The sequence below is a fragment of the Novosphingobium sp. BL-S-24 genome (assembly GCF_055521575.1).
The window spans coordinates 1,847,501-1,962,843 of record NZ_CM145488.1; the positions used below are offsets into that span (position 1 = coordinate 1,847,501).

Here is a 115,343-nt window from a genome sequence, read left to right on the forward strand (position 1 = left end):
CGTGCCCCGGTCATCACTCCTTCCATGGCAGGCGATCGGCTATTTGTAGGAACGGGTATGGGCAAACAGTTCTTTGGCACCGATGGCATCCGCGGGCGGACCAATCAGGGGGCAATGACCGCGACGGTCGCCATGAAAGTGGGGCAGGCCGCCGGTACGCGGTTCCTCAGAGGCAGCCACCGTCACCGCGTGGTGATCGGCAAAGACACGCGCTTGTCCGGCTACATGCTGGAAAACGCGATGGTCGCCGGATTCACCAGCGTGGGCATGGACGTGGTTCTGTTGGGGCCGATGCCGACCCCGGCGATCGCTTTGCTTACGCGCGAACTGCGTGCCGACGTGGGGGTTATGATCTCCGCGAGCCACAACGCCTATGAAGACAACGGCATCAAGCTGTTCGGGCCGGACGGCTTCAAGCTGTCCGACGAGGACGAACTGGCGATCGAGGCGATGCTGACCCAGGATCTGGCCCTTGCGCCGTCACCGGAGATCGGACGAGCACGGCGTATCGACGATGCGCGCGGGCGTTACATTCACGCAGTGAAAGCGTCGCTCCCTTCGACCGTGCGGCTCGATGGGCTGAAGATCGCGCTCGATTGCGCCAATGGCGCGGCCTATCAGGTCGCGCCGTCCGCGTTTTGGGAGCTGGGTGCCGATATCGTATCGCTAGGCGTCAATCCCAATGGGAAGAACATCAACGATCGGTGCGGCTCAACCCACGTGGATTTGCTGCAGGAAACGGTTGTTTCTTCGGGGGCGGACATCGGTATCGCGCTGGATGGCGACGCGGACCGATTGATCGTCGTCGACGAGCACGGGGCTGTGGTGGATGGCGATCAAATTATGGCGCTGCTCGGATGTGAGTGGGCTGCAAGTGGGCAGCTTCGGGGCGGCGGTGTCGTCGCGACGGTGATGTCCAATCTCGGACTGGAGCGGTACCTCGCCGGCAAGGGTCTCATCTTGGAGCGTACGGCGGTGGGCGATCGCCATGTGCTTGAAAGGATGCGCAGCGGCGGGTTCAACGTAGGCGGTGAGCAGTCCGGCCATATGATTCTACTGGATCATGGAACCACCGGGGACGGCACAGTCGCCGCTTTGCAGGTACTGTCGGCGCTGGTGCAGTCCGGTAAGCGAGCAAGCGAGCTGCTCCATCTATTCGACCCCGTGCCGCAGCTGCTGCGTAACGTCCGGTTTGCGGGCGGCAAACCGCTTGAGGCCGACAGCGTCAAGGCAGCGATCGCGGACGCTCAGTCGTCCCTTGATGGCAAAGGCAGGCTGGTGATCCGGCCGTCGGGTACGGAACCCGTCATTCGTGTCATGGCGGAAGGGGACGATGCGAGCGAGGTTGAGGCCGCCGTCGCATCCATCTGCCACGCCGTGGAAGAGGCGACGAAGTAATGGCCCTTGAAATGCGACCCGATTGCGAGCGTTGCGGTATCGACCTGCCAGCCGAGGCGCCCGGCGCTTTCATCTGCAGTTTCGAATGCACCTACTGCGCGGCTTGCGCCGAGGCGCTGGACGATTTGTGTCCCACCTGCGGCGACGAGCTGGTGGACCGGCCGACCCGGGCGAAGCAGCATCACGATTCAGCCCCGCCATCAAAAGTGCGTCATTTCAAGCGCTGAAGCGCGCGCCGTCTCGACTCTATCCCTGCAAGCCGGGTAGAGGGCGTGGATGAATCAACCCCCACGCATTCTTTCGATGGCCGGTTCGGATAGTTCAGGCGGCGCCGGCATCCAGGCGGACGTGAAAACGATCACGTTGCTGGGCGGCTATGCGATGACCGCGATCACGGCGATCACCGCACAGAGCACCACCGGCGTGACGGCCATTGAGACGCTTTCGCCCGAGATGGTGGCAGCGCAGATGGATGCCTGCATCAGCGATATCGGCGTCGATGCGGTCAAGATCGGAATGCTTGGAAGCGCGCAGATCGCCAATATGGTGGCCGATCGGCTGCAGGATCTGAACGTGCCGGTGATTTTCGATCCGGTGATGATTTCCACGTCCGGATCGGTGTTGGCCGATCAGCCCACTATCGATGCGTTCGAACGATTGATGCGGATCGCGTCCCTGACGACGCCCAACTTCGATGAGCTCAAAGTATTGGGCGGCGACGAGGGCATGGCTGCATTGGGCGTAAGCTACCTGGCCAAGGGCGGCGATGCGCCGGGAGATCTGGTTGTCGATCGTTTCGTCATCCCCGGCGAACCACCTCACACATGGACCGCGCCGCGTGTCGAAACGCAACACACGCACGGAACCGGCTGTACGTTGTCGAGCGCCATCGCCACATTCGTGGGGCAGGGCGCAACGATGGTCGAGGCGATCGAGGATGCTCGCGATTTCGTGCGCGCGGCGCTGATGGCCGCTCCCGGCTTCGGCGCAGGTCATGGCCCCATCGGGCATCACGCTGTCCGCTAAAGCCGGGGCATTCCAGAAGCGGTTCAGTCGGTCTGCAGGTTGTAGAAACGGCTGACGTGCTCCCAGCCCTCCTCGGCGGTTTCACACCAGCGGAACAGGTCGAGGTCACCGGGATTGATGGTGCCTTCCTCGGCCAGCGCCTCGAAGTCGATGACCCGCTCCCAGAACTCGCGCCCGTACAGCAGGATGGGGATGGGCTTCATCTTGCCGGTCTGGATCAGCGTCAGCAGTTCGAAAAACTCGTCGAAGGTCCCGAATCCGCCGGGGAACACCGCAACCGCACGGGCGCGCAGCAGGAAGTGCATCTTGCGCAGCGCGAAGTAGTGGAACTGGAACGACAGGCGGGGCGTGACATAGCGATTGGGCGCCTGCTCGTGCGGAAGCACGATGTTGAGGCCCAGCGACTCCGCGCCCACCTCGGCAGCGCCGCGGTTGGCCGCTTCCATGATCGATGGTCCGCCGCCGGAGCACACCACAAACTGGCGCATGCCCTTTTCCACGACGGCCGCCTGGCTCGCCAGCCGCGCGAGCTTGCGCGCTTCGTCGTAATACTTGGCTTTTTCGGCCAGCCGGCCTGCGACCTTCTTCTGATAGTCGGTCGCCGCCGCCTGGATCAGCGCATCAGCCTTGTCGGGCGATGGAATGCGGGCGGAACCGTACATCACCAGCGTGGACCCGATGTTGGCCTCTTCCAGCAGCATCTCCGGCTTCAGCAGTTCCAGCTGGAAACGCACCGGGCGCAATTCGTCGCGCAGCAGGAAGTCGGTGTCGCGGAACGCAAGCTGATAGGCAGGGTGCTCGGTCTGGATCGTATCGGCCTGCTGTTCGGCGAAAGTCGCTTCCTGCTCGGCCTTGTAGAAACGGCGTTGGGTGAGGTCTTTGTCTTCTTCTTCGGTCATTTTTGCTCCATGGCCCGCCGCGAACGCCGCGTCGAGCAGAGATGATCGCGCAAGCCCGTTGCATGGTTCCGCACAGGCTCTAGGCTTGCGATGATGACAACAGGGCGAACACTTGCGCGCTCCCTTGGCAGGAGACGCGCGTTATTCGAGATCGGCGGCGGCCTGAGCGCGGTGTGGGGGATGTCTGCCCTGGCGCGCCCGACGCCCCCGCCGGTACGGGCCAATATGGTACGCGCGCCCCGACTGCGCAACGGCGATGTGCTGGGCCTTGTGGCTCCCGCCGGCTTCGTGGCGGATCGTTTTGGACTGGAGGAAATCGCTGCCACGGTCCGCGCCATGGGGCTGGAGCCGCGTTTCGCGCCGCACCTGACCACGCGTGAGGGCTATCTCGCCGGGACCGATGATGTTCGCGCGCGGGATCTGATGGCGATGTTCGCGGACGATAGCGTGCGTGGCATCATGGCCGTGCGCGGGGGGTGGGGATCGGCCCGCCTGCTGCCTTATCTGGATTTCAAGGCGATCGCCCGCAAGCCGAAGCTGTTCATCGGCTTCAGCGACAACACCGCGCTGTGTCTTGCTCTGGCGAAGAGCGGGGTCGTTTCGATCCATGGACCAAACGCGGCATCCTCCTGGCCGCCAGCTGCTTGGGAATCCTTTCGCCAGATCGCGTTCGACGGCGCGACGCCGACGTATTCGCTCGCCCCTCGGGCAAGCGCCAATCTTGGCGGGCGTGCATCGTCTATTCGCACCTTTCGGGGTGGGAAGGCGCAGGGTCGCTTGATCGGCGGCAATCTCACCGTGCTGAGCGCCCTTGTCGGGACGCCATGGTTGCCGGATTTCGATGGCGCGATCCTGTTTCTGGAGGAGACCAACGAATCCGAATACCGCATCGACCGGATGCTGACCCAGCTGTCGCTTTCCGGCATCCTGGGCAAGGTGGCGGGCGTGGTGTTCGGTCAATGCACGAAATGCGAAAACCCCGATGGTGGGTTCTCCAACTTCACGGTCTACGAAGTGCTCGATAAGCGGCTCGGCGCTTTGGGCGTACCGGCATTCCAGGGGGCGATGATCGGCCATGTCGCCTCACAGGTCAGCATTCCGGTGGGCGTCATGGCACAGATCGATGCCGACGCCGGGACCATCACGCTGCTGGAACCAGCGGTCAGCTGAAAGGCTGGCTCACCCTTTGACCCGGATGGCCAGAAGCCCGGCAAGGCTGAGCAGCGCGGCCACTGAAATGTACAGGCCCACGAACAAGACGCCGCCGCTATCGGCCAGCCCTTGCGCGATCGCGGGCGCAAACCCGCCGCCGAAGATACCGCCGACGTTGAAGGCGATGGATGCCCCGGTGTAGCGCACGCGCGCTTCGAACAGGCGGGGCAGCAGTTCGGCAATCGGGCCATAGACCAGCCCCATCGTGAACAGCGCAAGGCACAGGAACGCGCCGATCATCCAGAGCGACCCGGCAGCGAACATCATCCCCATGACAACGCCGATCGCAACGGCCACCAGGCAGCCGAGCATCAGCACCGAACGCGACGAGTACCGGTCGGAAGCATAGCCTGCCACGATGATGCCCACGGCCATGAACAGGATGGCGAACAGTTGAACGCCCAGGAACGTCTGCCGGTCATACCCGAGTGTGCCGGTGCCATATCCAAGCGCGAAGGTTGTCGCCAGATAGTACAGCGCAAAGCATGCGATCACGGCGAAGGTACCCGCCACGGTCTCGCGCAAATGCGTGCGAAAAAGCTCGACGATGGGGATCGAGCGATGGACCGCCGCCTCTTCCTCCGTTGCTTTGAACACCGGCGATTCGCTCAGGCGGAAGCGTATCCACAGGCCCAGCCCGACGAGCAGCGAACTGAGCAGAAAGGGGATGCGCCAGCCCCAGCTGGCGAACTCTGCCTCGCTCAGATTGGCGCTGATGATCAGGAAGAGGCCATTGGCGGCGAGGAATCCTACCGGCGCGCCAAGCTGCGGGAACATGCCGAAGCGGGCCGCATATCCCGGCGGTGCGTTCTCGACCGCCAACAGCGCCGCGCCGCCCCACTCGCCGCCCAGACCCAGGCCTTGCGCAAACCGCATCGTACACAGCAGCAATGGTGCCAGCCAGCCGATGCTGGCGTATGTCGGAAGGACACCGATCAAGACCGTGGCCCCTCCCATCAGTAGCAGTGACGCCACCAGCGTGGACTTGCGGCCTACCCGATCGCCGAAATGCCCGAACAAGGTTGCGCCGACCGGCCGGGCGATAAAGGCGATGGCGAAACTGGCGTAGGCGGCCAGATGCTGCACGGAATCGGACTCGGCCGGAAAGAACAGCGGCCCGAACACCAGCGCGGCCGCAGTGGCGTAGATGTAGAAGTCGTAGAATTCGACAGCCGTGCCGACGAGGCTGGCCGTGAGCACGCGGGCATTCCTGCGATAGACGTCCAATCCGCCCGTCGCTGCGTTCATCGTCTGCGCCACTCGTGCCCCCTCACCATACTTTCGCCATCCCCCCTAACGGGAGCACGGCCCAATGGCGAGAGGCGCATCGGCAGGATGTCAGCGATGGTGGGAGACCTGGATGCCCCGCGAGGATTCGAACCTCGATAGACGGAATCAGAATCCGTAGTCTTACCATTAGACGACGGGGCACCGGAGGGCGCCCCTCTAGATGCGGTTGCGATTCGGGTCAAGCGCCTTGGGGGAGGTGCCGATAAGTCGCGGGCCTTGCTCGTTTGCTTCCGGGGCGTTAGCATTGCGACCAGGTGCCCGCCTATCCGGCGGGATGATATGTGAACGAGAATTGTAATCATGGCGGAGCACGATCCGCCGGCAGCGAAAGTCGATGTGTCGGGCCGTCCGGGACGGCGGCGAAAAGGTCGCAAGGGCAAGGGCAAATCGCCAAGAACCCAGCAACCCGCCGGCATAGCCAACGCAAAGGCGCGTCCTTCCGGGCAATCGCGCGATGCAGAGGCAGGCAAAGCGCCGCGCGTACAGACGCATTCCGGTCCGCCGGACGATGCAAAGGCGGATGTTCCGGTGATCAGCGCGACCGCGTCAGCGCCGTCCATCCCCTCGACGTCCAGCGAACAGATCAGTGCGGGCGGGGCGCGCCTCCCCTCGGGATCGTTGCCGCGCCAGTCCTATGCGGCGATCGATCTAGGGACGAACAACTGCCGTCTGTTGATCGCTCGCCCATCTGGCGAAAACTTCACTGTTATCGACGCGTTCAGCCGAGTCGTCCGGCTGGGTGAGGGCATTGCCCAGTCCGGCCGGCTTTCCGACGCCGCGATGGAGCGCACGCTGTCCGCGCTGCGGGTCTGTGCCGACAAGCTGATGCGCCGCAACGTCTACCTCGCCCGGTCGGTTGCCACCGAGGCATGCCGGCGTGCGGTCAACGGGCCGGAATTCATAGAGCGGGTGCGCCGCGAAACGGGCATCGCGCTCGACATCATCAGCGCCCGCGAGGAAGCGCGTCTTGCAGTTCTGGGCTGCCATGTTCTGCTGGAAGACGGCTTCGGCCCCGCGATGATCTTCGACATCGGCGGCGGCTCTACGGAACTGGTGCTGATCGAAAGCACGGGCACGGTGCCGCGCATTCTCGATTGGCAGAGCGTGCCGTGGGGCGTGGTGTCGCTGACGGAAAGTTGCGGGTCCGAAGGTTCCACGCGGGAGGATCGCCTGGCGCGCTATCGCCATATGCACAGCCTGGTCGCCGAAAGCTTCGCCGCGTTTTCCAAGCGCGTCGGCCCGGCGCGGGAAAGTGCCGGGCAGGATGGGCCGCTGCGGTTGCTGGGCACCAGCGGCACGGTCACCACGTTGGCCAGCGTCCACCTCGACTTGCCGCAGTATGATCGCCGGATGGTCGACGGATTGATCGTGCCTGCCGAATCAATGCGCGATATCAGCAGCCGCTTGTCGTCGATGTCGATCGAGGAACGGCGCGAACAGAACTGCATCGGGCGCGAACGGGCGGACCTTGTGGTCGCGGGCTGCGCCATTCTTGAAGCGATCCTGGATTTGTGGCCGGCCGCCCGATTGGGTGTGGCAGACCGGGGAATACGCGAGGGTATACTGCGCAGCCTGATGGCTGCCGGCAGTTCCCATCCCACTCAGCATCACGGAACTCTGCGCCCATCGGGCTGGCAGGATACACCGCGAAATTCGATAGGTGCCTCATGAGCCGTTCAGGCCGCGATCCCGGTGAGCGCCTGCGCACCGCCAAGAAACGATCGACCAGCTCGGCCCGATGGCTGACCCGTCAGATCAACGATCCTTACGTCAAGAAAGCCAAGGCCGACGGCTATCGCAGCCGCGCGGCGTACAAGCTGATCGAGCTGGACGAGAAGTTCGACCTCTTCAAAGGCGTGACGCGTGCGGTCGATCTTGGCATCGCACCGGGCGGGTGGAGCCAGGTGCTGCGGCTGAAAGCGCCCAGGGCCAAAGTGGTGGGCATCGACCTGCTGCCGACCGATCCGATCGAGGGGGTGACCATCTTCGAGATGGATTTCATGTCGGACGAGGCACCTGCAGCGTTGGAGCATGCGCTGGAAGGCGCGCCTGATCTGGTCCTCTCGGACATGGCGGCGAACACGGTAGGCCACAAGCAGACCGACCACTTGCGCACGATGGGGCTGGTAGAGACGGCGGCGGACTTCGCCATCCAGTCAATGGCGCCGGGCGGAACGTTCGTGGCGAAAGTTCTGGCTGGGGGCACCGACACGGCGCTTCTCAGCTTGCTCAAGCGCCATTTCACGAGCGTAAAGCATGCCAAACCACCAGCGAGTCGCAAGGATTCGTCGGAGTGGTATGTGATCGCGAAGGGATTCAAGGGATCGCAGGGGGAGTAGGCGGCGTGGAGCGGTCTACGACGTCCGGATCGATGCCTTCGACTGCCCCTGCTCTCTGTGACTTCGCGCCTTTCGCGCGAAGAACATACCACTCATCATAAAGACGAAAACGGCCCGCTAGCGACTCGGCGGCGCTAGCGGACCGTTTTCAACCGGCAGTGCCGGATGCTTTATCAGGCGGCAGGCTTGGGTGCCTCGGCGGCAGGTGCCGCTTCACCAGCCTTGCCTTCCTCAGCCTTGGGTTCGGCGCCAGCTGCAGCAGCGGGGGCGGCACCCTCTGCGGGCTTTTCGCCAGCGGCAGGCGCAGCGGGCAGCGGCAAATTCGAACCCTGCGTGTTGAGATAGGCGATGATGTTGGCACGGTCTTCCGGTTTGGAGAGACCGGCGAAGGTCATCTTGGTGCCGGGGGCAAAGGCTTTCGGGCTCTTCAACCAGTCGTTGAGAGCGTCAAACGTCCAGGTGCCGCCCTTGCTCTTCAGCGCGTCGGAGAAAGCGAAACCGCCCGCGCCGACGCCGATGCCTTCACCGACGACAGCATGCAGATTCGGGCCGATGCCGTTCGCACCGCCCGAATTGATGGTGTGGCACGAGGTGCACTTGGCGAACGTCGCTTCACCCTTGGCGACATCGGCGCTGGCCAGCAGCGTTGCGATCGGCACGTCGGCGCCGCCTTCGCCTTCTTCGGCCACGCCTTCGACCGGATAGCCCGCAACCTTGGGCGCGTGGTGCTTGTCAGCCTCGAAATACATGCCGCTGGCGATGCTCGTTCCCAGGCCAATGATGCCTGCGAAAAGAGTCCATCCGGCGATGGTGTTGAAACGATCGTCCATTCGTGCATGCCCCTGCGGCTTAATTAAGCTCATCCTGTATGGGGTGCGGCTCTAATGTCCGCCTTTGTCGAGCGCAAGAGCCATTGCGGATATCGCCCATTGCGGAAATTCGGCTCGCCGCCTAATCGCGCGCAGGTCATGCATGCCTATCCTCAGCCCGCGATCGCCCTTGTCGATGAAATGGAAGCCGCTGCGCTTGCCAGCCCCGAAAGGGCGATGGCGCTGCAGGGCGCGCCTGGCTGCAACGGCCATCGCGCGGCGCTGGAGTACGATGAAGGCAGCCTGCCGCTGCCCTGCTTCTCGTTCGAGGACGCGCTGGACGCAGTAAAGGAAGGCCGGGCGGACCGGGCGATCATCCCCATCGAAAATTCGCAGCATGGGCGCGTGGCGGACATTCACTTCCTCCTCCCGGAAAGCGGGCTGTCGATCGTGGGCGAGCATTTCATGTCGATCCACCATGCGCTGATGGCACTACCCGGAGCGACGGCACCTTTTGCCGCCGCGTATAGCCACCCGCAGGCGCTGGGCCAGTCGCGGCATTATCTGCGGGAGCGTGGTATCGTGCCGATGGCCTATGCCGACACTGCCGGCGCGGCAGCGCTGGTGCGCGAGAATGGCGATCCCGCCGCATGCGCCATCGCCCCGGCGTTGGCGGCCGAACTCTACGGCCTCGACATCATCGAGCGGAACGTTGAGGACGCGACGAACAACACCACGAGATTCGTCGTGCTGGCCCGTGAGCCGCTGGACCCCTTTGACCTGAAAGGCCAGCCAGCGATGACGACGTTCATCTTCGAGGTGAAGAATATCGCCGCCGCCTTGTACAAGGCGCTTGGCGGTTTCGCGACGAACGGTGTCAACATGACCAAGCTGGAAAGCTACCAGATTGGCGCCAGCTTTGCGGCGACGACGTTCTATGCCGACATCGAAGGCGCGCCGGGCGATCCGCGCGTCGATCTGGCGCTGCAAGAACTGGCGTTCCACTGCAAGTACGTCCGTCCGCTGGGGACCTACGCAAGGGCCCGAGCGCGAGGTTGATTCCGGACGGCACATGACGGTCTAATTATGCTGCACCGCAACTGCTTGCGCCGCCCCGACTCGCGTGCAATCGTAATGGAGTGACGATTGGGCAAAGTCAGGGCGCGGGTTCGGCCGCAGGTGCGGCGGTGCCCGGAGACGCGTATAGGGATTGGAAAGCGGTGCGGGACAGCGCCGATATTCAGTATTTCCCGATGCCCGACATCAAGCCGCCTCCGCCACGCGATATGCCCGAGTGGCTGAAGGCGCTGGGGCGACTGCTGGAATCGATATTCGAGCCGATCGGCCGGATGCTCGGCATGTCGTGGCCCATATTCCAATACATCCTGACCGCGTTGGCCCTGGTACTGACGCTGTTCCTGGCGTGGCGGCTGTTTCTGCAACCGATGCTCGACCGCTGGCGCAATCGCGCGCCCAAGGGCGTCGAGGAGCAATGGACGCCAGATCGCACCGAGGCGGCGTCACTGCTGGAGGACGCGGACCGCTTGGCGAGCGAGGGGCGCTATGGTGAGGCCGCGCATCTGTTGCTCCAGCGTAGCGTGCGCCAGATCCGCGAGGCACGGCCGGACTGGTTGACGGCCGCATCGACCGCGCGGGAAATCGCGGTCCTGCCGTTGCTTCCCGATAGCGGCCGCAGTGCTTTCGGCGAGATTGCCAGGCGGGTGGAGCGGGCGGTCTTCGCCTTGCGAGACCTTGATGCGCAGGATTGGGCAGCGGCGAGGGCGGCCTATGCACGCTTCGCGCAGATCGAGTTGCCCGCATGAGCGGCGTTGCCGACGCTCCGATGCCGATCGAAGTGGGCGCAAATCCCTTTTCGCGCTGGGCTGTGCTGGCCATCGTGCTGCTGGGAAGCCTGCTTTTCGTGGCCTTGTTGTGGATGATCGCGACGGGCACCGGCATGGGGAGCGCCAACGACGGGAAGGCGCATGCCGAAGGCAAGGGCCTGAACGGATACGCCGCCTTTGCCGAATACCTTGAGGGGCGCGGTTTTTCCGTCAGCCGGGTGCGCAACGATGCAGCGCTGGATCGGCCCGGTCTGCTGGTGCTGACGCCGCCTGCCTACACGGACGGGAAGGAGATCGACAAGATCGTCACGCGCCGCCGGTATCACGGGCCGACGCTGGTGATCCTGCCGAAATGGACGGCCATCGTTCCGCCCGCCCGGCAGCGGGGTAAAGCGAAGAAAGGCTGGGTCCGCCTGTCCGGCACTACGCCCCCGCACTGGGAAGGCTTTCTGGATACTTTGTCGGTGAAAGTCTCGCCGCTGCCCAGGCGCAGCGCGACGTGGGAAGGTGCCGGTATCCAAGGCGCGCTGCCCGATGGTCGCGCGGTGCTGTCGGGCGCGGGCGCGGGACTGGTCCGGATCGTCGGCAGCGGCGATGGCAGGCTGACCCTGGCCGGATTCATGGAAGACGGCGGCGTCTACCCCGGGCTGGAGAAGATCGCTCAGGATCGCCTGATCCAGACGGAAGAAACCGACCGGAACCTTTATCCCATCGTCGTCTTGTTTGAGCCTGACCTGCTCGACAACTACGGCATGCGGCAGTTCCAGAACGCTCGCCTGGCCGAGGCGCTGGTGCGGGCGACTGGTGTGGGAACCGGCGATGCGGTCGTCTTCGACATGACCCTGCCCGGCTATGGCCGTTCGCAGAACCTGCTGACACTGGCCTTTACGCCGCCGTTTCTGGCGGCGACGTTGTGCCTGCTCCTCGCCGCGATCGTCGTCGGCTGGCGAGCTTTCCTGCGCTTCGGTCCGCCGCTTGCTGGCGGGCGAGCCATCGCGTTCGGCAAGTACGCGCTCGTGTCCAACGCCGCCGGATTGATCCGCCGAAGCGGCAGATTGCATCTGATCGGCAGCCCTTATGCCGATCGGGCTCGCGACCGTCTGGTGCAGGCATTGGCACTGCCCCGCACCCTATCCCCTGAACACGCGGACGCGGCGATCGACCGCGCCATGGCGGCGCGCAGCCCCGGCACCGAACCGTTCACCATGATCGCCAGCCGCCTGCGCGCGGCGCGGCGTGCGCATGACCTTCTGAAAGCAGCGCGCGATCTCCACGCGCTGGAAAGGACCCTGATCCGATGACCGACACTCCCGTTGCCGAACCGGCGGCCACCCCATTGCCGGATATCGCGCAAGTTGCTGAGCTGGCGCAGGCTATTCGCGCTGAAGTGGCCAAGGGCGTGATCGGTCAGGCCGAGACGGTCGATCATCTGTTGATCGCCCTGATGGCGCGCGGGCATGTCCTTCTGGAAGGCCCGCCGGGCACGGCCAAGACGTTTCTCGCGCAATGTTTTGCGACGACGCTCGGCCTCGATTTCGGGCGCATCCAGTTTACGCCGGACCTGATGCCGGGCGATATCCTGGGCTCCAATCTGTTCAATTTCCAGACCAGCCAGTTCACGCTGACCCACGGGCCGATCTTCTGCGACCTGCTGCTCGCGGACGAGATCAACCGTACCCCGCCAAAAACGCAGGCCGCGCTGCTGGAAGCGATGCAGGAACGGCGCGTTACGCTGGACGGGACGGCGCATGCGTTGCCCGCGCACTTCACGGTGGTCGCCACCCAGAACCCGATCGAGAGCCAGGGCGTTTATCCGCTTCCCGAAGCGCAGCTTGACCGCTTCCTGTTCAAGCTGCTGGTGGATTACCCCAGCGCCGAGGAAGAACGCCGCATCGTCGCCCGCTATGGTGAGAATCGCGGCGCGCCTACGCCCGCGCAGGTCGGCATCGCCGCCGTCACCAGCTCCGCGCAGTTGGAGGCGGCGACCCTTGCCGTCGCCAGCGTGAAACTGGCGGATAGCGTCACCGACTATATCGTGCGGCTGGTGCGGACCACGCGGGAAAGTCCTGACTTGTCGAGCGGAGCCTCGCCGCGTGCCGCGGTGCTGCTGGCCGGCGCGGTGCGCGCGCGGGCGGCACTGGACGGACGCGACTATGTCGTGCCGGACGATGTGAAAGCGCTGGCAACCGCCGTTCTGCGCCACCGCCTGCTGCTCAGCCCCGCCGCCGAGATCGAGGGCAAGCAGGTGGAAGCGCTGGTGCGCCAGCTTGTAGAACAGACCGAAGCGCCCCGCTGACGTGCCCCTTTTGACATGATAGTTCGGGCGACGCCCTTTGTCCCGACCGCTCGCGCGGCCATCGCGCTGGCGTTGGCCGCGCCGGTTGCGCTGATCATCGCGGCGGCGCGTCCCGACTTGTGGGTGATCGCCCCGCTCGTCGGACTGGGGATCCTGATCCTGATTGTCGTCGATGCGCTGCTGGCCGGACGGGTCGAGGATCTGCGCATCAGCGTGCCCGGCGATGTCGAAGTGGGCGCTGACGAGGCGATGCGGGCGTCGGCGCGGTTTCCCGGGGGCAGGCCGTCCCGCGTCGAGATCGCGCTCGAATGCGACACGCGGCTTGCTCCGGGGGGCAGGCTGGCGTTCGATCTTGCTGGTCATGACCACGAATGGCGCGGTTCGGGCGCTTTTGCCGCAAGCCGCCGGGGTACGGGCGGCGTCACCCGCGCATGGCTGCGCTGGACCGGGCCGATGGGCCTGGGCGCCCGCCAGTTCAGCGGCACTCTCGACAAGGCCGTGCGCGTCTGGCCCAACATTGCTGCCGTGCGCTCACCCACCCTGCAGACGTTTCTCAAGGATGCCCAGTATGGCCTGATCGCGCGGCGCATCCGGGGGGAAGGCACGCAGTTCGAATCGCTGGCGGAGTACCAGCCGGGCATGGATCGCCGTCGGATCGACTGGAAATCGTCGGCCCGGCACGTTCACCTCTATGCCAAGGAGTTCGAGACGGAGCGCAACAACCAGATCGTCTTCGCCTTCGATTGCGGGCAGGCGATGTGCGAGCCGATCGCCGGAATGCCCCGGCTTGACCGCGCGGTGTCGGCGGCGCTGGCAACGGCATTCGTCGCGTTGAAAGGCGGGGATCGCGTGTCGTTGTTCGGCTTCGCTGCCCGGCCCGATGTGATCACCCCGTTTATTGCCGCGAGTTCGGAATTCCATCGCTTGCAACGAGCGGCGGCGGCGCTGGAATACCGGGGCGAGGAGCCGAACTTCACGTTGGCGCTGGCAACCCTCTCCAGCCGCCTGCAGCGCCGGTCGCTGATCGTGGTGTTCTCCGACTTCAGCGACCCCACCAGTGCCGAACTGATGATCGAGAGCATCGGCCGCCTGGTATCGCGCCACGTGGTGCTGTTCGTGACGATGGCGGATCAGGAGCTGGAGGATCTCTCCACCGCCGCGCCCGACGACATCGAAACGCTGTCGATGGCGGTATCGGCCGACACCCTTCTACGCCAGCGTGCGCTGGTGACGCGCCGCTTGCGCCAGATTGGGGTCGACGTGATCGAAGCGCCGTGGCGCGATGTCGGCACGCGCCTGCTGGACGCCTACCTTGCCATCAAGCGATCGGGAGCGATCGGATGAACGCGATGCCGCCCCAGGCCAATGCCATAGAGATCGCCGCCCTGCGCTCAGACCGATTCAGGATCGAGCGCGAAGCGGACTGGCAGCGACTGGAAACCATCGTCACCCGCATGGAAAAGGGCCGGCTTCGCGGCATTTCCGACGAGGACCTGCTGGCGCTGCCGGGGCTGTATCGCACCGTCGCCTCCAGCCTGTCGATCGCGCGGGAAACCTCGCTCGACGCTGCTACCCTCGCGTATCTGGAGGCTCTGGTGCAGCGGGCATGGTTCGTGGTCTACGGTCCGCGCTCATCGCTGTTCGAATGGCTGCGCGGGTTTCTGGGCGGGGGCTGGAGCGCGGCGGTGCGGGCGATCGGCTTCGATGTGGCGATCGCGCTTGCGGTGATGGTGGCCGGGGTTGTGGTCGGCTGGCTGCTCGTTTCACACGATCCCGAATGGTATTTCGCGCTCATGTCGAAAGACATGGCCGGCGCGCGCGTGCCCGGCGCCAGTGCGGAGGCCCTGCGCGCCACTCTGTTCGGCGATGGTGAAAAGAACGGCATGAGCGTGTTTGCCGCCGGGCTGTTCAGCAACAACGCCCAGGTCTCCATCCTGGCGTTTGCGCTCGGCTTTGCGTTCGGCATCCCGACGCTGCTGCTTCTGGTCCATAACCTTGCCCTGCTCGGGGCGATGGGCTGGCTTTATCACAACGCCGGTCTGCTGACCGACTTTGCCGGCTGGATTTGCGTCCATGGCACGACGGAGCTGTTCGCGATCCTGCTGGCCGGCGCGGCGGGCCTTCACGTGGGGCGCACGCTGGCCTTCCCCGGCGATCGCCCGGTTCTGACAGCAGTGGCGGAAGCTGGTCGGCGTGCGGCGGTCGTCATGTCCGGCGTGGTCCTGATGCTGATCATCGCCGCCTTGCTCGAAGGGTTCGCCCGGCAGCTGGTGGACGATACGTTCGGCCGCTTTGCCATCGGCGGCTTCATGCTGCTGGGCTGGTGCTCGTACTTCTTTGCCTTTCGGGGCAACGCAGGTCCGCGCCGATGAGCCGGGCCGCACGGATGAACAGGGCCGCCGCCCCTCGATCGCGACCAGCCAGCAGGCAGCGCATCCTCGTCACGCCCGAAGGCATTTCCCTTCCCGTGACGGTAGCAGGGCGGGGCGCGCGGCTGGGCGCGCTGCTGCTCGACCTCGGGTTCATCCTGCTCCTGCTCATCAGCTCCACCGTGGTGCTGGTGAAAATTGCCGGAGGCGTAGGCGCTCTCGGCGGACAGGCGGAAGGTAGCGGTGCCACGGCCCAGGCCTATCAATTCCTGATCATCGTCTGGATCATCCTCCTCTTTCTTTTCCGCAACGCCTACTTCCTTTATTTTGAACTTGGCCCGCGCGGCGCCACGCCGGGCAAGCGCCTGACCGGCATCCGCATCGCCGCGCGCGATGGCGGACGGCTCACGGCAGAGATGGTGATCGCCCGCAATCTGCTGCGCGATATAGAGCTGTTCCTGCCGATCCCCCTGATCGCGAGCGCCGGAATGGACAGCGGCTTGGCATGGCTGGCGGCGGCAGGGTGGTTCGCCATTTTCATGCTGTTTCCGCTGTTCAATCGCGATCGACTGCGGGCGGGCGACGTGATCGCCGGAAGCTGGGTGCTGGAACGTCCGCGTCAGAAGCTGGAAGCGGCGATGACCGTCTCAGCCGCGACGGACGCCGCGCCGCCGCGCGCCTATCGTTTCGAGGAAGCGGAACTGGCGGTGTACGGCGAATTCGAACTGCAATCGCTCGAACGCCTACTGCGCGAGGACCGGACCGAAGCGATCGAAACCGTCTATCAGACCATCGCTGCCAAGATCGGCCGGAGCGACGGATGGGGGGATGAAAGACGGTTCTTGTCCGATTACTATGCCCAGTTGCGTGCGCGGCTGGAAGCAGGAATGCGGATGGGTCGGCGCAAGGCGGACAAGCACGCAGCAGATTGAGGCAGCCACCGCCGCTGCCCGAACAGGATCAAGGGAATCGTCATGCGCCTTCGTATCGCCGCACCGTCCGACGCAGGCGCTCTCGCCCGTTTGGGAGAGCACAGCTTCGTCACCAAGTTCGGCCATCTCTATCGGGCCGAAGATCTCGCTGGCTTCCTCAAGCAGACGCACAGCGAGGAAAAGGTCAGCGCCGAAATCGCCGACCCGGCTTATCGCGTGCTCGTGGCGCAGGATGAGGCCGGGCAACTGATCGGCTTTTGCAAGCTGATCCTGCATTGCGGCTGGCCCGATCATGCCCGCGGCACGTCGGCGATCGAGCTCAAGCAACTGTACATCGATCCCCACACCACCGGACAGGGCATCGGCGCGCAGTTGATGCAGATGGCGGTCACCGAAGCGATGCGTGCCGGGGCCGATGAAATCCAGCTCTCGGTCTATTCGGACAACCCCCGGGCGCAAAAATTCTACGCCAGACACGGATTCGAAAAGATCGCGGACATCCATTTCATGGTTGGCGAGCAGCGCGACGAGGAGTTTCTGTTCGCCCGCATGCTGTCGCCGCAGGATGGCGCCCAACAGGCCTGAAGCAAAAAATAGCCGCAGCGTATCGGGCGCGGACGGCGGCGTAAGCCTGATCGCTGTTTCGGCTTCAATCCGTCATCATCCGCGCCTATAGGGTGTCCATGTCCTCCGTACGTCCATGGCGCGATATCGCGCGCCGCAAGAGCCGCCAGATCATGGTGGGAGCCGTCCCCGTCGGTGGCGACGCACCGATCACGGTGCAGACCATGACCAACACGCCGACGTCCGATGCCAAAGCGACGATCGACCAGATCCGCCGGTGCGAGGACGCGGGCGCTGACCTCATCCGGGTTTCCTGTCCCGACGTGGAAAGCACCGCCGCCTTCCGCGAAATCGTGCGAGGTGCGCGCGTTCCGCTCATCGCCGACATCCATTTCCACTACAAGCGCGCCTTGGAAGCCGCCGATGCCGGTGCCGCCTGCCTGCGCATCAACCCGGGCAACATCGGCTCCAGCGAGCGAGTGGCCGAAGTGGTCCGCGCGGCCAAGGCCAACGGGTGCGCGATTCGAATCGGCGTGAACGCCGGTAGCCTCGAGCGCGATCTGCTGGAGAAATACGGCGAGCCATGCCCGGAGGCGTTGGTCGAATCGGCTCTGGATCACATCAAGCTGCTGCAGGACCACGACTTTCACGAATTCAAGGTCGCGGTGAAAGCCAGCGATGTCTTCCTCGCCGTTGCCGCCTATCAGGGGCTGGCAGACGCGGTCGATTGCCCGTTGCACCTGGGGATCACCGAAGCGGGCGGCCTGATCGGCGGCACCGTCAAATCCTCGATCGGCATGGGCATGCTGCTGTGGTCGGGCATCGGCGATACCTTGCGCGTTTCCCTCTCGGCCGAGCCGGAAGAGGAAGTGCGCGTCGGCTTCGAAATGCTCAAGACGCTGGGCCTGCGCACGCGCGGCGTCCGCGTCGTGTCATGCCCCTCGTGCGCTCGCCAGGGGTTCGACGTGATCCGCACGGTGGAGGCGCTGGAATCTCGCTTGCAGCATATCAAGACACCGCTTTCTCTTTCCGTCCTAGGCTGCGTCGTCAACGGACCGGGCGAAGCTCGCGAAACGGACATCGGCCTGACCGGCGGCGGCAACGGCAAGCACATGGTCTATTTGTCGGGCGTCACCGATCATACGGTGCAGAGCGACGTGATGTTGGACCACATCGTATCGCTGGTGGAGGCCAAGGCAGCCGAAATCGAAGCGGCTGCCCAGGCAGAGGCGACGATCGCGGCCGAATGATCGGCCAATGTCGTTATAGGTGCCTGGGCGGCACGGTCAGTATCGGCTGAGTTCCACCATTTCGTACCGCTCGCCCAGAGCGGGAACGATGGAGAGCAGCGGCAGATTATCCTCGCGTTCCACCCAGAAATCGGTGGCGTGGGGCATCACGTCGCTCCACCGGATCGTGTAGCGCGCCGCATCGAACTCGCCGGCGCCAACCCGGATCGTCTCGAAACCGATGAAGGCGACAAGCGGTTGAAGCAGCTGCACATCCAGGCCCTCATCGCCCAGATGCGCCAGCGAATTGACGGCGCTGATGATCGGGTGCTCAACCCCCGGTTCATCGGTTCCCCGCTGTGCCGCGATCGCGCAATCACCGGTCAGCGGATGGGTGCCCAGGAAGCGGATCGGGCCGGGAGCGGTGAGGTGGCGGGAGACCCGGCCATGATCGCGCGTCACTCCCTCACACTGAACACGATCGCCGTCGATCAGATACCAGCATGTGGCGATGGCATCGCCGCACCGCATGACCCGAACGAACCCGTCGCGCGGTCTCCACTCCCGGTCGAGCGACCACGTGACTTCGCGGTGAAGGCCGGCATCATCCATCTCGCATAGCGCCCGCATAGTGCGGCCTTCGGGATGGACGGTGGCGGAAAAGCTCTCACGGCCCCACTCCTGTCCCTCAGCATTGATGTAGGCGACGCGGCCAGCATATCCGCGATGATCGGCAAGCATGGTGTGAAACCCTCAATCGCGCCCGATGCGCAAAACGGGAGCGTGCCTTTGCAGGGGGACAAGGGGAGGGGCCGGGTTCCCTTTATCCACCAGACGATTGCCGACATAGCAAAAGGCCCCGCCGGATCGCTCCGACGGGGCCTTTTTTGACTTGCTTAGACTGGAAGGCTTACGCCTCGCCGTCCGCTGCGTCCTTGTTCAGGTAGTCGCCAGCGTCCGCGTCCGTGCCGTGGGTTTCACCCTCGACCGCTGCCAGCGGGCTGTCACCCAGATCGTCCGCCGGATCGCGCGCCAGTTCAGCCTTATGTTCTTCCTCGGCCGTGTTGGCGAGGATCATGGCTTCCTGCATGCGCTTTGTAGCGGCGCGCAGAGCGGCATCGCGGCTGGTTGCGGCAACGCGAACCCGGTTCATGCCCGCACCGGTACCGGCGGGGATGAGACGGCCGACGATGACGTTTTCCTTCAGGCCAATCAGCGAGTCCTTCTTTCCTTCGACCGCCGCCTGCGTCAGCACGCGGGTGGTTTCCTGGAAGGAGGCCGCCGAGATGAACGAGCGCGTCTGCAGCGAGGCCTTTGTGATGCCCAACAGCACCGGCTTGCCCTCGGCCGGCTTCTGGCCGGGGGCGAGCTTGGCGTTGTATTCGGCCATTTCCTCGTAATCGACCTGCTCGGCCGCCAGCAGCGTGGTGTCACCGCCGTCGGTGATCTCGACCTTCTGCAGCATCTGGCGAACGATCACCTCGATGTGCTTGTCGTTGATCTTCACGCCCTGCAAGCGGTAGACTTCCTGGATTTCCGCCACCAGATACTCCGCCAGCGCTTCCACGCCGAGGACTTCCAGGATGTCGTGCGGATCGGGTGAGCCCGAAACCAGGTTATCGCCCTTCTTGACCCAGTCGCCTTCCTGAACGTCCACGACCTTGGACTTGGGGATCAGGTATTCCACCGGATCACCCTCTTCCGGGATGATCGCGATCTTGCGCTTGGCCTTGTAGTCGCGGACGAACTCGATGCGACCCGAAACCTTGGCGATAACCGCGTTGTCCTTCGGCTTGCGAGCTTCGAACAGTTCGGCAACGCGCGGCAGACCACCGGTGATGTCACGGGTCTTGGCGGCTTCGCGGCTGGCGCGAGCAATGATGTCGCCCGCTTCGACCGCCTGGCCATCCTCGACCGACAGCGTGGTGCCCGGCGCCATCATGTAGCGTGCCGCTTCCCCGCTCGCGTCATCGAGAAGGGTGATGCGCGGACGCAGGTCTTCCTTCTTCTTGGCGCGGGCCGTCGAACGGTCCTCGGTGACGACGCGGCTGGTCATGCCGGTGGCGTCATCGACGTGCTCGGTCAGCGTGCGGGTATCGATCAGGTCCTGATACTTGATGACGCCCGACGTTTCCGTGATGATCGGCAACGTGAACGGATCCCATTCAGCCAGACGTTCACCCTGCTCGACTTTGGCACCGTTCTTGTGGAGCAGCACCGTACCGTAAGGAACGCGGTGGATCGCGCGCTCACGGCCCTCGCTATCGAACAGCACGATCTCGCCGTTGCGGGCCAGCGACAGGAGACGGTTGCGCTTGTCGACGATCGTCGGGATGTCGCGGTATTCGACATGGCCTGCGCTGATCGCTTCGAGGTGCGACGTTTCGTTCAGCTGCGCCGCACCACCGATGTGGAAGGTACGCATGGTCAGCTGCGTGCCAGGCTCACCGATCGACTGCGCGGCGATGACGCCGACAGCTTCACCGATGTTCACCGGCGTACCACGGGCAAGGTCACGTCCGTAGCAAGTGCCGCAGACGCCCTGGGTGGCTTCGCAGATCAGCGGCGAACGAATGCGGGCGGCCTGCAGGCCGGTCGCTTCGATCGCGGCAACCGCCGGCTCGTCGAGGAGCTGGCCCTTCGATGCGATGACGTTGCCTTCCTTGTCGACGATGTCCTCGGCCAAAGTACGGCCCAGGATACGCTCGCCAAGCGAGGCGATCGTCGAACCGCCCTGCACGATCGAACGCATTTCCAGCGCGCGCTCCGTACCGCAATCGTCGACGACGACCACGCAGTCCTGCGACACGTCGACCAGACGACGGGTCAGGTAACCCGAGTTAGCCGTCTTGAGCGCCGTATCGGCAAGACCCTTACGGGCGCCGTGGGTCGAGTTGAAGTATTCAAGAACGGTCAGACCTTCCTTGAAGTTCGAGATGATCGGCGTTTCGATGATCTCGCCCGACGGCTTGGCCATGAGGCCGCGCATACCGGCAAGCTGCTTCATCTGCGCCGGGGAACCACGCGCACCGGAGTGGCTCATCATGTAGATCGAGTTGATCTGAGCCATGCGACCGGTTTCGGGGTCGATCGGCTGAGCCTTGATCTCGTCCATCATGGCGTTTGCCACCTGGTCGCCACAACGGCTCCAGGCGTCGATCACCTTGTTGTACTTTTCCTGCTGCGTGATCAGGCCGTCCTGGTACTGCTGTTCGTAGTCGGCGACCAGTTCCTTGGTCTCGGCGACGAGGGCAACCTTGCTGTCCGGGATGATCATGTCGTCCTTGCCGAACGAGATGCCCGCCTTGAACGCGTGACGGAAGCCCAGGGTCATGATCGCGTCGGCGAACAGAACCGTGTCCTTCTGACCGGTGTGACGATAGACCTGATCGATGACGTCACCGATTTCCTTCTTCGTGAGAAGGCGGTTGACGACGTCGAAAGGCACCTTGTGCGAACGCGGCAGGCACTCGGCCAGCAACATGCGGCCAGGCGTCGTGCTGAAACGAGCCATGTACTGCTTGCCGTCCTCGTCCGTCTGCGGGACGCGCGCCTCGATCTTCGAGTGGAGCGTCACGGCGCCGACGTGAAGCGCCTGATGCACTTCGGCCATGTCCGAGAACTTCATGCCTTCGCCCGGCTCGCCGTCGCGGTCCAGCGACAGGTAGTACAGGCCCAGCACCATGTCCTGCGAAGGCACGATGATCGGCTTGCCGTTGGCGGGCGACAGGATGTTGTTGGTCGACATCATCAGCACGCGCGCTTCGAGCTGGGCTTCCAGCGAGAGCGGCACGTGGACGGCCATCTGGTCACCGTCGAAGTCGGCGTTGAAGGCCGAGCAGACGAGCGGGTGCAGCTGGATCGCCTTGCCTTCGATCAGCACGGGTTCGAACGCCTGGATGCCCAGACGGTGAAGCGTGGGCGCGCGGTTCAGCATGACCGGGTGCTCGCGGATCACTTCGTCCAGGATGTCCCAGACTTCCTTGCGTTCCTTTTCGACCCACTTCTTGGCCTGCTTCAGGGTCATCGACAGACCCTTGGCGTCCAGGCGGGCGTAGATGAACGGCTTGAACAGTTCGAGCGCCATCTTCTTGGGCAGGCCGCACTGGTGCAGCTTGAGCTCCGGACCGGTCACGATGACCGAACGGCCCGAGTAGTCTACACGCTTGCCGAGCAGGTTCTGACGGAAACGACCCTGCTTGCCCTTGAGCATGTCGGACAGCGACTTCAGCGGACGCTTGTTTGCGCCGGTGATGACGCGGCCACGGCGACCGTTGTCGAACAGGGCGTCGACGGCTTCCTGCAGCATGCGCTTTTCGTTGCGCACGATGATGTCAGGCGCGCGCAGTTCGATCAGGCGCTTCAGGCGGTTGTTGCGGTTGATGACGCGGCGATACAGATCGTTGAGGTCCGAGGTCGCGAAGCGGCCACCGTCCAGCGGCACCAGCGGGCGCAGCTCTGGCGGGATGACCGGCACGACGTCGAGGATCATCCATTCGGGGCGGTTTCCCGAATCGATGAACGATTCCACGACCTTGAGGCGCTTGATGATCTTCTTGGGCTTGAGTTCCGACTTCGTCGTCTCAAGCTCCTGCAGCAGGTCGGCGCGCTCCTGCTCGAGGTCGAGGTTCATCAGCATGTGCTTGACGGCTTCAGCGCCGATACCGGCGGTGAAGGCGTCTTCGCCATATTCGTCCTGCGCGTCGAGCATCTCGTCTTCGGTGAGAAGCTGGTACTTCTCAAGCGGGGTCAGTCCCGGCTCGGTGACGATGTAGCTTTCGAAGTACAGCACGCGCTCAAGCAGCTTGAGCTGCATGTCGAGAAGCAGGCCGATGCGCGAAGGCAGCGACTTCAGGAACCAGATGTGCGCGACCGGCGCAGCCAGTTCGATGTGGCCCATGCGCTCGCGACGGACCTTGGTCACGGTCACTTCGACGCCGCACTTTTCGCAGACGACGCCCTTGTACTTCATGCGCTTGTACTTGCCGCACAGGCACTCGTAGTCCTTCACGGGACCGAAGATGCGGGCACAGAACAGGCCGTCGCGCTCAGGCTTGAACGTGCGGTAGTTGATGGTTTCCGGCTTTTTGATCTCGCCGAAGGACCAGGAGCGAATGCGCTCGGGGCTCGCCAGTCCGATCTGGATCTGGTCGAACGTCTCGGGCTTTGCCATCTGGTTCGTGAACTTGGTCAGGTCGTTCATAGTTCAATCCCTCTGGGGGTGAATTTATCTAGGCAGCGCAGGGACGGCGGAGCAGCGAGGCTCCGCCGGATCCCGTTATTCCGCCGCGATCGCCACGCCGTCGTCGTCGGTGTCGATGGACGACAGTTCGACGTTGAGGCCCAGCGAGCGCATTTCCTTGACGAGCACGTTGAAGCTCTCGGGAATGCCGGCCTCGAACGTATCGTCGCCCTTGACGATCGCCTCGTAGACCTTGGTGCGGCCGACGACGTCGTCGGACTTCACCGTCAGCATTTCCTGGAGCGTGTACGCCGCGCCGTAGGCCTGGAGTGCCCAGACCTCCATCTCACCGAAGCGCTGGCCACCGAACTGCGCCTTACCACCCAGCGGCTGCTGCGTGACAAGCGAGTACGGACCGATGGAACGGGCGTGGATCTTGTCATCCACAAGGTGGTGCAGCTTGAGCATGTAAATGATGCCCACGGTCACCTTGCGGTCGAACTTGTCTCCCGTGCGGCCGTCATAGAGGTCGGATTGCCCCGACTTGTGCAGGCCGGCCAGTTCCAGCATGTCCGCCACGTCGGCTTCCACCGCGCCGTCGAACACCGGCGTGCCCATCGGGACGCCCTTCGAGACGTTCTGCGCCAGTTCGATCAGCGATTCCGTATCACGGCTCTCGATATCGTCGGCGTAGTGCGCGCCGTAGATGGTCTTGAGGCGTTCACGAACCGCTTCCGGCGGAGCAGCGGCTTCCGGGTTGGGGTTGGCATGGCGCCAGTCTTCCAGAGCCTGCTTGACCTGCTGACCCAAACCGCGTGCGGCCCAGCCCAGGTGGGTCTCGAAGATCTGACCGACGTTCATGCGCGATGGCACGCCCAATGGGTTCAGCACCAGATCGACCGGCGTGCCGTCTTCGAGGAACGGCATGTCTTCGACCGGCAGAATCCGGCTGATGACACCCTTGTTGCCGTGACGGCCGGCCATCTTGTCGCCCGGCTGCAGCTTGCGCTTCACCGCTACAAAGACCTTGACCATCTTGAGCACGCCGGGAGCCAGCTCGTCGCCGCGCTCCAGCTTCTCCTTGCGATCCTCGAACTTCTCCTGGATCGCCTTCACGGTCACGTCGTACTGAGTCTTCACTGCTTCCAGCTGCGACTGCATGTGATCGTCCGCGACTGCGAACTTCCACCATTCGTGACGCTCGACTTCAGCCAGCAGATCATCGTCGATCTCGCCGCCCTTCTTGACGCCCTTGGGAGCCGATGCGGCGGTCTGGCCGACCAGCATGTCGCGCAGGCGGTTGTAGGTCGCGCGGTTCAGAATGGCGCGTTCGTCTTCACGGTCCTTGGCGAGGCGTTCGATTTCCTCGTTCTGGATCGCGCGGGTACGGTCGTCCACTTCGATACCGTGACGGTTGAAGACGCGAACGTCGACGATCGTACCGGAAACGCCCGGCGGCAGGCGCAGCGAGGTGTCACGCACATCGCTGGCCTTTTCACCGAAGATCGCGCGCAGCAGCTTTTCTTCCGGCGTCATCGGCGATTCGCCCTTGGGCGTGATCTTGCCGACGAGGATGTCGCCGGGGTGAACCTCGGCACCGATGTAGACAATGCCGGCTTCGTCGAGGTTGCGCAGGGCTTCCTCGCCAACGTTCGGAATGTCGCGCGTGATATCCTCTGGCCCAAGCTTGGTATCGCGAGCCATGACTTCGAACTCGTCGATGTGGATCGACGTGAACACGTCGTCCTTCACGATCCGCTCGGAGATGAGGATGGAGTCTTCGTAGTTGTAACCGTTCCAGGGCATGAAGGCGACGAGGCTGTTACGACCCAGAGCAAGTTCGCCCAGCTCGGTCGACGGACCATCGGCCAGGATGTCACCCTTTTCAATGACATCGCCTACCTTCACCAGCGGACGCTGGTTGATGCAGGTGGACTGGTTCGAACGCTCGAATTTCTGAAGGCGATAGATATCGACGCCCGACTTGCCGGCCTCGATGTCGCCCGAGGCGCGGATAACGATACGGGTCGCATCGACCTGATCGACGACGCCGGCGCGGGTGGCCGAGATCGCAGCGCCCGAATCGCGCGCCACGGTGCCTTCCATGCCGGTGCCCACGAACGGAGCATCGGCCTGAACCAACGGCACGGCCTGACGCTGCATGTTCGAGCCCATGAGCGCGCGGTTGGCGTCGTCGTTTTCCAGGAACGGAATGAGCGATGCGGCGACCGAGACGAGCTGCTTGGGCGAAACGTCCATCAGCGTGATCTGGTCGCGCGGGCTCATCACGAATTCACCGTTCTGGCGAGCCGAGACGAGTTCTTCCGCGAAGCTGCCGTCGTCGTTGGTTTCGGCCGAGGCCTGCGCAACGGTGTGCTTCTGCTCTTCCATCGCCGAAAGGTATACGACGTCGCCGCTTACCTTGCCGTCGATCACCTTGCGGTACGGGGTTTCGATGAAGCCGTACTTGTTGACGCGGGCGAAAGTCGACAACGAGTTGATCAGACCGATGTTCGGGCCTTCCGGTGTTTCGATCGGGCAGATGCGGCCGTAGTGGGTAGGGTGAACGTCGCGGACTTCGAAGCCGGCGCGCTCACGGGTCAGACCGCCCGGCCCAAGTGCCGAAACGCGGCGCTTGTGCGTCACTTCGGACAGCGGGTTGGTCTGGTCCATGAACTGCGAGAGCTGCGAAGAGCCAAAGAACTCGCGGACGGCGGCCACGGCGGGCTTCGCGTTGATGAGGTCGTTCGGCATCACCGTCGATACGTCGACTGACGACATACGCTCCTTCACGGCGCGCTCCATGCGCAGCAGGCCAACGCGGTACTGGTTTTCCAGCAGTTCGCCCACCGAACGCACGCGGCGGTTGCCGAGGTTGTCGATGTCGTCGATCTCGCCCTTGCCGTCCTTCAGGCCGACCAGTTCCTTGACGACGGCGAGGATATCCTCGGTGCGCAGGGTGGTGACGGTGTCTTCGGCGTCGAGGCCAAGACGCATGTTCAGCTTCACGCGGCCCACGGCCGAGAGATCATAGCGATCGGCATCGAAGAACAGGCCGTCGAAGAGAGCTTCGGCGGTTTCCTTCGTCGGCGGTTCGCCCGGACGCATGACCTTGTAGATGGCCTCAAGGCCCATCTCACGGTTCTCGGCCTTGTCGACCTTGAGCGTGTTGCGAATCCAGGGACCGGTGTTGACCTCGTCGATGTCGAGCAGGTCGATCTGGTCGATCCCGGCATGGTCAAGCGCTTCGAGGTTCTCGGGGCTGACTTCGTCGCCAGCCTCGATGTAGATGCGGCCGGTGCTTTCATCGATGAGATCGACGGCGGAGTAGCGGCCGAAGATTTCCTCGGTCGGGATCAGCAGTTCGGTCAGGCCGTCCTTCTGCGCCTTGTTGGCAGCGCGGGGGCTGATCTTGGTGCCGTTCGCGAACACGATTTCGCCTGAGTTGGCGTCGACGATGTCAAACGCGGGCTTGGCACCGCGCCATGCTTCGGGGGTGTAGGGCAAACGCCAGCCACCGTCGCCACGCTTCCAGGTGACGGTCTGATAGAAATGCGAAAGGATCTGCTCGGAATCGAGACCCAGGCCGTAAAGCAGTGCAGTGACCGGCAGCTTGCGCTTGCGGTCGATACGCACGTTGACGATGTCCTTCGCATCGAACTCGAAGTCGAGCCACGAACCGCGATAGGGGATCACGCGGGCGGCGAACAGGAACTTGCCCGAAGCGTGGGTCTTGCCGCGGTCATGATCGAACAGAACGCCCGGCGACCGGTGCATCTGCGAAACGATCACGCGCTCGGTGCCGTTGATGAAGAAGGTGCCGTTCTCCGTCATCAGGGGCATGTCGCCCATGTAGACGTCCTGCTCCTTGATATCGAGGACCGAACGGGTCTCGGTCTCTGCATCCACTTCGAACACGATGAGGCGCAGCGTGACCTTCATCGGCGCTGCGTACGTGATGCCGCGCTGACGGCATTCGGTCACGTCGTACTTGGGGTCTTCCAGCTCGTAGTGAACGAAGTCCAACTCGCTGGTTCCGGCGAAGTCGCGGATCGGGAATACCGAGCGCAGTGTCTTTTCCAGGCCCGAGACATATCCGGTCGAAGGATCGGAGCGGAGGAACTGTTCGTAGCTCTCACGCTGGACTTCGATCAGGTTGGGCATCTGGACGACTTCGTGAATGTCGCCAAAGATCTTGCGGATGCGCTTCTTCGCAGAGCGGGGCGCACTATCGACGGGCTTGGTGGCCATGAGCTGGTCTTGCCTCTTCAAAAGTTCGATTCGCTTCACGAACCGGACCGGAAAAATTCGTCTTCGCGAGGACGATACTCCTGCCCGCAGGCAGGGCATCCGAAACGAGAAAAGGCCGCCTGGCTCGCGGATTCCCGGATGGGAGATCCTGCAGCCAGCAGCCTTTCACGTCGGATGATGCTCTCTTCCGCTTCCTTCCCGGACAGACCCCCGCGCATGGATCCGTCTTGCTCGAAGCGAACGAGCGAGTGGCGCCTATAGAAGGCCGAGATAAAAGTGTCAAACACGAAGGACGGGAATGCTCCGGATGGATGAGAGGATGGCGGTTGCTCGTACGGACCCTTTTAAGAAGCGCTTTAGTCACCTTCAGATAGGCGGCCAGGCGCTTATTTCATTAATCTGGCGTACAGAAAACAGTCATGATCGATCAGTTGAAGTAGGCGAGTAAAGCAATTCACCGCTCTTAGATATTCAACTTGTCCTGTATTTCAAAGTTTATTGGCTCCGATGAAGTGCTCTGCGCTTTTACCTGTCATGACGAACAACAGTATCCCCCGCTCGCCCCGTGCCGTGACCGCGATTGCCGCTGTCCTGGCGCTGTCTGCCATCCCGTTTGCTGCCACAGTGCAGGCGCAGGAAGCCGTAGTATCGCCTGCCGTCCCGGTCACGCCGGACAATACGGCTGCTACGCCGGCATCGCCCACGGTGACCTTGCCGCCGGAAGCGACGGCCCCCACGGCCCCGGTCGATACAGCGACGACCTCGGGAACATCTTCGACTGCTGTACCGACAGTCGTTCTGCCGAATGCAGCGCCGCCGCCTGCGGAAGCGCAATCTGTTCAGGCCGCAGAGCAGCCTGCAGAGCAGGCGCGCCCCGCCGCTCGGGCTAGCCGAACTACGGCTACGTCATCCGCGCCTCGCGTGCCTACGGCTGAGAGCCAGGGGACAGCAGCACGTCCCGCTTTGGCCCAAGGCTCGGTTCCCCCCGCCACCGCAACGCCGGCCCCTGCTACGACGCAACCAGAAGCCGCGCCTCCTGTCGCTGCAGCACCTACCCCGGCAGTCGACGGTTCTAACCGCGAGTTGCCAGTTGCAGGCATCGTCGGACTGCTCGCCGCCCTTGGCGCAGCGGGGTGGGGCATAGCAGCAATGCGTCGCCGGCGTGATGATCCCACGACTGAGGAGGCGGAATACGAAACAGAGCCTTTGGTACTGAGCGATGTCGCCGAACCAATCCCTTCGGTTGCTCCTGTGGCCCCGGTTGCAGCGCCAGCCGGATACGTCACCACGATGGATCGCGGTGCAGCCCGACCGGCCTCTTATAACGGCGCTGCCAATACGGCAGGTGCCATTCTGGCATCGTCGCCCATACCGCAGACCGCTGATGAACGTCGGGATCTGCTGGAGCGCATGGTCGCGGCCGAGCCGGACGAGGATAACCCGTTCACCTCGCACAAATCACGCATGCGTCGCGCCCGCATTCAGTTGGCGCACCGCGAGCAGGCGGGCGAGGCTGCACCGGTGCAGGGCAGGAACTTCGATTTCCGCGACTACCGCTCGCCCGGTCAGGCAGCCCGCACCAAGCCCGATCTGATCGACGCATAACCCCGGCCGTCACGCCCGGTAACCGAAGGGCAGCTTTGGCAAAGCTGCCCTTCTTTGCGTAAACACTCGGCCTTCGATCGACCTTGACTCTCTTGGCAATCTGCCGCATTGGCCCGCCCCGACCGACGGGTTAAACCCTGTCGATCATCCGTCCGAGACAGTTGCTGGGGGCTCCCCCCTTAATTTGCAGCCTAGGCGGGGACAGAGAAATTCCGGCCCTTCGCTCTGAAACAGAGCACGGTGCCACTTTCGGTTTCGCCCATCTGTTGGGTGTTGTCGATACTCCTTCCCCTTCGAACGGACTCGCCCAGGGCATGCTTCGGCCTGTCCTGGACTATGTAGCCGGCTGCGGAAGGTTCTCCTTTTGCAGCCATTGTGAAGGAGTAAGGCATGGATCGTTCGCAGAAAGCCGAATCGGTCGCCCAGCTCAACGCGGTCTTCTCCGAGGCCGGCGCGGTGGTCATCACCCGCAACCTCGGCATGACGGTGGCTCAGTCCACCGCCCTGCGCGGAAAGATGCGTGACGTTGGTGCGGACTACAAGGTTGCGAAGAACCGTCTTGCCAAGCTTGCCATCGCGGACACCAACTACGTTGGTATCGGCGACTTCCTGACCGGCCCGACGGCCATCGCCACTTCGGTGGACCCCGTCGCAGCCGCCAAGGCCGTCGTCGAATTCGCCAAGACGACCGACAAGATCGAGATCGTCGGCGGCGCGATGGGTTCGCAGGTTCTGACCCCCGAAGGTGTCAAGGCGCTCGCCTCGATGCCCTCGCTCGACGAACTGCGCGCCAAGCTCATCGGCCTCGTCCAGGCCCCGGCGACCAAGATCGCCCAGCTTTCCACCGCTCCGGCGGCCAAGCTGGCTCGCGTTTTTGCCGCCTACGCCGAGAAGGACGCCGCCTGAGCTTTCAAGCCAGCATTGCGTTTCTAACGATTTATCCCGCCGGTTCGCATGAGGCGTCGGTGGGACCACAGATCAGGAGTGAATATCATGGCAGACATCGCCAAGCTTGTTGAAGAACTGTCGCAGCTGACCGTCCTCGAGGCCGCTGACCTCGCCAAGGCCCTCGAAGAAGCATGGGGCGTTTCCGCCGCTGCTGCTGTTGCCGTAGCCGCACCGGCTGGTGGTGGCGACGCTGGCGCCGCCGCTGAAGAGAAGACCGAATTCGACGTGATCCTCACCGGCGACGGTGGCAAGAAGATCCAGGTCATCAAGGAAGTCCGCGCCATCACCGGTCTGGGCCTCGCTGAAGCCAAGGCTCTGGTCGAAGGCGCTCCGAAGCCCGTCAAGGAAGGCGCTTCGAAGGCTGAAGCCGAAGAGATCAAGAAGAAGATCGAAGAAGCCGGCGGCACCGTCGAACTCAAGTAATCTTCTTTTCCGGGTCATACCGGACAAGATCACAGGAAGGGTGGCCCCGCAACGGGCCGCCCTTTTTGTTTGGCGGGTGTCCAGCCTCTTCCGTAATCCTGCGTTCAGCTTCGCAAGAGCAGTTTTTGCATCGCAAAGGGCCAAGTCACGAAGGAGGAACCATCCCAATGCGCATGCCCCCTCGCAAGTATCTTGTAGGCGCTGCCGGGCTGGCCATCCTTGGTGCTGGCGTAGCGGAAGCTGCAACCGACAAAATCCATACCCTAAAGGTCGACGCGCCGGACGGCACGGTGGTCCATGTCCAGTATTTGGGCGATGTGGCGCCCCGGATTCAGTTCGTTCCCGCCGATGCCATGTCGCCGGCGGGGATGCCGGTCATGGCCGATCCTTTCTTAGAGATGCAGCGGATATCGGCAGCGATGGACGCTCAGATGAACGCGATGATGCAGCGCGCCGCTGTCATGCAGCAGCAGGCGGCACAGATGCAGCAGAATGCCCTGGCGTCGGCCAGTGATGGTTCGGCGGTACCCGGTCTCTCGGTAGCAGAAGGCAAGCTCCCGCAAGGCATGCAGATGACGTATTACTCGTCCTCGACCGATACCAATGGGTGCACCCGGTCTGTCTCCTACAGTTCGGATGGTTCTGGCGCGGCCCCCAAGCTGACCCAGGCCGCGTCCGATGGGTGCGATGCAGCCAAGCCAGGCGGTCAGGCGATCCCGGCGAAAGCGCAGGCTTCCCCCGAGCAAGCCGCAACGCCGGGCCACAAGGTCTGAAATAGTTGTCGTAGGCGTCTGCATGTCCCCTGGACGCCCGCACGACGGGGCCTTGCGTGGGAGCGCAAGGCCCCTTTCACATGCAGCTGCCGGTCACTTCAGCGTTTTGAGATAGTCGATGATGGCCTTGCGCTTTGCGGGGTCGGCGACGGGAAGAACCATCTTGGTCCCCGGCACCATCTTGGTCGGACCTTCGAGCCAGGTATCCAGAGTAGCGCGATCCCACGTCACGCCGGATGTTTTGAGCGCAGGGCTGAAAGCATAGCCCGGAGCGGACCCGGCCTTTTTCCCATAAATGCCGAACAGCGTCGGCCCGATCCCGTTCTGGCCCGCCTGCGTCGAATGGCAGGACCGGCAGACGGCGAATGCCGGCGGGGCAGGATCGACCACTGCCGAGGCTACCGGCACCGCGTGATCGGCGTTCTCTGGTGCTGCAGATCGTTCGGAAGGCGCATCTCCGCAACCGGCCAGTGCCAATGATACAGCCAGAGCAAGCGTGGCAGGCAGGGGACGGGTCGGCATTTTGATGGTCATCGCGGCAGCTCCTTGGCGTGCTGGCTAAAGGAGAGGGCGGCGTAGGGAAATAGTCGAAACGTCTGTCTCCCCATACAAATCTATCCACGTCGCAGGAATGGCTTTCTTAGCATCGCCGCACCTTCTAAGGACGACCGCGCATGTCAAAGAGCCTTTTCGATCCCCTGTTTCGCGCGGAATTGCTGGCCACTTCTCGGTTGGCCGGGCCGCTTGCTCTCGCCAACATGCTGCAGATGGCGGTCTTCGCCATCGATGTCATTTTCGTGGCGCGTCTGGGGCAGGAATCCCTGGCGGCGTCGAGCCTGGCCGTGGCACTCGTCGCGGTGGTGATGATGGGTCTGAACGGCGTTACCGGGGCCGTTGCGCCGTTGATCGCCGCCGAAATCGGCCATCGCCGCAATTCCGTGCGGGAAGTGCGCCGCTCCACACGCATGGCGCTGTGGCTGGCGGTGCTGCTGGGTCTGGCGGGGGCAGGTTTCTGCTTCCTTGGCGAAACGATCATGCTTGCGACCGGGCAGGACCCGCACGTCGTCGAACTGGCCAACGGCTTCATTCGCATCGTGGCGCTGGCGCTGGTGCCGATGGCGATCGCCAATGTCCTGCGCACGTTCGTTTCGGCGCTTGGCCGCCCGGTGTTCGCCACCATGATCACGGCGCTGGCAATTCTGGTCAACGCGGCGGGGAACTATGCATTGGTCTTCGGCAACTTTGGCATGCCGGCGCTGGGCCTGAACGGTTCCGCGATGGCCAGCGTCATTACCGCCTGCACCACCGTACTGGCTTATGTGCTCGCCATCCGATCTGACCGCGCCTTGCGCCGGTTCCACATCTTTGGCCGCTGGTGGCGGCCGGAATGGCAACGGATGCGCCAGATGCTGGCGCTGGGCCTCCCCATCGCCGCGACCCTTATCGCCGAGGGCGGCCTGTTCAGCGCCGCCGCATTCCTGATGGGCCGGATCGGAGAGGCGGAACTCGCCGCCCATACCGTCGCGCTACAGATCGCCGCCTTCGCTTTTCAAGTTCCGTTCGGCGTGGGCCAGGCCGCAACTATCCGCGTCGGCTATCACTTCGGCGCGGGAGACAGAGCCGCCATGGGGCGCGCGGGCTGGGCGGCAATCACGATCGGTATGGCTTGCGTGTCTGTTTCGGCGCTGGCTATGCTTGTGTTCCCGAAGTTCATTCTATCGGCGTACATCGACGTGTCGGCCGCGGCCAACGCGGGCATGGTGCTGCTCGCAATGAAGTACCTTTTCGTGGCCGCAGTCTTCCAGCTTACCGATGGCCTGCAGGCCGTGGCCGCCGGAGCTCTTCGCGGACTGCAAGACACGCGCATTCCGGCCGTCATCGCTATTGTCGGGTATTGGGCGGCCGGTTTCGTGACATCGGTGGCGCTGGGGTTGTTCACCCCGCTGAGCGGAGTTGGCGTGTGGGTGGGCCTGGCGGTGGGACTGACCGTGGCGGCGGCGCTGTTGCTGATCCGCTGGCATTGGCGCGAGCGGTTCGGCCTGATCCGCGACACGGGCAGTCGCCGCACGTCGGCGCCTGTCGTCCACGCTGTCATCGCGTAGTCATCCAGCCGGACCATCCTTGCTGGACACCGGCTCGGCGTGAAGGTGACAGACCTTGAATTTTTTCTGTCGGTCACCGCTTGACGCCCGCCCTGGGCCGGACCATATCCCGGCGCGTTGGCACTCCTCATTGTAGAGTGCCAATCCAATTTCAGTTCGTTGGATTTAGGGAGATAACCCAATGACATTTCGTCCGCTGCACGACCGTGTTCTCGTGCGCCGCGTCGAGGCCGAAGAAAAGACGGCTGGCGGCATCATCATCCCAGACAGCGCCAAGGAAAAGCCGGCTGAAGGCGAGATCGTTTCGATCGGCACCGGCACCCGCGCTGAAAACGGCACCGTCACGCCGCTCGACGTCAAGGTCGGCGATCGCGTGCTGTTCGGCAAGTGGTCGGGCACCGAAGTAAAGGTCGACGGTGAAGACCTGCTGATCATGAAGGAATCGGACATTCTCGGCGTTATCGGCTGAGCTGACCGTTTCCCATCCTGCTGATTTTTTGAAGGAATACTGATATGGCTGCCAAGGACGTACGCTTTTCGCGTGACGCTCGCGAGCGCATTCTCGCCGGTGTCGACACCCTCGCCAACGCCGTCAAGGTGACCCTGGGCCCCAAGGGCCGCAACGTCGTCATCGACAAGAGCTTCGGCGCTCCGCGCATCACCAAGGACGGCGTCACCGTCGCCAAGGAAATCGAACTCAAGGACAAGTTCGAGAACATGGGCGCGCAGATGCTGCGCGAAGTGGCTTCGAAGGCCAACGACAAGGCTGGTGACGGCACCACCACCGCAACCGTTCTTGCCCAGGCGATCGTTCGCGAAGGCATGAAGTCGGTCGCCGCCGGCACCAACCCGATGGATCTGAAGCGCGGCATCGATCTTGCCGTTCTCAAGGTCGTTGAAAACCTCAAGAGCCGCTCGACCCCGGTCGCCGGTTCGTCGGAAATCGCCCAGGTCGGCATCATCTCGGCTAACGGCGACGTGGAAGTCGGTGAGAAGATCGCCGAAGCCATGGAAAAGGTCGGCAAGGAAGGCGTTATCACCGTCGAAGAGGCCAAGGGTCTCGAGTTCGAACTCGATGTCGTCGAAGGCATGCAGTTCGACCGTGGCTACCTCTCGCCCTACTTCGTCACCAACCCGGAGAAGATGACGGTCGAGCTTGAAAATCCGTACATCCTCATCCACGAAAAGAAGCTGTCGTCGCTCCAGGCGCTCCTTCCGATCCTGGAAGCGGTCGTGCAGTCGGGTCGTCCTCTGCTGATCATCGCCGAAGACATCGAGGGTGAGGCTCTCGCCACGCTCGTCGTCAACAAGCTGCGTGGCGGCCTGAAGATCGCAGCCGTCAAGGCTCCTGGCTTCGGCGATCGCCGCAAGGCCATGCTGGGCGATATCGCCACGCTGACCGCCGGTGAAATGATCTCCGAAGACCTCGGCATCAAGCTTGAGAGCGTAACGCTCGGCATGCTTGGCCAGGCCAAGAAGATCACGATCGACAAGGACAACACCACGATTGTCGATGGCAACGGTTCGGCCGAAGACATCAAGGGTCGCGTTGACCAGATCCGTTCGCAGATCGAAGTCACCACTTCAGACTACGACCGCGAAAAGCTGCAGGAGCGTCTCGCCAAGCTTGCTGGCGGCGTAGCTGTCATCAAGGTCGGCGGCGCTTCGGAAGTCGAAGTGAAGGAGCGCAAGGATCGCGTTGACGATGCTCTGCACGCTACCCGCGCAGCCGTTGAAGAAGGCATCGTCCCCGGTGGCGGTACGGCTCTTCTGTACGCAACCAAGGCTCTCGAAGGCCTGTCCGGCGCGAACGAAGACCAGACCCGCGGCATCGACATCATCCGCAAGGCGATCACCGCCCCGGTGAAGCAGATTGCCGAGAACGCCGGCAGCGACGGCGCGGTTGTCGCTGGCAAGCTGCTCGACCAGTCGGACGAGTCGCTGGGCTTCAACGCGTCGACCGACGTGTATGAAAACCTCAAGGCCGCTGGCGTCATCGACCCGACCAAGGTCGTTCGCACCGCGCTGCAGGACGCAGCTTCGGTTGCCGGTCTGCTGATCACCACGGAAGCGGCGATCGTCGAGCGCGCCGAGGACAAGCCTGCAATGCCGGCAATGCCCGGCGGCATGGGCGGCATGGGCGACATGGGCTTCTAAGAAGCTCGGGGTAGGCGGGAGAAGAGGTTCTCCCGTTGGCCAATCTGCCAAAAACGAAAGGGCCGGACAGCGCTGCTGTTCGGCCCTTTTGCTGTCTACCTACCAATGTTTGCTATTTGTCCGGCGGATCCGATGGTTCATCAGGGCGAAAGAAAGCTGCGCACTTTGGCAATTGGCGCATAATCCACGCAGTTCGTCGCTGGCGGGTGGCGCTTGGTCGTGGATTCTGTAACTTGTTGGAATATGGACGATCTTAGGGTGGGGGCTGCATGACCCGGGCAAACCGGTTCTTTTCGCGACGCCGCATGAACATCGGCGGCGTGATCAATTCCGTTACATTGGCGCTCTTGGGCGTTCTGGCGCCACTCGGCTTTGCGCACGCGGAACCACTGGGTCCGGTTACCAGAGCGACGGAACAAGTCGAAGTTCAGAGCAGCTTCGATGACATTTTCGGCACAGAGCAGCGCGCGCCCCGGACGTACTCGTCCCCCTTTGGCCAGCAGCTCGCAGCCGTCGCTAACGCTTCCCAAGGGCGCATAGGTGTGGCGGCAATGGACCTGAGCACGGGCCGCATGGTCGATGTGCTGGGCCATCAGCGTTTCCCTATGGCGAGTACCAGCAAGATCGCCATTGCCGCCACGTTTCTGGATGGCGTGGACAAAGGCAAATGGAGCCTCAGCAGCGAATTTCCGTTGATGGTGCCGGTAGCCTCGGCCCCGTTTTCCAGCGCCATCGCGCCCGTTCGTCCCGGCGAATACATGAGCGCGACGCGCCTGATCGAATTGATGATCACCCGATCCAACAATTACGCGACCGATGCACTACTTAAGGTCGTCGGTGGGCCGAAGGCAGTGAACGCATGGGTGCAGCGCGCAGGGATCGACGACTGGCACATCGATCGTGATATCGCGACCCTGGTCCGCGACGACGGTGCGATTGATCCGGCGCGGGTGGTCGACAATCGTGACAGTGCCACGCCCTATGCCATGGTGAAGCTGCTCGCCGGTATCTATCAGGGCAAGTGGCTCAGCCCATCGAGCCGCAATGTACTTCTAGGTGCCATGGGCCGCTGCGTAACCGGCAAGCGCAGGATTCCCGCCGGATTGCCGAGCACCGTCAGCGTTTCCCATAAGACCGGCTCCCTCAACAATACGTCAAGCGACGTCGGCATCATCCAGACGCCCGAAGGCAGGGTTTATGCCGTCGCGATCTATGTGACGGGGCAGGGTGGCAGGCCCGGCCGGGAAGCGCGGATCTCCAGCATCGCCCGCACGATTTTCAATGGATATCAGAGCGAAGCATCGGCGTTTCCGCAAACTGCGGCGCGCTGACGAAGGGCATAAAAAAGGGAGCCGATAAGCTCCCTTTTTCGTTCACTGGATCAACCCGATCAATTGGTCTTCGGGTTGCCGTCTGTCTTGTCGGCCATTTCGTTGGCGACGTCATTTGCTGCTTTCTGAGCATCAGCAGCGATGTCGTCAGTGGTCTTTTCGGCGCTCTTGGCAGCGTCCTTGGCAGCGTCGGCCGTATCATCTGCAGCTTCGGAAGCCTTGTCGCCAGCGCGGTCCAGCGCCTCGCCTACGCCAGTGGCGGAAGCCTGAATATCATCGCCAGCCGACGACGCGGCGGCTTCGGTCGCGTCCTGGGTCTTTTCAGAGCAGGCTGCAAGCGACATGGCTGCTACGGTAGCAGCGGCGGCGAAAACGATTTTGCGCATTTGTGCTTAATCCCTCTTTTCAGATTACCCCATCGGCGAAACCGCCGCTTGAGCCTTCATCGGCGGGCTCAACCCCGTCGTACTTGGCGCGTGTCGGCGTTTCAAGCGCTCCGCCAAAACTCCTATGCACAGCTTGGGTTCCTAGTGTCCGAAAGGAATTCATGACGACACATATGCTGACGTGCCGCCCCCACGCTGCTAGGGCATTGGCCATGGACTCCAAGCAGCATCTCTATCTTGTCGACGGCTCGGCCTACATCTTTCGTGCCTATCATCGGCTGCCCCCGCTAACCAACCCGGAAGGAACGCCTGTCGGTGCGGTTTACGGGTATACGACCATGCTGTGGAAGCTGGCGGAAGACCTCAACAAGGCAGATGGCCCGACGCATCTGGCGGTGATCCTGGACGCGAGCTCGATCTCCTTCCGCAACGAGATCTACGATCAGTACAAGGCTCACCGCCCCCCACCACCGGAAGATCTCGTCCCGCAGTTCCCGCTGATCCGGGATGCGACGCGGGCGTTCTCCTTGCCGTGCATCGAAGAGATCGGTTACGAAGCCGACGACCTTATCGCTTCCTATGCGCGGGCCGCGACCCGGCGTGGCTGGGACGTTACCATCGTTTCGTCCGACAAGGACCTGATGCAGCTTGTCGGCAAGTGCGCCCAACCTGACGACGGGTTCGAAGGCGGCTGCATCGACATGCTGGACACCATGAAGAACCAGCGCATCGATATACCGGAGGTGATCGAAAAGTTCGGTGTTCCGCCGGAGAAGGTTGGTGACGTTCTGGCGCTGATGGGCGACTCTGTGGATAATGTGCCCGGTGTGTTCGGGGTTGGTCCCAAGACGGCGAGCAAGCTGATCCAGGACTATGGCGATTTGGAAACGGCGCTGGCCGCAGCCCCGGACATGAAGAAATCCAAGTTGCAGGAACGCCTGATAGAACAGGCCGACCAGGCTCGGCTCTCCAAGGTTCTGGTGACGCTTAAGGAGGATTGCGCGCTTCCCCTGCCGCTGGATGATTTCCGGTTGGACGCCATTCCGCCCGAGCCATTGGCGGCCTTTCTGGGGAGGCACGGTTTCACCAGCCTTTTGAAACGGCTCGACACTGGAACCGGAAGCCCTGAACGCACAACGCAGCTCAATCCGGCCAAGCCTGTCAATCAGGCCGCAAAGGCAGACGCTGGCGCGGCTCGACAGCAACTGCCGGAATGGCCTGCGGTCGATCGCATGGCGTATGACTGCGTGACTACCGAAGCGCAATTGGATGAGTGGATCGCCCGAGCGGCGGCGGCAAGGGTCGTCGCCATCGATACCGAAACGTCGACGTTGGATTCGATGCGTGCCGATCTCGCTGGGATCAGTCTGGCCATTGGCCCGAACGAGGCCTGCTACATCCCGCTGGGACACGGCGGGACTGATATGTTTTCGGAAAGACCGGAACAGGTGCAGCTTGCAAATGCCCTGACACGTTTGAAACCCCTGCTGGAAAGCGATGCGATCCTGAAGGTCGGGCAGAACATCAAGTTTGACCTGAACGTGCTGGCGCGGCATGGGATAAACGTCTCGCCCGTCGATGATACGATGATCATCAGTTTTTGCCTCGATGCCGGTCGCTCATTGGATGGCATCGGCGGGGGGCATGGGATGGACGAGCTGGCGCAGCGCCATCTGTCGCACACGACCCTGACGTTCAAGGACATCTGCGGAACCGGCAAGAAGGCGATTCCCTTCGGCGAAGTTCCGCTCGACCGCGCGACACAGTACGCCGCCGAGGACGCGGACGTTACCTGGCGGTTGCACAGCCACTTGCGGCCCAGACTGTCTTACGAGGCAGGCACCCGAATTTACGAGCGAGTCGATCGCCCACTCATCCCGGTTGTCGCGCAAATGGAGCGGCACGGGATCAGGGTGGACCGGGAGAAGCTGGCGGGTCTCTCCAGCCAGTTCGCCGAAGCCATCGGGTCGCTGGAGAAAGACATCTTCGCCAAGGTTGGGCAGGAATTCACGATCGGCAGCCCCAAGCAGCTTGGCGACATCCTGTTCGACAAGCTGGGCTACAAGGGCGGGAAGAAGGGCAAGAGCGGGCAGTATTCAACCGACCAGTCCATCCTGGAAGGCTTGGCTGCGCAAGGGGCCGAAGTGGCTACCCGCGTGCTCGAATGGCGGCAGTTGTCCAAGCTTCGCTCCACTTACACCGAGGCGCTTCAGGCCGCGATCAATCCGGCGACCCAACGGGTCCACACCAGCTACAGCCTGGTCGGAGCGCAGACCGGCAGGCTTTCCTCCACCGATCCGAACCTTCAGAACATACCGATCCGCACCGAGATAGGCCGCCAGATCCGTGACTGTTTCGTGGCGGAGCCCGGCAACGTGCTGTTGTCGGCGGACTACTCTCAGATCGAACTGCGCCTTGCCGCGCACATGGCGGACGTTCCCAGCCTGAAGGACGCGTTTGCACATGGCGAAGACATTCACTCGCGCACTGCGATGGAGATGTTCGGGGTGGTCGATCGCGATACGCGAGGGCGGGCCAAGACGATCAACTTCGCCATCCTCTACGGCATTTCCCGCTGGGGTTTGGGGGGGCGGCTGGGAGTGGGCGCGGATGAAGCGCAGGCAATGATCGATCGCTATTTCGAAAGATTCCCCGGCATTCAGCGCTACATTCACGAAACGCTCGAAAGCGTTCGGGCCAAGGGGTATTCCGAAACCCTCTTCGGTCGCAAGACCTGGTTCCCGCGAGTCAATTCCAAGAACCAGGCAGAACGGCAAGGCTCGGAGCGGGCCGCGATCAACGCGCCGATCCAGGGCACCAGCGCCGATATCATTAAACGAGCGATGGTCCGCATGACGCCCGCACTGGCGGACGCAGGCCTGGGACATGTGCGCATGCTCCTGCAGGTGCACGACGAACTGGTGTTCGAACTGCCCGAAGCAGACGTGGCGGCGGCGTCGCCCGTCATCCGTCAGGTGATGGCTGACGCTGCTCTGCCTGCGGTGACACTCGACGTTCCCCTGGGGGTCGAGATCGGCTCAGGCGTCAGCTGGGGGGCGGCCCACTGATCCGATACCGTCTCCGGTAGTCCGGGTCGGTAAACGGGTCGCGGTGTTCGATCAGGCCAGCGCGGAACTTGCTGCAGCGCAGCATCGTTTTGCGTGGCATGATCGAATTTGTTGAACGTTATCTATCTTCGCTGCCTGGCTGGGCCGAAATGCCGCTGCTTGCGGTGGCCTGGGCAAGTGTGAGCGTCGCAATAGCGCTGATCCTGCACGCTGTGCTGTTCCGCATACTCAACCGGATCGCCACCGCGAGTTCGAGCGAGGCGGATGATATCGTGGTCAATCGCCTGACGGGGCCGACCCGCTGGGCCTTCGTATCTTTCGGCATCGCCTTCGCTGCCCGCGAGACCCCAGTGCTGCAGGCGCTTTGGTCGCGGTTCGATGGATTTGTCATGCCGCTGCTTACCGGATGGATCGCCGTTGCGGTGCTTCATGCATTCGTCGAAGCCATGATCGTCAGGGCCGACATTTCGGTCGAGAACAATCGAAACGCCCGCCGCCGTCGAACCCGACTGTCCATCTTCAGCCGTATCGGCACGTTCCTGATCGTGTTCCTGACGGTAGCCGGGGTGCTGGCCTCCATACCGGGGGTTCGTGAAGTCGGCGTGACGCTGATGGCGTCGGCTGGGGTGGCAGCACTAGCGGTCGGTGCGGCAGCGCAGCCGGCGCTCAAGGCTCTGATCGCTGGTTTTCAGATGGCAATCACGGAACCGATCAGCATCGACGACGTCATCATCCTCGACGGCGAATGGGGTCGGATCGAGGACATCCGCACGACTTACGTCGTCGTGCGCCTGTGGGATGAGCGGCGCCTGGTCGTCCTCTCCAACCGGTTCCTTGAAGACACCTTCCAGAACTGGACAAAAACGACGTCCCAACTGCTGGGCACCGTCTTCCTCTACCTTGACCACGCTGCCGATATTGGCCCGATCCGCGCGGAATACACCCGCGCAATCACCGCCCACCGGCTGTGGGACAAGCGCGCGCAAGTATTGCAGATGACCGATTGTCGCGATTCGACGCTGGAGGTTCGCCTGCTCATGAGTGCACGGGATGGACCCACGCTGTTCGACTTACGATGCGAAATCCGGGAGGCGATGATGGATTGGATCCGACGCGAAATGCCCGGTGCCTTGGCGCGGCACCGTCAGATGCCGGTTGCGTTGTCGGAAGTCGCCGCCGCTCCTTCGATGGTGGACATGATAGTTGGCACCCGATCGCCACCGAACAACGCGCCTTCACAGATCAACTGATGGGCGAAAAAAGAAAAATCCGAATACGTTGGGATTAAAATTATTTACATGCTATGACGAAGGTCGCTGACGTCGAAATTTGCGACGGTTTTCGGCAATATTGGGATCTTGCGCTGGAAGTACTTCCTGCAATTCCTCCTGCTTGCGACGATTTCCTTTCACTTGACGGCTTGACGCACGACCGGCGCGGTACGTTCCGCGCTGGAATTCTGTTTCTTGAAAGGAAACGATCATGCCAACCGGCACCGTGAAATTCTTTAACACCGACAAGGGCTTTGGCTTCATTTCTCCGGAAGACGGCGGGCAGGACAGCTTCGTGCATATCTCTGCCGTCCAGAATGCAGGCATGAGCACGCTCGAAAAAGACCAGCGCGTTTCATACGAAGTGGAAGTGGGCCGCAACGGCAAGGCGTCCGCTGTCAACTTGCGTTCCGCCTGAGAACGCATCCATCGGGGGTGCGGACAATCCGGCCCCCGATTTCAAAAGCTGTCAGGAGTTTGCAATGACATTCAGCCGCGAATTTTGTGATGGTCGGGCGCTTGAAGCTGCCACTGCCGCATCCAGTGCAACGCTTGATAACGTGCGCGATCGGGAATTGCGTTCCGAAGCGGCTTGGCGTGCGATGGCCGACCGTATCCGACAGACCGAAGAGGCCCGCAACGCCCGAGATGCTGCTCGTGTTTCCGAAGTACAGATGGACGCCTAAAGCATCCGTTAAATGCTAGGGTCAAGGAAAGCCCTTTCCCGAATAGAACACGGGAAAGGGGTCAGATCCTCTAGATCAATCAATCCACCATCGCGGCCACCAGGTTCCTAAGATCGGTCCTGGTCAACAATCCCGGGCAAACCGATCGTGTGTCGGTGCCGTGGGTAGCATTGTGATCGAAAAATGTTTTGGTCTTGGGGCGGCTGTTCCCGCCCATGATGTTGGTATGCATATTTTCCTGTAATCGCGGCGATGCGCCGCGTCGTATTTAGCGTCTGAAATTGCCGCGTCGTTGTCCGGGACCGGCCTGACCGGGAGTGCGTTCGCGGAAGACGATCCGGCCTTTGGAAAGGTCGTAAGGCGTCATTTCCACATGCACCCGATCACCCACGACTGAGCGAATGCGAAACTTGCGCATCTTGCCAGCGGTGTAGGCGATGATCTTGTGTTCATTGTCGAGCAGTACGGCAAAGCGCCCATCGGGGAGGATTTCCTCGATGTAGCCTTCCATCGTCAGCAGTTCTTCCTTGGCCAAAGTCTTCAGTTCCGAAAAAAGCGTTGCTCCCCACCGACCATGCCAACGGCAAAACGGCAAGTTTTGAGAGCCAAGCAGCTAGAAAAGGGAGGCGAGGCCGCATCAAGCGGCTGCACAATTGTCCCGTCGCAGGCGACGCAGCACCGCTCATATAAGGTATAGTGCACAAAATTGCAAACCATGCGGATACTTGTTGCGGCAAAGTCTGAATCAGTCGTTCGTAGCGAGCCCTAGCCACCGTGGGAATATTGCCCTAGGTTGCCTTCATCGCCGTACCATTCTTGCATATCGGTGACTGAGAGACCGACCGCGCTCCCGCAAACAGGAGAGCCTCGCATGGATCTCGCACTACCATCCAGCGAGATGCGCCGGTCCAGTTTCACGAGCCATGGGCATTTGCCGCGTTCGCTGACCGCCCCCTTTCTCCACTTTCTGCTGAGGATACGGCATGACGACTGCTGATGAAGAAACCCCCGAAATCAAGCCAAAGCGCACCCATTTCCGCCGTTCCGATCGACCAAAGCTAAGTCCTGACGCGGCAGGACGACAGGGGCAGGTTACCAAGCTGGCGCTTCAGGCGTTGGGCAAGGACGAAGCCATTGCCTATCTCAATCTCGCCAGTGACGAACTCGGCGGGCGCCCGCTGGACCTCGCCACTGCTTCCGCAGAGGGACTGCGCAAAGTAGAAATGGATTTGGCAGCACGAGGCGAAACCGCAGGCGCCTGATGCAAACGCAAAAGGCCCGGTCGCGTGACAACGACCGGGCCTTTCTTTTTATTTGTTAGTCCTGTTGGAAATCAGTCCCCGTGTTTGCGCTCGCGCGTCGGGGCCACCATGCCGGGAGCGATGAAGCCGATCGGAGTCACTTCCATCGCCCGCTTCTTCAATTCGCCTTTCATCCGCTGGTATTCTTCTTCCATCGCCTCGGTCACTGTGGCTCGGCTATCTTCTAGGGCTTCGTCGAAATCTTCGGCAGTAACCTGTTCGACCTGGGCACCGCGCTTGCGGATGGCGATCAGGCCGGCGCGGCGCACCACGTCTTCCAGATCGGCGCCCGTGAAGCGTTCTGTTCGTTCGGCGACCGACGCCAGCGACACGTCGCTTGCCAGCGGCATCTTGCTGGTGTGGATGCCCAGGATATGCTCGCGCCCTGCCGTGTCCGGTGTTCCAACGTAGACCAGCTCATCGAATCTGCCAGGACGCAGCAAGGCTGGATCGACCAGAGCCGGGCGGTTGGTGGCGCCGATCAGGACGACGGATTGCAATTCCTCCATCCCGTCCATTTCAGCCAGGATCGTGTTGACTACGCGCGCGGTGACCTGCGGCTCTCCACCCGATCCGCCCATTCCTCGGGCAGGGACCAGACTGTCGATCTCATCGATGAAGATGACGCACGGCGCGACTTGGCGGGCCCGGGCAAACAGGCGTGCGATCTGCTGCTCGCTTTCCCCATACCATTTCGACAGCAAGTCCGATGACTTGATCGAAATGAAGTTCGCCTCGGCTTCCTTGGCCACCGCTTTCGCGAGCAGGGTCTTGCCGGTTCCCGGCGGGCCGTAGAGGAGGAAACCCTTGGCCGGACGGATCCCCAGCTTGTGGAATGCTTCAGGGTTCTTGAGTGGGAGTTCGACCCCTTCCTTGAGTTTCAACTGTGCGTCATCGAGACCACCGATGTCCGTCCAGCCAATGGTCGGCACTTGCACCATGACCTCTCGCATGGCCGAAGGCTGTACGCGCTTCAGCGCCGCAAGAAAGTCCTCGCGGATGACCTGCAGGCTTTCCAGCACCTCATTCGGGATCGTGCGCGCCTCGAGATCGAGCTTGGGCATGATACGGCGCACCGCTTCAATGGCTGCCTCGCGTGCCAGCGCAGCGAGATCCGCGCCCACGAAACCGTGGGTGGTGCGGGCAAGTTCGTTCAGATCGACACGATCACCCAAAGGCATGCCGCGGGTATGAATGCCGATAATTTCGCGTCGTCCGCTCTCGTCCGGCACGCCGATCACGATCTCGCGGTCGAAGCGCCCCGGTCGGCGCAGCGCCTCGTCAATTGCGTCAGGGCGATTGGTCGCGGCGATGACGACGACATGGGCGCGGCTGTTGAGGCCATCCATCAGCGTGAGCAATTGAGCGACAAGGCGCTTTTCTGCCTCGCCGTGAACCTGATCCCGCTTCGGTGCTATCGAATCGATTTCATCGATGAAGACGATCGCTGGCGCAGCCTTCGTAGCCTCCTCAAAGATTTCACGAAGGTGCTTTTCGCTTTCGCCATAGCCGGACCCCATGATTTCAGGCCCGTTGATGGAGAAGAAATTCGCCTCGCTTTCGTTGGCTACGGCCTGGGCAAGGCGGGTCTTGCCGGTTCCTGGCGGGCCATGCAGCAGAACGCCCTTGGGCGGGGCTACCCCCAGGCGCGTGAACAGTTCGGGGTAGCGGAGCGGCAGTTCCACCATTTCGCGCAACTGGCGGATGGTATCGCCCATGCCGCCGACATCGTCGTAGTTCACGTCGCCCCGTGCATCATGCGCTTCTTCAAAGGTTTCGCGCAGTTCGACTTCGGTATCTTCATCGATATGCACAATGCCGCGCGGCGTGGTCGATATGACGTTCAGGCGGATCTGGGTGAGGGCATAGGCAGGGGCATTGAACATCCGGCGAAGCTGCGGCGGAATGTCGGCGACCTGCTGCTGCCCAGCGGTGGCGACAAGATCACCCTGAACCATCGGGCGACCGAAGAAATTGCGCTTCAGCGCGCCCGGAGGCCCTTGGAGGCGCATGTCCTTCTGAGCGGGGGCGAAGACGACGCGCTGGGCGGGGCGGGACTCCGCCTTTCGCACCACAACGTGGTCGCCGGATCCGACTTCGGCATTGCCTCGCTGAAGACCATCAAGCCGGATCACCTGAAGGCTTTCGTCCTCGTCATAGGCAAGAACTGCACGCGCGACGGTAACCGCCTTGCCGGTGATTTCAAGAGTATCGCCTTCGAGCGCGCCGATCTCGGACATCGATGCGCGCGACAGGCGAGCAATGCCTTGGCCGCTCTCTTCCTGACGCGCTGCTGCTACCTGCAGCTTCACCGTCCGCTCGTCAGTCCTAGTTTCCGTATCGGCCATCACGCTTCCCTTTTCAGCCCCATCCCAACGTCGATGAAGGCGCATCGCGCACGGCATCGATCAGGCGGCGACATCGCAGCTAGGTATCGCCGATCATGATTTCAAACCAACCATCCGGCCCGACGGCGGTTCCGATTGAACAGGCGAGATGCCAAGCGGATGAAGATGGATTGGGCACCGTAATGAGGACAAAAAAAGGCCCGGTCGTTTCCAACCGGGCCGTAGAAGTTTTGGGAGAGGATGCCTGAAAGGCGAGTTCTATATGCAGTGACTCGCTGTTTTGTGCAAGTGCGAAGTGACCGAGCTGCATTTGCGAAAATTGCAATCTACATTGCATATTTCAGCAACAAAGAGCCGCAATCACGTCCTATGAGGGAGGTTCATGTTTCTGAACTATTGTTCAGGTCCTTCCGAAATGTAGTCTTAGGGCTGCTTGCCACAGCATCAAGCGCACCAAATTGCGCTGCAGCGCGGCAAGATTTTGCTCTGTTGGTGGATCAGTGCGCTAGCAGCAGGGCGGGTGCATCCTCGGCACTCAGGAAATGAGCGGTGACGCCCCCGAACAGAAACTCGCGCATGCGGCTTTTGCCATAGGCGCCCATTACGAGCAGGTCGGCGCCGATACTCTGAATCGCGGCGGACAGTGTTTTCTCGGTTGAGTCGTGCCGTTCCACTTCCTGAAAGGCCGCACCGATGCCATGACGGGCAAGATACCGGACAGCGTCGTTCGCGGGGAAACCGCCGTTTTTCTCCGTTACCGTCAGGATCGTCACTGACGAGCAGGTCGTAAGAAGCGGAATTGCACTCCGAAGCGCCGCGGCCGCCTGTTCTCCACCGTCCCAGGCGATGCATATGCGTTGTGGGGGCAATCTGAATCTGCCGTCATCGGGCAAGGCAAGGATCGGTGTTCTGGATGTCAGAGCAAGATCACCTGCCAGTCCGCCCGACCGGGAAACGACGATGAGGTCACTCAACCGACCCGCATGCGCAAGCGCCGTCACCGGCTCATCTTCACAGCGAAGTACCTCGAACTCGACGCCGCTGGATGCGAGCTGCTGTTCGACTGCTACTGCTACTGCGTCATCGTCGCTTCGGGCCTTGTCTAGCGCGTCCGTCAAAACGTAGCTGCCGCCCATTGGGTCCATGGCGATGTACCGCGCTACTGGTGTATCGACGACGACGGTGAGATGCCCGTCGGAATGTCGCGCCAGTTCCGCTGCGGTATGAATTCGTTCCTGGGTTCCGGGCTTGCGGTCTGCGTTGACGAGTATCGAGCGCATGGTCATTCTCCCTCTGAACTGGCTCGGCCTGAAGGCGGCAAGCAGCTGGAACCAAGGGGCGCCAACGCCGTCACACCGGACAGGCAAGGGTCTAATGTAAAACCCTTGGCAGCCCTATCAGTTGCGTGGGACACATGCTGTAACGGTTCAGCGGTTTGAGAAATCATTTCGGGTCGATGACAAGTTGCGAGGCGCGTTTGAACATGTCGAGGATGACGGGATCGCGCTCCCGCGTTCGAATGGCGGCTTCAAAATTGACGGCATGGCGCGGCCGGGGCAGGACCTCTCGGAGCGTTCCAGCGGCAAGAGCGTCGCGCACCATCGTTTCGGGCAGGACGGCAGCGCCCTGACCCCCAGCCACGATCTCGATCAGCGTCCGGACGTTGTTGCACGTGTGCAGGGCACGAGGGGTGATACCGTGTTCGTCGAGCGTCTCGTGCGTTACGGCGTGGAGCGGCGAATGGTCGGGCAGGGACCAGACGGGCAGGCTACCGAACGATATCGTGGAGGCGGCCATCGCCGAACCCATCACCCACGCCAGTTCGACCGATCCGATCGGGGCGGTGCGCATACCCGGGCTGGCGACGGGACCAGCCAGGAAAACGATGTCACGAGTGCCGGCAAGGAGTTGCTGCAAAAGCGGCGCGGTCAGATCGATCTCGATTTCCATGGCGATACCCGGCCGGTCCCGCTCGATCGCATTGATGAAGGCGGGAAGACAGCTGGCTGCCGCAATTTCGCCGGCGCCGATCCGCACTGCGGCCGTTGCCCCGGCAAAATCGCTGGCTTCCAGCAGCACTCGCTCCAAGCCATGATACAGCGGTTCACTGGCCTGAACCAGCCGCCGACCACGGGCGGTCAGGACCATCCGCCGACCCTCTCGTTGGAAGAGCGGCACTCCCAGTTGCTCCTCTATCTCGCGAACGCGGGCTGATACGGCGGGCTGCGTGGTGTTCAGCCTCTGAGCCGCCGCTGCAAAAGTGCCGAGCCGGTCGATCCACATCAGGGTTTCGAGATGAAAGAGAGCGATGCGCTTCATCGCTCAATCATAAGCAATGAATATCTGAATTGATAAAAAATAATCGCTATTCGTAATGATAGAGGCGTTCTAGCCTGACTCTGCGATCGGAAGAGGATTTGCCCTATGAAAAAGATATACCCAAGTGCTGAAGCGGCGCTGGAAGGCGTACTGAAAGACGGCCTGCTGATCGCTTCCGGCGGGTTCGGCCTTTGCGGCGTTCCCGAGCGGCTGCTCGACGCCGTCCGTGCCTCCGGGGTGCAGAACCTGACGTTCGCATCGAACAATGCCGGCATCGACAACGAAGGTATCGGCAAGCTGCTGCGCACCAAGCAGGTCAAAAAGATGATCTCGTCCTACGTAGGTGAGAACAAGGAGTTCGAACGCCAGTATCTGGCCGGCGAACTGGAAGTGGAATTCTGCCCTCAAGGAACGCTGGCTGAGCGGATGCGTGCCGGTGGCGCAGGCATTCCGGGATTTTACACCAAGACAGGCGTCGGCACTCAGCTTGCCGAAGGCAAGGAAGTAAAGGTCTTCCGCGGCGAAGAGTATATCCTGGAAGAAGGAATTTTCGCCGATCTGTCCCTGGTGAAGGCTTGGAAAGCTGACGAAAGCGGCAACGTCGTGTTCCGCAAGACGGCCCGCAACTTCAATGTCCCGGCGGCGACATGCGGCAAGGTCTGCGTGGTTGAAGTGGAAGAGATCGTCCCGGTCGGAACGCTCGACCCGGACACCATCCACCTGCCCGGCGTCTTCGTCCAGCGCATCGTGCTCGGCGCGCCGTATGACAAAAAGATCGAATTCACGACCACGCGGGAAAGGGAGACAGCTTGATGTCGGAGCAAGGCAAAGGCTGGTCGCGTAACGAAATGGCTGCGCGCGCCGCGAAGGAATTGCAGGACGGTTTCTACGTGAACCTCGGCATCGGCATCCCGACCCTCGTGGCGAATTACGTGCCCATAGACATCACGGTCACGCTGCAGAGCGAGAACGGCATGCTGGGCATCGGTCCGTTTCCCTACCCGGACGAAGTCGATCCCGATCTGATCAACGCTGGCAAGCAGACCATCAGCGAGCTGCCGCAATCGGCCTATTTCGATAGCGCCACCAGCTTCGGCATGATCCGTGGCGGCCATATCGACCTGACGGTGCTGGGCGCGATGGAAGTGGCCGAGAACGGCGACATCGCCAACTGGATGATCCCGGGCAAGATGATCAAGGGCATGGGCGGCGCGATGGATCTGGTCGCCGGCGTGAAGAAGATCATCGTTGTCATGGAGCATACGTCCAAGAACGGCGATCCGAAGTTCATCCCGTCCTGCACGCTGCCGCTCACGGGCAAGAACGTGGTCGACATGATTGTGTCCGATCTCGCCGTATTCCAGCGGCCCGATCACGATAGCCCGTTCCGGCTGGTGGAAATGGCGCCCGGCGTGACGGCGGAAGAGATCGCTGCCAAGACGACGGCGCATTTCGTACACTGATCTGCGAATTCTGCCGGTCAGGCTCGCCATGCCTGACCGGCCACGCTATCTCCCCGCCATACTCTGCGCTGAGAGAGGGGACGCCCCGTGACTTATACGTTGATCACCGCCAACCGGAATTATTCCAGCTGGTCGTTGCGGCCCTGGGTGTTGATGAAAGCGTTGAACATCGCTTTCGAAGACGAGCTTGAGCCGTTCACCCAGCCGGTGAACTACGATGCGTTTCGCAGCTTTTCGCCCACCGGCCAGGTTCCCGTGCTGATCGACGAGGAAACCACCGTGTGGGATTCGCTCGCTATCGCGCTGTATCTTGCCGATCGGCATCCGGGCGTCTGGCCCGAGGATCCTGTGGCCAGAGCTTATGCCCAAAGCGCGGTCAGCGAGATGCACGGCGGATTTCCCACTCTGCGCGAAGTTTGCATCATGAATGTCGGGGTCCGGGTAAAATTGCGCCCGATGAGCGGGCAACTGGTGCGCGAGGTGTTCCGGATCAGCGAGATTTTTGAGCAGGGGCTTTCCCGCTTTGGCGGGCCGTGGTTGGCTGGCAAAGATTTCACCGCTCTCGATGCGTTCTACGCACCGGTCGCGTTTCGCGTCCGCACGTATGGGCTGGATGTGGGGCGCGGGCAGGTCTGGGTCGATGCCATGCTGAATCACCCCGCCATGCGCCAATGGGAAGCGGAAGCGTTGGTTGAAGAATGGCGGGAAGAAGCGCACGAAGCGGAACTGGCCGCCGCGGGTGACATCATTGTCGACTATCGGAAGGGCGCCTAGCCTGTCGGCACTTGTCGCGCCCTTTCGCGGCCCCCATAACTCGCAAGCATCCACATGGGAGACTTCTTGCAATGGCCGATCTCGCCTCTATCCCGCTTGAACGTATCGACGGTTCTGCTGACAAACTGGCCGATCACGCCGGTAATGTGCTGCTGGTAGTAAACGTTGCCTCCAAATGCGGCCTCACTCCCCAGTACGAAGGCCTGGAGTCCCTGTATGCGGAATACAAGGACAAGGGTTTTGAAGTCCTTGGATTTCCCGCAAACGACTTCGGCGCGCAGGAGCCGGGCACGCACGAGGAGATCGCTGAGTTCTGTTCGGTGAACTACGGTGTGTCCTTCCCTCTCTTCGCGAAGGCCGATGTGACGGGCGAAGGCAAGCAACCGCTTTATGCCGCGCTGACGCAGTCGGCCCCGAGCAAGCAGGGCCCTGCCGAGGAGTTTCGTGAAAAGCTGAAGGGCTACGGGATGACGCCGACCCAGGACCCGGAAGTGCTTTGGAACTTTGAAAAGTTCCTGGTCGCGCGGGATGGGACGGTGGCTGGCCGCTTCGCACCGGGCGTCGAACCCAAGGATCCGATCCTGGTTGACGCGATCGAGGCCGAACTGGCTAAGTGACGGCTCACGCCTGATCGTAAAAGGCGCCGGACCCGGTCTGGCGCCTTTTTTATGTTACGCCGGGCCAGTCGCCACGGGGCGGCTGGGATCGGCGATCCATTCACTCCATGATCCGGGGTAAAGATGCCCTGCGGGCAACCCGGCCACCGCCATCGCCAAGGCGTTGTGGCAGGCGGTGACGCCCGATCCGCACTGCAGGATCACGGGGCGGTCGGCTGTAACGGATGCAAAATCGGCGGCCAATTCATCGGCTGGGCGAAAACGTCCTTCCGGTCCCAGATTATCGCGAAAAAAGCGATTGCGCGCTCCGGGAATACGGCCAGCTACCGGGTCCAGCGCGTTGGCGGTGCCGACGAAGCGCGATGGATCACGCGCGTCCAGAACCTGCGCCGCTTGGGTGTCGATATTGGCGAGGACGTCTGCCGCGCTGACCGGCGACGGAACGAGCGGTTCACCTTGCTCGAAATCCCCCGTCTGCGCGATCGAAGCCGCGCCGGTCTCCAGTGGCAGGCTGGCCGCGACCCAAGCGGGCTTGCCTCCATCGAGCACAGCCACGTTGGCGTGACCCAGCCATCGCAGTAACCACCATGCCCGCGCAGCCCAGGCACCGCCATTGCTGTCATAGGCAACGACCTGCTGATCGCGGTGCAATCCCTGGACCCTGAGCCAAGCGGCCAGAACAACAGGTGCAGGGAGGGGATGGCGTCCATTGCTGCCATCGGGAGGCGACGACAGGTCGTCATCAAGGTGCGCATACCGCGCGCCGGGGAGATGGCCCTTTGCGTAGATCGCCCGGCCCTTGTCGGATTCGCCCAGATCGAATTCGCAATCCAGCACCAGCACGTCCGCGCCGCTTGCCAGCAAATCCTTGAGAGCGTCCGCGGAGATCAAGGTTTGATATGCCATCGCTTGCCCCATCCAGTCAGATTGAACCTTGCGATAGGCGCGATCGCCCACTCCTGTCGACTGCTCGAAACGAAGCGTGGGAGTTCAAGTAGCTCGCGCGCAACGAGAAAGGGCCGACAGCTTTCGCCGCCGGCCCTCGCACCACATGGGGAGTGGATCTCGTTCTTACGCGGTTACGGCCTTTTCAGCCTCGTAGCGCTCGATCGCTTCCACAACGATACGGCGCGCATCTTCGGCGCCGCCCCAGGTTCCGACACGCACCCACTTCTCTTTTTCAAGATCCTTGTAGTGGGTGAAGAAGTGTTCGACCTGCTTGTAAACGATTTCGGGAAGGTCATCCTTCTCGTTCACGTTCGAATAGTAAGGGAAGGTAGAATCGATCGGCACGCAGAGCAGCTTCTCGTCACCACCATGCTCGTCTTCAAGGTTGAGGACGGCGATGGGGCGAACGCGAACCACGCAGCCGGGGATGAAGGGCGAACGCGCAACGACCAGAGCGTCGAGCGGATCGCCATCGGGCGAAAGGGTATGCGGCACGAAGCCGTAATTGGCGGGATAGCGCATCGGCGTATGTAGAATCCGATCGACGAACAACGCACCGGAAGCCTTGTCGAATTCGTACTTGACGGGTTCGCCGCCGACAGGAACTTCGATGACGACGTTAAGGCTCTCGGGCGGATTGTCGCCAACTGGAATCATGTCGATACGCATAATGGTCCTTACTGTAACTGGCACAACCAGGTCATGCCGGTTGGATCACGATGCGGTCGCGCTTAGCCGCGCAACTTTTGCACCGCAACTAACTATTAGCGGGAAAGACTGTTAGTTTCGACGAGGCGACAGCAGCTTGTCGAACCCGTTGCCCCGGCCGGGGGTCGTGCTCTCCAGCCAGGGATAGCGCAGACCGCCGTGGTAATCGACCGTGACGGTTTGATACCGGTCCCCTCGGCGAAGCAACAGGCTGATCGGTGCCTTCGACGTTGAGGCGTCGGTGATCGCGTCCTTCATCACGTCGGCATCATACGCGCGGCCGTTGATCGCGGTGATCTTCACGGCGTTGACGATCCCTGCATTGTACGCCGGGCCATCCCATAGCGTAGAAGTGACTTCGCCGTCCTTGTTCAGGCTGATGCCCAACGAATACGTCAGATCCAGTGTCTTTCGAGAATCGGCCACGCCTTTGTCATAGGCGTTCGGTTTGTCTTTCCACACCAGCTTGTAGCCGGCCATCTCCACGCCTTTCAGGGGCGCTGGCTGACCGGTGGCATAGAGCCGCGTGCGAAGGAAGCTGGCCCAATCATAGGCATAGACGCCGTTCAGCGTCTTCACGATCTCATCGAAATCGTAAGTCACTTCGCCCCAGTCGCCGTCCCGGATGCCGAAAAAGGCTTTGGCGAAATCATCCAGGCCCTTGGCGCCGCGCGTGCCCTGACGAATGATCTGATCGGCTTCGAGCCACACCAGCGCGCCTTCGACGTAGTAATCCTCACCCCGGGTCAACGACATGTAAGGGAGCGGCCGTCGCCGGTTGAGTTGCGGTCCGGCAGTCGTATCCTCGACCGAGCGCCAGCCGCGACCCGGTGTGCCTTGCGCGTACTTGCCCGCCGCCGTCGCGAACATCGCCATCACCATATCGCGCGATTGCACGCCTGACCTGGCCGCGAGGACATAGCCCCAGAACTGCGTCTGGCCTTCGTACATCCACAACAGCGTGTTCTGCATCGGCTGCTGGTAGTCCGGGGTCCACGCATCAGCACCACGCCGGAACTTGCCGTTCCAACTGTGCACGAATTCATGCGAAATGACGTTGCGGTCCCAATCCATCGCGTCCCAGTCGATCCACGATTTGGGCTCCTGCTGGTTCTCGCTGGAGCGGTGATGCTCAAGCCCTATGCCACCCATTCGATCGGTAAGGGCGAGCAGGAATTCGTAGTGATCGAAATGCCGTGCGCCGAACGTCGCGAGCGATTCGGTTACGAGCTTGCGGTAGGTGTTCAGATGTTCCGGCGTGATTTTCAGCAGGTTCGGCTCATCGGCGACGACGTTCATCGACACGTTCTGGCCGAGATCCCAGCGCTGCGCATGAATGCCCGCAAACACCGGGGAATCGACCAGCCGCTCGTAATCCGTTGCAGCCCAGGTGACGATGTCCCACGTCCCCGTGCTGGAGCCGCGCGTCATGCCATCGAGCGCGGTATAAACCGTCCATCCGCGTGGGAACGTGACGGTGGGCTTCATCTGGATGCCGCGCGTGTAGAATCCTGCGGGGTACAGGCTCATCTTTTCCCATTGCAGGTTGAGCATTTCCTGCGTCATCGTCACCCGCCCCTCGGTGGATTGCAGGGGGGAGGTATGCACGAACCTGGCGGTTACCTGACCGGTACCTGCTGGCAGGTCGAGGTGAAAGGCGTTCACCGCGACAGTATCCCGCACCCACGGAATTTCCTTGCCGTCGGCAAAGAAGTGGATGTCTGCCAGAAGCGCATAAGGCCCGGTCTCCGAGTGATTGCCGGGCAACCAGCCGGGCTGGAGCAGTGTCAGCCGCGAGGTCCCGTTCGCAACAGGGAAGGTCTGGGACACGCGATAGACGCCACGCTGGATATCGCTGGCGTCGATGTCGAGCGCAACGGTGCCGCCATAGGGCACGTCACGCGCCGACGGGATCTCGGGCGGCAGCGGTGGCGCCATGGGGGTGGAACGAGTGGCATCCTGCGCCAGAGCCGATGTCGACAGGACCATGGTTGCGAAGAGCGAAGTAGCTGCAAAGCGATATTTCATAAGACAAATCTTTGCCGCTCCGGGCCTGTTTGGCAACTGCAGAGTCGATACAATCCCGCGCGGCCACTTCCCCCGCCGCGTGGATCGGGCTAAGCGCGCGCCTCATGAACACCACGCCCCAAGCCATTCGCGGAACCCAGGACATTTTCGGCGCCGAGGCCGAGGCTTTCGCCCATGTCGTCGATACGTTCGAGAGAGTGCGCAGGCTCTATCGCTTCCGCCGCGTGGAGATGCCGGTGTTCGAGAAGACAGCAGTATTCTCCCGCTCGCTGGGTGAGACGACCGATGTCGTATCGAAGGAAATGTATTCGTTCGAGGATCGCGGCGGCGAGTCGTTGACCCTGCGTCCCGAATTCACCGCCGGTATCGCCCGCGCCTACCTCACCGATGGCTGGAAGCAATTCGCCCCGCTCAAGGTGGCGACGCACGGGCCACTGTTCCGGTATGAACGCCCGCAGAAGGGTCGCTATCGGCAATTCCACCAGATCGATGCCGAGGTAATCGGCGCGGCCGAGCCAATGGCCGATGTCGAACTGCTGGTCATGGCCGATCAGTTGCTCAAGGAACTGGGCATTGCCGAAGGCGTGACGCTCCAGCTCAACACCTTGGGTGACGGCGCCAGCCGCGACGCGTGGCGCGCCGCGCTGATCGAGTATTTCCGCGATCACAAGGCTACGTTGAGCGAGGATTCACAGGACCGGCTTGAACGCAATCCATTGCGTATCCTCGACTCCAAGGATCCGCGCGACAAGCCCTTCACCGCCGACGCGCCCCGGATCGATGACTTCCTGTCGAGCGAAGCACAGGATTTCTTTGGCGCGGTGACGCAGGGGCTGGAGGCGGCATCGGTTGATTTCGTCCGCGCACCCGCGCTGGTGCGCGGGCTGGACTACTATCGCCACACCGCGTTCGAATTCGTGACGGATCGTCTGGGTGCGCAAGGCACTGTGCTGGGCGGCGGCCGCTACGATGGGCTGATGGCGGCTTTGGGCGGACCCGAAACCCCAGCGGTGGGCTGGGCGGCCGGGATCGAACGTCTGGCGATGCTGGTTGGCGATGCAGGTGAATTGGCCGAGACGGTCCCGACGGCGATCCTCGCGATAGAGGACGACGCTGCCCTTGCTTTCGCATTGAAGACGATCACCGCCTTGCGGCATCAGGGCATCGACGCTGAGATGATCGCTACCGGGTCGCCGCGAAAGCGTTTTGACAAGGCCGTGAAGATCGGCGCGAAGGTGCTGGTGTCGTTCGTCATGAAGGATGGCACGCCGACCGCGAACTTGCGGTCGGCCGAACCAACTGCCGATCTGCTGGCGGTCGAACAAGTTTTGAAGTCAATCCACCCGTGAGGCGCATCCATCTCCTTCACCCGGCAGAGAGGGTCTGATGGCGATCTCGGACGCGCGTCTCGCCCAGATCGCCTCGCGGTTTGCCGAACTGGAAGCTCGCCTGGCATCCGGGACGCTGGAAGGCGACGCGTTCGTCGCGGCGAGCAGGGATTATGCCGAGTTGGAGCCCGTGGCGCGAGTATCGGCTGATATCGTCGCCATGCGGGGGGAGCTTTCCTCGCTGCAGGCGCTTGACGATCCCGACCCGGAAATGCGTGCCCTCGCGGCAGAGGAAGTCCTGCGACTGAAGGCGGAATTGCCCGAGGCGGAACGCCGCATGTCGGTGTTGATGCTGCCCCGCGACGCCGCCGATGTTCGCCCGGCGATGCTGGAGATTCGCGCAGGCACCGGCGGCGACGAAGCGGCGCTGTTTGCCGCCGACCTCTATCGCATGTATGAACGCTATGCCGCAGAGCAGGGCTGGCGAGTGGAGATGGTCAGCGCGAACGCCAGCGATGTTGGCGGCTTCAAGGAAGTCGTGGCCAACATCTCGGGCTCGGGCGTCTTCGCCAAGTTGAAGTTCGAAAGCGGCGTTCACCGGGTTCAACGCGTGCCGGTGACCGAAAGCGGCGGGCGGATCCACACGTCGGCGGCGACGGTGGCAGTTCTTCCCGAACCGACCGAAGTTGATGTGCAGATCGACGACAAGGATCTCAAGATCGATATCTACCGCGCCAGTGGCGCCGGTGGCCAGCACGTCAATACGACCGACTCCGCCGTGCGGATCACACACTTGCCGACCAATCTGGTGGTGATCTGCCAGGACGAGCGCAGCCAGCACAAAAACAAGGCGAAGGCCATGCAGGTCTTGCGTGCGCGCCTTTATGAGAAGATGCGTGATGAGGCGCAGGGTGCGGAAGCGGAAGCACGCAAGGCCATGGTCGGCTCTGGCGATCGATCGGAACGCATACGAACCTACAATTTTCCGCAGGGCCGCGTCACCGACCACCGCATCAACCTTACGCTGCACCGGCTTCCGGAAATCCTCGAAGGCCCCGGCCTTGCCGAAATGGTCGACGCGCTCATCGCGGAGGATGAGGCCAAGCGCCTGGCATCGATGGATGACTGACGGCACGAGCGTCCCCGCTCCGTCCGTGAAAACCGTGGCCGAGGGTATCCGGGGGGGCGCCGCGCGACTGGCCTCGACTAGCGATACGGCCCGCCTTGATGCCGAAGTGCTGATGGCGCACGCGCTGGGCGTCGATCGCTCCCGGCTGCTCCTATCGCACATGCGCGATGAATTGCCGGGCGGCTTCGACGACTTTATCGATCGCAGGATACGCCATGAACCGGTCGCCTACATCACCGGAACGCAGGAATTTTTCGGACTGCCTTTCAGAGTGGGCCCTGAGGTTCTTATTCCGCGCGGCGATTCCGAAACGCTGGTTGAGGCCGCCCTTGCCGCACACCCCGGAGCGAAGCGTGTGCTCGATTGCGGCACTGGTTCGGGTGCGCTGCTGCTTGCCGTCCTGGCAAATATGCCTGACGCTGAGGGGATCGGCATCGACCGGTCATCTGAGGCACTGGCAATGGCTCAGTCAAATGCCGACGCGCTCGGGCTGGCTGATCGATCGCACTTCCGTCTTGCTGACTGGCACCAGCCCGGCTGGAGCAAGGGCCTGCTGCCCGGGAGTGAAACTTACGACGTCGTCCTTGCCAATCCGCCTTATGTGGAAACGGATGCCAACCTCGATCCATCGGTACGCGATTTCGAGCCTTCCGCTGCCTTGTTTGCCGGGCCGGACGGACTGGACGATTACCGGGTTCTCGTGCCTCAACTGCCAGACCTGTTGGCCCGTGGCGGCGTTGCGCTGGTCGAAATCGGGCACGAGCAGGCGGAGGACGTTTCAGTGATCGGTAGGGCTTCGGGTCTGGCGCCCACCCTCCGCCGCGATCTGGCAGGCCGCGCTCGGGTCATCGTATTTTCGCGGATAACGTGAATAGGAAGCAAGTTTTCGCTTGGAATTAACCGACGCAGTCCCTATTGATTGAAGCGAACCGGCCTATGGACGATGTTTTCCCATACCCGGATCGCCTCCAGCATTTGCAAGCGGTCGTGGCGTTAGCGCCACGGCAGGCAGATGTGGAACTCGCGGCAGCCGGGGGCCAGCCGCGATCATATGACGTTTGGCATACTGGCTTGTGAGGCGCAGGTGGGTGTCTGGGGTTTTGAGGAAAGTCATCCTTGAATAACAATCGTGGCAGCAACAACAATAACCGCCGGCGTGGCCGCGGTAACAATCGTCAGCAAGGCGGCGGTCAGCAAACGAACCGGATCGACAGCAGGGCACGTGGAAACGCGCCCCAGATGCTCGAGAAGTATCGCAAGCTGGCCCATGATGCGCATTTGAACGGCGATCGCGTGACGGAGGAGTACAACCTTCAGTTCGCCGATCACTATTTCCGCGTCATCGCCGATCAGAAACAGCGGCAGGAGGAAATGCGCCAGCCGCATCAGCCCCGCCGGGAAGATCGGCCGTCCGAATACGGCGACGATTATGGGCAGGAATACGATCCATACGGCGAAACCCCGTCGATGCCGGCCGACCGGGCGCCGCGTTACGAACGGGATCCGCGGCAAGAGCGCGAACCACGTCAGGATCGCGAGCCGCAGCAGGACCGCGAACCGCGTCAGGAACGAGAGCCCCGCCAGGATCGCGAACCGCGCCAGGATCGCGAGCCGAGGCAGAATCGCGATAACCGGTATGACCGTGATCAGCGTCAGGACCGGGTCGAGCGTGAACCCGCTAGTGTCGACGTCGACGCGTCCGCTGCTTCGGCAACCGACCACGCTGTTGAACCGCAGACTTCGATGTATGAGCCAGCGGAAAATCCTTTTGTCCGTGACAATCGCGGTGCCAATCGTGGGCTGAAGCAGCGCAAGCCGCGTCGTTCGCGTGACGAAGCCGGGCAGGATTCTTTCCTTGCCGAAAACGAGGGCACGGAAGCTGCTGCGTCGTCAGCAGCGACGGCCCCATCGGAAGAAGCGCAAGGCAATTTCGATGCGGCGACACTGCCGCCCGCGATCGTCAGCAAGCCCGCCCGTCGCACTCGAGCGCCAAAACCGGTCGAACAGCCTGTGTCGGATGAAGGCGCTTCCGATGAAGTGGCGGAGGAAAAGCCCCGCCGTCGTCGCACCCGCAAGCCTGCTGCGGGCGAGACGGCTCCCGAGGCAGTCGACAACTGATCTGAAATAGTCTGTCCGACGCGGCGCAACTTGTCTTGCGTCGCGTCGGCCGGGGCTTACAAGCCCATGCCGATGCAACCCGATCGGCGCACCTTCCCATCTTCCGCGATAGTGCATCTGGCCGTGGCGTCGCCGCGGCCAGCCGTGCGCGCTGCATCGGCGATTTTAGCCGGCGCCATCGTTGCATGCGGATTCCAGCCGCTCTCGCTGTGGCTGCTGACTCTGCTCGGGGTCGCCTGGCTTTTGGAGCTGTTGGCGCGGACCGGTAAGCCTCGGCAGGCCTTTGCCTTGGGGTGGTTCTTCGGGCTTGGGTACTTCACGCTGGGCAATAACTGGATCGCCACCGCCTTTACGTACCAAGCCCAAATGCCGGCTTGGCTGGGGATGATCGCTGTATTTCTGCTGGCGTTTTACCTGGCGTTGTTTCCGGCCTTAGCGACGTTGGCAGCGTGGCTGGCAGCCCGGCAGGGACGTAGCGGCGAGCGTGGGTTTTTGTCACTGGTTCTCGCATTCGCCGGATGCTGGATCGTCGCCGAATGGATCCGCGCCTGGCTGTTTACGGGCTTTGCATGGAACCCACTCGGAGTGGCGCTACTCGGCCCGTTCGATAGTCCGGGTCTGGCGATGCTGACGCCGTGGATCGGAACGTATGGGCTATCGGGCGTTCTCGTCCTGCTGTCCGGCTCCTCCGGGTTTTGCGTGCGCATCGCTTGGCAACGGGAGGGGGTCGGCCGTGCGATCCCACTTGTTGTGATGCTGATCATGGCGGCATTCGTGACCGTGATGATGCATCTTCCCGGGCCGCCGGTTAGGGAAGGCGTGGTTCGCTACACTTTGGTCCAGCCGGATTTGCGCCAGGAGGTGATAGACGATCCCCGCGAGTTCGAACGCAGCTTCCAGAAACTGGCACGGCTTTCTTTGCCGCAGCAGGCCGGGGAGCGCAGGGTCGTGTTCTGGCCGGAATCCGGGCTGAGCGATTTCCTGCGGGACGGATATCCCGCCTACGTCTATCCCGTGTACACTTACGGCGATGATCCGCTGATGGCTCGCAAACGCATCGGCAGAGTGATCGGTGATTACGGAGTGCTCCTGACTGGCGCAGTGGACCTGGCGATCAGGGACGGACGCCAGATTGCGGCCCGCAATTCGGTGACGGCGCTCGACGGAAGCGGCAATATTCTGGCTGGCTATTCCAAAGCTCACCTCGTCCCGTTCGGGGAATATCTCCCGCTGCGTGGTATACTCGAACCACTGGGCGCAAGTCGGCTGGTTGCGGGCGCGCTGGATTTCTGGCCCGGCCCGGGTCCGCGCACGATCGATTTCGGAGCCTTCGGGAAGGCAGGTGTCCAGATTTGCTACGAAATCGTGTTCAGTGGAGAAGTGGTCGATCCGCACAATCGGCCCGATTACATCTTCAATCCATCCAATGATGGCTGGTTCGGTGCGTGGGGTCCGCCGCAACATCTGGCCCAAGCCCGCCTCCGTGCGATCGAGGAAGGACTGCCCGTCCTCCGCTCCACAACCACGGGGATCAGCGCGGTTATCGACGCCAATGGAATCGTGAGGTCGTTTGTGCCGCGCCATCAGGCGGGGCGACTGGATGGGCGCATACCGCCTGCGAACGCCCCGACGCTGTTTGCACGCTTCGGAAATATTCTGCCTCTGGCTTTCGCCGCGATGCTGGTTTTTGCAAGCGTCTGCGTGGTTGCGCTGGGTCGCCGGCGGGGCTAGACCGCGATTACGACATAAAGCTTCCTTTATATCCCAGGGTTTCTCATGCGCAGCAACTACGTCTTCACGTCCGAGAGCGTTTCCGAAGGCCACCCGGACAAAGTGTCCGACCAGATTTCCGATGCGATCGTCGATCTCTTCCTGTCAAAGGACCCCGAGGCGCGTGTCGCCTGCGAGACCATGACGACCACGCAACTCGTCGTGCTGGCGGGCGAAATCCGCTGCAAGGGAGTGTTCGAAAATGGGCAATGGGCCGATGGCGCGTTGCAGGAGATCGAGGATACGGTTCGCCGGGTCGTCAAGACAATCGGCTATGCGCAGGATGGCTTCCATTGGGAGACCTTCGAATTCATCAACCGCCTTCATGCGCAGTCGGCCCATATTGCGCAGGGCGTCGACGCCTCTGGCAACAAGGATGAAGGCGCGGGCGACCAGGGCATCATGTTCGGCTTCGCGTGCGATGAAACGCCAGACCTGATGCCGGCAACGCTCGATTACAGCCACAAGATCCTGCATCGTCTGGCCGCTGACCGTCATTCCGGGGCCGCCGCTTTCCTGGAGCCCGATGCGAAGAGCCAGGTTACGCTGCGCTTTGAAAACGGAGTGCCGGTGGCGGCAACGGCGGTCGTCGTCTCGACACAGCATCAGCCGGGATACGACGCCGGAGAGAAGGAAGCGGAACTCAAGGCCTATGTGCGCCAGGTAGTGGCAGAGGTTCTTCCGGACGGTTTCGTCACGCCCGATACCGTGTTCCACATCAATCCCACCGGCTCGTTCGAGATCGGCGGTCCCGATGGTGACGCGGGCCTGACCGGGCGCAAGATCATCGTCGATACCTATGGCGGCGCGGCTCCCCATGGTGGCGGCGCGTTCTCCGGCAAGGACCCGACCAAGGTTGATCGGTCGGCCGCTTACGTGACGCGCTATCTGGCCAAGAATGTCGTCGCCGCAGGCCTTGCGACGCGGTGCACGATCCAGGTTTCCTATGCGATCGGCGTGTCGAGTCCGCTGTCGCTCTATGTCGATACGCATGGCACCGGCACGGCAGAGGACGCAGCGCTGGAAGCCGCAATCACCAAGGTCGCGGCGGACAAGTTGGGCGGGCTGACCCCGCGCGGCATCCGCCTTGGGCTGGGGCTGAACAAGCCGATCTACGCGCCGACTGCTGCTTACGGCCATTTCGGCCGCAAGCCCGAGGGCGATCTGTTCCCGTGGGAGCGCACTGATCTGGCCGACGCACTGAACGCCGCTATCGCCTGATCGCCATCCGTTTTAGTGAAAAAGGCTGCGCCGGTACATCACCGGCGCGGCCTTTTTCATGGGCTGGATCCAAGCGTCAAATCGATGAACAGTCGACAACCATCGACCTGAGGCAAGGCTGGACTTGCCTTGTGGCGTTCAGGCGATAGCCTTGGCCTATAAACCCTCGCGCTGTTCCGGGCGCGGGATGCCAGGGGACCCAATCATGATCGAAACCGACCGTCGCGGTGCTTTGGGGCTGGCCGCTGCGCTGCCTCTCGCCTCGGCCTTTCCATCCATTGCCGGTGCCGCCACCGCTACAACTCCAGCCGCTGCGGGGACGGCGGCCTGGGATCTTACCGATCTCTTTCCCGACCTTGCCGCCTGGGATTCCGCGCGCAAGGACGTTGCCGCCGCATTGCCGCGTCTCAAGGCCTACAAGGGCACGCTGGGTCAAGGTGCCGACGCAATGGCCAAGGCGTTGGAAGACATCTCGTCCGTGATGATCAAGCTGATGCGGGTCTACGTTCACGCCTCGCTTCGGGCCGACGAAGATGTGCGCAATTCGGCGAACCAGGAACGCAACGCGCAAGTCGAGGACCTTTACTCCTCCTTTGGTGAAGCCACTGCCTGGACATCCCCGGAAGTGCTGGCGCTGGGCAAGGACAAGGTCGAAAGTTACATCGCGGCCAATGATACGTTGAAGCGTCGCTTCGCGCATTCGCTGCGCACCACGCTGCGGCTGGCGGCGCACACGCTGGACGCAAAGGGCGAACAGATCCTCGCAGCCGTATCATCGCCGCTGTCCGGCCCGCAGACGATCCGGGGCCAGCTTTTTGCATCGGACATACCGTGGCCGACGGTCACCCTGTCAGATGGGCGCAATCAGCGGTTGGATGCGCAGGGCTACACCCTGACCCGCGATGCGCCCAACCGCGACGATCGCAAGAAAGTGTTCGACGCCTTCTTCGGCGAGATGGGCAAGTTCGAGAGTTCGCTCGGTGCAGCGATGGCCGCCAAGCTCAAGGCTGATGTTTTCGAGGCGCGGACACGCAACTATCCCAATTCACTCGCTGCTGCTCTGTCTGGGGATAACGTGCCGGAGAGCGTGTATCACACGCTCATCACCGAAACCAATGCCGGACTTCCGCAGCTTCATCGCTCGTTCGAACTGCGACGCAAGATGCTGAAGCTGCCGGATATGCATTATTACGATATATATCCTCCACTGGTCAGTTTGGATCGCACGTTCTCCCTGACCGACATGCGCAATGTTACGCTGAAGGCAGTGGCGCCGCTTGGCCCCGATTACGTCAAAAGGCTGGGCGCGGCGACGGCGGCCAAATGGATGGATCCGTTTCCCCGGCCCGGCAAGCGCGCGGGCGCGTACATGAACGGGTCGGCCTATGGCGTGCACCCTTACCTGCTGCTCAACCTGGGCGAGAATTACGAAGGGCTGTCCACCTACGCGCACGAGTGGGGCCACGCCATGCATTCGCTGCTGGCCGATTCCGCACAGCCGCTCGAGATGTCCGACTACCCGATCTTCACGGCGGAGATCGCGTCAACCTGTAATGAGGTCCTGCTGACCGAGTACATGCTGGGCCAGGCGAAAACCAACCAGGAAAAGATCTACTACCTGGGGATGCGGCTGGAGGGCCTGCGTGGCACGTTCTTCCGACAGGCGATGTTCGCCGAATTTGAGCTGAAGATGCACGAAATGGCTGAGGCGGGGGAAGGGCTTTCGGGCGAGAGCCTGACGCGGGTCTATCTCGATCTGCTCAAGCGGTATCATGGACCGAACTTCGTGATCGATGCACCTTACGCGATCGAATGGGCGTATATTCCGCATTTCTACAACCAGTTCTACGTCTACAAGTATGCGACGTCGATCGCGGCGGGCACGTGGTTCGCCAAATCGATCCTGAGCGGGGGCAAGGCCGAGCGCGAGAGGTATCTGGATGTGTTGCGGGCAGGTGGTTCGGCTGACCCCGTCGACATCATCAAGGCATCGGGCCTCGATATGACGGCGCCGGACCCTTATCGCGGCCTGGTGGCGGACTTCGCCGCGACGATGGATCAGATCGAGAAGTTGATGGGGTGATCGAAGAAGGGCGGCCAGATCGCTGGCCGCCCTTCTTGTTCATCAGGCTGGCTTGATGCCCATGCAGAGGTACTTGACCTCCATGTAGTCATCCAGTCCGTAGTGCGAACCTTCACGGCCGAGGCCCGACTGCTTGACGCCGCCGAACGGGGCGACTTCCGTGGAAATCAGGCCGGTGTTGATGCCGACCATTCCGGCCTCCAATCCTTCGGCCACGCGCCACACGCGAGACAGGTCGCTGGCGTAGAAATAGCTGGCGAGGCCAAATTCGGTATCATTGGCCATGCGGATCGCTTCAGCCTCGTCGGTGAAGCGGATGACGCCGGCTAGCGGCCCGAACGTTTCTTCACGCGCCAGCTTCATGTCGGACTTCACGCCGGCGACGACGGTAGGGTTGAAGAAACTGCCGCCGCGTTCGTTGCGCTGCCCGCCTGCCAGGATCTTCGCGCCGCCATCGACCGCGTCCTTGAGGTGTTCCTCCACCTTTTCGACGGCCTTTACATCGATCAGCGGGCCGACATCGGTCCCATCGTCCAGCCCGTAGCCGACCGTCATCTTGTTGACCCGCGCGGCCAGCTTCTCGACGAATTCGTCATAGACGCCGTCCTGAACATAGAAGCGGTTGGTGCAGACACAGGTCTGTCCGCCGTTGCGGAACTTGGAGATCATCGCCCCTTCGATCGCGGAATCGACATCGGCGTCGTCAAAGACAAGGAACGGCGCGTTGCCGCCCAGTTCCATGGAACACTTCTTGATCGTCTCGGCACATTCGCGAAGCAGGTCGCGCCCGATTTCGGTGGAGCCGGTGAAGGTCAGCTTGGCGACCTTAGGGCTGGCGGTGAGCGCGGACCCGATCTGTCCCGCGCTGCCGGTGACGACGTTCACAACGCCCTTCGGGATCCCGGCCATTTCGCACAGGCGAGCAATCGCGAGCGCAGAGTAAGGCGTTGCCGAAGCAGGCTTGATCACGATGGTGCAACCCGCCGCCAGCGCCGGGCCGAGCTTGCGGGTGATCATCGCGTTGGGGAAGTTCCATGGCGTGATCGCCGCGACGACGCCGACGCCCTGCTTGATCACCACGATGCGGCGGTCGGCGGCATGGCCGGGGATCACGTCGCCATAGGCGCGCTTGCCCTCTTCGGCGAACCATTCGATGAAGCTGGCGCCGTAGGCGATTTCGCCCTTGCCCTCGGCAAGAGGCTTGCCCTGTTCGCGGCTGAGAAGCTCTCCCAATTCATCCTGGTGCGCCATCATCAGGTCGAACAGCTTGCGCATCAGCTTTGCCCGTTCACCTGCCGTCTTGGCGCGCCATGCGGGAAGGGCGGCTTCGGCGGCGTCGATCGCACGGTTCGTTTCGTCCGCGCCCATCTTCGGCACCGTCCCCAGGACAGCGCCTGAACCGGGATCGGTGACTTCGATCGTTGCACCGCCGTCGGCATCCACCCACTGGCCATCGATGTAGCACTGCTGCTTCAGGAAGTCGGTATAGGCCATTTTTCAGCGGTTCCTCGTCTAAGGTCCAGTTCGGGCGTCTCGACCGGACGCCTGCGTTCGCGGGTGTTGGAATAGGCATCACCCCTAGCCATGACAAGGGAGCCGCGCCTCCTGCGACAAGCGAGAGGTAACGGTCATTGCCGCCTGTTCGCAGATCGGGCACCAATGGCACCCCGCTATGACGCCCGTCGCTATAGACAGCGTCTATGGTATGCACCGGCAACTTTCAATTTTGGCCGACGTTGCCTGTACGATAGACCAAGCCCCGAAACAGGAGAGGCAGTCCATCGCGCTGCCCGAATTGGAAGGAAGATGCATGAGCGCTCCGGTCCTGCATACGCAGATCGACCTCGCCAGTCCGGAAGCTATCGCCCGCAACGCGCACAATCGCGCTTTGGCCGAGGAATTGCGTCAGCGCGTAGCCAAGGCCGCCATGGGTGGTGACGAGAAATCGCGTGCGCGGCATCTGTCGCGAGGCAAACTGCTGCCGCGAGACAGGGTGGAGCGGTTGCTCGATGCCGCGTCACCTTTTCTGGAAGTCGGCCAGCTTGCCGGCAACGGACTTTATAACGACGAGGTTCCCGGCGCGGGCCTGATCGCCGGGATCGGTCGCGTGTCCGGCCGCCAGTGCATGATCTTCGCCAACGACGCGACGGTGAAAGGCGGCACGTATTTCCCGATGACCGTCAAGAAACACCTGCGCGGTCAGGAGATCGCTCAGGCCAACAGGCTGCCATGTATTTACCTGGTCGATAGTGGCGGGGCCAATCTTCCCAATCAGGCGGACGTCTTTCCCGACCGCCATCACTTCGGCCGGTTCTTCTTCAACCAGGCGCAGATGAGCGCGGCGGGCATTCCGCAGATCGCCAGTGTCATGGGCAATTGTACTGCAGGCGGGGCTTACGTCCCGGCGATGAGCGACGAGAGCATCATTGTGAAGGAGCAGGGCACCATCTTCCTGGCCGGACCGCCGCTGGTCCAGGCCGCCACGGGCGAGGTCATCAGCGCGGAAGATCTCGGTGGAGGGGACCTGCACAGCCGAAAGTCCGGCGTCACCGATCATCTGGCCGAGGATGACGAACACGCGCTGACCATCGTGCGCGACATCGTCAGTCACCTTGGCCCTGCATACGGCCACGGTCTGGCGGTTCAGGATCCGCAGCCGCCAAAGTACCCTGCTGAAGACCTGTACTCCATCATCCCCGAAGATGTGCGTGCCCCCTATGACGTTCATGAAGTCATCGCGCGGATCGTCGATGGCTCGGAGTTTCAGGAGTTCAAGGCGCTCTACGGGAGCACGCTGGTGTGCGGTTTCGCGCATATCCATGGCCTGCCTGTCGCGATCCTTGCGAACAACGGCGTGCTGTTTTCCGAAAGTGCCCAGAAAGGGGCTCACTTCATCGAACTGGCTTGCCAGCGGCGTATTCCGCTGTTGTTCCTGCAGAATATCTCCGGCTTCATGGTCGGGGGCAAGTACGAGGCGGAAGGCATTGCCAAGCATGGGGCAAAGCTGGTCACTGCCGTTGCGACCGCTCAGGTGCCGAAGCTGACGGTGCTGATCGGTGGATCGTTCGGCGCTGGAAACTATGGAATGTGCGGTCGCGCCTATGATCCCCGATTTCTGTTCACCTGGCCCAACGCCCGCATCTCGGTGATGGGCGGCGAGCAGGCGGCCAGCGTGCTTGCTACCGTCCATCGCGACGCGGCTCAGTGGAGCGCCGAGGATGCCGAAGCCTTCAAGGCGCCGATCCGTCAGAAGTACGAGGACGAGGGCAACCCCTACTACGCCACGGCCCGCCTTTGGGACGACGGCGTCATCGACCCGGTGCAGACCCGGGACGTTCTGGGCCTGGCCCTGTCGGCATGTCTGGAAGCCCCGATCGCGGAGGCACCCCGCTTCGGGGTGTTCCGCATGTGACCGAGCGCAGGAACGGGACCGATACCATGATCAAATCGCTGCTCATCGCCAACCGTGGCGAGATTGCCTGCCGCATCATCCGCACCGCGCGGGAACTGGGCATCCGTACCATCGCCGTCTATTCGGACGCCGATGCCGATGCGCTCCATGTGCGTGAGGCTGACGAGGCAGTGCACATCGGGCCATCGCCTGCGCGCGAGAGCTATCTGGTGGGCGAAAAGATTCTTGCCGCAGCCCGGCAGACGGGGGCCGAGGCAATCCATCCCGGCTATGGTTTCTTGTCGGAGAACGCAGATTTTGCGCAGGCGGTCATCGATGCGGGGATCGTCTGGGTCGGGCCTGACCCATCCTCCATCACCGCGATGGGGTTGAAGGATGCGGCGAAGAAGCTGATGGCCGATGCGGGCGTGCCGGTGACGCCGGGCTACATGGGCGCGAACCAGGAGCCGGCCTTCCTGCGGGCGGAAGCGGACAAGATCGGCTATCCCGTGCTGATCAAGGCCGTAGCCGGTGGCGGCGGCAAGGGGATGCGGCTGGTCGAAAGCAGCGAGGCATTCGTGGATGCGCTGGCATCCTGTCAGCGGGAAGCCGCCGCGTCGTTCGGCAATGACCATGTCCTGATCGAGAAGTACATCGCCTCCCCTCGCCATATCGAAGTGCAGGTATTTGGCGATCACCACGGCAATGTCGTCCATTTGTTCGAGCGCGACTGTTCGCTTCAACGCCGCCACCAGAAGGTGATCGAGGAAGCACCCGCTCCCGGCATGGACGCCGCGACGCGGGAGGCGCTTTGCTCCGCGGCCGTCCGGGCGGCGAAGGCGGTCGATTACGTGGGTGCGGGCACGGTGGAGTTCATCGCCGATGGTTCCGGCTCCCTCCAGGCGGATCGCATCTGGTTCATGGAAATGAACACCCGGCTTCAGGTGGAGCATCCGGTGACGGAGGCCATCACGGGCGTCGATCTGGTCGAATGGCAGTTGCGCATCGCCAGCGGCCAGCCGCTTCCCGTATCGCAGGATGACCTGTCGATCGACGGCTGGGCGATGGAAGCGCGCCTCTATGCCGAAGATCCCGCCAAGGGGTTCCTGCCAAGTATCGGAAAGCTGGAACTGCTGCAATTTGGCGAGGCGGAAGGCGGGCGCATCGACACGGGCGTGTACGAAGGCGCGGAAGTATCCCACTTCTACGACCCGATGATCGCCAAGGTCATCGCCTGGGGCGAAGATCGCGAGGAAGCGCGCGAGCGGTTGGGCGAGATGCTGGAGGACACGGCAGTCTGGCCGGTGCGCACGAACGCGTCGTTCCTGGTGCGCGCTCTCGACCATTCCGATTTCGCTGCCGGCAAGGTGGACACAGGACTTATCGGTCGTGACGGCGAAGCCTTGGCGGAGGCGCCGGTTCCATCGCCCGATACGTTACGCGCTGCCGCGCAGGCGCTCGTACCGGCGATGCCGATCGCGGGTTTCCGATTGAATGCGGCGCCCGCCCAGACCGGCTGGTTCCTGCTGGATGGAGAGAAGATCGAGATCGAACTGGACGGTGAGGGTTCGGACGAACCGATGCCCGGCGTCCTCCTGACCGAACAGGGGCAGGCCTGGCTGCTCACCCCATGGCGCCGCGATGGCGCACACGGCGTAGCTGGCGGATCGGGCACCATCGTCGCTCCGATGCCCGGCAAGGTGATCGCGGTAGACGTCACGCCGGGGCAGTCGGTGGCCAAGGGGCAGAAACTGCTAACGCTGGAAGCGATGAAGATGGAACACACGCTCACCGCTCCGTTCGACGGCGTTGTCGCCGAATTGAAGGCAGTGGCAGGGCAGCAGGTTCAGGTCGATGCCCTGCTCGTGAAGATCGAGGAGACGCAGTAATGCCCGGGCGATTTTTCGATGAGTGGAATGTGGGCGATCGGATCACTCACCAGCCGTCGCGGACGGTCACGGAAACGGATAACCTGCTGTTCTCCGCGATGACCCACAACATGCAGCCGCTTCATCTCGATGCCGAAGCGGCAAAGGCCAGCGAATTCGGCCAAATCCTGGTCAACTCGACATTCACGTTCAGTCTGGCCGTGGGTCTGTCCATCGCCGATACTACCGTCGGCACGCTGGTCGCCAATCTGGGGTTCGACAAAGTGGTGACGCCCAAGCCCACCTTTATCGGCGATACCCTGACGTGCTCGAGCGAAGTGGTGGACATTCGGGAAAGCAAGTCACGGCCCGGGCAGGGCATCGTCGTGTTCAAGCACGAACTGACCAATCAACGCGGCGAGGTGGCCTTGTCGATGCTGCGGACCGTCCTGTTGAAGAAGCACGCCTGATACGGTGCAATAAAGGTTGGGTTCAGGAACCCGTTTGCCCCAATTCTGTTTCCTGAGATGGAGCAGTAGTAGAGGCAACGGCGATGAACGACCCAGCGATGTTTCAAGCCACGCAAGTGCGATCCGAACCGCCGGCGTTCGACGTGCCCATGATCCTGCTGCTGAACACCGTCCTGTGGATGATCCTGGTGCTGCTGACGGCTGGCGTCGTCAGGCTGATTTCGGCTTAGGAAACTTCAGGAATAAGCTTGGCAAAGCTCTCGCGCCAAAGTTCGGACAAAGGCGCCGGGCGTCGGCTGGCTCGGTCAACATACACATGCGTGAACGAACCTTGAGCTGCCGGATCATCCTCCCCCTGAACAAATAAAGCCAACTCGTACGTCACACTGCTGTTGCCCAGCCGGGCAACGCGTAGACCCACTTCAAGCTTCTGCGGAAAGTGGACCGATCGCAGATAGCGACATCGCGTCTCGGCCACGACGCCGATTGGGTCGCCGTTTTCAATGTCGAGCAGAGCCTCGTCGATCAGCCAGGTGTTCACCGCCGTATCAAAAAACGCATAGTAGACCACGTTGTTGACGTGGCCATACACATCGTTGTCGTGCCACCGCGTAGTGATGGGGACAAAGGCGGCGTAGTCCGAACGCGGACGAACAGGTTCTCGGCTCATGGCACCGCGATAGGATATTTTCCTTGGGATGCCATCGCTATCGCGCCGGTCGGTGCCGCTGTTCGCTCCTCGGACTAAAGCGTGCACGTTCCGCACAACCGTATTGCCCTGTTGGTGTACGCATGTGATCACACGCATCGGTGCAGGCAAAGCGGAGCTACAGATGCAAGCCACACGATACAATGCCGGCGCGCGGACCCTGCATTGGGTCATTGCCATACTCATCATACTCAATCTGATTCTGGGATTGTTTCATGATGCGCTGGGTTCGACCTTCGCCGTCATGCCGCTTCATAAGTCGGTAGGTTTGACGATCCTGGTGCTTTCTATCGTGCGGCTGGCATGGCGGATGACGTGGAAGGCGCCACCGTATCCTGGCTCCCTCCCTGCATCGGAAATCGCTATCGCCAAGACGGTTCACGCCATTCTGTATGTGCTGATGATCGCCATGCCGCTGTCAGGCTGGATTATGTCGTCCGCCGGAAAATATCCGCTGAGCTTCTTCGGATTGTTCGACTGGCCCAAGTTTGCCGTGACCAGGGGCGACCTGCTGGTCACAGCAGGGCAGAATTTCCATGGCATAGGCGGCTGGATATTGCTCGTGCTCGCCCTTGGGCACATCGCTGCCGCCCTGCGACATCAGTTGCTGCTGAAGGACGGTGTCTTCCAGCGGATGTGGTGATCCAAGGTCGCCGTCAGATGAGAAAAAGGGTGCCGCAGAAAATAATCCGCGCCACCCGCTTGCCAGCGGCAAAGGCCCTTGCTAATGGCCCGCTCCTGCCAGGGGCGGATGTTCATCCAGCCCCGAATATACATGCGGTCGTGGCGGAATTGGTAGACGCGCAACGTTGAGGTCGTTGTGGGCGAAAGCCCGTGGAAGTTCGAGTCTTCTCGACCGCACCAGGCAGTTTCTGAACAGCACTGATATTTGCCTTCGGGCACCCGGGCAAGGCAAACCCCCGCCGTTCGGCGCGCCTTGGGCCATCCTGATGGCGATGCTGCAGACAGAGACCCCCTGCAATGGCCCGGGAATTGCCACGAAAAAGGCCGGGTTCTCTGTCCGAAAAAACCCGACCACACCCTATTTGCAGGCTGGCTGAGTGGCCTTAGATCCCTACCCCTTAAACCCGAGCGCGCGCTCTTGGTCGCGCCAGTCGATCGGTAGCGTATCATTCAACAGTTTTGCCCGGGTCAAATCCTTCGGCTGACTTCCACCGACGATTGCCTCGATCACCCTGGGGCTTATCCAGGATAATCTAAGCAAGCGACCAAGCTGGGTACGGCATCGCCGTTCGCGCTTGCCAAGCGCATTGAGACTGACCTCGGGCGAAGCCATGACCATCGCCTGCACTTCGAAGGCGTCACGAAGAAGCTTCAGGAGTGGCTCGCTGGTTTTGCCTTCCCTCGCCGTGGCGTCGATTGGATCTTCGTCTCCCGGAACGGCTTGCGGCTGGGAAGCGGCAGGCGAACGTGAATCGGGTCAGGGCTTTCAATTCCGAGCGGAGCGCTCCGCCTGCCAAAGTGCTTCATCGACGATCGGCTCGTGCTCGCCATCATGGATCGCGCCCCGGTGGACGATCTTGCCGCGATACACCGGGTTTTTTAGAAGATAAAACAGGCTTCCCCGGCGAAACGGAATGCCGTCCCGGTGGGGCCGCTGGTACGCGGTTGTACATCCGTCAGTACCCCTTCGGTTCTAAGGACCTCGAGTAGTTTTGGTGCTGTTTTGACCTCAAGGTAGCGGCGCATGATCGTGCGGACACTCTCTGATTCCTCTGGCACCGGGACGAGCTTGCGGGCGGCGACGGTATAGCCCAACGGGACCGGGCCACCCATCCGCAGACCTTTCTTCTTGGAGGCCGCGATCTTGTCGCGGATGCGCTCGCCGGTGACTTCGCGTTCGAACTGCGCGAAGGACAGCAGCACGTTCAGGGTCAGGCGGCCCATGCTCGATGTGGTGTTAGACGCCTGCGTCACTGAGACGAAGCTTGCCTGCCGTGCATCCAGTCGCTCGACAATCTTGGCAAAGTCGCCGAGGCTACGGGTAAGCCGATCAACCTTATAGACGACGATAACATCGACATTGCCGGCGTCGACCTCGGCGAGGAGCGCCTTCAGTCCGGGCCGCTCCATGGTGCCGCCCGAGAAGCCGCCATCATCGTAGGCCTGCGGCACTAGGGTCCAGCCTTCATGGCGCTGGATGAGGATGAAGGCTTCGCAGGCCTCGCGTTGGGCATGCAGGCTGTTGAACTCCTGCTCCAGACCGTCCTCAGCGGATTTGCGGGTGTAGACCGCGCACCGCAAGACCTTCATGTGGACGAGCCTCCAGCCCGAAGAAGCGTGGCCCATTCCAGTGGGTCCCGGTGATCTCGCGGGCGATAGCGCTCAAGGAGCTCCAGCATTTGTCCCGGTATTCAAAGCCGCGTTCGAGAACGGTGACCGTGTGCCCAACGCCGTGCCAGTCGCGAATTAAACGGGTACCGGGTGTCAGCCGACGCGGGGCGGCCGCCGCTTTGCCATCACCCTTACCAGGCGATTGCAGAAATGCGCGAGTGGCACGACCTGGCCCGCCATGGCGCTGCACCTGTATGCGATAGGCCAGACCCATACGAAGCAAATCGACCGCGATGTTGGGACAGGGGCCATCACAGCGCAACGCCCATTCGGATCGCAGATCATCGGTCGTCATGTCCATGATCCGTTCCATGGGGAGGCGAGGGTGGCGGGCCATCAGCGTTTGCCCTTAATAGGCATGCCGACGTCACGGGCATTGCCGTCTTCAACGCTACACTTGCGAACCCTATATATCGTCACCCCGTCCTCCCGTTTGCCGCGATCGATGATGCTTCCCTTCTTGCGGAGGCCGGTGAGAAACGCGCGAAGTGAATGGGCCTGTCAGCCGATGATCTGGCTTAGATCCTCAACGGAGGTACCACTGGGCTGCGATAACCGCTGGACCACCTGTGACGCCTTGGTCGGCGAAATATTCTTGCTTTCGGCAAGGGTGGCACTGGTTGCAACCGGTATCTCGACCGGTAGCGACGGGCGGGTTATGCGCCGAGTACGGATGTTGGTGACTGCGACATCTGACATGTGGGGCTCATGTTTAGAGCAACGTAAGTGTCGCTCCCACTACCCATGGCCCCGCCGGTCAGCCGGTCAGGGCTCTTGCCGCGCATGAACACCGCGCACTCCGGTACCAATGCTCGACTTGCCGGCGAAGTCGAGCGGAAAGGTGACGTCAGCGAGAAAGCTGCATCTGGACTTCAGGGAGGGGGTCGGGCGTCTTGACACTTATGGACGATGACACCCGGCACCTGCTCAACCTGCTGTGTACCCGCATCGGCATGATCATGGAGGATGTCAGTGTGATTGCAGTGAGAGTAGGATCGCTGGATGGGGAGAGCCAAGCCGAGGCCGTTCAGAAGCTCAACGCCGGCGCGGCGCGGATCAATGCTCTCACGCAAGCGGCAATAGTAATTGGCGACGGACCCGAGGGGTAAGCCTAGCATAGCTCGCCAAGTCGGGGCGGAACCTGGATAGGGGGCGCAGAGCAGGTTCCGCTTTTGGATTTATCAGACGGTCGCCTTCGGAGAAACAGCTATTGGACAACCGAAAGTCTGAGCACTCGGCGCGCGTTCATTCCTCGCTGTGGCTTAATACGTTAACGTCACATACCTGCTTGACCAAATCGGTATGGTGATAAGGATCACTCAACGTCGAACGCAGCGGAAGCCGATGTGCGATGTGGCTGTATCGATCATCTCGGGATGACGTGCGGCTGGACGATAGCGCTGGCAATAGTTCGCCGCGCACAAATGTGATCCGCCTTTCAGAACTTTGCGTCCGATCCGCACGTTCGGTTGTGAAGGATCGAAGCTTTCTTTTAGTTTGCCACCCCTCGGATTGCTGACGGTACAGCACGACTGACCCGCTTTCATCTGAAGGCGCGCATCGGGCTTGTCGCTCCACCAGTCCTTGGTCCATTCCCAAGTATTGCCGATCATGTCGAAAACCCCGTAGCCATTGGCGGGGTAGGTCTTTACAGGCGAGGTACGCTCCCAGCCGTCCAGCTTCTGGTTGGCAAAGGGAAACAGGCCCTGCCAATAGTTTGCGAGCATCGCCCCGCCGGGAGCCAGTTCATCGCCCCAGGCATAGTCCGCGCCGTCGAGCCCGCCGCGCGCGGCGAACTCAAATTCGGCTTCAGTCGGCAAATCCTTGTCTGCCCAGTCCGCATAGGCCTGCGCATCGGCATAGGCGATCTGGACGACCGGATGGTCCCAGAGGTTGAGAGCATCTACGTTCCGGTCTGGTCCCAGCGGATGACGCCAGTCGGCGCCGAACTCGAAGCGCCACCAGTTGGCTGGATTGCCAGTGTCCGCCGGCGCGATGGTTTTATGAAATACCAGCGAGCCGGGCTGCGCCATCTCGGGAGCCATGCCCGGATACTGCGCGGGATCCGGTGCGATTTCGGCAACAGTGCGATAGCCGGTAGCTGCAATGAACTGTGCGTATTGGCGACTAGTGACCGGTGTGGCATCGATCCAGAACCCGTCGACCGACACGCGCCGCACGGGCGCTTCCTCGGGATAGAAGGTGTCCGAACCCATGGCGAACGTGCCGCCAGGGATCCAAACCATTCCGGCTTGCGCTTCGGGCTGCGTATTCGTCATTGTGATGCCGTCCTGCAAACCTATTATTCGTCGTCATTCTCGCACCAAGCGAAACGGCTGGCGGCGTGCTTGGTAAATTGTCCTGCATGCCTTGGCGCTTCAGGGCTGTTCGGTGGATGTCGCCTCATCCTTCGGCAGCGCTACGCCTTTCCGCGCGGCGTAGTGATCCCAGTCCGCCACGAGTTCGGCAAGCTTTTCGGCATGGCTGGCGGCAAGGTCGGTTCTTTCGGCCGGATCGGTCGCAAGGTTGAATAGCTGCCACTTGCCCTCACCTACACCGCTGCGTGGATAGGTAGCGCCGGATTTCGGTAAGTAAACTGCCTTCCAGTCGCCCTTGCGCAGCGCGCGGCGATAGAACAATTCGGTGCCGACCGGCTCGTTCGGCGAGCGCACTTCGCTGGCTTTCTCGGTCAGGACGGGGACCAGACTATGCCCCTCGAACGGCAGGATTGCTCGGCCCTTGTAAGTGGCGGGCTGGGTCAGCCCGGCAAGGTCGAGCAGTGTCGGCGCGATGTCGGTGACGCTTAGATAGCCGCGTGCGATGCGATTGCCGACGACGTCCTTGCCGGAGGCGAAAGCCGAGACCCGCGTTCCGCCTTCGGTGGGGTAGCCCTTCACCAGCCACGACGGGGTGCTGTTGGCCTGCGCCCAGCCCGCGCCGTAGCCGACGTAGGAGGTGGCGTTGCCGATGTTCTCCAGCCGGTTGTCGATACCCAGTTTCTTTGCGCCGCCAGGCACGCCGCGAACCTGGAAAGGCGCGTCGATCTCACTGCCCTCGGGGCCGTTGTCCGAAAGGAAAACAATGACCGTATTGTCGTACTGGCCGGTGCGCTTCAGATCTGCGATCACGCGGCCCACGTTCTGGTCCATGCGATCAACCATGGCGGCGTAAACTTCCATCTTTCGCGCTTCGAATGCCTTTTGCTCGGCTGTCAGGCTGTCCCACGGCTTCACGCCGTCTAGTGCATGGGGTCGCTGGTCGAGCGCGACAAGGCCAAGCTTCTTCTGCCGCTCGAGCCGCTGTGCGCGCAGCACTTCGTAGCCGGCATCGTAGCGGCCCTTGTACTTCGCGATTGTCTCGGCCGGGGCCTGCATTGGCCAGTGCGGCGTGGTGAATGTGAGATACGCGAAAAATGGGCGCTTGTCGGTGGCCCCGTCACCGAGGAATCCGATCAGCCGGTCGGCGAACTGATCCGCCGAGTAGTGTCCGACCGGGAACTTCACCAACTTGCCATCCTGTCGGTAAAGCGAGTTCGCCTTGGCCTTGGTCCAGGCCGCGTTCTGGTCTTCGCCGAAGTGATTGCCCAGTCCTTGGAGCAGCGCATAGGAATGTTCGAACCCGCGTGCCGCCGGGCCGCGATCCTCAGTGAGGCCCAAGTGCCACTTGCCGGACATGAGTGTACGGTAGCCGCCCTGTTGAAGCAGTTCCGCAATCGAGGCGACGCGGTCGTTGAGATATCCTTCGTACCCAGGCCGGTGGGCGAGGGCGGCGGGGCGCGATTCCACCATGGTGCCGATCCCGGCCTCGTGATTGTCCACCCCGCTCAGCAGCATCGAGCGGGTCGGCGAACATGTCGGCGCAGTGTGGAAGCCGGTGAAGCGAACGCCGCCATTTGCTAGCGCATCAAGGTTGGGCGTCGAGATCTCACCCCCGAAGGCACCCATATCCGACCAACCGAGATCGTCGGCGACAATGACGAGGAAGTTGGGGCGCTGGGCACTCTGTGCGGTGCCGGAAGCGGCGGCCGATGCGGGGGCGGGCGCGGCGGGGGCGACCTGCGCGGCGGCGGGACGGGTCATCAGGGTGCTCAAGAGAGCGGCGGCGATCAAGGCGGCCTTGCGGGTCACGTCGGTTCCGTTTGTGGCGTTGCGTAGGAGCACATGACCTAACGGGAGGTCATCCGAAGACCCACAAAGTTTTACTCTACCAGTTATGTAGAGAATCTTTGTTGCCGCGCAGCATGATTTATCTATCGAAATAGTTGAGTTTAAGGCGGCGTAGGTCACCGGTCGCATCACGCAATGAGGGTCCTTTCATGAAATCGTTCCTGCGTGCCACCACGCTCGCCCTGCTCGGGTCGAGCGCGCTGGCTGCCGCCCCCGCATATGCCGAAGAGGCACCCACCGCCGAAGCTGCCGCCGATGCGGGAGTTGGTTCGGGCGTCGATATCATCGTCACCGCTCGCCGGCGCAACGAGCGCATTCAGGACGTTCCGGTAGCCGCGAACGCCTTCGGAGGCGAACAACTGGCCGCGACGCGCACCTATAACTTGCGCGACTTGCAGCAGCTCACCCCCAGCCTCGTCGTCACCAACACCAACCCTCGCAACACGAGCATCAACATCCGCGGCCTAGGCAACAACGTCTCGGTCTACAACGACGGGCTGGAGCCGGCAGTCGGCGTCTATGTCGATCAGGTCTATCTCGCACGGCCCGGACAGGCGGTGTTCGATCTTTCGGACGTAGAGCGCATCGAAGTGCTGCGCGGCCCCCAGGGCACGCTGTTCGGCAAGAACACGTCGGCGGGCGCGGTGGTCGTCACTACAAAGTCACCCACGTTCGAACCAGAAGCGGGCGGCGACGTGACTCTCGGGAACTACGATTTCCGGCAGGTCCACGCTTATGCCAGCGGCGCCTTGGTCGATGACCTGCTGGCCGCGCGGCTCTACGTCTCGAAGACCGACCGAGACGGCTACATGACCAACCGCTATGACGGTTCGGACACGCAGGACTACCATGATTTCGGCCTACGCGGGCAGCTGCTGTTCACGCCTGCCAGCAACTTCAAGATTCGCCTGATCGGTGACTACGGCCGTCAGCATTCCAAGACAGCGGCGGCGGTGCTGACTGGGGTACTTTCGCAGTACGACAATGGAACGGCGTTCGCGAACAACTACTACGCCCGCGCCGCGCGCACCGGCTATACGCCGCTGCCGATCGATCCTTCGGCGCGGCAGGTCGATGTGGACGCCAACCCGCGCTATAGGATGAACCAGTGGGGCGTGACCTCGATTGCCGACCTCACCATCCCGGGCAACACGATCACCTCGGTCACTGCCTACCGCGCATGGAACTGGTATCCACACAATGACGGCGATTCCACTACCCTCGATGCCGGCACCGACTTTCACCAGAGCAATGAGCAGCGCCAGTTCAGCCAGGAACTGCGCATCGCCTCCGAAGGCACCCGCAAGATCGACTACGTCGCAGGTCTCTACTATTTGTGGCAGGCGATCGATGCCGAGGCGCTGAACGCCTATGGCAGCGACGCCGCCGCATGGTTCGTGGCGCCGAGCGTGGACCGCACCGCCGCTACGGCGGCACTCAACGGATACACCATCCTAGGTCGTTCGCGGCCAGTGACCAATAGCTACGCGGCTTTCGGCCAGACGATCTGGCACGTGACGCCCACGCTCGATCTTACCACGGGCCTGCGCTATACCTACGAGACCAAAACCGGCTGGTTCGAGCAGACCGCCACCGGCCCCAGCCTCGATGGGCTGACCACCGCGCAGCTTGCCGCCGCCAATACGATCCGGTCGCGCTACGGCGTCGCCAATTCCTATTCCGCCAGCACGAAGGAAGGCCGCTTGTCCGGCTCCGCGACGCTGTCATGGAAGGTCACACCTGACTCGCTGGTCTATGCGACGTATGGGCGCGGCCACAAGTTCGGCGGCCTCAACCTTGCCAACATCGTGACGACTGGGGCTTTCGCTGCCGATCCGGTCATCAAACCCGAGACGATCGACAGCTACGAGCTGGGCGTGAAGACCGCGTGGTTTGGAAATAGGCTGACCGCTAATCTGGCTGCGTTCTGGACCGACGACAGCGACTATCAGACCACTGTGGTTGACGTGGAGCGCAACAACCAGTCCTATTTCACTAACGTCGGCAAAGTGCGCACGCGAGGGTTCGAGGCAGACCTGCGGGCAACTCCTGCACCGTGGCTTTCACTCTACGCCTCGGGCGCGTTCACCGACGCCAAATACGTCGATTATGCCAATGCTCCATGCCCGATTGAGGTCGCCGGGCAGACTACGTGCGATCTCAGCGGGGAGCGCTTGCCTGGCGTATCGAAATGGGCGGCTTCTGCGGGTGGCGAGGCTCGCCAGGGTGTCGGCTCGGTGCTCGGCAGCGACAGCGAGGTCTATTTCGGCGCCGATTACAGCTACCGGTCGGACTTCAACACGACCGCCAGCCTTTCGCGCTATTCGCAGATTCCGGGCTATTCACTGGTCAACGCTCGCATCGGCGTACGTGCGCTCGACGGGGTGCTGGACATCCAATTCTGGGCGCGCAACCTGACCGACAAGCTCTATTACCTGAGCCTGTCGGCGGGGACCACCGGCTCCGTTACCGGAACCCTAGGCGACCCGCGCACGTACGGCGTTACACTCCGAACGAAGTTCTGACCTAATCAGAACGGCGCTGCTACCTGCGTGAACTCATAAAATTGGAGCGCGCGTATAGACGCATTCCGAAGATCGAAGCTTAGTGTTCGAAAGAATGGCCGGCCGATGCGGCCCGGTCATTTCGTTTTCCGCCGAAAATCCGACCGGTACTCAGATCAAATCTGACTTTGAGCAGATGGCTTTATGGCTCGAGATGGTGGGTTGCGGACGCTGGTGCAGGAACGATGTTGAACTGTGCCTTATAATCCCGGCTTGCCCCAACGGCCGGGGTGCCTTTCGTCAAACTCAGCTCCGAAAATCATGATCGCTTCTCTAAGAAGCTCCTGGCCCGCCGGAGAATAGCCCGACAGGGTGGCGTCGTCCTCCAGCCCCATGAGTGCTGTCATGAATCCGCCATAATAATCAGCAGGCGTGTCTTTGGTCGGATTCTCGGCCATCATTCCCAACACATGGCAGTAGGAACTAGCGTCCGCAATGGGTCGACGACGGAAAATCGGGTCTGGGACGAGCCACCATAATGGCAAGGGGCGCTGTTGCCCGCACGTTTATTCGCCATTGATCGACCAGCTATTCACGAACCGGCGAACGTCAACGCTCATTGGAGCCGCGACCATCAGTCGGGGAGGACAACTCTAAGACACTACCGGGGGCACTCGATATTAGGCATACATTCGCCGACACCGGCTATTGACCTGGCGAAAGTGAATATCGGGATGCCAAACAGCGCAGACGATCCGCTGCCCCATCTGCCTCATTCCTTGCAACGGTCGCAGTTAGGTCAGCGTGACTGGGGTGATGTCATGGGTTAGGCTCCACAAATGCTTGATAGCGAACGCCCACCAGTCCTTGCTCATCTGCGCTTCATCACAGAGCGAGAGCGTTTCAAGCATATGGGCCTTGCTGAGCGTTTCGCTTCGATCCACGTGAGCAATCTGTGGGGAGCCGAAACTTCCGTGTCAGGCTTAGGCTCGGAAGCTGAAGCAACTTCGCTCCTGAAGCGCCAATTGCCAGCGCTACTGCGAAAATTGAGCGTTGGGACTCTTCTCAACGCTCCTTGTGGCGATGCGGGCTGGATTGCCGACCTCGAGTTGCCAGATATCCGCTACATCGGTGTCGATATCGTCCCTGCGCTCTTTGCCGAGAACCAAAAACAGCACCACCTGCTAGGCAATTTCGTGCTGGCAGATATCACTGTCGACCCATTGCCGCTGGCAGATGCCATCCTTTGCCGTGACTGCCTGGTGCATCTCAGCTTTGCTAATATCAGGCGGGCGGTCGACAACTTCCGCCGCTCGGGCGCGCAATGGCTGATCGCTACTACCTTTCCCGGGTGGCAGAACAACAACGATTGCGAAGATGGTGACTGGCGAGCGCTCAACATGACGAGGCCACCCTTCGGTTGGTCGGCACCAGTCGAGCTCTTAAACGAGGGCTGTGAAGAGGCAAATGGCGGTTGGCGCGATAAAAGCCTTGCCGTCTGGAACCTCCTAAACTTGCCGATAGGCTGAACCTCATGCACACCATCGGCGTCTTTGCGTGCGTGTTCGATGATCAAGGCCGCGTTTTGTGCGTGCACGAAAATTATGGTGATCGGCTATGGGCGATGCCAGGCGGCAGACTTGAGGCAGGCGAGGACCCCGTCTCCGCCGTTGAACGTGAGGCCCTGGAGGAAGCAGCGGCCACCATCCGAGTAGACGGCCTTGCGGGCGTTTACGCCGCTACCCACCAGGACGACATAGTACTCCTGTTCACCGCGAATCTCGTCGAGCGAGCCACTCGATTGCCGGACGCTGAGATCAGCGAAGTAGGATTTTTCGCTGTCGACGCTTTGCCTGAACCGATGGGGCGGAACACACGCCTTCGGTTTGAAGATGTTTTCGCCGGAAAGTTAGGCGTTCTACGATCGCTGTCTGCGGCTGGCGTACTTATACCCGACCGATGCCTGCCCTAACGCCAACTACTCGCCGCTCTGATGAGGTGGCGGATTGAACAGATTGGCTGAGCGAACGACGGACTTTGTTCATGCAAAATCAGCCGAGTGTGTCCGTTATGGGTTGAAATCGGGAAGCAGCATTCGGGACAAAACGATCATTCGCGAGCGTGATCGGCGCTGTCCAGTTCTAGCGTTATGAGATATTTACTCAGATGCTCATCAGCCTTCAATAACTGCGCAAGACTCATAGATAAAGTTCGGCAGTTTAAATACCTGTTTCGGGGGAGCTGGTATTCTTCCGGGTTGGTTACGCGAACCAACCTCTCTCATTCTATGTCAGTTTGCTCCGCCCCGTCCGCCGACAGTAGGGATCTAAGCGCAACCCGCCTGAGCTTTCGCCAGCAAGGGATTTGAGATCAGCCATGATCTGAAAATTTATGCGCCGAGCTTCGTGATCATTCTTACTTTCTCAATCTACGAAATCTTGGTGGCGATTTGTCTGGGTAAGGGCGGTTCGATTTGATCAAAAGTTCGATGGCAAATTGCTGCATTTTGGCAGTAATTTTTCAGTCGGTGTTAATCAATTTGTATGGGTCCGATCATAAAGGGAAGCATCGCGAAGGCAGTCCAAATTCGGGGGAATCAATTTGCTACGGCGTTTCGTATGTCTGACCGGGATTTTTATTGCCGGTCTGCCGGCTATGGCGCACGCGCAGACTGCGAGCCAGATCACGCCGCCGAGTTTTGCCCCCCCGCGTGAGGACCGACCTGGGGCGCCCATTGTCTTACCGTCCAATGTTGTAAGTGAGACACCAGCAGGCTCTGATGCGCTCTTTGTGACCATAGCCGGGGTCGAACTTTCCGGAGGGAGTCTTTCGACCGAGACGCTTTCGACGTTGCGTGCTCGGATTGTTGGTCGGCGATTGTCTGTCGCGGACCTTTATTCCGCAGCCGCAGAAGCTGAGGCCGCGGAGGCGAGAGCTGGACGTATCCTCGTACGCGTCGCTATACCGCAGCAGCAACTCGCCGATGGTGCTACTTTGCGGCTGATCGTAGTCGAGGGGTTTGTTGAGCGGGTCGATACGTCATCGCTGCCGATGTCGGTGCGTGCCCGGATCGACGGGATCGCTGCCCGGCTCTTAGGTGACAGGGATATCACTCAAGCCGACCTTGAGCGTCGTCTCCTGCTGGCAGCAGATGTCCCTGGCGTTACCCTGCGCTCGACGCTTGCTGCAGGCGAAGAGCCCGGCGGTGTGGTGTTGCGGGTCGATGCCGATTACCGACCAGTGACCGGCTTCTTGTCGATAGACAATACATTGCCGGAAGTTCTCGGGCGCACCGCTTTTGGCATAGGGTTCGACTTCAACTCTGTTCTGGGTGCAGGTGAGCTGATCTATGTTCGCGCATCCGGTTTGCCCAATACAGGCAAGCGTACGAGTTTCCTTGATCCCACGCCGCGCAACCGTGCACTGGCGCTCGGGATGGTGGTGCCTCTTGGCAACGATGGGCTAACCTTTACGGTTGAGGGCACCGACGCGCGAACCGCCCCGCGGCGTGCATCATCGATACTGCCTGGCTTCGGTAGTCGTTTCCGGCGGCTGTCCAATACCCTGCGTTATCCCGTTGTTCGCCGCCGCTCGCTGACCGTTGGTGTGGAAGCCCGCCTGGATTTGCAGGACGAGCGGGTTCAGATCATCGACCCCGTCATCCTGCCGCTCTCAATGGACCGACTGCGTATTTTACGGGCGGCGGCAGACGTCACCACGTATTTGCCCGGTGGTGGGTTCGCACGCATCCGGGTCGATGGATCTTTTGGTATAAACGGCTTGGGTGCGCGCTCTGCGGCTGATGCAACGCAAACGCTGCCGTTGTCGCGATCTGGCAGCGATGCGTCGTTCCAGAAGCTGACGGCGACGATTGCAATCGATCAACCAGTGGGAAGCCGTCTGACATTTGCAGGTCGCGCACATGCCCAGACGTCTTTCGGCCAGGTGATGGCCAATTCAGAGCAGATCGGTATCGCAAATGTCGAAGGGTTGTCACCACTTCCCTCTGGTCTGATTCAGGGCGACCGAGGCTACGTTGTTCGCGGAGAGGCGCGTGTACCTTTCCCCGTTGTGCGATCGGACGTGTTTGCCAGCTTCGCGCCTTATGCCTTCGCTGCCCAAGGTGCAGTTCGGTACGAGCAGCCAACGGTGTTCGAACGCCGTACGACCAGCGCTTTTGCCTATGGTGTTGGTGCACGTCTTGCCGGCCAGATGCCGGGAGGATCGCCAGGCATCACCGCCGGGGTTGAATATGGCCGCGTCCATCTCGACGGTTTGCGACCGGATCGCCTGACGTTCACCGTCTTTGCCAGTTTCTAAGCAAGAGTCTCCGCCCATGATCCGCAAGCTGTCCATCGCCCTTCTCGCCACGACTAGCCTCGTTCCCGCGATCGGGATCGCCCAGGTTCTGCCATCGGGCGGCGAAGTCGCTGCCGGACAGGCGACAATTACTCCTACCGCACCTGGTTCGATGCAGATCGTTCAGGGAACTGACCGTGCAATCATCAACTGGCAGAGCTTTTCGGTTGGTGAAGGCGGGCGCGTCAACATTCAGCAGCCGAGTGTGGAGGCGGCGCTGCTCAATCGCGTCACCGGTGATACGACAAGCACGATCGCCGGCCAGATCAGCGCAAATGGCCGGGTCTTCCTCGTTAATCCCAACGGCATCCTCATCACCAAAACCGGCAGTGTGAACGCGGCCGGCTTCACCGGCTCGACGCTCGATATCACGGACAAGGCATTCATGGCCGGTTCGAATGAGTTGACCGTGACAACGCCGCGGATCGCGCAACCGATCCGCTATGCGCAGGGAGGCTTCGCCGGTTTGCTGTCAGGCCTGGAAACGAACGACTATGTCGTCGCCAAGGTCCGCGATCTGAGTGGCAGCGGCGGTCAGGCGCTCGATCTGGACGGTGCGGGCTTTCTTCAGGTCAAGATGCCCGAGGCGGGGATCACCGTCGCTGGTCGCATCACCGCCAATGATATCGTATTGACGGCTGGCACTGCGCGCGACGCGGCGCGCGGCGTCGTCAACATATCGGGTGCACTCAACGCGTCTTCGGTTTCAGCCAAGGGCGGCACGATCACGCTGACCGGGAATACCGTGAACCTCACCGGTGCGAACATCGATGCCTCGGGCGCAACAGGTGGCGGTCGCATCCGCGTCGGTGGTGAGTATCAAGGCGGGGAGGGGTTGGCGCGCGCCGCTCAGCTGACCGTGGATGGCACATCCACGCTGAAGGCTGACGCGACGGCAAGCGGCGCCGGCGGCAGCATCGTGCTGTGGAGCGACGACAAGACGAGCTTTGCGGGTACGATCAGTGCCAAGGGCGCCAATGGCGGCGTGGGCGGCGATGCGGAAGTATCTGGCAAGGCGGTGCTGAGCTATAGCGGCACCGCCGATCTGACCGGCAGCCGCTTTGGCACGTTGCTGCTCGATCCGTACAATGTCACGATATCGAGCGGGACGGACAGCAATCAGTCAGGCTTTGCCGCGACCGGCAACGACAGCGTCATCAACGTGACGACACTGCAGAATGCCCTGGGCACTGCCAATGTCACGGTCTCGACCGGTGCTAGCGGATCGGCGGGCAGCCAGACCGGTGACATCTTTGTGGATGCGCCGATCGCCTGGTCGTCCGGATCATTGCTCACCCTGTCTGCGGCGGGCGAAATCTTCCTCAACCAGAATATCAACGTAAACGGCGGCGGTAAGCTTGCGTTGAATTTCGCCACCACCAACGCGCTGACAGGCGGGCTGGTCTATGGCGTTGGCGCCAAGGTCAGCTTTGCCGATGGCCAGTCGGGCCAATCGCTCGCTATGAATGGTGCTGCTTACACGCTGCTGCGCTCCATGGCGGACATCGATGGGATAGACGGCCTATCCGCAGTAGATGGTACCACGATCACATCGTCGGGCGGCAATGCAGCTCGCTATGCGCTCGCGAAAGATCTGAGTGCGGGCGGGGTGACCTACACCAGGGGCCTGATCCAAACGTTCAGCGGAGCGCTGGAGGGCCTGGGGCATGCCGTAGATGGTTTGACGATACAATCTTCTGGGGCATTTGCGGGCCTGATTGGGCAAGTGGCGTCGAGCAATCCCGTTGTCATCAGAGGGATTGCCCTCTCCAACGTCGCGATTTCCAATTCAGGCACAACGTCAGGCGCACTGGTTGCCGATTATCGAGGCAACGGCCTGATAAGTCAGGTAAGCTCGACCGGCACAGTGCAAGGCATGTCTCAAGTCGGCGGCCTGATCGGACTCCAACAGGGAGGCCAAACGGCATTATCCTACTCGACAGCCAACGTATCCAACAGCCTACAATCTACTACGAGCAATGTGGGTGGCTTGATAGGTACGCTTTCGGGAACCGCAAAACTAAACCAATCCTATGCGACGGGATCGGTGGTTACGAACGGGACCAACACCTCTCTGGTGGGCGGCGGCCTTGTCGGTACACTGAGTGGCACGGTTGCCGCCATAAAGCAGAGCTACGCGACCGGTGCGGTGTCAGGAAACGGAAATGCGTATCTCGGCGGGCTTTTAGGCCGTTTCACAAGCGCCGGTCAGCTATCCTTAACTGAAACCTATTCGACCGGTGCAGTGTCCGGCGGACAACCGGGCGGTTTGGTCGGTCAAATAAACCCCTCGGCGACCAACGTGACCGTGACCTCGTCCTATTGGGATGCGCAAGCGTCGGGGCAGACAACCAGCCCAAGTGGCACGGGCCAAACGACAGCCCAGTTGCAGAGCGGCACCCTGCCGAGCGGGTTCGACGCCTCGGCATGGGTGGCAGCGCCGGGCTTTTACCCCGTGCTCGCCGGTGCCGCAAAATCCGGCACCTCAGGCTCAACGCCGACGATGCAGGTCATCACTGGCTCGGGCCTGCTGTCGAATGGCGGCGGTGCGTCTGGCGCGTCGATCGGGCTTTACTACAACGGCAGCCTGCTGAGCGGAAACAGCGTCACTACGGATTCAACTGGCGCCTATCGCGCGCTGGTACCAACGGCGACACTGTCCGGCACCTTTGCGATCGGCCAGACCATAACGCTGTCGGGTGCAGGCAATGTCAGCGGCCTTGCCTATGGTGATAATTACACCACCGGCAATGATGGCAATGTCAGCGGCCTCGTCGTGCGGTCCGGATCGCAGGCGATCACCACCGGTCTGGGCAGCAGCAGCGCGCTGGGTACGGCGTTGGGGTCTACCTTTGGCAGTGATCTGACCGCTATCAATCAGGCGCTCATCGCAACGCCGGTCGCCATCACCGCACGTAATGGGGGCGGCTTCGCAATCGACACAGCGCAAGCCGGGGGCGCTTACACGCTTACGGCGCTCGGACCACTCAGCATCAGCGCCGGAGTCACGGCGCAAGGCGCCGCCAAGCTGACGAGCGCGGGAACGATAACGATCGGTGCAGGCGGCTCGGTGACAAGCGCGGCGTCCGGCGATGCCATTCTGCTTGCGGCAACTTCGACCTTTACCAACAATGGCGGATCGAACGCGCTGTCGGCGACCAACGGCCGTTGGCTCGTCTATCAGGGGAGCGGCACAGGCGGTGTGCGTGGCGGCCTTGCCGGAAGTAATTTTTATAACGACAGCTTCGACTTCACGGCTGGCACTTTCGCCAGCACGCCAGCCAGTGGCAACCGTTTCGTATATGCCGCTCAGCCGACGCTGACCGTCACCGCCAATACCGTCAGCTCGGCTTACAACGGGTCGGCGCAAAGCGGTACTTATGCTGTGTCCAACCTGATCAACGGCGATACCGCCGGGACCGCGTTGGGCGGCACGGCGACCGGCCTGACCACGTCGGCCAAGGACGTTGGCAGCTACACGTTGACGCCGGGAGGCTTGCTCTCGTCAATCGGCTACGCCATCAACTACGCCAGTGGAACATACAGCATCACGCCCGCGATGCTTTCCTATGTCGCATCGACGGCAAACCGGGCGTATGGCGATGCCAATCCGACTTTTGCGGGCAGCGTCACCGGTTTTCTGGGCAGCGACACGCAGCTTAACAGCACCACAGGTACGCTCGCTTTCTCAAGCCCAGCAACCGGTGTATCGAATGCCGGAAGCTATGCCATCAACGGTAGTGGTCTGTCGGCCGCGAATTACACGTTCGGGCAAAATATCGGCAATGCGACGGCGCTGACCATCGGCCAGCGCTCGCTCACGGTCACCGCCGATGCCAAAACCCGCGTCTACGGCGATGCCAACCCGGCGCTGACCTATACGGTGGGCGGCCAGGGCCTGGTCAATGGCGATACGCTGAGCGGCAGCCTCGCCACTCTGGCGGGCGCCACCAGCAACGTCGGCAGCTACGCGATCACGCAAGGCACGCTTGCTGCGGGCGGCAACTATGCGCTGGGCTACACCGGGGCCGCGCTGACCATCGGCCAGCGCTCGCTCACGGTCACCGCCGACGCCAAAACCCGCGTCTACGGCGATGCCAATCCGGCGCTGACCTATACGGTGGGCGGCCAGGGTCTGGTCAATGGCGATACGCTGAGCGGCGGCCTCGCCACTCTGGCGGGCGCCACCAGCAACGTCGGCAGCTACGCGATCACGCAAGGCACGCTTGCTGCGGGCGGCAACTATGCGCTGGGCTACACCGGAGCCGCGCTGACCATCGGCCAGCGCTCGCTCACGGTCACCGCCGATGCCAAGAGCCGGGTGTATGGCGATGCCAACCCGGCGCTGACCTATACGGTGGGCGGCCAGGGTCTGGTCAATGGCGATACGCTGAGCGGCAGCCTCGCCACTCTGGCGGGCGCCACCAGCAACGTCGGCAGCTACGCGATCACGCAAGGCACGCTTGCTGCGGGCGGCAACTATGCGCTGGGCTACACCGGGGCCGCGCTGACCATCGGCCAGCGCTCGCTCACGGTCACCGCCGACGCCAAAACCCGGGTCTACGGCGATGCCAATCCGGCGCTGACCTATACGGTGGGCGGCCAGGGTCTGGTCAATGGCGATACGCTGAGCGGCAGCCTCGCCACTCTGGCGGGCGCCACCAGCAACGTCGGCAGCTACGCGATCACGCAAGGCACGCTTGCTGCGGGCGGCAACTATGCGCTGGGCTACACCGGGGCCGCGCTGACCATCGGCCAGCGCTCGCTCACGGTCACCGCCGATGCCAAAACCCGCGTCTACGGCGATGCCAACCCGGCGCTGACCTATACGGTGGGCGGCCAGGGCCTGGTCAATGGCGATACGCTGAGCGGCGGCCTCGCCACTCTGGCGGGCGCCACCAGCAACGTCGGCAGCTACGCGATCACGCAAGGCACGCTCGCTGCGGGCGGCAACTATGCGCTGGGCTACACCGGGGCCGCGCTGACCATCGGCCAGCGCTCGCTCACGGTCACCGCCGACGCCAAGAGCCGCGTCTACGGCGATGCCAATCCGGCGCTGACCTATACGGTGGGCGGCCAGGGTCTGGTCAATGGCGATACGCTGAGCGGCAGCCTCGCCACTCTGGCGGGCGCCACCAGCAACGTCGGCAGCTACGCGATCACGCAAGGCACGCTCGCTGCGGGCGGCAACTATGCGCTGGGCTACACCGGGGCCGCGCTGACCATCGGCCAGCGCTCGCTCACGGTCACCGCCGACGCCAAGAGCCGGGTGTACGGCGATGCCAATCCGGCGCTGACCTATACGGTGGGCGGCCAGGGTCTGGTCAATGGCGATACGCTGAGCGGCGGCCTCGCCACTCTGGCGGGCGCCACCAGCAACGTCGGCAGCTACGCGATCACGCAAGGCACGCTCGCTGCGGGCGGCAACTATGCGCTGGGCTACACCGGGGCCGCGCTGACCATCGGCCAGCGCTCGCTCACGGTCACCGCCGACGCCAAGAGCCGCGTCTACGGCGATGCCAATCCGGCGCTGACCTATACGGTGGGCGGCCAGGGTCTGGTCAATGGCGATACGCTGAGCGGCAGCCTCGCCACTCTGGCGGGCGCCACCAGCAACGTCGGCAGCTACGCGATCACGCAAGGCACGCTCGCTGCGGGCGGCAACTATGCGCTGGGCTACACCGGGGCCGCGCTGACCATCGGCCAGCGCTCGCTCACGGTCACCGCCGACGCCAAGAGCCGCGTCTACGGCGATGCCAATCCGGCGCTGACCTATACGGTGGGCGGCCAGGGTCTGGTCAATGGCGATACGCTGAGCGGCAGCCTCGCCACGCTGGCGGGCGCCACCAGCAACGTCGGCAGCTACGCGATCACGCAAGGCACGCTCGCTGCGGGCGGCAACTATGCGCTGGGCTACACCGGGGCCGCGCTGACCATCGGCCAGCGCTCGCTCACGGTCACCGCCGACGCCAAGAGCCGCGTCTACGGCGATGCCAATCCGGCGCTGACCTATACGGTGGGCGGCCAGGGTCTGGTCAATGGCGATACGCTGAGCGGCGGCCTCGCCACTCTGGCGGGCGCCACCAGCAACGTCGGCAGCTACGCGATCACGCAAGGCACGCTCGCTGCGGGCGGCAACTATGCGCTGGGCTACACCGGGGCCGCGCTGACCATCGGCCAGCGCTCGCTCACGGTCACCGCCGACGCCAAGAGCCGGGTGTACGGCGATGCCAATCCGGCGCTGACCTATACGGTGGGCGGCCAGGGTCTGGTCAATGGCGATACGCTGAGCGGCGGCCTCGCCACTCTGGCGGGCGCCACCAGCAACGTCGGCAGCTACGCGATCACGCAAGGCACGCTCGCTGCGGGCGGCAACTATGCGCTGGGCTACACCGGGGCCGCGCTGACCATCGGCCAGCGCTCGCTCACGGTCACCGCCGACGCCAAGAGCCGCGTCTACGGCGATGCCAATCCGGCGCTGACCTATACGGTGGGCGGCCAGGGTCTGGTCAATGGCGATACGCTGAGCGGCAGCCTCGCCACTCTGGCGGGCGCCACCAGCAACGTCGGCAGCTACGCGATCACGCAAGGCACGCTCGCTGCGGGCGGCAACTATGCGCTGGGCTACACCGGGGCCGCGCTGACCATCGGCCAGCGCTCGCTCACGGTCACCGCCGACGCCAAGAGCCGGGTGTACGGCGATGCCAATCCGGCGCTGACCTATACGGTGGGCGGCCAGGGTCTGGTCAATGGCGATACGCTGAGCGGCGGCCTCGCCACTCTGGCGGGCGCCACCAGCAACGTCGGCAGCTACGCGATCACGCAAGGCACGCTCGCTGCGGGCGGCAACTATGCGCTGGGCTACACCGGGGCCGCGCTGACCATCGGCCAGCGCTCGCTCACGGTCACCGCCGACGCCAAGAGCCGCGTCTACGGCGATGCCAATCCGGCGCTGACCTATACGGTGGGCGGCCAGGGTCTGGTCAATGGCGATACGCTGAGCGGCAGCCTCGCCACGCTGGCGGGCGCCACCAGCAACGTCGGCAGCTACGCGATCACGCAAGGCACGCTCGCTGCGGGCGGCAACTATGCGCTGGGCTACACCGGGGCCGCGCTGACCATCGGCCAGCGCTCGCTCACGGTCACCGCCGACGCCAAGAGCCGCGTCTACGGCGATGCCAATCCGGCGCTGACCTATACGGTGGGCGGCCAGGGTCTGGTCAATGGCGATACGCTGAGCGGCAGCCTCGCCACGCTGGCGGGCGCCACCAGCAACGTCGGCAGCTACGCGATCACGCAAGGCACGCTCGCTGCGGGCGGCAACTATGCGCTGGGCTACACCGGGGCCGCGCTGACCATCGGCCAGCGCTCGCTCACGGTCACCGCCGACGCCAAAACCCGCGTCTACGGCGATGCCAATCCGGCGCTGACCTATACGGTGGGCGGCCAGGGTCTGGTCAATGGCGATACGCTGAGCGGCGGCCTCGCCACTCTGGCGGGCGCCACCAGCAACGTCGGCAGCTACGCGATCACGCAAGGCACGCTCGCTGCGGGCGGCAACTATGCGCTGGGCTACACCGGGGCCGCGCTGACCATCGGCCAGCGCTCGCTCACGGTCACCGCCGACGCCAAGAGCCGCGTCTACGGCGATGCCAATCCGGCGCTGACCTATACGGTGGGCGGCCAGGGTCTGGTCAATGGCGATACGCTGAGCGGCGGCCTCGCCACTCTGGCGGGCGCCACCAGCAACGTCGGCAGCTACGCGATCACGCAAGGCACGCTCGCTGCGGGCGGCAACTATGTTTTCAATTTCATGCCATCAACTTTGATCATTCGGTCATCTCAGGCTTCGACGCCGCTCGCCACGGCAGGAGCACAGCAGCGTGACAGCTATGGCCGTATAGAATTGCCAACCGTGAATGCTGCAACGTTGATAACGTTCACAAGCGGCAATGCCGCGATGATCAACGAGGAACGTGCATCTGATCGTGACGTATGCACCAAGGAGATTGCTTGCCATGGTCAGGACAATTAATCCGACGAGAATTGTTCTACATTCCGAGCAACGTGTGGCCACTCATCAGACCCAGCTCGCCAATCCCGTTCCGATGACAGGAATCAGGCTTTGAAGTCCGGCTTGCCGGCAATCGGATGACTGATTCCGTCACTACAACGCGTGCTGCGCATAAGGTCGAAGACGTATCTTGGTCGCGACACGCCGGTTAGTGGACAGTCCGGACCCAGGGGTGTGAAATTGGTGCCTGAATGGCAACTAAGGGTCGTAAACTGAACACCGGAAGGGTGGATCAACAGAAATGGCCACTTGGAACGGGAATACTTCCAGAAAAGGTGCCGTTGGCCAACAATGTGAACGCCGCCTATGCCGTTGGGTATCGCCCTTGACATGGGCACGTCCCATGAAGGCGGTCTTGAAGCGATGATCGCGGCCCAGCAGTTCGCCGTGATCGACCTTGGTTAGGACGGGTGCATCATTTCGACCTGCATCATACGCCTGACGATACGCTCCCCAAAGTCGAACTCGCCGCCGCGCAATTTCGCTGCCGGCGCCGGTCCTGGCCTACTGTCCAGAGGCAACTGATAGATAGGGAAGCTGACGAGGTCTCGATGCTCATAAAGCGCCATGAGGCAGGCCGACCAGCCCGCCGCATGGACCGCTCAGGCTTCAATACGAACCCGAAGTGTCAGCTGCATCGACGACACCGTCGCCGTTGGTGTCAAGGCGCTCGAACATCCGCTCGCCGGACGCGTTGAACTCGGCGAGCGTCAGGTTGCCATCCTTATCAGTATCGAGGACGCCGAAGCGCACGTAAGCCTGCTTCAACTGGCCCTCTGGCGCCTTGGCGTTTTTGCCGAAGCGGCCGTTGAACTCGCCAACGTAGTCCGCCTCAGTTACCTTGCCGTCGCCGTCTAGGTCGAAGGTGTGATACTTGGCCTCCCGGACGGCGGCGAACTCGGCGGCAGTGACGCGGCCGTCTTGGTTGGCATCGTTCTCGCGCAGAAACGCGTCCTTGCCGTGGCCGGGAGCTGCGCGGCGCTCTTCCGCGGACTGCGCGAAGGTGCTTTGGCTGGCCGAAAGAGCGAATATGAGGCCTATGAAAAGGTTAGTCTTGGTCATGGTCTTCTCCGTTGCACTGGAACTGGATCACTCTTCGACCTGGAAGGTGAGGGAGGTAGTGTAGCTGCGCTCACTGGTGCCCGAGCCTGTCGGCGCTTCGGCACGAAGGCGCGTCATCAGGACGTAAGTGCCGGCGCGGTCGAACTTGATCACGGCCTTACCCTCTGCGTCGGTACTGATCTGACGGCGGTCGATTGCCTCTTCATAGTCCGCGCCACCCCGCTCCAGCTGCAGTTCGTGCCCGGCCAACGGCTTACTGTCGAACAACACCGTGAGCGTGAACGGCGTGTCGAGATAAAGCTTGCTCGGATGCGTCACCGGCTGGATGCGCAGGCGACCGATCGCCACCTCGACCGGCGCGCGGGTCGGCTCCCTCTTGGAAACGTAGGCGTCGGCGACAGTCTCGGTCTGGCTCGTACGAACGCGCGTGGCGTCCTTGGGTATGTCGCCGTGGACCGGTTGCCACTTACCACCGACCAGAGCGCTGGTGCCCACCCGGCCAAGACGCACGCCGGTGGTGAAGCGATAAGTCCCCTCGGCATCAAGCGCGCTTTCGAGCACCACCATCTGCTTGAGCGGAGTGATCGACTGGAAGCTGCCGCGCGATCCGTCGGGAAGAACGACGTGGTAGTCACTGGCGTCCACCGGGATTTCGGGTCGGAAGAATTTCTCGGCGAAGGCCGATTCAACCGTCACCATCTTCTCGGTGTTGGCCGCGAAGACCTTGGGCAGAAGATAGGACGTGTGGGCAAGCGCGGCGCCGGGAGCGACGCTGACGGCGCACAGCAGCGCGGCGATGCCTGCAGGAAGTCTGGTCATGGTTGGAGCTGTCCTCATCATTGTCCGGTTATCTCGAAAGTGAAACTGTGCGCTTCGTCGTCCGGCGGACGCGGGAAGGGCGATGCCCGGCGGACCAAAGCCATCGCCTCGTGATCGAACCGGGAGGAGCCTGATGTGCGCTCCACGTGGATCGCGCGCGCGGCACCGTCCACATCGACGGTGAAAGCGATCAGCACTTCGCCCGCACCAATAGTATTGCCTCGCTGATAGCGTTTAAGGTGTTGATAGACGCGACCGCTAAAATTGCTGACAGTGGAGTTGCCTACCTGAGCGAAATTCCCTCCGCTGCCACCCTTCCCCTTTGCCTCGACCGCACTTTCCGCGTCTGGTGTGGGTGGGCGCACCTGTCGCCCCGGCTCCGCCACGACCGGTGTAACGAGCGCGGCGGCGGGGATCAGTTTGGCTACATGCAACTGCCGCGTGATCGTTGCGGCGGTGCCTTCGCCTATCCGCCCAAGTCCGTCACTGCCAGCCTGCGCCACTGATGGCGCTTGGGGCTGCGCCGCTGATCGAGCCTCGGGGACGATGCTCTGCGAGGGAACTTCGGCAGGCGGCGTTATCGCGCGTTTCGGCGGCTGTCGCGCATCGGCCAGCGGCGGCATTTTCGGTCCGGGTCCGCCTTCGCGCATAGAGAGGTCGATACTGACAAGACGGGAGCGGGTGCCCCCCTGCACCAGCATGGTCTCGCTCCAGGTAAGCACCAGCAGCGCCGCCACCACGGCGTGCGCGGTGACTGAGGCGGCCATGGCATTCAGGTCGATCCGTGCAAATGGACCTGCCCCAAACTCAAATCTGCCTATCTCGGAAGCCATGCCGCCTCGCCTTCCTTAAAACATCTTTGATAGAGCGGCCTTGAAATTGCGCCCTACTGCCGGGCGCGTGGACAGCGCTGACTGGTAATATGTATCGAAGATGTTCTCGACGCTCAGGCGCAGCGCGACGTTCTCGAAGATTCCCCCGCTCGGCGTGATGGTGGCGCGCAGGTTGTGGACGTCGAAGCCCTTGTGCTCGATGCCGTTGATGTCGAGGTCTTCGGCGAGGGTCGTTTCCCAGCGCACGTCCAGCAGATTGCCGAAGCGCTTGCCGGCCGAGAGCATGTAGGTCTTCTGCGGGAGGTTGGTCCAGTCGTCGATCACGCCGGTAGTGCGCAGGCGCTCGCCGTCGGGAATGGTCGCGTTGAAGTCGATGTAGACCCCGCTCGCGGTAGCGTAGGACGCCTCGATCTCGAAGCCGTCGAGGTAGACTTCGCGCACGCCTGAATAGGCGGTATTATCGGTCAGCTCGGTGTCGTAGTAATTGACCTTGATCGCCAGATGATCGCCTTTGCCGAGCAGATCGGTTCGGTCGAACGAACCGCCTGCTTCCCAAGTGCGGCTTTTTTCTGGCTGGTTCATGTACGTGGCGTTATCGAGGTCGTCGATGATCGGCAGGTTACGCGTACGCGCCCAGCTGCCGAACGCGGCTAGACCAAATGGCAGCTCGTAACGTGCGGAGACGCCGCCCATCCATGCCTTGTTGTTATAGGATACGGGCGTACCGGTGCGGTCGGACTTGACGTTCGAGGTCTCCCAGCGGATCGCCGGGCTCAGCGTGAAGCCCTTGAACAAGCCGATTTCGTCAACTGCGAAGGCGGCCATGCGCTTGTCGGTGCCGCCCGGCGCGCTGTTCGCATCAGCGCGCTTTTTGTGGATGTACTCGACCCCGAAGTGCAGGTTGTGGCGGATCGGCCCTGTTATGAACAGCGAGGCGTTCTTCAAAGTGATCTTGGACGTCTCGTAGCGATGATCGGCGTCCAGTACGGGCGAGATCGGAGTGCCGACTGCACTCTGGTCGATCTCCTGATTGGCGTAGGTGTAGAGCAGCTGGAGATTGACCGCATCATTATCGACCGGCCTGTAGCCGTAGGACACCGTCAGCACCTGGCTCTTAGTGTCGCGGTCGACATTGCCGAAAATACCCGCCGTGGTGCCGAAGCTGTCGTAGGGTACGTCGCGGTCGCTGGTGCTGGTCTGATTGAAGCTCGCCGCGACGGTGTGGGTGTTATCAGCGCCGAAATGGAACGCGCCCTTCAGCAGGAAGCTGGGCAAGTCGAAGCTACTGTTGCCGATATCGTCGCCATGCCCGTCTTGCTGCGTGTTCTGGGTCCGCCAGGTGTAGTTCGCCAGAAGCTCGAACTGCTCGGTCGGCATCGCCGCGACGGTAGTGGATGTCGCGAAGCCGTTGCCGTTGGTCTGGCCCGAAACCGTTTGGCTAGCAGTGATGCCGGTCTTTCCATTGAGGACGCTGGATGCATCGTTAGTCTCCAGCAACACCACGCCGCCGATGATGCCTGAACCCCACTCGAAGCTGCCAACGGTTCCCCGGATAACGCTAGCTTGCTTGTAGAGCAGCGGGTCGGTGAAGAGTTGAGTGCCGACGCGGTAAATCTCTTCCGAGCCTGTGGTAGCGCCATCGACGACGAAGGCGACCTTCTGGTCCGTGCCATAGGTACCGTTGGCTCCGAAGCCGCGGATGTTAATCCCCGAGCCGATCGGGGTTGAACCGTTGATAAGCGTGACGCCGGGAACAGAATCCAGCAATTCCGCGATAGTGGAGGCCTGGCGGTCCTCGATTTCCTTGCGGTCGATCACAGTGATTGGCGTCGCAATGTCAGTCTGGATGGCGCGGGTGCTCTCGCCTATGTCGATAGTCCCGAGAAATTCACCGGCCTGCTTGTCCTTGTCCGTGGCGGTATCGCCAGCGGAAACCTGCGCAAGGGCTGGAGCGGTTAGAAGAAAGGCGATGGCTGACGCGCCGCCAAGCGCTCGGGCGGCAAATCTGCGAAGCATACTTAAATTCCCCTTACGCTAATGCGAATCGTATGCATTAGCATCAAGGCCAATCGCGAAACTTTTGCGATCCGTAAAGCACTTTCTGCAAACGGCCGATTGTGCCGGCGATGGACCGGTTATCGGACCAAGCCGCTGTCAGGGCACAGTCGCTCGTCTAGCCTAATCAGGTAATGCAGAGGGTGGAGTACGGCGGTGGGCATCAGAACCGCACAACAGCCCCCCTTTGACTGATGCGGATAAGCGCTGGAACTGCCGGTTACCCCCGTCTTGCGCCGCTCAGGCTTGTCGTGACGCAAGTGGTGCAGATGATAGCGTTCGGATAGGGACTCCTGGGCGTTGTCGCCTAGTCTGATCATCACCTGCTTGCGCCAAATTCTAGTCAGGATGATGGCCGCACGGACGTCGGTGTTGACTGAAAGACGATACGGACCAACTGGCGGCCGCCATCTCTTCAGAAATTAATAGAACTGGGCTCAAAAGCATCGCCTCGGCTATATTCGCGAGATCATGGAAAAGGTCTTCGATGACTGGATCGCGTCTCGTTGGCAGAGATTTGGTGCTGCCCGACTGGTAATCGAGCAAGCTAGCCATCGTACAATCCGCATAGCGGTATCGGTTGATCCACGCCAACGACCGACCATAGCGTGGCAGTTTGGCGCCTGCTCTTAGGCTATTGCGAATGAAGTCCAGCAGTTCAACTTGCGGCAGAGCTCCGGGTATTGATCGCGATTGACTCGCGATAGCATCAACGACAAGGAAGCTGAACTTCAGGGGGGAGCAATGAGCAAAATCCACATTCCGGCACTGACGTGCGCGTTCTTCTGGGCTAGCGCGGTGAATGCGCAGCAGGCGACTGCAGAGCCCCAGACCTCGGACATCGTCGTGACGGGCGAGAAGTTTAACCGCACGTTGCAGGACACCCCTACGAGTGTCGCGGTGACCACGCCTGAGCGAATTCGGCAGGAAAACATCCTGACAATCCAGGACGTCTACAACCGTACGGCCAATGTGTCCGAGACATATGGCGCTGCGGGCTTTACGATCCGCGGGATCAATAACCAAGGCGTGGGTGCCGGCGGCAATGCGGATACCGCCACAGTCTACGTCGATGGCGCACCGATCCCGCGGGAGGCGCTGTTCGGCGGGCCGACAGACTTGTGGGACGTCCAGCAGGTGGAAATCCTGCGTGGACCGCAGTCGACTATCCAAGGGCTTAACGCACTTGCTGGCGCGATCGTGCTCACCACCCGCGACCCTTCCACCTCCGAATTCGGAGGTGACGCGCGGGCGCTGTGGACCGAGCACAACGATCGCACATTTTCCGCGGCGGTCGGCGGGCCGCTGGTGCAGGACGAGCTGGGCGTTCGCCTTTCGGCTGAGCGGCGCAACGATCGAGGGCTGATTCGCAATGTCACTCGCGGCGGCTACGATGATGGGCTGGAGTCGCTCAACCTGCGTGGCAAGCTGAAGTGGACGCCCAGTGTGTGGCCGGGGCTCGAGGTGCAGGCCAGCTACAACCGGGTTCGGCGCGACGGTGGCTATCTTTACGAATACGCGCGAACAGACGTGCCCGACTTTTACGATAATCGCATTTCGACTGGCGATGCACCAAGCAGAGGGCATATCAAGACCGACATTGCGGTGCTCAGCTTGCGCTATATGTTCACGCCGGAACTGCGCCTCTCGAGCATAACCTCCTTCAACAAGACTTTTACTCGGGCGGTAATCGACACCGATGGCACCGCCGCAGATTTGCAGGTCGTCGACAATACCAACAATTTTCGCACCTGGACGCAGGAACTCCGGCTGAACTACGAAGGTGAGCGCCTGAGCGGTGTAATGGGCGGCTGGGCCTACCACCGCACCGGTGGTCTGGTCGCTGCCAACCGGCTCAACATCAACACGCCTACCGCGACGATCGCGGCGCTGCTGCGCGGGGGCGGCTTTCCCGCCGCGACGGCGACGCAGATCGCCAACCTCTACACCGACGCCCTCCCGGTGATCCCGGTCGCCTACGCGGCAGAGGCCCCGCAGCGTGTGAGCACCGCCGCGCTGTTCGGTGACGTCCGCTACAAGCTGACTGACCGTCTCTCGCTGATCGGCGGCTTCCGCTACGATCACGAAGCAAACCGCTACACCGCGGAAACGGTGGCGACCTTCACCGGCACGCTGCCCGAGCCCGCCGCGTTCGGCGTTGCGGGTACACCACTGTTCCTGGCCATTTCGGCCGTGAACCAGGGTGTGCTGGGACTGGTGCAGGGTGCGAACTCGGCTCGCGCGAGCACAGCGCGCACCTTCGATGCCTTCCTGCCCAAAGCAGGGATCAGCATGGAATGGACATCCGACATCACCACCACTTTGACCGTGCAGCGCGCCTACCGCTCGGGCGGATCGAGCCAGAATCCAGCGCGTGCTCTGCTGGTGACCTACGATCCAGAGTATAGCTGGAACTACGAGGGATCCTTGCGCTCGCGCTGGCTGGATGGCCGTCTGACGCTGAACGCTAACGTGTTCTACGTCGACTGGAAGAACCAGCAAACGAATGCCTTCTTCGGCCTGAACGAGTTCGACTACAACACCGTCAATGCGGGCAAGTCTCATCTCTACGGCTTCGAGATCGAGGCTCAGGGGAGGATCAGCAGGGCCGTGGACGTCTATGCCTCGGTCGGGCACGTTCGCACCGAGTTTGACGACTTTACCCTACCGGCCGGCTCTACAACCGCGATCGACCTTGCCGGCTCGGAGTTTCCGTATGCGGCACGTTGGACGGTCGCTGGCGGGTTTAACGCGCGCGTGGGGCCGATAATGGGCAACCTGAACGCGAGCTATCGCGGACCGGTATACAGTGACGTGGGCGTGGCACAGGTGCAGGGACGCTTGCCGGGCCGCACAATCGTCAACGCGCGGTTGGGCTGGGAGCTGGAGCAGATCACCCTGTTCGCTTTCGCGCGCAACCTGCTGAACGAGAAGTACCGGCAGTATGACTTCCGGAGCACCGGCCGGGCGATTTTGGGGGAGCCGCAGACGTTCGGCGGCGGTATCGAGGCGCATTTCTGATGCTAGCCATTGCTCTGGCCGGTGTCACGGGCGGCGCCGGAGGCGCAGTACTGCTCCGAAAAGCTTTAGCCGGCCGTACCCGCGACCGCACAACGCTGGTGGGCGTAGGTTGGCTGGTTATGCTTGGAACCCTGCTGCTCAGCGCGTCAACGGTAGGCGCAGTGAAGGGCACGGCAGTGGCGATCGCCGGGATGGGCTTGGGCGCACTTGGCGTCGTGGCCCAGGGTCGAGTGGTGCGCACCGCGCGGATGCCGCGCGACACCATAGCACCTGAACCCTTGGAGGGCCCCTCGCGCGCATGGCGCGGGGTGCTCAAGTTTCTGCTCGCCGGGCCACTCGGGATGACCGCGGCCATGGGCATCGCCTTCTGCTACGCCACATGGGCTCCGGGCGACCCGCGGACACGGATCGTCCTCGGCGGCCTGCTGATGCCCTTGGGCTGGGCTTTGGCGATGACCTGGACGCTCGCGGACCAGCGCCTTCTGCGCGCTTTCGCAGTGCTGGTCGGAATAGCGGTAACAGGCTTTGCCGTTGCGGCAATGGGAGGATTGGCATGACCGAGGCCAAGCACGCCGGAAAGGCAAATAGCCGCTGGCCGTTGTCGCCCGCTACCGTGCGCGCGGTGCTCAGCGGCCATGGCATCCTCGGGCTGGCCTTTGCTGCCGTGATCTACCTAGTATGCCTCTCGGGCACGCTGGCGGTGTTCGTACACGATCTCGAACGTTGGGAGCAGCCCTCCTCTCCGGCCGTCACGCACATTGAAGATGTCGCCATGACAAGGGCGCTGGACGCAGCATCCCGCAATGCTCCTGCGGGAACCACGCTGTATGCTTCGCTGCCTTCCGCTGAGGAGCCCGGGGCAACGATCGTAGCCTATTCACCCAGCTTCGAGCGCGAATGGTCAGTAGATGCGCAAGGTGGTTTGGTGGAGAAGGCGGCGGTTTTCTCGGAATTCATCCTGAACCTCCACATCGCACTGCACCTGCCGCGCAGCTGGGGCGAGTTCATCGTCGGGCTCACCGGCGTGGCTTTGCTGTCCTCGCTCGTTTCGGGCATTCTGGCGCACCCGCGCATCTTTAAGGACGCGTTCCAACTGCGGCTGGGCGGCTCACGGCGATTGCAGGAGGCGGATCTACATAATCGGCTCGGGATCTGGGCGCTGCCGTTCCACGTCACCATCGCGCTAACCGGCGCCTTGCTGGGTCTCAGCACCCTGATTGTCGGCGTCCTGGCGATGCTGCTCTACCGTGGCGACACCGCGAAGGTGTATGGCCTCTTTACCGACGCCCCCCCGGCGGTAAACGCCACTCCGGCGCCGGTACCCCCCGTATCTACGCTGCTAGCCGAGGCGCGCCGCCGCGCTCCGGATGCAGAGCCGCGACAGCTGACTATCGAGAATGCCGGCCGCGCCGATGTCCGCATCACCGTCACCTCCCAACGAGACCGCCTACTGGTTCCGCAGGACACGACAAGCTTCGATGCCGCAGGCCGTGTGGTGAAGGACGAGCACCCGGGCGATCTGGCAGCGGGCACACGAATTCTTGGCGGCATTGGCCAACTTCACTTTGGCTGGTACGGCGGCTTACCTGTGCGGATCATCTACGGCCTGCTCGGTCTGGCGCTTTGCGCCGTCACTTCAACCGGGGTTACGATCTGGCTGGCGAGGAGGCGTGACAGGGGGCGGGCAGTGCCGCAATGGGAGCGCCTATGGGCGGCCGTAGCTTGGGGCCAACCGCTTGCTTTGGTCTTGGCGGCACTGGCGGCGATAGTTCTTCCATTCAGCGCGTCTGCTCTGTGGACATGGCTTGGCGCCACACTGGCGCTGTTGTGTGGTTTCGGGGCGCTGCGCTTAGCCGGTCCTGTTTGCGCCAGCAGCTTGCGCCTGGCGCTCGCGTTTGCCCTGATCGCGTTAGGGGCGTGTCACCTGCTTGTTTCCTATACCAACCTTGGCGGCCTGGCGCTCGACATCATGCTCCTAATCGCTGGAGCTGCTCTATCGACAAGGAATATGCCCATCCAAATGATGGCTCGAGAGTGATCCATTCAAAGGGTCAACAACATTTGGCGATCTGCCTCGAGCGAGAAGTCGATGTACATGATGAAGCAATTCCAGCTGCCCAGCGGCCTCGCATTAGTTCCTGAAATCGTCCCCCGTAGCTCATAACCGCTTTGCAGTACGGAAATGCGTAGTCCGAACGAAATGGACTGGTGACGCGCCACGAGGCGAGCGGACGGACCGCGACTAAGTCTGCAGGCTTTAGGGAATGAACAGCGAAGAAGGTCGACGTTGGTAGGCCGCAATTGGGACAAACCCGTCGTTCCACAGCGAAGGGTCGAATGGCAGCTCTCGGCAGAACCCGTCTCGACATACATTGTCCGGAGATGCTGGTCCCAACGTGATGCCGAAAACCAGCGTTTTTCGACTTCCATCAGCGTCGCCGTATGCGTGGCCGCAATGAGAACCAACAGCCTGCCCGACATTCAGGCGGCGCTGACGACGAATGTAGTAGGAAGTGTCCGATCAACCTTCGTCTGATAGCCCGGTTCACGCCAAGCCCCGTATCGCACTGGCGTGTGCGGAAGGCCGCTGACCATCTGCTCTATGAATGGCCGCAAAATCCGGATGGACGTAGAGCCACTCAGCTTCAGGAATCCCTCAGGGGATCATTTTCGACCATGCTATAGCCGTGGGCCATTTTGGGTGACTGGCCCATTGCTGCGACATGCAAAGGTAACATGAATGGTTAAGCTTTCACCGTCGCTGGACTTGACAGCGATCAACGAGATATCGGGTCCGGAAAGTACCAGCAAGAGGCGATTGATCGCGGCCGGAGAACGTCTGCTGGGCGAGAATGGCTTCGCCGGCATATCCCTGCAGGATATCGCGGCAACGGCGGACAATGCCAACAAATACGCCGTACAATACCATTTCGGCAGTAAGGCCGGCCTTATCCGAGCTATATTTGCGGTCCGGCTGCGCGTCATCAACAAGCGACGATCGGGCTTGCTTGATGTAGCTAGATCGAGCGGACTGCTGCGAGACATTCCGGCACTGATCGAGTTGATTTTCCTTCCGCTGGCTGAGCAGGTCGATGAAAATCATCGGCACAGCTATGCGCGCTTCTGGCTGCAGTATCTCAGCCGCATGGATTACGATCGTTATCGGGACGATCTGTACGATTCCCATGAAACGCTGGGCACCGTGCTGGACCATCTAGCGGCTGCGCTCGGCGTTGATTCCGCAGCCTTGAGCGACCTGCTATTTCCGCAAATCTTTGTGATATTGTCGGTATTGGTCGACCGAGATAGCCGCCTGGCACACGGTTACGAAGTTCCCACGCCTTTGATCGTGGTAGACCGCGCGATCTCGATGGTTTCGGCGGCGCTGGTCAGTCAGGTCGGCCAGTCCCGCTAACGCGAGTCAGTCGGCCTCGCCAGCCATCGGCACGCCGAGTTCGGTCAGCAAGGCCATGCGAAGGGCGGCGAATTCGGCGCCCGCAGGCTGCCGGGGCTGCGGCAGGTTCACCTGCCGGTCGAACGCGATCTTGCCTTGGCGCAGCAGTACGACCCGATCCGCCAGCAGCAGGGCTTCCTCGACATCGTGGGTGACTAGCAATGTCGCAGGGTTGTGCGCGCTGCGCAGCGTTCCTATCAGCCGCTGCATATGCAGCCTGGTCAAGGCATCGAGCGCGGCGAACGGTTCGTCCAGCAAGAGCAGGCGCGGTTCGCGCACCAGCGCTCGGGCAAGTGCCGCACGCTGCGCTTCGCCGCCCGACAGCGTAGCGGGCCAGGCGTCGGCGCGGTGGTCGAGGCCCACTTCGCGAAGCGCCTCGATCGCCAGCTCTCGCAGGGCGGGCCTGCTTCGTTTCAGTCCAATGACCACATTGCGCCACACCCGCATCGATTGGACCAGCCGCGGTTCCTGAAACACCGTCGTCCGCTTTTCCGGCACCAATGCATCACCCTGGTTGGGGGCGTCGAGGCCGGCGAGTATTCTCAGCAATGTGGTTTTACCGCTGCCGCTGGCACCCAGCAGCGCGACGAACTCGCCCACTCCGATTTCAAGCGAGAGGTCGTCAAGCACCACGTCGTCACCGAAACGCCGGCCTACAGAATTGACCCGGACGGCGGCTGGCCGCTGCGGAGGAGCAGCGAAATCGGTGGGGACCGTTTGCGTCACGATATTGAGCATGAAGATTTTCCTAGCGAGCCGCACCCGCCGGACGCCATGGCATCAGCCATCTTTCCAGCAGGCGTACAATGACATCAGCGCCGATGCCAAGCGCGGCGTAGATAGCGATGCAGATCAGGATAACGTCGACCTGCTGATAGAGCTGAGCGCTGTTGAGCAGATAACCGAGCCCCGCCGAGGCATTGATCTGCTCCGCTGCGACCAGAACCAACACCGCCACTCCCAATGAGAAGCGCAGGCCGGTGAGGATAGACGGCAGCGCGAGCGGCAAAACCACTTCGCGGATCAAGGCAAAGCCTTCCAACCCGAAGCCGCGAACGGCCTCTATCACCTTGCGGTCGACATTGCGCACACCCGCATAGCTGTTGAGATACATGGGGAAACTTGTAGCAAGGGCGATCAGCAGCAGCTTAGGCGTCTCGCCGATCCCCAGCCAGACGATGAACAGTGGCACCAGGGCCAGGAAGGGGATCGTTCTGAGCATGTGGATGAGAGCGTCGAACAGTTCTTCTCCCAGTCTGGAGAGACCGGCCGCCAGACCGAGCGCCAGGCCGATAACGATACCGATGGTGCCGCCCGCAAGCGCGCGAGCCAGCGATACCCCGATCTGCCCGGCCAATGACTGTTCGTTCCACAAGCGTATCAACGTGCGGCCGGCACCGGCGGGGGAGGGAAGGACCGAAGGATCGACCAGGCCGCTCGCGGTCATGCTCGCCCAGGCTGTGACGACCGCCAGCGGCACCGCGAGCCGGGTGCCCAGACCGCGCCATCTGCCTTGCGGCGTCGACCTGCCGGCGGCCGGATTTATTCGAACGGATCCTGATGCCGTAGCGTCCACGTCAACGATCCCTCGTGCTGGATGCGGCTTCGACCTGCGCAAGCGCGTCGTCAAAGCGGCGGTCGAACAGCTTTGCGGCATCGATCTTTCTGTTGACGAGGCCCATCCGCAGAAGCGTATCGGCCTCAAGCTGCTGGGCCGCGACTACTTCCGGAGACACAGGGCCGTATCGAACCGGCGCGCGCCTGACCATGGCGTCGGCCACGTCGGTCGGGAGGTCATAAAGCCTTGCGAGGGTCAGCGCCGCCTTGTCGGGGTTTTCGCGTTGCCACTTCATTGCCCGCGCGACTCTAAGCGTGAAATCTCGGATCATCGCAGCAAGCTTGGGATTCGCCAGAGCGCGATCCGGGGCAGCCAGAAAATTCAGGTCCGGGATCAGCGGTTCACCGCCGATGGCGACGATCCGCAAACGGCCGCCGGCCAACATCGGAGACAGCCCCGGCTCCCCGGTGGCGACCGCATCAACACGTTTGCTGGTCAGCAAGGCGGCACCGCCGGGGACCGAAACCGGTGTTATGTTGCCCATGTCCATCCCTTCACGCTGCAGCAGCCGATAGAGGAAATAATGGGTCGACGTGCCGGGCAGGAAGGCGACCGCCTTGCCCTTCAGGGCGCGTACCGAGCGGATCGGCGATTCGTTCAGAACCACGAGGGCCATCGAGGACGTGCCGGGGATCGCCCGCCGACCCGCCGCTACCACCTTGATCGGACTCCCCGCAGCCTGAGCGAAAACTGCGGGCGTGTCCATCAGCCAGCCGACATCGATCGATCCGCCGGTCTGCGCTGCTACAAGTGGGGGGCCGCCTTGGAAGTTGGACCACTCTATCCGATAGTCGCGTGGATTGTCTTCACCGGCCGCGACCAGTGCGCTTTTCAGCATTTGCGCCTGGTCGCCGACCCTGAGCACCGACTGGTCGCCCTTTCCCGGTCCCCCGCAGGCAGCCAGGGCCGAAAGCAGGACAGTCAGGACAAGCGCCTTGCATGAAAGGGGGAGCCGCATGGGAGCCTATTCCGCCGCTTCGGTCATGGCGCTGTCCGAAAGAACGAAACTGGTGCGTCCGTCGACGCCTACCGGCACGTCGCCAGCTATGGTGACCCGGTTCATCAGGCGACGCTCGTCATAGTCGTTGACGGCATAATGCTGTGTTGCCCGATTATCCCAGATCGCCACATCGCCGTATTGCCAGGACCAGCGGACCACATGTTCGGGCTTGGTCACGTAATTCTGGAACAGCGTGAACAGCTGGAGCGATTCCAGCGCAGGAATATTGACGAAGCGGCGGAAGAAGTGACCCAGCACGATCGTCCTCTCGCCCGTCAACGGATGGACGCGCACGAGGGGATGTTCGGTTTCCCACTGCCGGCTCACGAAACTGGTCTTCAGGCTGCTTGCGATGTCAGGCCGCGTCGGCGCGTAATCGAAAACATTGGAATGGACCGCGCGCAGGCTGTCCGCCAGCGTGCGCAGCTCCGGCGGCAGCGCGTTGTAAGCCAGCGCGGTATTTGCCCACATAGTGTCGCCACCGGCGGGCGGGAGGATGACCGCGCGAAGGATCGAGGCGGCCGGATAGGCATCCAGGAAGGTAATGTCTGTGTGCCAGCTGTTGGCGCGGACTCCGTCATCCGAATCTAGCGCCCACACCGTTTCCGTTCCGGCTTTGACCGGCGCGGTCGGATGCGCCACCGGCGTACCAAGCAGGGCTGCGAACGCCTCCTGCTCCGCATCGGTCAGGTGGGTCTGCCCACGGAAGAACACCACCTTGTGCCGCGCCAGCGTTTCCCAAATGGCGTTGACGACGCCAGCTTCGAGATCGCCCGACAGCTTAACACCGCGCACTTCTGCGCCGGTGCGACCGGTGACCTTGCGGATATCGAGTGGTTCGAGGGGAGACAGGGCTGTGATCGACATAACATTTTTCCTTTACCAACTGGTTAGTATTTGAAGCTCAGGGTCAGTCCGTAGGTGCGCGGCTCGCCCACCGTCCCGCCGATCAAGCCTGAGTTCGAACCGGCACCGGTTGAAAGAGACTGGAAATAGCGCTTGTTGAAGATGTTTTTGCCCCACAGGCTGAGCTGAAGGTGATCGGCGAAACGCGCACCAGCCTGGGCGTTGACCAGGCTGTACCCCGGGGCCTGAGTGTAGATCGACATCTCGGGACCGGAGTTGAACGTCGATCGGTAAGAATAGTCCGCAGCGGCGAACAACTCGATATCGCGCCCCTGCCAGGTGCCGACGGGCCGGCGATATTCGGCCCCCGCCGAGACCGACCATTTGGGAACGTTTGGCAGGACTACCCCGTCGAAATTGCACGAAGATTGCAGGCCGCGCTGCTCGATCGGGCACGGTCCGCTGGGATAGGAGATTGACGTAGCATCAGCATATGCGAGCGCGAAATAGCTGCTCAGGCCATCAACCGGCCGGGCTTGAATATCGATTTCGCCGCCGCGAGAACGAACCTTGCCGACATTCGCGATATAGGTCGTGGTCGTGACAAGGTTCACCAACGATGCCTGATAATTGCCGATCGTGGTAGAAAACAACGCCGCGTTGGCGACCAACCGCCCATCGAGCCAGCTCGTCTTGAGGCCGATTTCGAAATGATCGGCCAACTCCGGCGCAATCTGGATGCTGCCGCCTGCGGGCACCGAGGTCAGGTTCAAACCGCCTGCCTTGAAGCCGCGCGCATAGGTCGCATAACCGAGTGCGTTTTCGGCCAGTTCGTGGGAAACGTTAGCCTGGCCAGACAAGTTGCCGCCCTTGATGTGTGAGGCGAAGTTGAAATTGCGGCCGAAGCCGGCGCGGATCGTGTTGACCGCCGCGACGACCGCCTCCGCTTGTCCGGCAAGGCTCGGCCCGACGAGCGCCTGGGAATAGGTGCCTCCCTTCTTCTCGTAGGTATAGCGAAGGCCGCCGGTCAGCTTGAGTCGGGCGGTAACCGCCCAGGTGGCCTGGGCATAGGCCGCGTAGGAATCGTTCGACAGGGAAGATGGCGAAACTGTCGTCAGGCCGTTCAGCGCGAGCGCCCCTACCGCGGCCGGCACGGCAGGCCCCAAAAGCCAGTTGGGTGCTGCCGCGCCGTATTCGACGATAGCCAGCGAATCGATATCCTGGTGGAAATAATAGAGCCCGCCGATGAAGCTGACCGGACCGTCGCCATTGCTGGCGATCCGCAGTTCCTGACTGAACTGCGTTTGTTTGCTGGGCGTGTCAGCCCGTGTCAGGATTGGCAGGCCCAGAGAATCGGCATCGTTGTGCGGATGCCATTTCCACCAGCGGTAGCCGGTGATGGACGTCAGCGCCACCGGCCCGGCATCCCATACCACTTTCCCTGAAACACCCCACTGGCGCATCGAGAAGCGCGAGGAGGAGTCGATCGCGACGGTTCGTCCGCTCGCATCGAACGGAAGAGCGTAACCCTCCCTTGCTGCGCGCGTCGCGGCGCTGTTGGGGAAGGGCGCTCCGTTCGCCAGATTCGTGATCTGCCCCACGATTGCCGGGCCGCAGCACAGGCTGGACGCTTCCGCATAGTCGCCGCTCAGCGTGATGCGGAGACGGGGGGCCGGTGTGAGCAGGAGTTGTCCGCGCAGCGAGTCGTTTGCGACGTTCATCCGTTTGGAACCGTCGACGATGTTCCGGATATAGCCGTCGCGCCGGGTGCTCGACCCCGAGATTCTCACAGCGGCAAGACCATCGACGATGGGTGTGGTCGCCGCTGCGCGATACTGCCGATAATCGAGATTGCCGAAGGTGATTTCAGCGTTGACACCGGGATCGAAGCTGGGCTGCCTGGAAACGATATTGATGGCGCCAGCCACGGTATTCTTGCCAAAGAGCGTGCCCTGGGGGCCGCGCAATATCTCGATGCGGTCGATGTCGAACAGTTCGAACAGGATTTGCGCCGGCCGTGCATAATAGACGTCATCGACATAGACGCCGACGCCGCCTTCGAGGCCATCGTTGGCCGGGGACTGATTGCCCCCGAGCCCGCGGATATTGATGCTGGAGTTGCGGGGGTTGCCGTTAACCGGCCGCAAGGCGGGCACCAACTGGCTGACCTGACGAATATCATAACTGTTTGTGCGATCGAGGGCGCCGGAATCCACGACGCTCAGCGCGATCGGTACATCCTGGGCCTTCTCATCCCGGCGGCGGGCGCTGACCACGATGTCGGCTCCCATATTGTCACTCACCGCATCGGCGAAGATCGGCAGCATCGCTGTCTGAGCCTGAGCGCCTTCCGATAAGGATGCGACACCAGCACTCAGCAGCACCGCAGTCCGTACCCGCTGCGAAATCACATTCAAACGCATGGAAAAACTTACCCTTTCGACCACCCGAAAGGCAGAGGAAGCCCGCGGTCGACCCGTGCCTGAATAACTCGGCTCCCGCGCCCGGACGCTCGCTCCGGGAATAGGTGCAATGGCCAGAATCCGCCGGTGCGGTTTCCCGGATGCACTCAGCCAAATCGGCTTTTGAGTGGAGTCACTTACTCTACTAATTTTATAGATAAATGGGAAACAGTTTTTGTTAGCCACCGCCAACCTACGCTTTTGACCTGTTTTATCCGGGGACGTTTGGCGGGGATCAGGCAAAACGTCGAGCGCCTGTGATCGAAGCGCAGCAAGGCTGACTTGGCATCTTGCTCCGATCGGCGGCTTGGTTTTGACCCCGCTAGGCACGCTCGCGGTCGTAACCTTCTGGCGAAACCTATCACGCCGGGACCGGTCTGCTTTCGCCACAATCGGTCATCCGCGCAGTTGCAGCGGAACGGCGTGAATTGGTCGATAGTGTTGAAAAACTCAGCCTTGCAGTAGTGGCAAAGTCCTGATTCACTGGGCCTGTCGTTGGGAGACAGGCTGATGATGGGTGCTCGAACGGTGATGCAAGAGGCGCTGTTTTACAGCTTCAGCCTAGAGGACCATGTGCCGCAAAGTCACCTGCTGCGGGCCGTAGAACGCTTTGTGGACCCGAACGGTATCCGGGAGAAACTGCGACCATTTTATAGCGAGACTGGCCGCCCTTCGATCGATCCCGACCTCATGGTCCGGATGCTGCTCATTGGCTATTGCCTTGGCATCCGGTCAGAGCGGCGCCTGTGCGAGGAAGTGCATCTTAATCTTGCCTATCGCTGGTTTTGCCGCCTCGGCCTTGACGGAGCGGTGCCGGATCATTCGACGTTCTCCAAGAACCGCCACGGCCGCTTTCGGGATAGCGATCTGTTGCGGAACCTGTTTGAGATGACGGTCACGCGCTGTATCGAGGAGGGATTGGTCGGTGGCGAGGGCTTTGCCGTCGACGCCAGCCTGATCAAGGCCGACGCGAACCGCCAGCGAGGTGTGCCCGGCGAGGAAGGCTTGCCCCCGGACATCGGCAACCATGCAGCCCGGGAGTATCTGGAGGTGCTCGATGCGGCAGCGTTCGGCGCGGCATCGCCCGTCACGCCCAAATATCTGTCACCTGCCGATCCTGCAGCGCGCTGGACAAGCGCTCATGGCGGACAAGCCTTCTTCGCTTACAGCACCAATTATCTCATCGATTTAGAAAACGCCGTAATTGTTGATGTTGAAGCCACCACCGCCATTCGCCCCGCCGAGGTGACGGCGCAGCGAACGATGATCGATAGGACGCAGGAGCGCTTTGGCATTTGGCCACGGCGCCTGGCCGCCGATACTGGTTATGGCGATGCCGCCAATATCGCCTGGCTTGTCCATGAGCGTGGCATCGAACCGCATATTCCCATTTTCGATCATGCGGGCCGCCGGACTGGAAGCTACCAACGCACTGAGTTCCGCTACGACCATCAAAATGATCTTTATGTATGTCCCGGCGGCAAAGAGTTGTTCCCGCGCCGCAAGAACTATGCGATCCCACCGCCTGACGTCGATCAGGACGGGTTCATCCGCTACCGCGCCAGTAAACATGACTGCGATGCCTGCGCTCTCAAGCTGCAATGCTGCCCAGGTCAGCCCAACCGAAAAGTGATCCGATCAATCCACGAGGGGGCACGGGATCTGGCAAGAGATTTGTCCAAAACCGACGCCTATGTCACCTCCCGCCGCGAACGGAAAAAGGTTGAGATGCTGTTCGCCCACCTCAAACGCATCCTCAAGCTCGATCGCTTGCGCCTGCGAGGACCAAATGGTGCAAAAGACGAGTTCCTCCTGGCAGCCACGGCACAAAACCTCCGTAAACTGGCAAAGCTCGTACCGATCTATCCAGCAACTAGTCCCGCATGAGGCGGGCGCCCAGCCTCACTTCAATATCAGCGAACGACAATCCCGGACTTTTTCAACGCTATCGGTCGGGAGCTGCCGGAAAGCTACCTGTCCGCAACCAAGTAGCGCAAATCGCCGCTGAATGGCTTAGAGGGGGGCGCCTGCTGGCAGAGCAGACCGTGAGAACGTCGTCGCTGGAATTCATGCTGATGCGGGAATTGGTCGTTGGCAATCTGCCTAGTCGCCAGCCTGACAAGCGCCCGTCTTATTCTTACTTTGAATCATTTCTGGGTTGTGATTCGCCGCGCGTAGTCACAGCGCATACGGAGAAACCAGCTCTACGGAAGTTCGGGCGGCCTGTCCGCGATGCTGCAGGCAGAGACCCCCGCGATGGAATGGGGAAATGCCACGAAAAGGGCTGTGCTCTTTGTTCGAGAAGTTCGCGTCACGCTGTCAGTATGGTTGCCCGACTGGCCTATGCCATCACGCAGCAGCCGATCCCGATCCAGCAGATCAACCAGCTAAGCTGAAAACGGGTGGTGAGGGTTATAGGTTTGTAAATCCGTGATCTTTATGATCCGATGTCGTCGCATCCGGATACAAGCACGGGAAAGCGTCTTGGACTTCTTCACGCTCAATGTCACCGACGCGCTGGTCAATTTGGTATGCGGGTTGATGAGCCTGTCGCTTTGGTTAAACCAGCGCCACGAAAAGTGCCTGATCTATTGGGGTAGCGGCTTGGTGATCTACGCTCTGGTCACAGCGGTATATCCGTTCCAACCCGGAAATGCGATCGTCACGGCAATCGGTTACTCGCTGCTCGAGCTTGCGGTTGTTGTCATCTGGTTGGGATTTCGTGCGTTTGACGAAGACGGCCCCGCGCCGGTCTGGCTGCTCGCGTTGCCATTGACCCCGCTTGCCTCGTGCGTGGTAGTGGGCTTCCTGAGCCAAAACTGGGCTGTTGCCGGACATGTGACGCTGATTGCCCATTGTGCCATCGCCATCGCTCAAGGCTCGTATATCTTTCGTGGCCGCCTCGGAAAATTCGGTCCACGAGCGATGGCCGCCTATTCAGTCTATGCGGTCGCGCTGATCACGGTGGCGGCGGGCATTTTGAGGGACTGGCTCGGCGATATCGGCACAGCAGATAGCCTTATACCACTGTGTGACCACGCTGTGACGATCATCTTTACGATGTCGGTCATCGCCATGGTGGGTGAACGCGACTTCCGAAGGTTGTTGCAGGTCGCCCGGCACGACCCGCTTACTGGCGCGCTCAACCGTGCAGGCCTGGCGGAAGCCATCGCGAACCATCGCCGCCATAGCGCGTTGCTGCTGTTCGATCTCGATCACTTCAAATCGATCAACGACACGTTCGGTCATGATGGCGGCGATGCAGTCCTGCGCCACTTCACGCAGCGGGCAACCGCATCGATCGGCGATGCCGGCCTTCTCGCGCGCCTTGGTGGCGAGGAATTTCTGATCGTGTCGGAAGACGCTTGCCTGGATCAGGGGAAGCGGCTTGCCCAGGCGATCTGCCTGGCCGCCAAGACCGAGCCGGTGCACGTGGGGCAGGTCGAAATCCCCTTTACCGTTAGCGTAGGTGTCGCGTTGCGGCATAGCGACGAGGATTTGTACCAGGCGCTCAGGCGAGCGGACGAGGCGCTATATCGCGCCAAGGCGGAGGGTCGTGATCGTGTTGTGACGTATGCCGATGACCGATGCGTCCACTCTCCCGTTTCGGGTGAGCTACGCAAGCCACGTCGGGAGGTACGCGGTTAAGCGCAAAATCTGGCGGGCGCAGAAAGCCTTACCGCGAAGCGGTGGCGGCCGATCGCGAGAGTATCCAGAATTTCTGGCAGGAGCGTACGAGCAACGCGTTCGCCAGCTGCCGCCTCATCCTCGTCTCGACGTGGCGCGCATATCAACTGCCGCAGATGGACCGCCCAACGAAGCACCATGGCCGTTATGACCACATCTGGATGCGTCGCTGCTTACCTTGCGGGGCCCTTGTCCCAGCCGAAGCGAAATGGAGGATCGCCGCTTTCCGCAAACGTCACGAGTCGATAATATCTCGCAATAGCACTTGCGCTGGCGGCTGCGCGGATTACAGGACCGTCTGTATTGCGACTCATTCGCATATTGCAGGCGGGGAATACATTTGCGAGTTTTCAAGTCGGCGTTGATCGCATCGGTTTCATGCGTCTCCATGCCGGTCTTTGCACAGGACGTTGGGCCATCCGAGGCGCCCGGTGCGACCGGGGAGATCATCGTTACCGGCCGCGCCCAACGACTCTATCGGGTAGAGCAGGCGACCGTGGGCAAAGTCGCGGAAGACCCGATGAACATCCCACAGGCGGTTCAGGTGATCAACGCGGAACTCTTCGCCGACCAAGGCGCGCGCGATGCTACCGACATCTATCGCAACATCTCGGGCGTCAGCTTCTTCAGCTATGCAGGCGTCACCTTCCGCGGTTTCCGCCAGGACCAGTCGTTCTATGACGGCCAGCGCGGCAATCCATTCATTGGATTTTCGGTGCCGCAGCTATTCAACATCGAGCGGGTCGAAGTGCTGAAGGGCCCGGCGGGCCTGTTCTTCGGCCCCGGATCGCCGGGCGGAATCATCAACTATGTCTCGAAGACCCCTTCCGATGAAACCGGCCTGCGCGCTGTCGTTACAGGCGGCACATACGATCGCATCGGCCTGTCGGCGGAAGCGACCGGACCGGTCGATAGCGCCGGTGTGATCACGTACCGGCTTGGCGGGTTCTTTGAATCGATGGATCCCTATCGCCGCAACACGCAGAACAAGTCGCGGATCGGTGACGCCGGGATCGCCGTCAAGACCAACGATGGCGGCAAGCTGACGCTGCAGGCAACGATCTATGACAGCGAGCTGCAGGCCAACCGGCTGCGCGGTGTGCTGGTTGACGATGACGGCAATTTCCGGACCAGCATCCGCTGGAACGCCAATGAAAAGACAGACTTCCTCAACTTGCGTTCACAGGCCTACCAGGCGCGCTATGCGACGACGATTGGCGATCGCATCACGTTTGACGCGGGCGCGCGCTATTTCAAGGCAACCGAAAAGCAGCAGTACCACGAGCCGCGGGGCCTCGATCCCGCCAATCCAGATCTTGTCCGCCGCGAGTTTCGCGACCAGATCCGCCCCGTCCGCGGCCTGTCGTTCATGGCCAATCTGACGGCGCGGGTCGACCTGTTGGGGATGGAGCACAAGTTTCAGGCCGGCGCGGACTGGTACGACGAAAAGAGCGTGCTGCATTCGCGCATTCTGCGGGCGGGGGTGACTTCCCTTAGCCTCAGCAATCCGGTGTACGGCAGCGGTGCGGGCGATGCGGCACGCGCGGCGCTGCTTCCCTTCACCACCACCGACACCCGGACCAAGCGCAAGGGCGCCTATATTCAGGACCAGATCAGCGTGACCGATGCGCTGCTGCTGGTGGGCGGCGTGCGCTATGACAAGTTCGATGACGGCGTGACGACCAGCACCGGCGGCGCCGTTTCCGGTCAGTCCACTTATTCCGACAGCGACGTGACCTTGCGGGGGGGCGCCATCTTCAAGCCCCGGCCCGACGTATCGCTTTACGCCAGCTGGTCGCAAAGCTTCGAGCCACAGGCCGCCGCAGACCAGAACCGCGATGCGGGCGGCCCGTTCGCGCCGGTCACCGGCAACCAGCTGGAAGGCGGCGTGAAGACGCAGCTGTTCGATGGGCGCCTTCAGGCGAATGCCGCCGTCTATCGGATCGTGCGCAAGAATATCCTTCAGGTCGATCCCGCGCAGGAGCCGGTCAACGGCGTGGACCAGCTCGCGCCCATAGGCGAAGTGACGAGCAAGGGCTTCGAGA

The 115,343-nt window shown here is 62.1% G+C and carries 91 protein-coding genes and 2 tRNA genes (1 of these 93 cut by a window edge); 58 read left to right on the forward strand and 35 right to left on the reverse strand.

Annotated features, from left to right (window positions below; translation table 11 throughout):
• Positions 1-57 precede the first annotated feature (57 nt).
• The 3 genes from glmM to thiD are packed head-to-tail and all read left to right on the forward strand — an operon-like array spanning position 58 to position 2,424.
• Positions 58-1,398, forward strand: a complete 1,341-nt coding sequence (glmM, locus tag ACZ1JM_RS14220) for a phosphoglucosamine mutase (protein ID WP_465133025.1) — start codon at positions 58-60, stop codon at positions 1,396-1,398.
• A complete protein-coding gene (locus ACZ1JM_RS14225; protein WP_465133026.1) occupies positions 1,398-1,625 on the forward strand; it encodes a DUF1272 domain-containing protein in 228 nt (75 codons plus the stop codon). Before glmM ends, ACZ1JM_RS14225 begins: the two co-directional genes overlap by 1 nt.
• 49 nt (positions 1,626-1,674) lie before the next feature.
• Positions 1,675-2,424: a bifunctional hydroxymethylpyrimidine kinase/phosphomethylpyrimidine kinase gene (gene thiD, locus ACZ1JM_RS14230; protein WP_465133027.1), complete on the forward strand. Its 750-nt coding sequence runs from the start codon at positions 1,675-1,677 to the stop codon at positions 2,422-2,424.
• Positions 2,425-2,447: 23 nt separating this feature from the next.
• On the opposite strand, the gene ACZ1JM_RS14235 is transcribed toward thiD, so the two are convergent.
• Positions 2,448-3,323 (reverse strand): LOG family protein, encoded by an 876-nt coding sequence (locus ACZ1JM_RS14235; RefSeq protein ID WP_465133028.1) that lies wholly within the window; start codon positions 3,321-3,323, stop codon positions 2,448-2,450.
• Between the two features lie 93 nt (positions 3,324-3,416).
• On the opposite strand from ACZ1JM_RS14235, the gene ACZ1JM_RS14240 reads away from it, so the two are divergent.
• A complete protein-coding gene (locus tag ACZ1JM_RS14240) occupies positions 3,417-4,493 on the forward strand; it encodes a S66 peptidase family protein (protein ID WP_465135085.1) in 1,077 nt (358 codons plus the stop codon).
• A gap of 9 nt (positions 4,494-4,502) precedes the next feature.
• On the opposite strand, the gene ACZ1JM_RS14245 is transcribed toward ACZ1JM_RS14240, so the two are convergent.
• Together ACZ1JM_RS14245 and ACZ1JM_RS14250 are read right to left on the reverse strand one after the other, a co-directional pair.
• A complete protein-coding gene (locus ACZ1JM_RS14245) occupies positions 4,503-5,783 on the reverse strand; it encodes an MFS transporter (RefSeq protein WP_465133029.1) in 1,281 nt (426 codons plus the stop codon).
• Between the two features lie 109 nt (positions 5,784-5,892).
• Positions 5,893-5,966, reverse strand: a tRNA-Gln gene (locus ACZ1JM_RS14250).
• 159 nt (positions 5,967-6,125) lie between these two features.
• On the opposite strand from ACZ1JM_RS14250, the gene ACZ1JM_RS14255 reads away from it, so the two are divergent.
• Positions 6,126-7,496 carry a Ppx/GppA phosphatase family protein gene (locus ACZ1JM_RS14255; protein WP_465133030.1) on the forward strand — a complete coding sequence of 457 codons (1,371 nt, stop codon included), beginning with the start codon at positions 6,126-6,128 and terminating at the stop codon, positions 7,494-7,496.
• A complete protein-coding gene (locus tag ACZ1JM_RS14260; RefSeq protein WP_465133031.1) occupies positions 7,493-8,164 on the forward strand; it encodes an RlmE family RNA methyltransferase in 672 nt (223 codons plus the stop codon). Before ACZ1JM_RS14255 ends, ACZ1JM_RS14260 begins: the two co-directional genes overlap by 4 nt.
• Positions 8,165-8,337: 173 nt before the next feature.
• On the opposite strand, the gene ACZ1JM_RS14265 is transcribed toward ACZ1JM_RS14260, so the two are convergent.
• On the reverse strand, positions 8,338-8,994 hold the full coding sequence (locus tag ACZ1JM_RS14265; protein ID WP_465133032.1) for a c-type cytochrome: 657 nt from the start codon (positions 8,992-8,994) through the stop codon (positions 8,338-8,340).
• 138 nt (positions 8,995-9,132) lie between these two features.
• Between ACZ1JM_RS14265 and ACZ1JM_RS14270 the strand changes: the two genes are divergently transcribed.
• From ACZ1JM_RS14270 to ispG, 9 genes are all read left to right on the forward strand, one after another.
• Complete coding sequence (locus tag ACZ1JM_RS14270; protein ID WP_465133033.1) at positions 9,133-10,032, forward strand: prephenate dehydratase; 900 nt, start codon at positions 9,133-9,135, stop codon at positions 10,030-10,032.
• Positions 10,033-10,112: 80 nt separating this feature from the next.
• Entirely contained in the window at positions 10,113-10,796 is a 684-nt protein-coding gene (locus tag ACZ1JM_RS14275) for a hypothetical protein (protein WP_465133034.1), read from the forward strand.
• Entirely contained in the window at positions 10,793-12,118 is a 1,326-nt protein-coding gene (locus tag ACZ1JM_RS14280; RefSeq protein WP_465133035.1) for a DUF4350 domain-containing protein, read from the forward strand. The genes ACZ1JM_RS14275 and ACZ1JM_RS14280 overlap by 4 nt, the downstream gene beginning before the upstream one ends.
• Complete coding sequence (locus tag ACZ1JM_RS14285; RefSeq protein ID WP_465133036.1) at positions 12,115-13,113, forward strand: AAA family ATPase; 999 nt, start codon at positions 12,115-12,117, stop codon at positions 13,111-13,113. Before ACZ1JM_RS14280 ends, ACZ1JM_RS14285 begins: the two co-directional genes overlap by 4 nt.
• A gap of 15 nt (positions 13,114-13,128) precedes the next feature.
• Entirely contained in the window at positions 13,129-14,457 is a 1,329-nt protein-coding gene (locus tag ACZ1JM_RS14290; RefSeq protein ID WP_465133037.1) for a DUF58 domain-containing protein, read from the forward strand.
• On the forward strand, positions 14,454-15,485 hold the full coding sequence (locus ACZ1JM_RS14295; RefSeq protein ID WP_465133038.1) for a stage II sporulation protein M: 1,032 nt from the start codon (positions 14,454-14,456) through the stop codon (positions 15,483-15,485). The genes ACZ1JM_RS14290 and ACZ1JM_RS14295 overlap by 4 nt, the downstream gene beginning before the upstream one ends.
• The gene (locus ACZ1JM_RS14300) at positions 15,482-16,414 is read left to right on the forward strand and encodes an RDD family protein (RefSeq protein ID WP_465133039.1); all 933 of its coding nucleotides are present in this window, start codon (positions 15,482-15,484) and stop codon (positions 16,412-16,414) included. Before ACZ1JM_RS14295 ends, ACZ1JM_RS14300 begins: the two co-directional genes overlap by 4 nt.
• A 42-nt stretch (positions 16,415-16,456) precedes the next feature.
• Entirely contained in the window at positions 16,457-16,999 is a 543-nt protein-coding gene (locus ACZ1JM_RS14305) for an N-acetyltransferase family protein (protein WP_465133040.1), read from the forward strand.
• Positions 17,000-17,097: 98 nt separating this feature from the next.
• Complete coding sequence (ispG, locus tag ACZ1JM_RS14310) at positions 17,098-18,228, forward strand: flavodoxin-dependent (E)-4-hydroxy-3-methylbut-2-enyl-diphosphate synthase (RefSeq protein ID WP_465133041.1); 1,131 nt, start codon at positions 17,098-17,100, stop codon at positions 18,226-18,228.
• Between the two features lie 36 nt (positions 18,229-18,264).
• On the opposite strand, the gene ACZ1JM_RS14315 is transcribed toward ispG, so the two are convergent.
• From ACZ1JM_RS14315 to rpoB, 3 genes are all read right to left on the reverse strand, one after another.
• A complete protein-coding gene (locus ACZ1JM_RS14315) occupies positions 18,265-18,948 on the reverse strand; it encodes a hypothetical protein (protein WP_465133042.1) in 684 nt (227 codons plus the stop codon).
• Between the two features lie 169 nt (positions 18,949-19,117).
• Positions 19,118-23,410 carry a DNA-directed RNA polymerase subunit beta' gene (rpoC, locus tag ACZ1JM_RS14320; protein WP_465133043.1) on the reverse strand — a complete coding sequence of 1,431 codons (4,293 nt, stop codon included), beginning with the start codon at positions 23,408-23,410 and terminating at the stop codon, positions 19,118-19,120.
• A 75-nt stretch (positions 23,411-23,485) separates the two neighbouring features.
• Positions 23,486-27,640 carry a DNA-directed RNA polymerase subunit beta gene (gene rpoB / locus ACZ1JM_RS14325; protein ID WP_465133044.1) on the reverse strand — a complete coding sequence of 1,385 codons (4,155 nt, stop codon included), beginning with the start codon at positions 27,638-27,640 and terminating at the stop codon, positions 23,486-23,488.
• A gap of 534 nt (positions 27,641-28,174) precedes the next feature.
• Here rpoB and ACZ1JM_RS14330 point away from each other — a divergent pair.
• From ACZ1JM_RS14330 to ACZ1JM_RS14345, 4 genes are all read left to right on the forward strand, one after another.
• Positions 28,175-29,245: a hypothetical protein gene (locus ACZ1JM_RS14330; protein ID WP_465133045.1), complete on the forward strand. Its 1,071-nt coding sequence runs from the start codon at positions 28,175-28,177 to the stop codon at positions 29,243-29,245.
• Positions 29,246-29,635: 390 nt separating this feature from the next.
• Positions 29,636-30,151 (forward strand): 50S ribosomal protein L10, encoded by a 516-nt coding sequence (gene rplJ, locus ACZ1JM_RS14335; RefSeq protein WP_465133046.1) that lies wholly within the window; start codon positions 29,636-29,638, stop codon positions 30,149-30,151.
• Positions 30,152-30,238: 87 nt separating this feature from the next.
• Positions 30,239-30,616 carry a 50S ribosomal protein L7/L12 gene (gene rplL / locus ACZ1JM_RS14340; protein WP_465133047.1) on the forward strand — a complete coding sequence of 126 codons (378 nt, stop codon included), beginning with the start codon at positions 30,239-30,241 and terminating at the stop codon, positions 30,614-30,616.
• Between the two features lie 167 nt (positions 30,617-30,783).
• Positions 30,784-31,389: a hypothetical protein gene (locus ACZ1JM_RS14345; RefSeq protein ID WP_465133048.1), complete on the forward strand. Its 606-nt coding sequence runs from the start codon at positions 30,784-30,786 to the stop codon at positions 31,387-31,389.
• A 93-nt stretch (positions 31,390-31,482) separates the two neighbouring features.
• On the opposite strand, the gene ACZ1JM_RS14350 is transcribed toward ACZ1JM_RS14345, so the two are convergent.
• Complete coding sequence (locus tag ACZ1JM_RS14350) at positions 31,483-31,923, reverse strand: c-type cytochrome (RefSeq protein WP_465133049.1); 441 nt, start codon at positions 31,921-31,923, stop codon at positions 31,483-31,485.
• A 140-nt stretch (positions 31,924-32,063) separates the two neighbouring features.
• Here ACZ1JM_RS14350 and ACZ1JM_RS14355 point away from each other — a divergent pair, with 140 nt between their 5' ends.
• The 4 genes from ACZ1JM_RS14355 (at position 32,064) to ACZ1JM_RS14370 (ending at position 36,979) form a co-directional block, all read left to right on the forward strand.
• Positions 32,064-33,491 (forward strand): MATE family efflux transporter, encoded by a 1,428-nt coding sequence (locus ACZ1JM_RS14355; protein WP_465133050.1) that lies wholly within the window; start codon positions 32,064-32,066, stop codon positions 33,489-33,491.
• Positions 33,492-33,672: 181 nt separating this feature from the next.
• Entirely contained in the window at positions 33,673-33,960 is a 288-nt protein-coding gene (gene groES, locus ACZ1JM_RS14360; protein ID WP_465133051.1) for a co-chaperone GroES, read from the forward strand.
• Between the two features lie 44 nt (positions 33,961-34,004).
• The gene (gene groL / locus ACZ1JM_RS14365; RefSeq protein WP_465133052.1) at positions 34,005-35,648 is read left to right on the forward strand and encodes a chaperonin GroEL; all 1,644 of its coding nucleotides are present in this window, start codon (positions 34,005-34,007) and stop codon (positions 35,646-35,648) included.
• Between the two features lie 269 nt (positions 35,649-35,917).
• The gene (locus ACZ1JM_RS14370; protein ID WP_465133053.1) at positions 35,918-36,979 is read left to right on the forward strand and encodes a serine hydrolase; all 1,062 of its coding nucleotides are present in this window, start codon (positions 35,918-35,920) and stop codon (positions 36,977-36,979) included.
• 59 nt (positions 36,980-37,038) lie between these two features.
• Here ACZ1JM_RS14370 and ACZ1JM_RS14375 read toward each other — a convergent pair whose 3' ends face one another.
• Positions 37,039-37,365: a hypothetical protein gene (locus ACZ1JM_RS14375; RefSeq protein ID WP_465133054.1), complete on the reverse strand. Its 327-nt coding sequence runs from the start codon at positions 37,363-37,365 to the stop codon at positions 37,039-37,041.
• 212 nt (positions 37,366-37,577) lie between these two features.
• Between ACZ1JM_RS14375 and polA the strand changes: the two genes are divergently transcribed.
• The 4 genes from polA to ACZ1JM_RS14395 all read left to right on the forward strand — a co-directional run bounded on the left by polA (position 37,578) and on the right by ACZ1JM_RS14395 (position 42,390).
• Positions 37,578-40,433, forward strand: a complete 2,856-nt coding sequence (gene polA / locus ACZ1JM_RS14380) for a DNA polymerase I (protein ID WP_465135086.1) — start codon at positions 37,578-37,580, stop codon at positions 40,431-40,433.
• A gap of 98 nt (positions 40,434-40,531) precedes the next feature.
• Positions 40,532-41,683 (forward strand): mechanosensitive ion channel family protein, encoded by a 1,152-nt coding sequence (locus ACZ1JM_RS14385; protein WP_465133055.1) that lies wholly within the window; start codon positions 40,532-40,534, stop codon positions 41,681-41,683.
• A gap of 232 nt (positions 41,684-41,915) precedes the next feature.
• Entirely contained in the window at positions 41,916-42,122 is a 207-nt protein-coding gene (locus tag ACZ1JM_RS14390; RefSeq protein ID WP_465133056.1) for a cold-shock protein, read from the forward strand.
• Between the two features lie 64 nt (positions 42,123-42,186).
• Complete coding sequence (locus ACZ1JM_RS14395; protein ID WP_465133057.1) at positions 42,187-42,390, forward strand: hypothetical protein; 204 nt, start codon at positions 42,187-42,189, stop codon at positions 42,388-42,390.
• Between the two features lie 268 nt (positions 42,391-42,658).
• Here ACZ1JM_RS14395 and infA read toward each other — a convergent pair whose 3' ends face one another.
• On the reverse strand, positions 42,659-42,925 hold the full coding sequence (gene infA, locus ACZ1JM_RS14400; RefSeq protein ID WP_465133058.1) for a translation initiation factor IF-1: 267 nt from the start codon (positions 42,923-42,925) through the stop codon (positions 42,659-42,661).
• Positions 42,926-43,373: 448 nt separating this feature from the next.
• Between infA and ACZ1JM_RS14405 the strand changes: the two genes are divergently transcribed.
• Positions 43,374-43,652, forward strand: a complete 279-nt coding sequence (locus ACZ1JM_RS14405) for a hypothetical protein (protein ID WP_465133059.1) — start codon at positions 43,374-43,376, stop codon at positions 43,650-43,652.
• Between the two features lie 71 nt (positions 43,653-43,723).
• On the opposite strand, the gene ACZ1JM_RS14410 is transcribed toward ACZ1JM_RS14405, so the two are convergent.
• The 4 genes from ACZ1JM_RS14410 to ACZ1JM_RS14425 form a co-directional block, all read right to left on the reverse strand.
• Positions 43,724-46,039 carry a CDC48 family AAA ATPase gene (locus tag ACZ1JM_RS14410; protein ID WP_465133060.1) on the reverse strand — a complete coding sequence of 772 codons (2,316 nt, stop codon included), beginning with the start codon at positions 46,037-46,039 and terminating at the stop codon, positions 43,724-43,726.
• Between the two features lie 79 nt (positions 46,040-46,118).
• Entirely contained in the window at positions 46,119-46,349 is a 231-nt protein-coding gene (locus ACZ1JM_RS14415) for a hypothetical protein (RefSeq protein ID WP_465133061.1), read from the reverse strand.
• A 187-nt stretch (positions 46,350-46,536) separates the two neighbouring features.
• Positions 46,537-47,319 carry a universal stress protein gene (locus tag ACZ1JM_RS14420; RefSeq protein ID WP_465133062.1) on the reverse strand — a complete coding sequence of 261 codons (783 nt, stop codon included), beginning with the start codon at positions 47,317-47,319 and terminating at the stop codon, positions 46,537-46,539.
• Positions 47,320-47,482: 163 nt separating this feature from the next.
• A complete protein-coding gene (locus tag ACZ1JM_RS14425) occupies positions 47,483-48,358 on the reverse strand; it encodes a LysR family transcriptional regulator (RefSeq protein ID WP_465133063.1) in 876 nt (291 codons plus the stop codon).
• Between the two features lie 105 nt (positions 48,359-48,463).
• On the opposite strand from ACZ1JM_RS14425, the gene ACZ1JM_RS14430 reads away from it, so the two are divergent.
• The 4 genes from ACZ1JM_RS14430 (at position 48,464) to ACZ1JM_RS14445 (ending at position 51,212) form a co-directional block, all read left to right on the forward strand.
• Positions 48,464-49,171: a CoA transferase subunit A gene (locus ACZ1JM_RS14430; protein ID WP_465133064.1), complete on the forward strand. Its 708-nt coding sequence runs from the start codon at positions 48,464-48,466 to the stop codon at positions 49,169-49,171.
• Positions 49,171-49,821: a CoA transferase subunit B gene (locus tag ACZ1JM_RS14435; protein WP_465133065.1), complete on the forward strand. Its 651-nt coding sequence runs from the start codon at positions 49,171-49,173 to the stop codon at positions 49,819-49,821. The genes ACZ1JM_RS14430 and ACZ1JM_RS14435 overlap by 1 nt, the downstream gene beginning before the upstream one ends.
• Positions 49,822-49,908: 87 nt before the next feature.
• Positions 49,909-50,595 carry a glutathione S-transferase family protein gene (locus ACZ1JM_RS14440; protein ID WP_465133066.1) on the forward strand — a complete coding sequence of 229 codons (687 nt, stop codon included), beginning with the start codon at positions 49,909-49,911 and terminating at the stop codon, positions 50,593-50,595.
• Positions 50,596-50,666: 71 nt separating this feature from the next.
• The gene (locus ACZ1JM_RS14445; RefSeq protein WP_465133067.1) at positions 50,667-51,212 is read left to right on the forward strand and encodes a glutathione peroxidase; all 546 of its coding nucleotides are present in this window, start codon (positions 50,667-50,669) and stop codon (positions 51,210-51,212) included.
• A 54-nt stretch (positions 51,213-51,266) separates the two neighbouring features.
• Here the strand turns inward: ACZ1JM_RS14445 and ACZ1JM_RS14450 are convergent, their stop codons facing one another.
• The 3 genes from ACZ1JM_RS14450 to ACZ1JM_RS14460 all read right to left on the reverse strand — a co-directional run bounded on the left by ACZ1JM_RS14450 (position 51,267) and on the right by ACZ1JM_RS14460 (position 54,896).
• A complete protein-coding gene (locus tag ACZ1JM_RS14450; protein WP_465133068.1) occupies positions 51,267-52,118 on the reverse strand; it encodes a sulfurtransferase in 852 nt (283 codons plus the stop codon).
• 165 nt (positions 52,119-52,283) lie between these two features.
• On the reverse strand, positions 52,284-52,829 hold the full coding sequence (gene ppa / locus ACZ1JM_RS14455; RefSeq protein ID WP_465133069.1) for an inorganic diphosphatase: 546 nt from the start codon (positions 52,827-52,829) through the stop codon (positions 52,284-52,286).
• A 111-nt stretch (positions 52,830-52,940) separates the two neighbouring features.
• A complete protein-coding gene (locus ACZ1JM_RS14460) occupies positions 52,941-54,896 on the reverse strand; it encodes a M61 family metallopeptidase (RefSeq protein ID WP_465133070.1) in 1,956 nt (651 codons plus the stop codon).
• Positions 54,897-55,000: 104 nt separating this feature from the next.
• On the opposite strand from ACZ1JM_RS14460, the gene hisS reads away from it, so the two are divergent.
• The 7 genes from hisS to pepF all read left to right on the forward strand — a co-directional run bounded on the left by hisS (position 55,001) and on the right by pepF (position 64,545).
• The gene (gene hisS, locus ACZ1JM_RS14465; RefSeq protein ID WP_465133071.1) at positions 55,001-56,245 is read left to right on the forward strand and encodes a histidine--tRNA ligase; all 1,245 of its coding nucleotides are present in this window, start codon (positions 55,001-55,003) and stop codon (positions 56,243-56,245) included.
• A 37-nt stretch (positions 56,246-56,282) separates the two neighbouring features.
• Positions 56,283-57,353: a peptide chain release factor 1 gene (gene prfA, locus ACZ1JM_RS14470; RefSeq protein WP_465133072.1), complete on the forward strand. Its 1,071-nt coding sequence runs from the start codon at positions 56,283-56,285 to the stop codon at positions 57,351-57,353.
• Positions 57,346-58,224, forward strand: a complete 879-nt coding sequence (gene prmC / locus ACZ1JM_RS14475) for a peptide chain release factor N(5)-glutamine methyltransferase (RefSeq protein ID WP_465133073.1) — start codon at positions 57,346-57,348, stop codon at positions 58,222-58,224. The genes prfA and prmC overlap by 8 nt, the downstream gene beginning before the upstream one ends.
• A 245-nt stretch (positions 58,225-58,469) precedes the next feature.
• Entirely contained in the window at positions 58,470-59,471 is a 1,002-nt protein-coding gene (locus ACZ1JM_RS14480; RefSeq protein WP_465133074.1) for a DUF4167 domain-containing protein, read from the forward strand.
• Positions 59,472-59,537: 66 nt separating this feature from the next.
• The gene (lnt, locus tag ACZ1JM_RS14485; RefSeq protein WP_465133075.1) at positions 59,538-61,202 is read left to right on the forward strand and encodes an apolipoprotein N-acyltransferase; all 1,665 of its coding nucleotides are present in this window, start codon (positions 59,538-59,540) and stop codon (positions 61,200-61,202) included.
• Positions 61,203-61,247: 45 nt separating this feature from the next.
• Positions 61,248-62,462, forward strand: coding sequence for a methionine adenosyltransferase (gene metK / locus ACZ1JM_RS14490; RefSeq protein ID WP_465133076.1), 1,215 nt, complete (start codon positions 61,248-61,250; stop codon positions 62,460-62,462).
• 205 nt (positions 62,463-62,667) lie between these two features.
• On the forward strand, positions 62,668-64,545 hold the full coding sequence (gene pepF, locus ACZ1JM_RS14495; RefSeq protein ID WP_465133077.1) for an oligoendopeptidase F: 1,878 nt from the start codon (positions 62,668-62,670) through the stop codon (positions 64,543-64,545).
• A gap of 42 nt (positions 64,546-64,587) precedes the next feature.
• Here the strand turns inward: pepF and ACZ1JM_RS14500 are convergent, their stop codons facing one another.
• On the reverse strand, positions 64,588-66,039 hold the full coding sequence (locus tag ACZ1JM_RS14500) for an NAD-dependent succinate-semialdehyde dehydrogenase (protein ID WP_465133078.1): 1,452 nt from the start codon (positions 66,037-66,039) through the stop codon (positions 64,588-64,590).
• A 316-nt stretch (positions 66,040-66,355) separates the two neighbouring features.
• Between ACZ1JM_RS14500 and ACZ1JM_RS14505 the strand changes: the two genes are divergently transcribed.
• The 4 genes from ACZ1JM_RS14505 to ACZ1JM_RS14520 all read left to right on the forward strand — a co-directional run bounded on the left by ACZ1JM_RS14505 (position 66,356) and on the right by ACZ1JM_RS14520 (position 70,504).
• A complete protein-coding gene (locus tag ACZ1JM_RS14505; protein ID WP_465133079.1) occupies positions 66,356-67,957 on the forward strand; it encodes a carboxyl transferase domain-containing protein in 1,602 nt (533 codons plus the stop codon).
• 26 nt (positions 67,958-67,983) lie between these two features.
• Complete coding sequence (locus ACZ1JM_RS14510) at positions 67,984-69,825, forward strand: acetyl/propionyl/methylcrotonyl-CoA carboxylase subunit alpha (protein WP_465133080.1); 1,842 nt, start codon at positions 67,984-67,986, stop codon at positions 69,823-69,825.
• Positions 69,825-70,274 (forward strand): MaoC family dehydratase, encoded by a 450-nt coding sequence (locus ACZ1JM_RS14515; RefSeq protein ID WP_465133081.1) that lies wholly within the window; start codon positions 69,825-69,827, stop codon positions 70,272-70,274. The genes ACZ1JM_RS14510 and ACZ1JM_RS14515 overlap by 1 nt, the downstream gene beginning before the upstream one ends.
• 83 nt (positions 70,275-70,357) lie before the next feature.
• Positions 70,358-70,504, forward strand: coding sequence for a hypothetical protein (locus tag ACZ1JM_RS14520; RefSeq protein ID WP_465133082.1), 147 nt, complete (start codon positions 70,358-70,360; stop codon positions 70,502-70,504).
• Here ACZ1JM_RS14520 and ACZ1JM_RS14525 read toward each other — a convergent pair.
• Positions 70,501-70,944, reverse strand: coding sequence for an acyl-CoA thioesterase (locus ACZ1JM_RS14525; protein WP_465133083.1), 444 nt, complete (start codon positions 70,942-70,944; stop codon positions 70,501-70,503). The two genes, ACZ1JM_RS14520 and ACZ1JM_RS14525, sit on opposite strands and share 4 nt — an antisense overlap.
• Positions 70,945-70,996: 52 nt before the next feature.
• On the opposite strand from ACZ1JM_RS14525, the gene ACZ1JM_RS14530 reads away from it, so the two are divergent.
• Both ACZ1JM_RS14530 and ACZ1JM_RS14535 read left to right on the forward strand, forming a co-directional pair.
• Entirely contained in the window at positions 70,997-71,626 is a 630-nt protein-coding gene (locus ACZ1JM_RS14530; RefSeq protein WP_465133084.1) for a cytochrome b, read from the forward strand.
• A gap of 134 nt (positions 71,627-71,760) precedes the next feature.
• Positions 71,761-71,847 (forward strand) — tRNA-Leu (locus ACZ1JM_RS14535).
• 586 nt (positions 71,848-72,433) lie between these two features.
• Here the strand turns inward: ACZ1JM_RS14535 and ACZ1JM_RS14540 are convergent.
• The 4 genes from ACZ1JM_RS14540 to ACZ1JM_RS14555 form a co-directional block, all read right to left on the reverse strand.
• On the reverse strand, positions 72,434-72,538 hold the full coding sequence (locus ACZ1JM_RS14540) for a hypothetical protein (protein WP_465133085.1): 105 nt from the start codon (positions 72,536-72,538) through the stop codon (positions 72,434-72,436).
• An 8-nt stretch (positions 72,539-72,546) separates the two neighbouring features.
• A complete protein-coding gene (locus ACZ1JM_RS14545; protein ID WP_465133086.1) occupies positions 72,547-73,257 on the reverse strand; it encodes a recombinase family protein in 711 nt (236 codons plus the stop codon).
• Positions 73,214-73,675: a DUF2924 domain-containing protein gene (locus ACZ1JM_RS14550; RefSeq protein WP_465133087.1), complete on the reverse strand. Its 462-nt coding sequence runs from the start codon at positions 73,673-73,675 to the stop codon at positions 73,214-73,216. The genes ACZ1JM_RS14545 and ACZ1JM_RS14550 overlap by 44 nt, the downstream gene beginning before the upstream one ends.
• A gap of 164 nt (positions 73,676-73,839) precedes the next feature.
• A complete protein-coding gene (locus tag ACZ1JM_RS14555) occupies positions 73,840-74,037 on the reverse strand; it encodes a hypothetical protein (RefSeq protein ID WP_465133088.1) in 198 nt (65 codons plus the stop codon).
• A 203-nt stretch (positions 74,038-74,240) separates the two neighbouring features.
• On the opposite strand from ACZ1JM_RS14555, the gene ACZ1JM_RS14560 reads away from it, so the two are divergent.
• Positions 74,241-74,447 (forward strand): hypothetical protein, encoded by a 207-nt coding sequence (locus ACZ1JM_RS14560; RefSeq protein WP_465133089.1) that lies wholly within the window; start codon positions 74,241-74,243, stop codon positions 74,445-74,447.
• 210 nt (positions 74,448-74,657) lie between these two features.
• On the opposite strand, the gene ACZ1JM_RS14565 is transcribed toward ACZ1JM_RS14560, so the two are convergent.
• Together ACZ1JM_RS14565 and ACZ1JM_RS14570 are read right to left on the reverse strand one after the other, a co-directional pair.
• A complete protein-coding gene (locus ACZ1JM_RS14565) occupies positions 74,658-75,584 on the reverse strand; it encodes a formylglycine-generating enzyme family protein (protein ID WP_465135087.1) in 927 nt (308 codons plus the stop codon).
• Positions 75,585-75,716: 132 nt separating this feature from the next.
• Positions 75,717-77,417 carry an arylsulfatase gene (locus ACZ1JM_RS14570; protein ID WP_465135088.1) on the reverse strand — a complete coding sequence of 567 codons (1,701 nt, stop codon included), beginning with the start codon at positions 77,415-77,417 and terminating at the stop codon, positions 75,717-75,719.
• A 236-nt stretch (positions 77,418-77,653) separates the two neighbouring features.
• On the opposite strand from ACZ1JM_RS14570, the gene ACZ1JM_RS14575 reads away from it, so the two are divergent.
• Positions 77,654-80,029 carry a TonB-dependent receptor gene (locus tag ACZ1JM_RS14575; RefSeq protein WP_465133090.1) on the forward strand — a complete coding sequence of 792 codons (2,376 nt, stop codon included), beginning with the start codon at positions 77,654-77,656 and terminating at the stop codon, positions 80,027-80,029.
• A 239-nt stretch (positions 80,030-80,268) separates the two neighbouring features.
• Here the strand turns inward: ACZ1JM_RS14575 and ACZ1JM_RS14580 are convergent, their stop codons facing one another.
• Positions 80,269-80,469, reverse strand: a complete 201-nt coding sequence (locus ACZ1JM_RS14580; protein ID WP_465133091.1) for a hypothetical protein — start codon at positions 80,467-80,469, stop codon at positions 80,269-80,271.
• Between the two features lie 378 nt (positions 80,470-80,847).
• On the opposite strand from ACZ1JM_RS14580, the gene ACZ1JM_RS14585 reads away from it, so the two are divergent.
• The 4 genes from ACZ1JM_RS14585 (at position 80,848) to ACZ1JM_RS14600 (ending at position 92,402) form a co-directional block, all read left to right on the forward strand.
• On the forward strand, positions 80,848-81,537 hold the full coding sequence (locus tag ACZ1JM_RS14585; RefSeq protein WP_465133092.1) for a class I SAM-dependent methyltransferase: 690 nt from the start codon (positions 80,848-80,850) through the stop codon (positions 81,535-81,537).
• A gap of 5 nt (positions 81,538-81,542) precedes the next feature.
• Positions 81,543-81,980 (forward strand): NUDIX domain-containing protein, encoded by a 438-nt coding sequence (locus ACZ1JM_RS14590; RefSeq protein ID WP_465133093.1) that lies wholly within the window; start codon positions 81,543-81,545, stop codon positions 81,978-81,980.
• A gap of 818 nt (positions 81,981-82,798) precedes the next feature.
• Complete coding sequence (locus tag ACZ1JM_RS14595; protein WP_465133094.1) at positions 82,799-84,328, forward strand: ShlB/FhaC/HecB family hemolysin secretion/activation protein; 1,530 nt, start codon at positions 82,799-82,801, stop codon at positions 84,326-84,328.
• A 16-nt stretch (positions 84,329-84,344) separates the two neighbouring features.
• Complete coding sequence (locus ACZ1JM_RS14600; protein ID WP_465133095.1) at positions 84,345-92,402, forward strand: beta strand repeat-containing protein; 8,058 nt, start codon at positions 84,345-84,347, stop codon at positions 92,400-92,402.
• A gap of 648 nt (positions 92,403-93,050) precedes the next feature.
• Here ACZ1JM_RS14600 and ACZ1JM_RS14605 read toward each other — a convergent pair.
• From ACZ1JM_RS14605 to ACZ1JM_RS14620, 4 genes are read right to left on the reverse strand one after another with little or no spacing between them, the layout of a single operon-like run.
• Complete coding sequence (locus tag ACZ1JM_RS14605; protein WP_465133096.1) at positions 93,051-93,503, reverse strand: EF-hand domain-containing protein; 453 nt, start codon at positions 93,501-93,503, stop codon at positions 93,051-93,053.
• A gap of 27 nt (positions 93,504-93,530) precedes the next feature.
• Positions 93,531-94,322 (reverse strand): DUF4198 domain-containing protein, encoded by a 792-nt coding sequence (locus tag ACZ1JM_RS14610; RefSeq protein ID WP_465133097.1) that lies wholly within the window; start codon positions 94,320-94,322, stop codon positions 93,531-93,533.
• 17 nt (positions 94,323-94,339) lie between these two features.
• The gene (locus ACZ1JM_RS14615; RefSeq protein ID WP_465133098.1) at positions 94,340-95,155 is read right to left on the reverse strand and encodes a TonB family protein; all 816 of its coding nucleotides are present in this window, start codon (positions 95,153-95,155) and stop codon (positions 94,340-94,342) included.
• Positions 95,156-95,170: 15 nt separating this feature from the next.
• On the reverse strand, positions 95,171-97,171 hold the full coding sequence (locus ACZ1JM_RS14620) for a TonB-dependent receptor plug domain-containing protein (RefSeq protein ID WP_465133099.1): 2,001 nt from the start codon (positions 97,169-97,171) through the stop codon (positions 95,171-95,173).
• Positions 97,172-97,954: 783 nt separating this feature from the next.
• Here ACZ1JM_RS14620 and ACZ1JM_RS14625 point away from each other — a divergent pair.
• The 4 genes from ACZ1JM_RS14625 to ACZ1JM_RS14640 all read left to right on the forward strand — a co-directional run bounded on the left by ACZ1JM_RS14625 (position 97,955) and on the right by ACZ1JM_RS14640 (position 103,646).
• Positions 97,955-100,231, forward strand: coding sequence for a TonB-dependent receptor (locus ACZ1JM_RS14625; protein WP_465133100.1), 2,277 nt, complete (start codon positions 97,955-97,957; stop codon positions 100,229-100,231).
• Entirely contained in the window at positions 100,231-100,788 is a 558-nt protein-coding gene (locus ACZ1JM_RS14630) for a hypothetical protein (protein ID WP_465133101.1), read from the forward strand. The genes ACZ1JM_RS14625 and ACZ1JM_RS14630 overlap by 1 nt, the downstream gene beginning before the upstream one ends.
• Positions 100,785-102,269 carry a PepSY-associated TM helix domain-containing protein gene (locus ACZ1JM_RS14635; protein ID WP_465133102.1) on the forward strand — a complete coding sequence of 495 codons (1,485 nt, stop codon included), beginning with the start codon at positions 100,785-100,787 and terminating at the stop codon, positions 102,267-102,269. The genes ACZ1JM_RS14630 and ACZ1JM_RS14635 overlap by 4 nt, the downstream gene beginning before the upstream one ends.
• Positions 102,270-102,971: 702 nt before the next feature.
• The gene (locus ACZ1JM_RS14640) at positions 102,972-103,646 is read left to right on the forward strand and encodes a TetR/AcrR family transcriptional regulator (protein WP_465133103.1); all 675 of its coding nucleotides are present in this window, start codon (positions 102,972-102,974) and stop codon (positions 103,644-103,646) included.
• 6 nt (positions 103,647-103,652) lie between these two features.
• Here ACZ1JM_RS14640 and ACZ1JM_RS14645 read toward each other — a convergent pair whose 3' ends face one another.
• The 5 genes from ACZ1JM_RS14645 to ACZ1JM_RS14665 all read right to left on the reverse strand — a co-directional run bounded on the left by ACZ1JM_RS14645 (position 103,653) and on the right by ACZ1JM_RS14665 (position 109,572).
• Positions 103,653-104,423: an ABC transporter ATP-binding protein gene (locus ACZ1JM_RS14645; RefSeq protein WP_465133104.1), complete on the reverse strand. Its 771-nt coding sequence runs from the start codon at positions 104,421-104,423 to the stop codon at positions 103,653-103,655.
• A gap of 10 nt (positions 104,424-104,433) precedes the next feature.
• Complete coding sequence (locus ACZ1JM_RS14650; protein WP_465133105.1) at positions 104,434-105,132, reverse strand: ABC transporter permease; 699 nt, start codon at positions 105,130-105,132, stop codon at positions 104,434-104,436.
• 130 nt (positions 105,133-105,262) lie between these two features.
• Positions 105,263-106,261 carry an ABC transporter substrate-binding protein gene (locus tag ACZ1JM_RS14655; protein ID WP_465133106.1) on the reverse strand — a complete coding sequence of 333 codons (999 nt, stop codon included), beginning with the start codon at positions 106,259-106,261 and terminating at the stop codon, positions 105,263-105,265.
• Between the two features lie 6 nt (positions 106,262-106,267).
• Entirely contained in the window at positions 106,268-107,170 is a 903-nt protein-coding gene (locus tag ACZ1JM_RS14660) for a TauD/TfdA dioxygenase family protein (protein WP_465133107.1), read from the reverse strand.
• Between the two features lie 23 nt (positions 107,171-107,193).
• Positions 107,194-109,572 carry a TonB-dependent receptor gene (locus ACZ1JM_RS14665; protein WP_465133108.1) on the reverse strand — a complete coding sequence of 793 codons (2,379 nt, stop codon included), beginning with the start codon at positions 109,570-109,572 and terminating at the stop codon, positions 107,194-107,196.
• Between the two features lie 549 nt (positions 109,573-110,121).
• On the opposite strand from ACZ1JM_RS14665, the gene ACZ1JM_RS14670 reads away from it, so the two are divergent.
• The 3 genes from ACZ1JM_RS14670 to ACZ1JM_RS14680 all read left to right on the forward strand — a co-directional run.
• The gene (locus ACZ1JM_RS14670) at positions 110,122-111,498 is read left to right on the forward strand and encodes a transposase (protein WP_465133109.1); all 1,377 of its coding nucleotides are present in this window, start codon (positions 110,122-110,124) and stop codon (positions 111,496-111,498) included.
• A 597-nt stretch (positions 111,499-112,095) separates the two neighbouring features.
• Positions 112,096-113,259, forward strand: a complete 1,164-nt coding sequence (locus ACZ1JM_RS14675) for a GGDEF domain-containing protein (protein ID WP_465133110.1) — start codon at positions 112,096-112,098, stop codon at positions 113,257-113,259.
• 427 nt (positions 113,260-113,686) lie between these two features.
• Positions 113,687-115,343: the 5' portion of a TonB-dependent siderophore receptor gene (locus ACZ1JM_RS14680; RefSeq protein ID WP_465133111.1), read on the forward strand. Its footprint extends 422 nt past the window's final position; only the first 1,657 of its 2,079 coding nucleotides appear in the window; its start codon is at positions 113,687-113,689; the stop codon falls past the right edge of the window.

What these genes read in the sequence shown, in the direction of transcription:
- rpoB (WP_465133044.1), bottom strand. Translation starts at nt 27,640, where the DNA reads ATGGCCACCAAGCCCGTCGATAGTGCGCCCCGCTCTGCGAAGAAGCGC.
- ACZ1JM_RS14235 (WP_465133028.1), bottom strand. Translation starts at nt 3,323, where the DNA reads ATGACCGAAGAAGAAGACAAAGACCTCACCCAACGCCGTTTCTACAAG.
- ACZ1JM_RS14600 (WP_465133095.1), top strand. Translation starts at nt 84,345, where the DNA reads ATGATCCGCAAGCTGTCCATCGCCCTTCTCGCCACGACTAGCCTCGTT.
- ACZ1JM_RS14505 (WP_465133079.1), top strand. Translation starts at nt 66,356, where the DNA reads ATGAGCGCTCCGGTCCTGCATACGCAGATCGACCTCGCCAGTCCGGAA.
- ACZ1JM_RS14255 (WP_465133030.1), top strand. Translation starts at nt 6,126, where the DNA reads ATGGCGGAGCACGATCCGCCGGCAGCGAAAGTCGATGTGTCGGGCCGT.
- ACZ1JM_RS14630 (WP_465133101.1), top strand. Translation starts at nt 100,231, where the DNA reads ATGCTAGCCATTGCTCTGGCCGGTGTCACGGGCGGCGCCGGAGGCGCA.
- ACZ1JM_RS14390 (WP_465133056.1), top strand. Translation starts at nt 41,916, where the DNA reads ATGCCAACCGGCACCGTGAAATTCTTTAACACCGACAAGGGCTTTGGC.
- ACZ1JM_RS14450 (WP_465133068.1), bottom strand. Translation starts at nt 52,118, where the DNA reads ATGGCATATCAAACCTTGATCTCCGCGGACGCTCTCAAGGATTTGCTG.
- ACZ1JM_RS14500 (WP_465133078.1), bottom strand. Translation starts at nt 66,039, where the DNA reads ATGGCCTATACCGACTTCCTGAAGCAGCAGTGCTACATCGATGGCCAG.
- ACZ1JM_RS14580 (WP_465133091.1), bottom strand. Translation starts at nt 80,469, where the DNA reads ATGATGGCCGAGAATCCGACCAAAGACACGCCTGCTGATTATTATGGC.
- ACZ1JM_RS14285 (WP_465133036.1), top strand. Translation starts at nt 12,115, where the DNA reads ATGACCGACACTCCCGTTGCCGAACCGGCGGCCACCCCATTGCCGGAT.
- glmM (WP_465133025.1), top strand. Translation starts at nt 58, where the DNA reads ATGGGCAAACAGTTCTTTGGCACCGATGGCATCCGCGGGCGGACCAAT.
- ACZ1JM_RS14435 (WP_465133065.1), top strand. Translation starts at nt 49,171, where the DNA reads ATGTCGGAGCAAGGCAAAGGCTGGTCGCGTAACGAAATGGCTGCGCGC.
- thiD (WP_465133027.1), top strand. Translation starts at nt 1,675, where the DNA reads ATGAATCAACCCCCACGCATTCTTTCGATGGCCGGTTCGGATAGTTCA.
- ACZ1JM_RS14565 (WP_465135087.1), bottom strand. Translation starts at nt 75,584, where the DNA reads ATGGTTTGGATCCCTGGCGGCACGTTCGCCATGGGTTCGGACACCTTC.
- ACZ1JM_RS14545 (WP_465133086.1), bottom strand. Translation starts at nt 73,257, where the DNA reads ATGAAGGTCTTGCGGTGCGCGGTCTACACCCGCAAATCCGCTGAGGAC.
- ACZ1JM_RS14640 (WP_465133103.1), top strand. Translation starts at nt 102,972, where the DNA reads ATGGTTAAGCTTTCACCGTCGCTGGACTTGACAGCGATCAACGAGATA.
- ACZ1JM_RS14355 (WP_465133050.1), top strand. Translation starts at nt 32,064, where the DNA reads ATGTCAAAGAGCCTTTTCGATCCCCTGTTTCGCGCGGAATTGCTGGCC.
- ACZ1JM_RS14670 (WP_465133109.1), top strand. Translation starts at nt 110,122, where the DNA reads ATGATGGGTGCTCGAACGGTGATGCAAGAGGCGCTGTTTTACAGCTTC.
- ACZ1JM_RS14370 (WP_465133053.1), top strand. Translation starts at nt 35,918, where the DNA reads ATGACCCGGGCAAACCGGTTCTTTTCGCGACGCCGCATGAACATCGGC.
- ACZ1JM_RS14425 (WP_465133063.1), bottom strand. Translation starts at nt 48,358, where the DNA reads ATGAAGCGCATCGCTCTCTTTCATCTCGAAACCCTGATGTGGATCGAC.
- ACZ1JM_RS14375 (WP_465133054.1), bottom strand. Translation starts at nt 37,365, where the DNA reads ATGCGCAAAATCGTTTTCGCCGCCGCTGCTACCGTAGCAGCCATGTCG.
- ACZ1JM_RS14345 (WP_465133048.1), top strand. Translation starts at nt 30,784, where the DNA reads ATGCGCATGCCCCCTCGCAAGTATCTTGTAGGCGCTGCCGGGCTGGCC.
- polA (WP_465135086.1), top strand. Translation starts at nt 37,578, where the DNA reads ATGGACTCCAAGCAGCATCTCTATCTTGTCGACGGCTCGGCCTACATC.
- ACZ1JM_RS14555 (WP_465133088.1), bottom strand. Translation starts at nt 74,037, where the DNA reads ATGTCAGATGTCGCAGTCACCAACATCCGTACTCGGCGCATAACCCGC.
- ACZ1JM_RS14575 (WP_465133090.1), top strand. Translation starts at nt 77,654, where the DNA reads ATGAAATCGTTCCTGCGTGCCACCACGCTCGCCCTGCTCGGGTCGAGC.
- ACZ1JM_RS14330 (WP_465133045.1), top strand. Translation starts at nt 28,175, where the DNA reads ATGACGAACAACAGTATCCCCCGCTCGCCCCGTGCCGTGACCGCGATT.
- ispG (WP_465133041.1), top strand. Translation starts at nt 17,098, where the DNA reads ATGTCCTCCGTACGTCCATGGCGCGATATCGCGCGCCGCAAGAGCCGC.
- ACZ1JM_RS14570 (WP_465135088.1), bottom strand. Translation starts at nt 77,417, where the DNA reads ATGACCCGTCCCGCCGCCGCGCAGGTCGCCCCCGCCGCGCCCGCCCCC.
- ACZ1JM_RS14590 (WP_465133093.1), top strand. Translation starts at nt 81,543, where the DNA reads ATGCACACCATCGGCGTCTTTGCGTGCGTGTTCGATGATCAAGGCCGC.
- ACZ1JM_RS14645 (WP_465133104.1), bottom strand. Translation starts at nt 104,423, where the DNA reads ATGCTCAATATCGTGACGCAAACGGTCCCCACCGATTTCGCTGCTCCT.
- ACZ1JM_RS14605 (WP_465133096.1), bottom strand. Translation starts at nt 93,503, where the DNA reads ATGACCAAGACTAACCTTTTCATAGGCCTCATATTCGCTCTTTCGGCC.
- rplL (WP_465133047.1), top strand. Translation starts at nt 30,239, where the DNA reads ATGGCAGACATCGCCAAGCTTGTTGAAGAACTGTCGCAGCTGACCGTC.
- ACZ1JM_RS14560 (WP_465133089.1), top strand. Translation starts at nt 74,241, where the DNA reads ATGGACGATGACACCCGGCACCTGCTCAACCTGCTGTGTACCCGCATC.
- ACZ1JM_RS14445 (WP_465133067.1), top strand. Translation starts at nt 50,667, where the DNA reads ATGGCCGATCTCGCCTCTATCCCGCTTGAACGTATCGACGGTTCTGCT.
- ACZ1JM_RS14620 (WP_465133099.1), bottom strand. Translation starts at nt 97,171, where the DNA reads ATGCTTCGCAGATTTGCCGCCCGAGCGCTTGGCGGCGCGTCAGCCATC.
- rplJ (WP_465133046.1), top strand. Translation starts at nt 29,636, where the DNA reads ATGGATCGTTCGCAGAAAGCCGAATCGGTCGCCCAGCTCAACGCGGTC.
- ACZ1JM_RS14410 (WP_465133060.1), bottom strand. Translation starts at nt 46,039, where the DNA reads ATGGCCGATACGGAAACTAGGACTGACGAGCGGACGGTGAAGCTGCAG.
- ACZ1JM_RS14525 (WP_465133083.1), bottom strand. Translation starts at nt 70,944, where the DNA reads ATGAGCCGAGAACCTGTTCGTCCGCGTTCGGACTACGCCGCCTTTGTC.
- ACZ1JM_RS14660 (WP_465133107.1), bottom strand. Translation starts at nt 107,170, where the DNA reads ATGTCGATCACAGCCCTGTCTCCCCTCGAACCACTCGATATCCGCAAG.
- ACZ1JM_RS14290 (WP_465133037.1), top strand. Translation starts at nt 13,129, where the DNA reads ATGATAGTTCGGGCGACGCCCTTTGTCCCGACCGCTCGCGCGGCCATC.
- ACZ1JM_RS14520 (WP_465133082.1), top strand. Translation starts at nt 70,358, where the DNA reads ATGAACGACCCAGCGATGTTTCAAGCCACGCAAGTGCGATCCGAACCG.
- ppa (WP_465133069.1), bottom strand. Translation starts at nt 52,829, where the DNA reads ATGCGTATCGACATGATTCCAGTTGGCGACAATCCGCCCGAGAGCCTT.
- groL (WP_465133052.1), top strand. Translation starts at nt 34,005, where the DNA reads ATGGCTGCCAAGGACGTACGCTTTTCGCGTGACGCTCGCGAGCGCATT.
- ACZ1JM_RS14650 (WP_465133105.1), bottom strand. Translation starts at nt 105,132, where the DNA reads ATGACCGCGAGCGGCCTGGTCGATCCTTCGGTCCTTCCCTCCCCCGCC.
- ACZ1JM_RS14550 (WP_465133087.1), bottom strand. Translation starts at nt 73,675, where the DNA reads ATGGCCCGCCACCCTCGCCTCCCCATGGAACGGATCATGGACATGACG.
- ACZ1JM_RS14315 (WP_465133042.1), bottom strand. Translation starts at nt 18,948, where the DNA reads ATGCTTGCCGATCATCGCGGATATGCTGGCCGCGTCGCCTACATCAAT.
- ACZ1JM_RS14635 (WP_465133102.1), top strand. Translation starts at nt 100,785, where the DNA reads ATGACCGAGGCCAAGCACGCCGGAAAGGCAAATAGCCGCTGGCCGTTG.
- ACZ1JM_RS14295 (WP_465133038.1), top strand. Translation starts at nt 14,454, where the DNA reads ATGAACGCGATGCCGCCCCAGGCCAATGCCATAGAGATCGCCGCCCTG.
- prmC (WP_465133073.1), top strand. Translation starts at nt 57,346, where the DNA reads ATGACTGACGGCACGAGCGTCCCCGCTCCGTCCGTGAAAACCGTGGCC.
- ACZ1JM_RS14420 (WP_465133062.1), bottom strand. Translation starts at nt 47,319, where the DNA reads ATGCGCTCGATACTCGTCAACGCAGACCGCAAGCCCGGAACCCAGGAA.
- hisS (WP_465133071.1), top strand. Translation starts at nt 55,001, where the DNA reads ATGAACACCACGCCCCAAGCCATTCGCGGAACCCAGGACATTTTCGGC.
- ACZ1JM_RS14625 (WP_465133100.1), top strand. Translation starts at nt 97,955, where the DNA reads ATGAGCAAAATCCACATTCCGGCACTGACGTGCGCGTTCTTCTGGGCT.
- ACZ1JM_RS14655 (WP_465133106.1), bottom strand. Translation starts at nt 106,261, where the DNA reads ATGCGGCTCCCCCTTTCATGCAAGGCGCTTGTCCTGACTGTCCTGCTT.
- ACZ1JM_RS14610 (WP_465133097.1), bottom strand. Translation starts at nt 94,322, where the DNA reads ATGACCAGACTTCCTGCAGGCATCGCCGCGCTGCTGTGCGCCGTCAGC.
- ACZ1JM_RS14245 (WP_465133029.1), bottom strand. Translation starts at nt 5,783, where the DNA reads ATGAACGCAGCGACGGGCGGATTGGACGTCTATCGCAGGAATGCCCGC.
- ACZ1JM_RS14665 (WP_465133108.1), bottom strand. Translation starts at nt 109,572, where the DNA reads ATGCGTTTGAATGTGATTTCGCAGCGGGTACGGACTGCGGTGCTGCTG.
- ACZ1JM_RS14300 (WP_465133039.1), top strand. Translation starts at nt 15,482, where the DNA reads ATGAGCCGGGCCGCACGGATGAACAGGGCCGCCGCCCCTCGATCGCGA.
- ACZ1JM_RS14270 (WP_465133033.1), top strand. Translation starts at nt 9,133, where the DNA reads ATGCATGCCTATCCTCAGCCCGCGATCGCCCTTGTCGATGAAATGGAA.
- lnt (WP_465133075.1), top strand. Translation starts at nt 59,538, where the DNA reads ATGCCGATGCAACCCGATCGGCGCACCTTCCCATCTTCCGCGATAGTG.
- ACZ1JM_RS14515 (WP_465133081.1), top strand. Translation starts at nt 69,825, where the DNA reads ATGCCCGGGCGATTTTTCGATGAGTGGAATGTGGGCGATCGGATCACT.
- metK (WP_465133076.1), top strand. Translation starts at nt 61,248, where the DNA reads ATGCGCAGCAACTACGTCTTCACGTCCGAGAGCGTTTCCGAAGGCCAC.
- ACZ1JM_RS14510 (WP_465133080.1), top strand. Translation starts at nt 67,984, where the DNA reads ATGATCAAATCGCTGCTCATCGCCAACCGTGGCGAGATTGCCTGCCGC.
- ACZ1JM_RS14460 (WP_465133070.1), bottom strand. Translation starts at nt 54,896, where the DNA reads ATGAAATATCGCTTTGCAGCTACTTCGCTCTTCGCAACCATGGTCCTG.
- ACZ1JM_RS14415 (WP_465133061.1), bottom strand. Translation starts at nt 46,349, where the DNA reads ATGCAGCTCGGTCACTTCGCACTTGCACAAAACAGCGAGTCACTGCAT.
- ACZ1JM_RS14585 (WP_465133092.1), top strand. Translation starts at nt 80,848, where the DNA reads ATGCTTGATAGCGAACGCCCACCAGTCCTTGCTCATCTGCGCTTCATC.
- ACZ1JM_RS14305 (WP_465133040.1), top strand. Translation starts at nt 16,457, where the DNA reads ATGCGCCTTCGTATCGCCGCACCGTCCGACGCAGGCGCTCTCGCCCGT.
- ACZ1JM_RS14280 (WP_465133035.1), top strand. Translation starts at nt 10,793, where the DNA reads ATGAGCGGCGTTGCCGACGCTCCGATGCCGATCGAAGTGGGCGCAAAT.
- ACZ1JM_RS14350 (WP_465133049.1), bottom strand. Translation starts at nt 31,923, where the DNA reads ATGACCATCAAAATGCCGACCCGTCCCCTGCCTGCCACGCTTGCTCTG.
- ACZ1JM_RS14430 (WP_465133064.1), top strand. Translation starts at nt 48,464, where the DNA reads ATGAAAAAGATATACCCAAGTGCTGAAGCGGCGCTGGAAGGCGTACTG.
- ACZ1JM_RS14385 (WP_465133055.1), top strand. Translation starts at nt 40,532, where the DNA reads ATGATCGAATTTGTTGAACGTTATCTATCTTCGCTGCCTGGCTGGGCC.
- ACZ1JM_RS14225 (WP_465133026.1), top strand. Translation starts at nt 1,398, where the DNA reads ATGGCCCTTGAAATGCGACCCGATTGCGAGCGTTGCGGTATCGACCTG.
- ACZ1JM_RS14395 (WP_465133057.1), top strand. Translation starts at nt 42,187, where the DNA reads ATGACATTCAGCCGCGAATTTTGTGATGGTCGGGCGCTTGAAGCTGCC.
- ACZ1JM_RS14240 (WP_465135085.1), top strand. Translation starts at nt 3,417, where the DNA reads ATGACAACAGGGCGAACACTTGCGCGCTCCCTTGGCAGGAGACGCGCG.
- ACZ1JM_RS14260 (WP_465133031.1), top strand. Translation starts at nt 7,493, where the DNA reads ATGAGCCGTTCAGGCCGCGATCCCGGTGAGCGCCTGCGCACCGCCAAG.
- rpoC (WP_465133043.1), bottom strand. Translation starts at nt 23,410, where the DNA reads ATGAACGACCTGACCAAGTTCACGAACCAGATGGCAAAGCCCGAGACG.
- prfA (WP_465133072.1), top strand. Translation starts at nt 56,283, where the DNA reads ATGGCGATCTCGGACGCGCGTCTCGCCCAGATCGCCTCGCGGTTTGCC.
- ACZ1JM_RS14405 (WP_465133059.1), top strand. Translation starts at nt 43,374, where the DNA reads ATGACGACTGCTGATGAAGAAACCCCCGAAATCAAGCCAAAGCGCACC.
- groES (WP_465133051.1), top strand. Translation starts at nt 33,673, where the DNA reads ATGACATTTCGTCCGCTGCACGACCGTGTTCTCGTGCGCCGCGTCGAG.
- pepF (WP_465133077.1), top strand. Translation starts at nt 62,668, where the DNA reads ATGATCGAAACCGACCGTCGCGGTGCTTTGGGGCTGGCCGCTGCGCTG.
- ACZ1JM_RS14265 (WP_465133032.1), bottom strand. Translation starts at nt 8,994, where the DNA reads ATGGACGATCGTTTCAACACCATCGCCGGATGGACTCTTTTCGCAGGC.
- ACZ1JM_RS14615 (WP_465133098.1), bottom strand. Translation starts at nt 95,155, where the DNA reads ATGGCTTCCGAGATAGGCAGATTTGAGTTTGGGGCAGGTCCATTTGCA.